This window comes from Akkermansia sp. JRP_AM1 (genome assembly GCF_049262625.1).
GTDB classification, from domain to species: domain Bacteria; phylum Verrucomicrobiota; class Verrucomicrobiia; order Verrucomicrobiales; family Akkermansiaceae; genus Akkermansia; species Akkermansia massiliensis.
The window spans coordinates 1-115,343 of sequence record NZ_CP118234.1 but is presented as its reverse complement, the minus strand read 5'-3'; the positions used below and the strand labels follow the sequence as shown (position 1 = coordinate 115,343).

Below are 115,343 nucleotides of genomic sequence, written 5' to 3'. Positions count from 1 at the left end.
AAGGCGTCCGGCGCGTCGTGGTCGTACGCGTAATTTTTTCCGTAGCCCAGCTCCTTCATCAATTTGGTGGGAGCGTTCAGGATGTGCGCCGGAGGCATCAGGGAGCCGTATTCCCTGGCCGCCTTCCGGGCCGCTCCCCAGGCGGTGTAGGCGCTGTTGGATTTGGGGGCGCAGCCCAGGTAGATGACCAGTTCCGCGATCGCCAGCTCTCCTTCCGGAGAGCCCAGGCGTTCATAGGTGTCCCATGCGGCAATGGCCATTTGCAGCGCGGCGGGGTCCGCCAGGCTGATGTCCTCCATGGCGAAGCGGGTGAGGCGGCGCAGCAGGTAGAGCGGGTCTTCCCCGCCCTGGAGCATGCGTGCGGCCCAGTACAGGGCGGCGTCCGTATCAGAGCCGCGCAGGGACTTGTGCAGGGCGCTGATGAGGTTGTAGTGGCCCTCCCGGTCCTTGTCGTAAACCGGGGCGCGCTGCTGGACGATTTTCAGCAGGGCCGGCGTGTCCAGCGTCTCGTCAGGCTTGCAGAGGTCAAAGACGCTTTCCATCAGGTTGATGAGGTAGCGGCCGTCTCCGCCCGCCAGTTCAATGAGGGTGGCGCGCGCTTCCGGGGCGAGCGGCAGCTTGCGCTGGAGAAGGGATTCCGCCCGCTCAATGATGCTTTCCAGCGCCGGAGCGTCCAGGGAATGCATGACGAAGACCTTGCAGCGGGAGAGAAGGGCGCTGTTCAGTTCAAAGGAGGGGTTTTCCGTGGTGGCGCCCACGAGCGTGACGGTTCCGTTTTCCACGTATGGCAGGAAGCCGTCCTGCTGGGCGCGGTTGAACCGGTGGATTTCATCCACGAAGAGGAGGGTTCCCTGGCCGTATTCCCGCCGTTTGGCGGCCTCGTCAAAGGCTTTCCTCAGATCCGCCATGCCCGAGAAGACGGCGGAGAGCGCGACGAAGTGCATGGACGTGCGCGTAGCCAGGATGCGCGCCAGCGTGGTTTTTCCGCAGCCGGGCGGCCCCCACAGGACGAAGCTGGTCAGCTTGCCGGAATCCGCCATGAGCCGGATGGGCCCTCCCTCCCCCAGCAGGTGGTCCTGGCCCACGATTTCCTCCAGGGCGGCCGGTCTCAGGCGGTCCGCCAGGGGCCGGTCCGCGAAGGCGGCAAACAGGCCCGGCGTGTCGTCTTTTTTCATGCTCATCATCATACGCCGCGGGAAAAAGGAAGGCAAGGGGCGCATCATGGCATTTCAGGCGGAGCGGACGGGCTGGCGTGTCATGGAGCGGGTGTTTTCCGGACTCTTTTAACGGGATTAAGGAAAAGGCGGGAAGAAAAGGAAAGACTCCCGGGAGAAGTGGTGTATACTGAATACGATGTTCCGCTATGTTTCCCCTGTATTCCTTTTCCTGCTCTCCGGAGTGTGCTGCATGCCCGTGAACGCGCAGGACCAGATCATTCCCCGGCCCGTATCCGTCAAGGTTGCGGACGGGAACGCGGCAAAGCCCGTGAAGCTGGATGGAGGCACGCGCATCGTGTGCCGGGAGAAGGACGCCGGGTTCCAGCGGCAGGCCCGGCTGCTGCAGCAGTTTTTATCACGCGGAACAGGACTGTCCCTGGCAGGGGCGGGGGGCGCAGAAACTATCCGCATTGAGAAGGATGCTTCCCTGAAACAGTACGGACCGGAGGCTTACCGGCTGGAGGCGGCGCCTGGAAATATCGTGATCAAGGCCGCTGCTCCAAAAGGGGTGTACTACGCCGGGCAGAGCCTGGCGCAGATGCTGCCTGCCGCGTTTTTTGACGGTGGAGCGGACAAGGGCGCCGTAAGCTGGACCGTGGCGGAGAAGCCTTTTTCCATGCTGGATTACCCGCGGTTTGCGTGGCGCGCCTTCATGCTGGATGAAGCGAGGCATTTTTTTGGAGAGGAGGAGGTGAAGAGGCTGATTGACCAGATGGGGCTTCTGAAAATGAATATCCTGCACTGGCATTTGTCCGACGATGCCGGATGGCGCGTCCAGATTAAAAAGTATCCCAAGCTGACCTCCATCGGCAGCAAGCGGAGAGACACGGAGATAGAGACGTGGGGGAGCGGCAAGTATGCGGGCAGGCCCCATGAAGGTTTTTATACGCAGGAGCAGATCAGGCGTATTGTGAGCTACGCGGCCGACCGGAACATAACGATTGTGCCGGAGATAGATATTCCGGGGCATTCCGCCGCCGCTACGTTTTCCTATCCGGAATTGAAGTTGTCCGCCAAGCCCGTGACGGAGATTCCCGTGAGCTTCAATGACGGAACTGCCTTTGATCCCACCAACGAGCGGACCTATCAGTTTCTGGGAGATGTCATGACGGAACTGGTCGCCCTGTTTCCCGGCGGCATCATCCACATCGGCGGGGACGAGGTGCGCTATAAGAAGTACTGGGCCGACGTACCCCACATTGAGCAGTTCATGAAGAAGAAGGGGATCAAGACATTCCCTGATCTTCAGATCATGTTTACGAACCGGATTTCCGGCATGCTGGCAAAGAAGGGAGTACGGATGATCGGATGGAATGAAATTCTGGGGTCCGACGTGCACAATGACGGCGGCCAGGGGGCCGCTCTGGGCAAGCTGGACGGTAAGGCCATTATTCATTTCTGGTGCGGGGCCGACAAAATAGCCGCCAAGGCGATCCGGGAAGGCCACCAGGTGGTCAATTCCACTTCCCGCATGACTTATATGAATAAGGATTACGGCCAGCTTCCCCTGTCCAAATCCTATTCCTTTGAACCCGTTTTTGCGGGGTTGAAGCCGAAAGAGCAGAAGAATGTCATCGGTCTTGGCTGCCAGGTCTGGACGGAGTGGATTGCGGATGTGGAAAAGCTGCACCGCCGCGTTTTTCCCCGCATAGCCGCTTATGCGGAGACGGGCTGGAGCCGGAAGGAGGACAAGGATTTTAAGGATTTCCAGAGGCGTCTGCCGGGGTATGAGAAGATTCTGGATGTCCTGAACATCAAGCACGGGGAAGGGAAGTAATCCAAATCACCCCGCAGCGGTCCACGCCCCGTTGCGCAGCGGCGTTTCTTCCGGCAGGGGCGTGTTGGGATTTTCCTTTCCGGCGGGGCTGTGCCCGGGCGATTGTTTTATGTCGTTCCGAGTGTTCGCGAAGGCGAGGGCGTGATCTCCGGAGATGCGGGCGCCTTGCATGAGGCGATGACTGTCTTTTTCCGAAGAGGCCATTTTCGCTTTCAGCTCCGGTCGGTGGGGGATGGAGCGTTTTTTCAGGAGGCCAGCCATTTTTAACGGTTGGTCACACTTTGGCATAGTGTCAACAAAAACGGGGAAACCGGCCTCCAACCAACCATGGGCCAGCAGTTTCAAAACCTGCCAATGCCCGCTTTTAGCAATTAAATATAGATTAATAAGGAGAATAAGACGATGTCCCTGATATCCTCGCATTATCATCAGCTGTATACGCCGGAAGACGCTGCCGTAGTTTTCATTGACCACCAGCCCCAAATGACCTTTGGCGTAGCCAACATCAACCGTGCCGATCTGATCAATAACGTCACCCTGCTGGCGAAGGCCGCCAAGCTGTTCCAGGTGCCCACCGTGATTACGGCCGTGGAAACGGAGGGCTTTTCCGGCTATGTCTGGCCCCAGCTCCTGGATATTTTTCCAGGCCAGCATGTCATTGAACGCACGTCCATGAATTCCTGGGATTCCGACGAGTTCCGGAAGGCCATCAAGGCGACGGGCCGCAAGAATATCCTCCTTACCGGGCTCTGGACGGAAGTGTGCGTCACGTGGCCGGCTATTGAGATGATCGGCGACGGTTATAACATTTACGTGGTGGAGGACTGCTGCGGCGCCACCTCCAAGGACGCCCAGAAAGCGGCCCTTTCCCGCATCGTCCAGGCGGGCGGCACGCGGCTGACGACCATCGGCGCCCTTCTGGAGTTCCAGCGCGACTGGAAGAACAAGGAACATTACGACGCCCTGATGAATCTGCTCAAGCAGCAGGGCGGCGCTTACGGCGTGGGCGTGGAGTACGCCTACACGATGGTTCACCATGCTCCCCAGTCCGCCCTGTCCCCGCAGGTGGTGAAGCATGACGCCTGATTGCCCGCAGAGTTTTTCCGGCGCTCCCTCCGTTAACACGGGGGTGCGCGCCGGAAGAAAAACCTGAACATTCATCAGGCATGAACGCCATCAATCCTTCAGAGGAAGTGACCGTTGTGGTGCGCCGGCATATTCTGCCGGGGCATGAAGGCCAGTTTGAGCACGCCATGCGGGATTTCGTCAATTTTGTGCTGAGCTGCCCCGGGCATGTGGGCATCAGCGTCCTGCGGCCCTCCGACGGAAACGGGGAGTATGTGGTGGTGGACCGTTTCGCGAGCGCCGCCGCCAGAAAAGCCCTGGTTTCCTCCCGGAGTACGAACGCTGGATGAAGCTGCTGGGAGCCCATACGGAAGGGGAGGCCCATATCCAGGAGATGAACGGCCTGGACGCCTGGTTGAACCAGCCGGGCACCCCGATGATGACGCCGCCGCGCTACAAGACGGCGGCGGCTACTTATCTGGGCGTGTGCCTGGTCATCTTTCTTCTGAACATTACCGTGGGAGGGCCCATCCGCGCCCTTTTGCCCGCATGGCTCTCCTTTTTCCTGTTCAACGCCTGTGTGGTGGCGCTGCTGACCTGGGTATTCATGCCGCTGATCAGCAGCATTCTGTCTCCCTGGCTTTTCAGGGCGCAGGCCGGAACCATTCCGGGAACAACCCCGAACCATGATGAAAACAATGAAAAACAATGATAAGGTTTACGCCGATTTGATGATCTCAAACGGCAACATAGCAACGCTGGATGAACGCGGAACGATGGCCCGCGCCGTCGCCGTCAAGGATGGAAAGATACTGGCCGTGGGGTCCGACGAGGACGTTGCCCAGTACAAGGGGCCGGATACCCAGGTGATCGACGCCGGGAAAAGGACCGTCATTCCCGGCCTGAACGATTCCCACTTGCACGTGATCCGCGGCGGCCTGAATTACAATATGGAACTGCGCTGGGACGGCGTGCCCTCCCTGGCGGACGCCATGCGCATGCTCAAGGAGCAGGCCCGCAGAACGCCGCCGGGACAGTGGGTGCGCGTGGTGGGCGGCTGGAGCGAGTTCCAGTTTGCCGAACGCCGGATGCCTACGCTGGAGGAGATTAATGAGGCGGCGCCGGATACGCCCGTTTTTGTGCTTCACCTGTACTGCCGCGCCATGCTCAACAAGGCCGCCCTGCGCGCCTGCGGGTATACGAAGGATACGCCCAACCCTCCGGGCGGGGAAATCCAGCACGACAGCGAGGGCAATCCCACCGGCCTGCTGATTGCGCGGCCAAATGCCACCATTCTTTACGCCACGCTGGCCAAGGGGCCCAAACTGCCCCTGGAACACCAGATCAATTCCACCCGGCATTTCATGAAAGAACTTAACCGCCTGGGCCTGACCAGCATCATTGACGCAGGAGGCGGCTATCAGAATTACCCGGAGGACTACCAGGTGATTGAAGAGCTGCACAAGCGCGGGGAAATGACCGTGCGGATTGCCTACAATCTGTTTACCCAAAGGCCCAAGGAAGAGAAGGAGGACTTTGCCAAATGGATCAGGATGACCAGGCCGGGAGAGGGGGACGATTATTACCGCTGCAACGGAGCGGGTGAAATGCTCGTCTTTTCCGCCGCGGACTTTGAGGACTTTCTGGAGCCGCGTCCGGACCTCCCCGGAGACATGGAATCCGAACTCAAGGGGGTGGTCAGCCTGCTGGCCGCCAACAAATGGCCTTTCCGGCTGCACGCCACGTACAATGAGAGCATCTCCCGCTTTCTGGACGTGTATGAAGAAGTGAACCGGGAGATTCCCTTTGACGGCCTGCACTGGTTCTTCGACCACTGCGAGACCATTGACGAGAAGAATCTGGAACGCGTCAAGGCGCTGGGCGGAGGCATTGCCGTGCAGTGCCGCATGGCCTACCAGGGGGAATATTTCATGGACCGCTACGGCAAGGAGGCGGCGGAACATACGCCGCCCGTGCGCAGAATGCTGGAAATGGGCATTCCCGTAGGGGCCGGAACGGATGCCACGCGCGTGGCGAGCTACAATCCATGGGTTTCCCTGTACTGGCTGACCACCGGGAAGACCGTGGGCGGAGAACCGATGTACCGGGAGGAAGACTGCCTTTCCCGTGAGGAAGCCCTCCGGCTTTATACGCAGGGGAGCACCTGGTTTTCCTCCGAGACGGGCAAAAAAGGAGCGATTGTTCCCGGTCAACTGGCGGACATGGTCGTGCTGAGCGAAGATTATTTCTCCGTTCCGGAAGAGGAGATCAAGGGAATAGAATCCGTGCTGACCGTCATGGACGGCAAAATCGTTTATGCCGCGGGACCGTTCAAGGATTTGGACCCGGCGCCCATTCCGGTGCTGCCCGAGTGGTCCCCCATTGCCGTGTTCGGCGGATACGGCGCTCCCCTGGACCCGAAGAAGGCGGCCAGGGCCGGCGTGCCTTTCCAGCAGGAGCACCGGCATTCCTCACACTGCCATGAACACGGCTGCATGCATTCCGCGTTCATGCTGATGGAGGGCGCGGCGAATGCGTCGCGGCCCAGGTATTCCGATTTCTGGGGCTCCGGGTGTGGTTGCTTCGCATTCTGACGGTAAATGATGCGAAGCTTCCTGCGCCCCGTCTCCCTGGTGGGACGGGGCGCTTTTTCCTTTCCCGGAAGGGGTAGGGAATAAGGCTGCGGTTTTTCCTGCCGGAGTTACAGCACTTCCCGGTACAGGGAAATTTCAATGGCTTCCTCCGTCATGTCGCTCAGGAGTGGGATGATGCGCTGGAAGTGCTCGGAATCCGCATGAACGTCCACGGCTGCCTGGTCCTTCCACTCTTCAATGAATGTCAGGATATTAGGGTCATCAATGTCCTCATACAGGTGGTAGGAAACGTTGCCGGCTTCCGCACGGCTGTTTTCCACCAGTTCCCGGGCGGTGGCGATGAATTCTTCCCTGGCTCCTGCTTTGACGATGCTTTTGGCTGTAATCTTAATCATGGCTATGGCTGTTTTGGCCGTATCCAGAGTAAGGGAGCGGGAGAGCCCGTGTCAACGACCCTTTTGAGGCGTTCCGGTCATGGCTGCGTATCCTTCAGGATTTTCAGAACATAGGCGCGCGTTGTATCCGTATGCTCCGCGCCGCGTATGCAGGAAAGCCCCTGGTAGAGTCCCACCGTTTCCAGGCGCAGGTCCATATCCTGTCCATCCAGATCCTCCCGGGTGGGTGGGGGATAATTGGAGGCGGGACCGCTCAGGGACTTCATCCGCATGGTATCCATGTTGAACAGGCAGCTTTGCATGCCATTGGTGAATATCAAGCTGCCCTGGCGTTGTTTTTCCTCCGGCCGCAGCCTGTAAATGGTGATGGCGCTTTCCCCGCCGGGATTGATCAGGATGGCGGGGAAAACATGCTTGTTCCCGCCTTTCTCCCGGACGGTCAGGTCAAAGTCGCATTCTCCGAAAAACCTGTTGGTGACACGGGAGGAGATATGGACCTCCACGGGCACTTCCTGCGGCAGGGGAACAAGGGTGGCAGCAGACAGCGCGGACCCCGGCGGGAGTTCCGGAACCGGGAAGGGTACGGTGATGATGTCAATAACGCAACTGATGACGCCGATCAGCACGAACAGCAGGATGCCCTTGTTCCGGAGCTGGACGGGAAGCAACTTCCGGGATTCCCCCGGATAAAGCTTGCTGGCGGATTTGTCCTGCTGCAGGCAGTATTCGGTCAGGCGTGAAATGACGGCCAGGGCGCAGGCCATGGCTGCCAGCCATGCAAGCGTGAAGGCCAGGTCCTCCACCATGGGACCCGTGGTGAAAAAGCTGAATAACCAGATGATGAAGGCCGTCAGCAGGAGAAAGACGACCAGGAAGGCCATGCAGCCGAAGGGCGCCGTGGAGACGGGAATCCAGCGCCTGCCGCGCTTGCCGCAGGCGCGCAGAATGAGGATGGCAATAAAAAAAGCAACAATTGCCAGCGTAGAATAAAAATGTTGAAACAGGTAATCGAGCATGGCATGCGGGGAAAACTTGGATAGTAGCTGGTCGGGGACCGATTTCATGCCAGTTTCCGAAAAAATATCCGGAAACAAGCCGTTTTTACATGATGAAATGATAGGCGTCGAATTTTGGAGCTCTTTATCATTTTAGCCTTTTTTCACCCTTGCTTGCAAGATTTTTCATTTCCTTGTTTCCCGCTATTTGAATTTAATATGCCGGAAAAGAATTATTCTACAATTGAATATGGAGGAAAAGCCGGTTCCATCATCTTCCAGAGAGGAAACAGGGCGCAGGGCTAGCGGAAGAAAAGGGTGTTGCGGAATTGCGGGTTACAAAACAACGGGAAACGGCACAAAGGAGTTTCCCATCCCCGTGAAGCCGAAAAGTGATTCATATCCCCGTCCCGGAGTTCTGTACCGTCTCCGTTCCGGCTCCTCCTTGGGGGGACGGATTGCCAGGGGAGCCTTTTCTTCGGGTCCAGCTCACTTTTATTGAAAGATAAATGATAACGGGAAGAAAAGTTTTAAACTTGTTGGCAATGAGTGTTTTTTATCTTGATGTGGAGTTTTGGCGCAGGTGATTTCTGAACCAAAAGTTTATCTTGTTGTTCCGTTTTATTCCCTGGGGGAAAGGTGATTGAGGGCCGGATTATATTCAAAAGAAAAGGAAGCTGACTTTATGAGGGCACTTGCAGAAATATCGGGAAAAATGTTCCTCTGTCGCGCTAATATAAGACCGGAAAATGAATAAAATGGAATTTAAAACTTTATTTCAAACATTTCTAAGAAAGTGCAAATAAATTCGTTAAAGATGATAGGGGAAAGTTTATCTGGGGATTAAACGGGAAGCCGGTTTTTTCCATAATTATCCGGGCGCGGAGAAGAAATTGAATGGAGAAAATAAAGTTCATGGATGAGGAAACAGGCCGATTCCTTTCCCGAATTTATTTTTCTCTTCCGGATGATGAAGGGAACTATCGTTCCTGTTATTACGGTGTTCTTTTTAAGCCGGCACGGAAGGCCTCTTGGACTGGAGAAAAAGCAGTCATGGGTTGCATCCGCCTTCTCTTTTTTCATGTTCTTCCGCCCCTGCCGTGCCATTCAGCCTGTTTCCTGCCGGGATTTTTCTTTTTCAAGAAGTTGTACATACCTTATGGAAACAGCGTGAATGCCGCAGTTGCGGTCAATTATGCAATCTCCTTCCCGCGTATTTGCCTTGAGCCGGAAAAGGGGTTGGGCTAGTGGCTGGCCGAGTGTTTTACCTGGCCGGGAGAAGTTCCGGGTAGGCTGAATTCCTCTCTGTTATGGAAAATGGAGAAAAAGGTGCTGCCAGAAAAAAGCTATCCCTGTACCGGGTCCGCCAGCACTTTTTTGAGCTTCGCAAAGCGGGGCAGGGAGCATTCCTTCTGCATGGCCGTTTCTCCCTGGATGAGGGGCAGAACGTAGTCGATGAACGGCTGTTCAACTCCATTGCCGCGGGTATTGATCCATTCACGGGGGACGAGTTTTTCCACGTTGGCCACGTCTCCCAGGCTGGTCAATTTGGTCTTGCAGGAGTAGATGCCGTTTTCCGTGCTCCGTTCGAAGGCGACCATCTTGTCCGTCTGGCCGGAAACGGCCGCTTCCACGGCGGCTTTCCCCGCCATGTAGGCTTCATCAATGTCCGTTTTGGAGGCCACGTGGGAGGCGCAGCGCTGGAGGAGGGAAAGTTCAATGCTCCTGACCTTGGCCCCGGTCTGCCGCTTGACGGATTCCGCCAGCATGGCGCCCAGTCCGCCCAGCTGCGTATGGCCGAAGACGTCCCTGTCCCCGGATTCCGCGACAAAGCGGCCGTCCGCATATTGCACCCCTTCCGAGACGGCGACCATGCAGCTCCCGTTACGCTTGTAAATCCGGTCCACATCCTGCCAGAATTCTTCCATGCGGAAGGGGACTTCCGGCAGGTAAACCAGGTCCGGTCCGGCGCCCGCATAAGTGGCCAGGGCGGCGGAACCGGCCAGCCATCCGGCGTGACGGCCCATGATTTCCACGATGGTGACACGCCCTTTGTCGTACACGCGGAGATCCTGGTGCACCTCCATGCAGGAGGTGGCGATGAATTTGGCGGCGGAACCGAAGCCGGGGCAGTGGTCCGTGCCGTAAAGGTCGTTGTCAATGGTCTTGGGGATTCCGATCACGCGGCATTCATAGCCGGATTGCTGCATGAATTTGGATATCTTGTTGCAGGTATCCATGGAATCATTGCCGCCGTTGTAGAAAAAGTAACGTACATCGTACTTCCGGAACACCTCCAGCAGGCGGCGGTAGTCCGTATCATCCACGGCGGGATCCGCCATCCGGTAGCGGCAGGAGCCCAGGGCAGAGGCCGGGGTGTATTTCAGCAATTCCAGTTCCTCCGGGTCTTCCTGCGCCATATCGAACAGGCGTTCCTTCAGCACTCCTTCAATCCCGTTGGCGGCTCCCAGCACGCGGGTGACCGGTTCGCATTGCAGGGCCGTCTGGATGGCCCCCAGCGCGCTGGCATTGATGACGGCGGTGGGGCCGCCGGACTGGCCGATGATGCATGCTCCTTTCAATGGCTTCATGGGGGAAATGGTGGATGGGAGAGTTCTGTGGAGCCCCGTTCCGCAGCGTGGGGGCCGGGGGATGAAATCAGAGTCGAACCTATCTGGAGCCCGGAGGGATGTCAAACATTATTGGTCTGCCGGAGGGACTCCCGCAGCCCGGGCGGAAGAGAGGGAAACGCCGGGCATCCGCTATTCGGTTTTCATGCTTTTCCGGGATGGCGGCCAGGTGTTCTCCCAAGGCGGGCGCCGCCGGTGGTCCGGTGGGTTTTGTGTGCGGAAGAGGCATGCGGAAATCCGTGCTGTACAGCCTGGGGCTTATTACCAGGGCACAGATGGCGTTTACGCGCCTTTTTATGCCCATGGCGTCCCTTGTTTCTTCCGGGAAAGCGTATTTATGCGGACGGCGGCGTGTGGCGCACGGAGACGGACTGCCCGGGGTAGATTTCCGGGATGACGGAGATGCTCTTGATGTTTTTGCCCGCAGTCAGGGCACGGAGCATCCGGATGAGCTTGTGAACCGTTTTTGTCTGGTTCTCCTCGTAATAAGTGATGGTGGGCAGCAGGCGCTCCATGAAGGGTTCATACGTCAGGCTGATCAGGCTGAGCTGGTCCGGAATGCTTAAAGAGCGGGCTTCCACCCAGGAAAGGAGGGGAACGATTTGGTTGCCCCGCGTAGCTACCAGGGCGGACATGTCCGGATGTTCCTTGAACGCTTTGGCGAGGTATTCAAAGAAAAGGGGCGTCTCAAACGGGGTGGGAATCAGCACGGGGTTCCAGCCCTTTTCCGCAAAGCTGAAAAAGCCCTTCTGCATTAACTGGTGGCCCTTCAACGGGTCCGGGGGAGGCACAGGCCGACGGTCCGGTGCCCCTTGTTCCAGAGGTGCTGCGCCGCATGGTGCGTGGTGGCCGCCCAATGGCGGTCCAGATAGGGCAGGTTGCTGCTCTGGTAGGAAGTGCCGCGCACGATGCAGGGAATGCCGTGTGTCTTGAACCAGAGCTGGGTCTGTTCCGAGGAGCGGTGGAGTATCCAGCAGACGCATTCGGATTTGGTCACCAGCTTGGCGAGACGCTTGTCCGGGTTGTTGCCTAAAATCCAGGGAGCTTCAAAAATGCGGACGCTGATGCCGTCTTCCTCCAGAATCTTGGAGATGGTGTACACCTCCGCCAGCACGCTTTGCGCCAGCCTCTTGAGGGGCTGGGGCGTCAGAAAGCCGATAATGCCCCTTTTTCCTGAACAGGATGGGAGGGGATGGTTTTTCCCGCTCCTTCCTCCGTAGTTTTCAGGATGCGCCGCGGAACCTTGATGCGCGCGGGAGCGATCCATGCCTCCCTCTCCAGAAGAGCCAGAGCCTTTCTGACGGTTTCCCTTCCTACGGACAATCTGTGCCCGAGCTCCCGTTCGCCGGGCAGGATGTTGACCAGGCTGCCGCTGAGGATCATCTGTTTGATTTTATTGGCTACGGTTTCAACCAATGAAGATGCGGGCAACGAAGTCATACTCTTTTATATACGTACTGCCTTGCGTGAATTCGAGTCAATTGTAGGGATTGGTTCCGCAGCCAAATTCAGCGTGAATGTCCTTGTTGCGGTAAGTTGTTGGAATTCTGTAATCTAGATAAAAATATGAGTCCCTGGTCTTTTTTAATGTCGGAAAGTGGAGAAATCATGGGTAAAGGATATATTATTATCAATGGATTACATGTTTCCCGCGTTCGCAGGTGAGTGGTTTGTGATTATTTTATAAAATATTCATAATAAACATCTTGGTTTATCTTTTCTGTCAAGCGGTGTCATTTTTTCATGTCGGTTGGCTCCGCATGCGGCGTGCCTTCCTCCGGGGAAGTGGCAGGAGGCATGCACGTATCAGCATGGATGATTCCTGTCTCTTTTCCGGTGCTAAATCTGCTCAATGAAAGTGAATACCATACCGGGCGCGGCTTATGCGCTGACATGTACGGCAGCATGCTCTGTCCAGGCTCTTCTCTCCGATGCTTCTTGCCTGACTGTTCTGGAAACGGAAAACTCCGGACAGTATATCTTTGTGGCCCCTACGGATGCGGTGGAGGTGTCCGACGAACATGCACTGGTAACACAGACTTTTAAAGTAGCCGCTCTGGGATTGGCTGCCCAGGGCGGCATTCGGCTGGGAGAAGATGCCGTTTTGAAAAATCTGACGGCGGAGGCGTCCACCTTTTCCGGAACCGTCAATGCCAACGGCGGTATCAATGCCGTATCCGCGCTTGCGGCCGGAGCCTCCACAACCGGCCTCAACGCGGGCAGCCACGCCGTCATGTCCGTTCTGAGGAATGTGTACCATCTGGACCACGCGAACGGAACCGTTACCACCCTGGAGGGAAGCAACGTCAAGATGGAGCGTTCCTTGGCGGACTGGTGCGGGCTGTCCTGGGCGGGCACGCTGACGGCGCACAAATGCGTCCTGGTCAAGTCTGCCGTCACCAATACCAATTACGGAGGAGCCATCAGCCCTGCCGGAACCGGCAGCTATGCGCTGGTGATGTCTCTGCTTTCCGGTGTGAATTTGGCCGCGACTCAAACTAAATTCGGCTGGACCGGGTATTCCGGAACCGTCACCGCCACAACGGTGGAGAATATTCCCGGACCGCTTTTTTATGTGGATGCAGCCAGCAGAAAAGTAGTGGCCAGGTCCGGAGACGGACAGGTTGTAACGGAGCTTTCCTGGGCTGCCTTGAGCCTGGACTGGGTATCCCGGCTTGATTTGATTGCGGTTCCCTCTTCATCCGGTACCTGCAGTATTTATCTGGCCCGGCATACGGGGATAAGCTCCGGGCACGGGAACCACTACAATTTCAACCGCCGTCATCTTAATCCACAAGCTTATTACCTGGGGGAAGTTTCTCTGGGGCTCGTCAGCAATGACGTCCACTACGCTATTATAGATACTTGCTCCGCAGAGATGGCCATGTTCAGGGTAAGCGTCATCCAAGGGATTAATCCGGCTGACTATCTTAAAATAGAAACAATTTAACATGAAAGAATTACAATTTTATTTCCCGCGACCCGGCAAGTGGGATGAATTCACGTTGACTGCCGTTTTCCCGGATATGGCGGGGTTTGTTCAGAATCAGCGCTACAGGCACCGGGAGCTGACGCCGGAACAGTTGCAGGCTTTTTCCGAAGTAGTGTCCGCCCTTACCGTTCTGTCTGACGAATGGAAGGCCGTTCAGGCATGGGCGAGGCTGGATATGTGCATGACCGGCACATCCACGGAGGGTAGCGAAGACATGGTCAAAACAGTGGAAGCGGTTACCCTGACCGTGGAAGCTGTCAATGGCCGGGGAGCCCGTAAACTGTTCACCAACGCAAATTATCCAGAATTTACAATTCCGGAAGCGGGGGCGGTGGCATTTTTCAAACATTTTACGGATAGCCGTCAATAGCAGGCAGCCCATCCGTTATCGTTCAAGGGGGGATGCCCAAAGGCGGGAGCTTTCCGTTTTACGCCAATAGGCATGGATGCTCCGAATGGAGCAGGCGTCGCTGCATGCAGCTCATTTTTTAACCGCACAACGAGAGATTCAGCACGTCCGGATTCGCCATATTCGTCAGGAGCATGGACCATCTCTTTTTCTTATTCATTGCAATTCCCTATACAATTATGAATATTCCAATTAAACGATTATTCGTCAACGTGTTCCATAACATCTGCGAAGGCTCCGGAACGGAGCTTCTCCACCAGATCTGCGTCTGGCGCAAGATGGGACTGGAAGTGCCACACGTTTCTTCCAGGGATTGCCTGGGCACTCTTAACGAATTTTGTGAAATCATACCGCATGCCTGAATCCATTTCCATTCTTCCTGCTCTCATTAAACTGGGTGGATTTCAATATTGCGCCAACCATGGCAACATAGGAGATTTGCTTATTGACATCGCCACGCGGCAGTTTTTCCGTCGCCATCATCTGCCGGCGCAGGAAAAACCTCATCGGCATGTGGTGTATGGCGGTGGCGGAAGGTTCGTGTCCTTTTACGGTTCTCTGGATGAGCAGAAAGAGGAACTGACGGCCCGCTCAGTGGAACGGTGCATTATCCTTCCGCACAGCTTTTATCAGGTAGATTCTCTTATTCGTTCCTTTGATGAAAGGCACCTGGTCTTTTGCCGGGAACAGCGTTCCCTGGATTATTGCCTTTCGCTCAATGATCGGGCGCAATTTCTCCCGGCGGACGACATGGCTCTTTACTTCTGCCCTAATTCCTTGCCGTCTTTTATCCTGGAAGAAAAGGGAACTCCCGCTTGTCCGGAACCATGGGCGGTTTCCCTCCTGGAAAAAATCCGGGAATCCGTGCAGGAATCTTCTTTCTGCGCATTCCGCGAAAATTACTGGCAGCAGGGGGCTTTTCTGCCGCGCCGGGGCAAGGAGAGCGCTCTGCCTGCGGAATTGATCCTGGGACGTGATATTTCCGATCTTTGGAATGGCTGGGGTGACGGTTCTGCCGAGCAGGCTTTTCTAATAGGGGGCCTTCTCTCTATTCTGAAGGAATTGGACATCGTCATTTCAGACCGCCTGCACATCTGCATTGCAGGTCTGCTTGCCGGATGCCGGGTATACTTCCTGGACAACAACTACGGAAAACTTTCCGGAGTTTATCGTCAATCCCTGTCCGATCATCCAAGAGCGAATCTCCTTCCTCACTCTGAACTTTCCGTACTTTTTCCCGAGATATTTTCCCTTGTCCGCGAATAGTCTGTTTCCGTCCATAAGCTCCTCTCCAGGGAAAAGGCATGGGCAGGAGATGTGATTCAACCTATGCAGTGGAGTAGCGAATATTGTGATGAGGAACTTACTCTCGTCTATTACAATTATCGTCATTACAATTCAGCTGACGGCAGGTGGATCAATAGAGATCCTATTGCTGAAAAGATAGGGAATAATGTTTATAGAATGATTCTCAATAATCCGGTCAAGCTTGTTGATTTACTTGGTTTAATAGAAAGAGGTCCATTTGATGGAAAACATCCTACTGTCAAATCGTGTTCCTTTGGAGAGTGTTGTCAAGAGAATATAAAAAGATTTTTCCAATGGTTCACGGCATCCAAAACACGTCGTGAAAGAGATTTTACAGATTATTGGAGAAAGTATGGTACAAAAGAATCATGGGATAATCATCGTACGGAATTTTTGAAAGCTAGGTTAAATGCAGTGAACTGCACTAAGATTATTTCTATAAAATAATTAATTCATTACGATACATCCTGAATTGGAAGTAGTACGTGAATGGATAGACGAAGTGGCGTTGCTTACTGGTCCTGGACCATTTCAAGTTCTAATTTCGGATTCTGGGCCTGTGCAAGAACCGGTTGGCAGTGGATGGGATGCATTTTGGGAAGGTGCATTAGCAGGAGCGCTAGCTGCTTTCATTGGTGGACAATTGGGGCCTCAAATTGCATTACCGGAGGAAATCGGTACTGTCCCAATTGGTGCTATTGTAGGAGGAGTTATGGCTTTATAATAAAAAGAATTAATTAATGGCAAAGATTGAAAAAAACATGATTGAAGCTCTCCTTGCACGGCCAACAAGCAAGCAGGTACTGGCCTTTGAAGGAGTCTTTTTGGAAGATTTAAATGATTATGTGAAATGGGCAATTGATTCTTTACATAATTCCCTGGGCGAAGAAATGGACGAAGCCCTGCTTTTGTTGAGTTCGCATTTTGGAGAGCTTTCAATTAATTATTTTGAGTTGCAGGACGATCTCCGAGCATTTGCCTCAGCCGCCAGAATAATTCCTCCAAAAGGCAAGGATGCCGTTAGGCTTTATTGTCTTGGATGTCTTCAAGATGTTGTCTGTGGTTTGAAAGGAGGAGTAGAATCTGAAAAAGACATGCTTCAGCATTTATCAGATTTACTTGGAAACTATACAGGGGTGGATGAATTTGGATTGATTCCGGAAATGGAATACCATTGGTGGCATCTTCAACAAGGAGAATCCCATGACGATATTGTAGGAGATTTTTGCAGGGAAGCAGAAAGACTAGTTCATTTGTTGCATGTAAAATTACATCGCGAGGGCGAATATTGGAAAATTACAGTAGAATAATTTTTAATATAAAGTATGTAATTACTGATGATTTTATTTATAGATATAGTGTTCCGGAAAAAGTTTCAGAAATTATATCTATATAAACACACGAGTGTTTCTTCTGGAAATTATTGCTTTCAGTTTTCTGCTTCTTAACCGAGAGCTGTTAACTGATAAAAGAAAACCCTGAAAGGATTAAGCTTTCAGGGTTTATTTATTGGTACCGCCGGTGGGACTCGAACCCACACTCTTTTGGAACTCGATTTTGAGTCGAGCGCGTCTACCATTCCGCCACGACGGCACGTGAAGTGGAAGAATTAAGCGGCAAGAGGGCTGTGGAGTCAAGAATTTCCTGTGGAATGTGGGAAGCCTGCCGAAAAAACGGAGGGAATCCACAGTGGATTCCCTCCGGAATGTTTCCGAATGGGAAGAACGTTTAGAACGAGTAGCGCACGGTAGCGTTAACGCTCTGGTTGGTCATGTGTTCCCTCTGTTCCAGATGGTAGAAGGCTCCGGCGCTCCAGGCGCTGGAAATGACCCAGTTCAGCCCCGCATGGACAATCAGGGCGTGGCGTCCCGGATGGACGCCGTCTACCCGGAAGGGCGTGCCGAAGGCGTCCGTTTTCACGGAAGCGTTGCGGCGGGAGACGTCTCCGGCGTAGGCAACCGTCATCTGCGGCAGCAGGTACTGGCCCCTGCCGACGGCGATCTGCTTCTGCCAGGTGACGCCGGCGGGGATGCTCCAGTTCTGCACGGAGCCGTCCTGGTACCAGGCGGTGCCGGAACCGGAACGCTCCCGAAGGAACCCTGGGAGCCGTGCAGGAATTCAATGCCTGCGAAGGGTTTCAGCACATCCGTGCTGCTCAGGCGGATGTTCCAGGTTCCCTTCAGGCCGAAGCCGTACACGTCATCGTTCCAGGAGGCGGTGGCGGGTCTGCCGCCCAGCGTGCCGTCCGCATCGTTGTCCATGCGGCCGTAGGTGAAGTAGCCGTCAATGTCCACGCTGTTTCCACGGAGCAGGTCGCGGTGGTAACGCTGGTAGAGGGCCAGCATCAGGCCGTCCTGGTCTGCCTTGAACTGCTTGTCCGCGGAGTGGAAGGAACCGAAGGTCTGGCCGAAGGCCGCGCCGGATATCCAGTTTTTCGTCCAGGCGTAGTCCATGCCCACGGCATAGCCGCCGCCCTTGTAGTCAAAGCCGGAGGCTCCCGTGGCGGAGGAGACGTTCATGAAGTCCCCCAGCCCGGAGAACCAGATGTTGCGCGCTCCCGGTCCGCGGAAATCCAGTTGGGAAGCCGCCGTATGGGCGAAGCTGTCCACCACCCGGACGGAGGACCACAGCGTGTTGGCGATGCGGGAGGCTTCCTCTCCGCGCAGGGCCTTCACGGCGTTGATGTTGACCTTGCCGCTGAAAATCAGGTGCAGGCCGTCGTCGGAAACCGTGAAGCCGGTATCCGTGACCAGGTCCGTGCGGCCCTTCAGCGTGGGGTCGATGCCGGTGAGGTCCCACAGGGATCCGTCCGGATCAATGACCGTATCGGGGTCCAGGTTGACCAGGGAGAGGGAGAAGCTTTGTTCCTTGCTGAAAAGCAGGTTGTCTCCAATGACCACATTGACGTGCGCTCCATCCACATGGTAGGAGGAAGAGACGTTCATTTGGGAATAGGTGTCCGCTCCGGTATGGGCGGCGTCCGCCGCCGCCGTTCCGTTCACGATGAACGTGAGTTCCTGCACTCCCCCCACGCGTTCAGGCCGCCTTCATAGTTGTGGTAGCCTGCGGAGGAGCCGGAGCCGATCACGATTTCACTGCCGTAATAGGTAACCTCTCCCTTGAAGGCGCCGGAACCGGAGACGGTAGAACCGCTGTTGGTTTCCACGCCGGATAGAACGGTGGAGCCGTTCAGCACCAGATGCCCCGGATTAGCCGGATGGGCGAATGCCTCACCCAGGCGGATGCTCCCGCCTTCCACGCCCAGACTGGCGTCCCAGCCGTCCAGAACGAGGGTGGCGTTGTTGCTGATGACGACGTTTTCCGCCGCATAGGAACCCCTGGCGACAACCTTCACATCCTGTGCCGTGACGTTGAGGTTCGCGAAGGCGCCTCCGTCGGCGGCGGAGGCGCTGTAGCCTGCCGTGCCGGAGTGTTCCCAGTTCAGGGTCTGTTCCTTTTCATCCTTGCCCGCCAGCGTCAGTTGTCCGGAAACGCCGCTGACGGCTCCGGAGGAAATGACGGCGTCCGACTGGCTCAAGTCAGCCTCCCCGCCTTCCAGCACGATGCCGTGCTCAGGCAGGTTTTCCCCGATGATGACCTTGGAGCCTTCCCCCACATGGATGCTTTCTCCGGGGTTGACGACGATGGGGGCGCCTTCACCCAGGAATACCTGGCCCTGGAGGCGGTAGCTCATGCGGTAGTTTTCCAGTTGGAAGTTGTCCACCCTGGCTCCGTACATGGCGGTGATGCCGTTCTTGATCTGGTCCAGCGTGACGACCCAGGCGGAATCCGTGGCGTTGAGCACCGTGGCGCCTACCGTGGCGTTTTGCGCCAGGTCCAGAGTTACGTTCAGGCCGTCAAAGCCCACTTCCAGGGCCGTTCCCGCCGCATTCTGCACCAGGGTCCCGTTGAGCAGCGTCATGCCTTCCGCAATGGTGAGCGTGCCGCTGCCGGAGATGGAGCCCTGGTTGTTGACGACGGCCCCGTCACGGAGTATCTGGGAGTTCCCGGTCAAGGTGACGGCAGAGCCGTGGCCCACGTTGACCCGGTTGAACAGGCCGGCAGTTTTTTCCGTGGAGATGGTCCAGTTCGCTTCGTTGTCCGCACTGCCCACGTTGAGCGTGACGGAGGAATGGTGGGTGGCCGTATCGGACTTGCTGGTGTTGACGGTTGTCCTCACCGTATAGTCAAACAGTCCCGGAGCGGCGTCCGTTCCGGACAGCAGCGTAATGGTATCCACGGAGCCTTCCGCTCCGGAGCCGCCCAGTTCCCAGATGCCGCTGATGGAAGCTCCGGCGTGGACGGTGACGTTGTCCGCCGTGTTTTCCGTGGAGAAGCCGGAACCCGTATTGGACCCGCTGTACAGGGCATACCCCGTTGCTTCGTCCCCCGTCGCCGTTGCTTCAATGACGCCGGTGGAACCGATGGTCGTCGTGATGCCGGCTCCTCCCATCAGGGCCGCCGCCGTGCTGCCGGCAGTTGCCGCTCTGACGGTTCCGTTGATAGTGCCGGTGGTCAGGGAGAATTCCGCCAGCAGCCCGTAGGCTTCCGCAGCTCCCGTGGAGGAGGCGGAGATGAAACCGCTGATGTTTCCCACGGACAGGGAGCCCGTGGAACGTGCCCCGGCGGCCGTTCCGGCCATGGCTTCCGCCCGGATGGAGCCGCCCACATTGCCGATGGTAATATTGGAATGGGTCTGGTAACCCCCTTCTTCTCCGGCGAAGAGGCCGTAGGCGTCCATGCCGTTGGTCGTGGCGGTAACGCTTCCCGTTGCTCCCATGTCGCCCAGCGTGATGTTTTCCCTGGCTTCAATGCCGATGGCGGAAAAGTCCTCGCTTTCATCATTGGAGCCGGAGGCTGCGGTGATTTGACCGTCCAGCCGGGTAATGTTCACCTGCCCGTAGTTGGACTGGATGCCTCTGGCTCCGTAGCCGCCGGCCGTCGCCGCGGAAATGCTGCCGGTGGAGGAAAAGGTGCCGATGTTGACGTCCTTGTAGCGCGGGCCCTGGTAGTCCATGGTATTTCCGTAGGCATACAGTCCCCTCGCATAGTTTCCTGTTCCCAGGTCCACGGAGATTTTGCCGGCCATCGTTCCAATGTCCAGGCGCCCCTGATAGGCGTAAATGCCATTGGAGGAGAAATTGGCCGTGATGGAGATGAGGGCGTCTTCCGTGATCGTTCCGATGGAGAGTATTTTCCCGTAGCTCCGGATGCCGGTGGCATTCGTTCTGGCTGCGGAGATGTTGAATGTTCCTGCTAGGGTGCCGATGTCCACATTGACTCCGGAGGAGGTGTCAATGCCGAAGGCGTTGTTTGCCGTGGAGGAGACGTTGAATACGGCATCCCCGGCAATCGCGCCAATGCTGAGGGTGCCTGATTTTCCCCAGATTCCGCGCACGTTGCTGGAGCCTGTCACGTTGAATGTGGCGGAGACCGTTCCCAGGGCCGCATCTGAGGCGGTTCTGGCTACAGTGGCGTCATAAGCGCCGGCCAGGTCTTCCCTGGCAGTATCCTGGGCATGGACCGTTCCCAGCATGCCGAGGCAGGCCAGGGTCATAGCCACAGCCTGCATCCGGTGCCTGGCGTGGCACGGTGTTTTTTCAGGAGTGTTGAACATTCCGGACTTCAAGGAGGCCGGACCATCATAGTCTGCTCCGTTCAAGCGGAGCGTGTTGGATGAATGCATGTGTATGGTCTGAATGCCGGAATACTCGCCGGCGGTTCATAAAATACTTCGGGGCTGGCGATCTGGCTCATTGCAGGTTTTTAAGCCGTGCAATATACAGTGGCGGTACCGCTCCGGATTCACACCGGATTCCCCATCTATTTCCTGCCCGTACCACGGGCTTCCCGGAAGCGCCTCCGGTTGGTGAGGGAGGCATGGCATGCCTAACATATCCTCCGGACCCTGTCAATTGGAACTTTTTCTTGCGTTTGGCTCCCTGTTTCGTATTGCCATGAAGGACGGCCATGCTATCATGGCGCCCCGGATGTTCGTTATTGTATTTGGCATATGTATGAAGCGTTAACGAACTCTCCTTCACATGCGCCGGGCATCGTCCGGGGAAGGAAACTGACGGAGAAGTGCCGTGACCCGTGGGTAGATATTATCCGTGTGCTGGCCATGTTGCTTATCATGATCCAGCATACTCCCGCTTCTCATGGCTTCACTGTGTATGCAACACGTGCGGGCGTATTTTTCTTTTTCATGGCGGCGGGTTACTTCCTGGCCCGGAAGTATGGGGGCAGCCCGGCCCCGGTGCCCTGGCTTAACTGGAGAAAAGCGTTTCTGATTCTGTGTGCCTATTTGTTTTGGATTTTCGTTTCCATGGCCTTGTTCGGGTTTCCCGCGGACATTGTAAAATGGATGATCGGTCTGGGAATAGGGCGCCCTCCTTTGGGAACTGTTTTATGGTTTTTGCGGGATTTAATGGTGTTTGTGCTGGTTTCAGGAGCGTTATTCCGGATGCCGCGGGCCTGTCTGCTCATTCTGTCCATGGCCTCCCTGGTGCTTTTCAGTACGAGCAATTCCCTTTACTTGTCCTTCGAATACATGGACAAGGTTTTCTGCGTTATCCATCCCAGGGGTTTTGGAGCATTTGCCCTTGGCATGTTTTTGTGCCGTTATTCCCTTGAAGAGTTGAAGAATGCAGTCGGTAAAGCGTGGCTGTACGTGCTGATGGTGTTTCCCGTTATTTTTATATGGGAAATGTACAGCACCGTTCAGGAGTCTGCGTTATCCTTGTGCATGGGCGTGCTGTGGCTGGCATCCTGCGCCTTCTTGATGATGCGGTATTTTCCGGGAATCTCCTCTTTCTGCGCCCGTTTGGCTCCCTCCGTCTTTTTTGTATATGCCGCGCATGCCCTGGTTTATGAGGGCATGCTCAGGCTCGGTTTTCCAAGGGGAAGCTTCTGGATATGGGGAATGGCCGTACCCCTTGTTTTTCTGGCTCTGAGCGGACTGTACTTTTTACTGGCGCGGATGTGTCCGGCAGTGTTGAAGTATATTGCGCTGAAGAATTGACCGTCTGCTATTTTTTTACGGTTACGGGAAGCCCCGCAACCATGAAGTAAACTTCGTCCGCGCTTTTGGCTAGAAGCTGGTTGGCGATGCCAAGCCCGTCGCAGTAGTGGCGCGTTTCCGCGTCCGCCTGGCTGATGCCCATGCCGGTTTCAGAGGAGACCAGAACCCAGGGCACGGGGGATTGGGGGATAAGTTCCTTCAAGGCCTCTATTTCCTCAATCAGCGCTTCCTGGAATGGTTCGTAGTCCGTAGGGTCCTTCTGGGCGTACAGGGTATTGGAGGTGAGCAGGGTTACGCATTCCAGAATGACGCCGTCCACCTGATCCAGCAGGCCGGATTCCCGGACGGCGGCGGCCACATGGCGGGGGCATTCCAGCGTAAGCCAGCTTGCCGGGCGCCGTTCCCGGTGCTTGCGCACGCGGTATTCCATGGATCCGGCTCCGGGCCACACCTCCGCCGTGGCGACGTACAGGATTTTTTTCCCGAATCCGGCGGCTATCTGTTCGGCGTATTGGCTTTTGCCGCTTCTGATGCCGCCCAGGACGAGCGTCATGCGTGCGGGATTGGCGTCAGTGTTTGGAGATGTAGCGTTCATGGGATTCCAGCATGGCCTGGTGGGAGTTCAGAAAGTCGTCCAGGCTGAAGACTTCCAGAGTGATGAGGGGGAGAAACGGATGTCCCACATGGGGTGGAGGATGGCGTCCAGCGTGGCGGCGGCCATGTGGTGCAGGGATTTGTGGTCCCGTTTTTCCAGCCCGTGCAGGTGGCACATGCGTATGTCCGGCAGCCAGAGCGGCAGCAGTTCTTCCGGCCGCAGGCCTTCCTTCCAGACATGGCCTATGTCAAAGCAGCGGGAATGGGGCGTGGCGGAGACCAGCTTGTCCAGGTAGTCGGTCGGGTGGCGTTCCAGGTTTTCCAGGGCCAGGCATTCCGGAGCGGGCAGATGGGGCGTGATTTGCTCCAGGCTGCGGAGGATGCGTTCCGTTTCACGCTCCGTAAGATGGGGGCGCATGTCCGGGCCGGGAATGTGGTCCGTAACCACGTGCATGACCCACGTGTGGGGCTCCAGTTCCCGGGTCAGGTCAATGGCGCGGATGATGTTTTCCGTGTAGCGGCGCCCTGATTCCTCCGTGGCGAAGCCGCCGTCCGTGGGCAGGTGGACGTTCCACTTGACCCCGGCGTCCGCGGCGATTCCGGCCAGCTCCCGGATTTCCGCCGGGGTAATGAGTCCCTCCCCGTGCTCTCCGGCTTCCAGCAGGAGCAGGGCGATGTCATCCGCGTAATGGACGCATTCCCTGATGGCGGGGACGTAGTAGTCCGGGATGATGAAGGAGGTGCAGCCGATGTTGAGGCCCGGAACGCGGCATTTGTGCGGAGTTTTCATAAGGTGCAGAAGGTGAGCAGGACGAGCCATTCCGTGCATTCCACGGTGCAGCCGAACACGTCCCCGGTGACGCCTCCCAGGCGGCGGCGGGCATACAGGAGCAGGGCCGTGGAACCGGCCAGGGCCGTGAGCAGGGCGTACAGCCCGTGCCATCCTGCCAGCGCGCAGGCAGCCAGGGTGACGGCGGCGGCTATCAGGTCGTGGACGGGGCGCGTCCCTTGCTTGAAGGCTTCCCCATGCCGCCGGGGCGCGCGCCCGGAAAGCGCATGGCGATGAAGATCTGGCTGCGGGCCAGCAGCCCGGCCAGCGCGCACGCCGTGAGCAGCAGCTCCCATGAACCGCAGGCCGCCAGCGCCGCCAGCGCGGCGCCCTTGAAGGCCAGGTTAAAGAACAGGGCCGTGCCGCCGAAGGTGCCCAGGCGGGAGTCTTTCATGATTTCCAGCCTGCGTTCCCTCGGCACTTCCACGGGCAGTCCGTCCCCGCAGTCCGCCACTCCGTCCAGATGCAGGCCGCCCGTGATGGCTACCCAGCAGGCGCAGCCGATGACGCCGCAGACCAGCGAGGGGAAGAGCAGGGTGGCCGCCCAGGTCAGGCCGCCTGCCAGCCCTCCCACGACGAGACCGACCAGCGGGAGCCATGCGGAGATGCCGTTCAGGTCGTTTTGCAGCGGCCACGGGCCTACGGGCAGCCGGGTCAGGAAGCCGAAGGCGGAGCGGATGGTGGTAATGACGGCCATGGCGCAGGGAAAGGAGGAGTTAGCGCGGAACGGTGATGTCCAGTTCCGGCAGGGTTTTCATTTCAGACAGCACGCGCGTGGCGGCGTCCAGCAGAGGAAAGAACAGGGCCGCCCCCGTGCCTTCCCCCAGGCAGAGGCCCAGGTCCATGTACATGGTGACGCCGATGTGGTCCATGATGAGCTTGTGCCCCGGTTCCGCGGAGTTGTGGGAACCGATGAAGTACTGAGCCGCTTCCGGGCGTATGCCCTGGGCGATGGCTGCCGCCGCCCCGGCAATGAAGCCGTCAATGACGATGGGGACGCGCAGGGAGGCCGCGCCCAGCATCAGTCCGGCCATGGCCCCTATTTCCGGTCCTCCTACCTTCGCCAGCACGTCGATGGCGTCGGAAGGGTCGGGGTTGTTCAGGGCGATTCCCTGTTCGATGAGCTCTATTTTTTTACGGATGACTTCCCCCTTGACGCCGGAGCCGCGCCCCGTCACGGTTTCCACCGGGGTTCCCGTGAGCACGGCCACGATGGCGGAAGAGGGCGTGGTATTGCCGATGCCCATTTCTCCGGCTGCCACGATGTCCAGCCCCCTGGCTTTTTCCTCCCGGGCCATGTCGATTCCCACTTGCAGGCATTCCAGCGCCTGTTCCCTTGTCATGGCCGGGCCCCTGCTGAAATCGTTGGCTCCGTGCATAACTTTTCTTTTCACCAGCCCCGGCAGGTCGCCGAAGTCGTAATTCACGCCCACGTCCACCACGGAGAGGCGGGCTCCCGCGTTGCGCGTGAAGGCGTTGATGGTGCCGCCGCCTTGAAGGAAATTGCGGGTCTGGATGTAAGTGACGTCCGTGGACGTCAGGCTGAGGCCGTGGTCGGCAATGTGGTGGTCCGCGGCGAAGAGGACCACGGCTTTGTCCTTCAGGCGCGGCGCGGGATTGCCGGTCATGGCGGCAATCTGGATGGCTACGGGTTCCAGCTTCCCCAGCGCGAGGGGGGCTTGGCCAGTATTTTCTGATGTTCCAGGGCGGTTTTGGCGGCCTGTTCGTCCAGCGGGGGAATATGCAGTTTGTTCATGATGGTCAGAAGCGGGGAATGAAGAAAAGGATGAGGGAGAAGACCAGCGTGCCCGCGGCGGCGGTCATCCACATGAGGCGTATGGCCAGGGCCAGGTCACTGACGGCGGCTTCCGTGCGCCCGGTTCCTATCCACGGATAGTCCGCAGGAATCCCCTTGTAGGAGACCGGACCGCCGATGCGGAGGCCCAGCGCGCCCGCGAAGGCCGCCTCGCTCCAGGCGGAGTTTGGGCTGGCATGGGCGCGGCGGAAGGCCCAGCCCGTAGTGAGCGCCCTCCGGGCGGAGGTTCCCTTCACGAAGAGGGCCGCCAGGGAAATGCACGGCAGGATGAGGCGCGCGGGGATAAAGTTGAGCGCATCGTCCGTGCGGGCGGCAAAGGTGCCGAAGCGTCTGTACCGGTCGTTCTTTTTCCCCCACATGGCATCCAGAATATTGAAAACGCGGTGCGTCAGCGCGGCGAAGGCCGCGCCGAAAGGACCTCCTGCCAAACAGCCTGCTGTAGCCCAGAACAAGGTGGAAAAGACGCCGTCCGTCAGATTTTCCGCCACGCTTTCAATAGCCGCCCTGGCCATGCCGTGACGGTCCAGCCGTTCCGTGTCCCTCCCTACGATCATGGAAACGGCGTGCCGCGCCTCGCCGTCCTTCCCGCTGCGCAGGGCGTTCGCCACCCGCAGCGCATGTTCCGCCAGGCCGCGCGGGGCCATGCAGATGTAAATGACCAGAACGGCCGGAATCCAGGGAATCCACGGGGAGGGGAAGACGGAAAAGGGAAGGCAGAATACCGCGCAGGCAAGCCATGCGGCGGCGCAGGTTCCTAAAGCCGCCGCCGTTCCCGCCGTAAAAGTCCCTCCCCACAGCCGCCGTGCCAGGGTTTCCGCGCGGCGCGCGCACCAGCCGATCAGGCAGACGGGATGGAACCTGTTGGGCGGATCCCCCGCCAGAATATCCAGCAGAAGGGCCGCAGGCAGGATGAACGGGCACGGAAGCATGGGTCAGCGTTTCAGTTGAAGAATACGGTAGATGGCCTTGAGGTCCAGATGCTCCCGGACTACGTCCGCCAGGCGGTCCAGCGCGCCGTCCAGGTCATAGGAGGCGTGCAGGGATGGATTGGGGGACAAACCGGAATCCACTCTGACCATGTTGATGAACGCGCGGCGGAACTCGTCGCCGTCCAGCATGCCGTGCAGGTACGTGGCCCAGATTCGGCCTTTGCCGTAGCCGCAGGGGGAGCCGTCTTCCCGGAACATGATGGGGACGCTCGCTCCCTCATGGCGGGTGACGCCGTGGTGGATTTCATAGCCCGCCGCGGGAGGGGCCAGCGGCGTGCTTGCCCGGCGCACGTTGAGCAGGGTTTTGGCGGCGGCGAAAGTGGTGGAAAGCTCCAGCAGGCCAAGCCCCGGCGTCCGTTCCTCCGCGGATTCCATGTGCAGCGGGTCCAGAATGTCCGTTCCCAGCATTTGCAGGCCGCCGCAGACGCCCAGCATCCACTTTCCCTGTTCAGCGTGCCGGCGGATGGGTTCTTCCAGCCCTGCGGCGCGCAGTCCGGCCAGGTCCGCCGCCACGCTCTTGGTGCCGGGCAGGATGACCAGGTCCGGGTTCCCCCATTCCTCCCGTGTCCGCACCTGGCGGAGGCGAACGTCCGGCTCCGCCGCCAGCGGGGCGAAGTCCGTGAAGTTGGAGACGTGGGCGGGCATCACTACGGCCACGTCCAGGCAGTCCGCGTGCCTGGCTTGCTCGTCCTGTTCAAAGGGCAGAGCGGCCCGGTCCTCTTCCGGAATGCTGATGTTCCGTATCATCGGGATGACGCCCAGCACGGGCCTGCCCGTACGGTCCAGCATGTAGCTGTGCGCCGGGGCCAGCAGCTCCGGGTCTCCGCGGAACTTGTTGACCACAAAGCCCGCCAGCAGCTCTTTTTCCCAGGGGGCGAACGTCATCCACGTCCCCAGGAAGGAGGCGTACACGCCGCCCCGGTCAATGTCCCCGGTGAGCAGAACTTTGGCGCGCGCATAGCGGGCCATGTTCATGTTCACCACGTCTGCGGATTTCAGGTTGATTTCTCCGGGGCTTCCGGCCCCTTCCAGGCAGAGGACGTCATACTCGTCCGCCAGGGAATCGTACGCCCGGCGCACGTCCGGCCAGAAGCGCCTTTTGGCCGTAAAATATTCCCGCGCCTCCATGTGGCCTACGGCACGCCCCATCACGATCACCTGGGAGCCGGTGTTGGAATGGGGCTTGAGCAGGATGGGATTCATCCTGGCATCCGGGTCGATGCGGCAGGCCTGGGCCTGCACCATCTGGGCGCGGCCCATTTCCTCCCCCAGCGCGGTTACGCCGGAGTTGAGGGCCATGTTCTGCGCCTTGAACGGGGCCACCCGGTGGCCGTCCTGAAGAAAAATGCGGCACAGGGCCGCCGTGAGCACGCTTTTTCCAGCATCGGAGCAGGTGCCCTGAATCATCAGGGCCGGTTTGGGCAGTTTGCGGAGAATGGCGGGGCCGCCTCCCTTCAGCTCGGCCCGCAGGGCCTCTGCCAGCAGGGCGTGTTCTTCCGGCGTGCGGACGCCTGCACGGAACCAGCCGCCGTTTTCCAGCCCCGGATAATTGGAGCAGTCGCGCAGCGCGATGCCGTGGTTTTTCAGGAGCCGGGCGGCCAGGCCGGAAGGCGCCCCCGCCAGACGGAAGAGCAGGAAGTTGGCCCCGGACGGCAGCACGGCGGCGCCCGGCAGGGCAGAAAGCCTGCGGAACAGGTCTTCCCGGCGTTCCCGGTTCAGGGCGCGTTCCCCGTCCGCCCATGAAGGCGGCTGTTCCAGCACGGCCCGCGCCGCAGTCGCTGCAAAGGCGTTCACGTTCCACGCGGGCAGGGACTGCCTCAGCCGTTCCGCCAGTGGAGCGGCGCAGACGGAAAAGCCGCACCGGACGCCGGCGATGCCGTAAAATTTGGTCAGGGAACGCAGGACAACCAGGTTGGGCAGAAGGGCCGCGTCACGGAGAAGCGATTCCGTTCCGTCCGCGTAGTCAATGAAGGATTCGTCAATAATCCAGACGACTCCGGGGCGGTTCCGCACGGCCTGCCGCAGGGCCGGAACGTCCAGCAGCCCGCCGGATGGATTGCAGGGATTAGCCAGGAAAACGGCGCTTCCGTCTGCGGCCTGTTCCGCCGGCAGGAGGGAAGACGGAATGAAGGAATCCCGTTCCTCCGTCCGGATGGAAAGAACGTCCGTGCCGTGGCGCAGGCAGGCCAGCCTGTATTCGGAAAAAGCGGGTTCCGGAATGACGGCCCGTTTCAGTTCCAGCGCGCGCGGGAGGGCGTGAATCAGTTCGTTGGCTCCGTTGCCGAAGGTGAAGCAACCGGAAGGCAGCCCGTAATGAACCGCCGCCAGTTCCCGCAGCTCCGCCATGTCCGGGGAGGGGTAGGGAACGGCTGCATCCATGGCCTTCCACAGCGCGGAGGCAATGAACTCCGGCATTCCCTCCGGCCTCAGGTTGACGCTGAAATCCAGAATCTCCCGTTCGGGCCGTCCGGCGTCCGCCGCCAGGGATTTTAAATCCCCTCCGTGTGAAAAACTGTTCATGCCGTAGTAATTAAGACCGGCGTTCCAGGATGGCGCCTGTTCCGGAAAAAGGAAGGAAACGCCTTGAAGAAACGGTTTTTCCGGAAGTTGGGAACTCCTCTGAAAACGGAAATCCTTCCCCGCTGCGGGAAGGAGGGTGAAAGGCGTGTCATGGGCGCATCATGTCCTGTACGCGCCGGGGGTGACAAGACAAAAATGGAGAACTCCGGTTGGAAAAACGGGATGGCGCGCGGCGGCTGAAAAGAGGAAGCGTCCATAAAGCGGCGGAATGTTCAAAGAAAATTTTTTTGGCTTGTCATACCGGTCTCTTTGGTATTTCATCCGTCTCATGAACCCTCATGGGAAGGGTTACAGACCTCAGGGACGCCCGTAGCCGGGCAGGAAATAGATTGGGGAATACCGGTGTGAATCCGGAGCGGTACCGCCACTGTAAGCGAGCCTGTCTCGCAAGCCAGAAGACCAGCCTGTGGGGTTGTCCAACTGTTCGGCGAGTTACCGAACGTAAGGCACCACAACCATGCTTTATACGAAGAAAGCCCTTCAGATGGGCGCTATTGCCGTTGGCCTTGCCGCATTCGCAGGCCAGTCCTCTCTTGCCGAGTCTGCTAAAAGAAGACTCCAAGCCCTCCGCCAGTTCGGAAACCATGCAGGTCATGCCGGAATTGACCATGGCGTCCCACTTTACGGGCGTGCCGTACAACCGGTCCGGGGTATCCGTTTCCATCATCAATCCGGAAGAATTCCAGAAAGCGGGCATTGAAACCCTGACAGGAGCCCTTTCCCAGACTCCCGGCGTCTTCACGCTGGACGGCGGCGGCACCTGGCAGCGCGGTTCCGTGAGCAACACCGTCATCCGCGGGATGAACAAGGAAACCTACACCCTGACCATGGTTGACGGCATGCGCATCAGTGATGTCAACATGTCCGGCAACAAGCTGCTGGGGATCACCAATCTCTTTACGGTGGACAATGTGGAAGTGGTGAAGGGCGCCCAGGGCGCCGTCTTCGGTTCCGGCGCCATTGGCGGCGTTGTCGCCATGGACACCCCGGAAGGGGAAGGCGATCCCGTGACCAGGATTTTTGCGGAAGCCGGTTCTTTCCATTCCTTCAACAGCTACGCGACTTCCTCAGGCAAGATCAAGAAGCTTTCCTACTTTGTGGGCGTGGGGTTTGAATCCACGGAAAACGATCCCACCATTTATCCGGCCATTTATGACAACCGGAAAGGCATGAACGACTTCCGCCAGTGGCAGGAAGCCGTGCGCCTGGGCTATGACGTCAATGACAAGGTGAAGGTGGGCTTTACCTACCGCCGCCTGGATTCCTACTTTGAATACCCCACGCCGTATGTGGATTACGACCAGTGGCCCGCCGTGACGGACCCCCACCTGTACAACACGGAAGACAAGAACCGCAGCAACCTGGTGACGGGGCGCGTGGATGCGGAAATTACCAAGCTGTGGTCCACCAGCTTCATGATCGGGCATTACAACATGGACTATTCCACGCATACGCCGGGCTTCGATTTCCAGCCCAACGTGATGTGCAACCGCCGCTTCCAGACGGAATGGCGCAATGCACTTACGTGGAACAAGGAATGGAAGACGGTCGCCGGCATGGCCTGGGACCGCTCCGACTACATGAGCGAAAACAATTACGTGGCCAAGGATGAATGGCAGAGCACGCTTGCCTTCTTTGCGGAGCAGATGTGGGCGCCCACGGACAACTTTGACGCCAGCGTGGCCCTGCGCCTGGAGCATGATTCCGTCTGGAACAACCACTTCACGTGGCGTTATTCCAATTCCTGGAAGGTGACGGGCAAGGATTCCCCCACCCGTATTTTCGGTTCCGTGGGTTCCGGATTCCGCGCCCCCACCTACTTTGAACAGTACGCCGCCAATTACGGCTACGTGGGCAATCCGGACCTGGATGTGTCCAAATCCCTGGGCGGAGACCTGGGCGTGGAACAGCGCCTGGCGGACAACCATTACGCTTCCGTGACGGGATTCTGGACCCGCATCAACGATGAAATCGGCACCAGGAGCGTAGGCACGTGGCCCAACTCCTACACGACTTACGACAACTTCTCCCACGCCACTTCCTATGGCGTGGAAGTAGCGTTCAAGGGGCAGTTCAAGGATGCGTGGAACAGCGGCTATTATGCCAACTACACCTTCACGATGCCCAAGCGCGACTCCATCGGCAAATATGAAACCATCCAGATGGCCAATACTGCCCGCCACACCATCAACGCGGAGGTTTATACCTCTCCGGTTGAAAAACTGACGGTCGGCTTCGGCGTAACATCCGCCATGGGCCGTACGGACTACAACTATGCCCGTCTGGACAACTTCTTTACGGCGCGTTTGTTCGCCAGGTACCAGGTGACGGACAATGTGGCGTTTCATGTGCGTGTGGAAAACCTGTTTGACCAGAATTTCATCATCACGAATGACTATAACTTCGGACCGCGCCAGGCCCGGGGGCTGGGAGTCTTCGGCGGCGTGACGGTCGAATTCTAATTGCTTTTCAGGACTAATTGTTGATTGCACCCCCATCTTCCGTCTTGCGGGCTGTTTCAGGCGAAGGGAACAGCCACGGGCGGAAGATGGGCTTTTTGTTTTCCGGTGGTTCCGGAATCGGTTAACATGCGGCGGTAATCTAAGCTGTGTTTCGCTGGCTGTACATTCTGGGGGCGTTGGTCCTCGCCGTCTTTCTGGGAGGAGTCCTTTACTTCGCCCAGCGGGAAGCGGACGTTTGGCATGAGGCCTCCGGACGGACGGACGGCAGGGGCATGCCTGCCGTGTTTGACGGCTTCGTGGAACGGTGGAACAGATCTGTGGAGCGGGAACTGCTCCGGGAACTGGCAGGCGGCGAGCGGAAGAAAAGCCTGCTGTCCGTCTCCCGTGGCGATGGGGATGGGCGGCGTCTGGCCGAGCAGGAGCGTTCCGTGGAACGCATCGGCAGAAGGCTGGAGCTGAAAGACCATATCCGCCAGCTTCCCCTGGAGGAGGTTCCTGCTGGATTGGAATGGCAGACCGGAATGGAGGAACCGGAAGTGGGTGACCCCCGGGCCGTGAAAGGGGGGCTGGTCCGGCTGTGGATCAATACGCCGTTTCCCGGAACCCTGCGGGCGTTCGGACCGGGAAGCGAGACCTTTTTCAACTACTCCGCCATTGACAACGTGTGGCTTCCCCTGGTGGGGTTGCATCCGGAAACCTTCCGGCCCATTCCGGGGCTAGCGGACCGCTGGGCCGTCTCCGCGGACGGGAAAACCGTTTTTTACCATTTGGACCCGGAAGCGACGTACTCGGACGGCCGCCCCGTAAGGGCGCAGGACTTCCTGCTGAATATCTGCCTCCGCACGTCCGGCTTTGCCCGGGACCCCTTCTGGACCACCCTGTTCCGTTCCACGTATGACCAGATTACGGTATACGGGGATTCCGTCATTGCCCTGACGCTTCCGTCACCCGGGCCGCTGCTGCCTTACATGGCCTGCGTGGATTTCCATCCGGCCCATCCCGGTTTTTACCATGATTTCAACTCCCTGTTTCTGGAACGCTACCAGTGGAAGGTTCCGCCGAATACGGGGGGCTACGTGGTGGTTCCCGGTAAAATACGGATAGGCGAGCGCATCACCCTGGCCCGCGTGAAGGACTGGTGGGCGAAGGACAGGAAATACTACCGCTATTCCTGCAATGCGGACCAGGTGGAGCATGTATTTGTAAACCTGGAAAACAAGGCGGTTGAAATGTTCCGCCGCGGGGAGCTGGACATGATGAACGTCCGCAAGCCGGAAGTGTGGGAAAACAGGCTGGAACTGCCGGAAGTGCACCGGGGCTACATAGACAAGTACAGCCTGGAAGCCGGTTATGCCTGCCCCCCGTACGGCCTGTACCTGAACTGTGCGGACAAGCTTCTGAAAAACCCCGGCATTCGCAGGGGGCTGGCGCATTCCGTGAACATGGGCATGGTGATTGATACCCTGTTCCGCGGGAATATGAGAAGGCTGGGCTCCTACATGGAGGGGTACGGCGATCTGACGCTTCCGCTGAAAGCGCCGGAATACAGCAAGAAAAAAGCCATGGAACATTTTGCCCGCGCCGGCTACCGGGAAATGGGGGAGGACGGCGTGCTGAAGAATGAACGGGGGAACGGCTGGTGGTGGAACTGACCTTCGCGGACTCCTCCACCCTGATGACCAATGTTTGTTCCATCCTACGGCAGGAGGCCCTGAAATGCGGGGTGGACCTGCGCCTGGACCCCCTGACCTATAATGTCTGTTCCCGGAAGGTATTTGAAAAACGGTACCAGGCCGCCCTGTGGGCGTGGCCGCTCCAGACGCCGTTCCCCCGGCTTTATGAAACCTTTGCTTCCGAGCTGGCGTACGATGCCCGCGGCAACCCCGTGGGCAACACGAACAATATCTTTGCCGTGGCGGACACGGAACTGGATGCGGCCCTGGACGCGGAGCGGAATGCCCCGGATGGCGCCGCCCTGAAAAAAGCCCTTCAACGCGCCCAAAAGCGCATTCATGAACTCTGCGTCTGGATTCCCGGCTGGCGGGAACCCTACACGTACGTCGCCTGCTGGCGCTGGATACGCTGGCCGGAATCCCCCACGCGGTTCTGTTCCCCCGGATTTACAACCCCCTGGAATCCCACTTGTACTGGGTGGATGAAAAAATGAAGAAGGAAACGCAGGAGGCCCGGCGCCGGGGCGTTCCGTTTGAGGAAAGGCATCAGGTGATACGTGTTGAAAGACCGGATGACGCCGCTCCGTAATAAAACCAGCCCGCCGGCTCCTTTTTAAATTGAAAGGAGGCGGTTTTTCATCATAATTCCCCTTATTATTCCCTAGAACCGTTTATTGACTCCATTATCATGAAAATATCACTTTTTTCCGCCCTGTTTCTGGCAGGCCACCTTTGCATGGCCGCTCCCATGCCCCTGCCGGAATCCAATGACGGCGCCAAGCATGTCTTCGCCACCAACCAGGAAAACTTCCTGATGGACGGAAAGCCCGTCAAAATCATCTCCGGGGAAATGCACTACCCGCGCGTGCCGCGTGAGCACTGGCAGGACAGGTTCCAGCGCATGAAGGCCATGGGCATGAACACCGTCTGCACCTATCTGTTCTGGAACGTGCATGAACCGGAACCCGGCAAGTGGGACTTCTCCGGCAACCTGGACTTTGTGGAATTCGTCAAGGAAGCGCAGAAGGCCGGCCTGTGGGTCATCGTGCGTCCGGGCCCTTACGTTTGCGCGGAATGGGAATTCGGCGGGTTCCCCGGCTGGCTGCTGAAGGATGCGGACCTGAAGGTCCGCTCCCAGGACCCCCGTTTCCTGGAACCGGCCATGGCTTATCTCAAGAAAGTCTGCTCCATGCTGGAACCGCTGCAGATCACCAAGGGCGGCCCCATCATCATGGCCCAGGTGGAAAATGAATACGGCTCCTACGGCTCCGACAAGGACTACGTGAAAAAACACCTGGAAGTCATCCAAAAGGAGCTTCCGGGCGTGGTGCCCTTTACCTCGGACGGCCCGAACGACTGGATGATCAACAACGGCACGCTGCCCGGCATCGTTCCCGCCATGAACTTCGGCGGCGGAGCCAAGGGCGCCTTTGCCAACCTGGAAAAGCACAAGGGCAAGACTCCCCGCATCAACGGCGAATTCTGGGTAGGCTGGTTTGACCACTGGGGCAAGCCCAAAAACGGCGGCAGTACGGAAGGCTTCAACCGCGACTTGAAGTGGATGTTGGAAAACAATGTCTCCCCCAACCTTTTCATGGCGCACGGGGGCACCTCCTTCGGCTTCATGAACGGGGCGAACTGGGAAGGGGCCTACACGCCGGACGTGACCAATTACGACTACGGCGCGCCCATCTCTGAAAACGGAACCCTGACGGACCGCTACCGTACCTTCCGCCAGACCATTCAGGACTATTACGGTGATACGTACAAGCTCCCCGAACCGCCCGCGCAGCCGGAAATGATGGAGCTGCCGCCCATCACGTTCACGGAGAAAGCCGGCATGTTCAACCGGCTCCCGCAGCCTGTCATCCGCAAGGAGCCCGTGCACATGGAAGCCCTGGGGCAGAGCCTGGGCTTCATCCTGTACCGGACGAAAGTGAACGGCCCGGTGAAGGGAGAGCTGAAAATGAACAACATGCAGGACCGCGCCATCGTTTACGTGGACGGCAAAAGGCAGGGTGCGGCAGACCGCCGCTACAAGCAGGACGCCTGTGACGTGGTTATTCCCGCGGGCCTCCATACGGTGGATATCTTTGTGGAAAACATGGGCCGCATCAACTTCGGCGGCCAAATCCAGGGGGAACGCAAGGGAATCCGCGGCCCCATCACGCTGGACGGGAAGAAGCTGGAAAACTTCCTCATCTACAACCTCCCGTGCAAGGGCGTGGAGCTTCTGTCCTTCTCCGGCAAGAAGCCGGGCGGCGACCAGCCCGTGTTCCACCGTGGATATTTCAACGTCTCCAACCCCAAGGATACCTACCTGGACATGCGGGACGGCTGGAAAAAGGGCGTCGTGTGGGTGAACGGCCACAATCTGGGCCGCTTCTGGTTCATCGGTTCCCAGCAGGCGCTTTACTGCCCCGGCGAATACCTGAAACCGGGGAAAAATGAAATCGTGGTGCTGGACGTGGACGGCGGCTCCGGCACGGTGAAAGGCGTGAAGGAAGCCATTTACGAAGTCAACAGGGACCCTGCCATGGCGGACGTCTTCCGTGTGGGCAAGCCCGTAGCTCCCGCTGCCAGCCAGCTCGTGCACAAGGGAACCTTCGCCAAGGGCGCGGACCAGCAGGAAATCAAATTCCGCGCTCCCGTCCAGGCCCGCTACATCGCCCTCGTCAGCAAGAACGCCCATGACAACGGCCCGCACGCCGCCATTGCGGAGCTGAATTTCCTGGATGCCTCCGGCAACCTGCTTCCCCGCGAACAGTGGTCCGTGGTCTATGCGGATTCCCATGAAACGGCGGGGGAAGCCGCCCAGGCGGGCCTGGTGATGGACAACCAGCCCACCACCTACTGGCACACCAAGTGGCAGGGAGACAACCCCACGCACCCGCACATGATCGTGCTGGACCTGGGCAAGGTACAGAAGCTCTCCGGCTTCCGCTACCTGCCGCGCCAGAACCGGGAAAACGGCCGCATCAAGGACTATGAAGTCTACGCGTCTCCCAAGCCGTTCAAGCCTGTCAAATAGGGATTCCCGGAAATCCTGATCTTTCCGGGGCCGCTCCATCCTTTGGGATGGAGCGGCCTTTTTCCTTTTGGAGCACTTTTGGAGGCAACGGAATCTTCACGCGAGCGCGGCATGCGCTGGTTTTAAGAGCACGTGTTTGCTGATGCCTTGGTTACCGCATGGCATGCGTCTCCTCCCCCGGCATGAAAAAGGCGGCTCCGTGGTGTACGGAGCCGCCGGGAGGCAGTAATGAACTCAATGATTAATTGTTAGAAGTTCCAGGAGAAGCCCAGCTTGATGGTGTGGTAGCCGGGATCACTGTAGCCCTGAATCTGGTAATATTCATAGCCGATCAGGAAGTCAGCGCTCTTGGAGATGCTGAACTTGAACCCGGCCTGGGCTGCCCAGGAAAACTTGGTGGTGGAGATGGTGTGGGAACGGCTCCCGTCTTCCAGCCCGTGGATGGTGGTTTTAATGTCTCCGTACGTGGCGCCCGCCTTGCCGCCCAGATAGAACATCGTGTAATCGCCGATGGGGAGGTTCAGCGTATAACCGGCCATCATCGGAACGTAGGTGGAGCGGACGCTGGCGGTATAGGGGCCGCTGATGCCCAGGTCATGCACGCTGGGATGGTGGGAGCCTGCCAGAATGCCGCCGTTCAGGGAAATCTGATGAACAATGCTGCCGGTTTCAATGTAATTGAAAATGCTCAGATTGCCGCCGGCCACGTTGGGCATGGCATCCTTGGTGGCGATGCCGTAAGCTCCTTCCAGGGACATGCCGAACTGGCCGTCGTATTTGTCGGCGTGGTAGGCATTGGCGGCGGACACGGAGGCCACAAGGGCCAAACCTAGCAGTATAGTCTTGTTCATATGGGGATAAATGGTGAATTTAACTGTGGTTCATTCTTGGCAGTTTTCTCTTTTGAAGTCAAACATGAAATGTCAAATTTGCATGAAATCCCCGGGCACCGGGAGATGAAGTTGCCAGAACGGGCCCGGTGGGGTACATTCTGCGCCATGGAACAACAAGCGTGTGATTTGCTGGTGACCGCTTCCCGCATGCTGGCGGGCGCGGGGCAGGCCGGCGCCGCCGGAAATGCGGCCGTCGCCGTCCGGGACGGGAAAATTCTGGAAACGGGGAGTGCCGCAGAGCTGGAAGCCCGGTGGAAGCCCACCGCCCGCAGGGACCTGGGAAATGTCCTGCTGATGCCGGGGCTGGTCAATGCCCATACGCACGTTCCGATGACCTTCTTGCGCGGCTTTGCGGATGACCTGCCTCTGATGGAATGGCTGACCGGGCATATTTTCCCTGTGGAAGCCCGCCTGACGGACAGAATCGTCTCCCTGGGGGCGCGGCTGGGCATGTATGAAATGATGCGGACGGGCACGACGGCTTTTGTGGACTCCTATTTGCTGGAAATCAACGTGCTCCGGGAGGCGGAGCGCATGGGAATGCGCTGTGTGGGCGGGGAGGCTCTTTTTGCGTTTCCCTCTCCGGCGTACGGCGGATGGGATGCGGCGGAAGCCCTGTACCGGGAGCAGGCGGCGCGCTTTGCGGGCCGCGGCAGGGTGCAGGTGGCCCTGATGCCGCACAGCGTATACACCACCAGTGACGACGTGCTCCGGCGTTCCATGAAGCTGGCGGAGGAACTGGACCTGATGCTGCATATCCATCTGTCCGAATCCGCCGGAGAAGTGGAGCAGTGCCGCTCCCTGCACGGGGACAGGCGCCCGGTGGCTTATGCCCGGGACATGGGGCTGCTGAATGAACGCACCGTGCTGGCCCACATGGTGGACGTGACGGATGAGGAACTGGAACTGGTAGCCTCTTCCGGAGCGGCAATCGCCCACAACCCGGTCAGCAATTTGAAACTGGCTTCCGGCTTCGCCCGCGTGCGGGACATGGCGCGGGCCGGCATTTCCGTCTCCCTGGGAACGGACGGAGCGTGCAGCAACAACAGCCTGGACATGTTTGAAACGATGAAGCTGGCCGCCCTTCTTGCCAAGGGATGCAGCGGGGACGCTACCGCGGTGCCCGCCACGCAGGCGCTGAACATGGCCACGGCGGAGGGCGCCCGCATCTTCCGGACGCCGGGGCTGGGAACGCTGGCTCCGGGAGCTCCCGCGGACATGATTGCCCTGGACCTGGATGAACCGAACCTCTGCCCGATTTTCAACGAAGCGTCCCATGCCGTTTATGCCGCTTCCGGCAAGGACTGCGTGTTCACCATGGTGGAAGGGAACATCCTGTACGACCGCGGAACCTACACGGACGGCCTGTACGCAGACACCGCCGCGGAAATGCGGGACCTGGTGGAGTGGGTGAAGGGGAAGGAATAAAGACGGAAGACTAAATACAAAAGAGAAAATAGTCTTTAACAGGCATTTCCCCTCTATTTAATCTTTTGTCATTGGGGCGCCGTTCAGGCGGCGCATGCTCATATTCCTTCTTTACCCGCAAGGGGGGATGCCTTTATAGTAATTTCATGCAATATGATCTCATCGTCATTGGTGGAGGCCCTGCCGGCTATGTGGGCGCCATCCGCGCCGCCCAGCTGGGAAAATCCGTGGTGTGCGTGGAACGCGACCGGGTAGGGGGCACCTGTCTGAACTGGGGATGCATCCCCACCAAGGCGCTTCTGAAAAATGCGGAGGCTTACCTGACCGTGACGGCCCGGGCCAAGGAATTCGGCATGACGGTGGAAGGCGTCAGCGTGGACTGGAGCGAGGTGATTGGCCGTTCCCGCAAGGTCAGCGACCGCCTGGCCGGCGGCGTGGGTTTCCTGTTTAAGAAAAACAAGGTGGACTCCGTCACGGGGGAAGCCTCCATCACCGCCCCCGGCAAGGTGGAAGTGAAGGCCGCCGACGGAACGACGAGCGTTCTGGAAGGAAAAAACATCCTGATCAGCACCGGCTGCGTCACCCGCACGGTGCCCAGCCTGCCCCTCAACGGCGCCACCATCATCGGTTCCAAGGAAGCCATGGTGCTGGAAAAGCGGCCTGAAAGCATGATCATCATCGGTTCCGGCGCCATTGGCACGGAATTCGCCTACATTTACAACTCCTTCAGCACCAAGGTAACGCTCATTGAAGCGCTCCCGCGCATGCTTCCCAATGAAGACGACGATTCCTGCCAGACGCTGGAACGCGCGTTCAAGAAGCAGGGCATCAAGGTCATGACGGGAGCCTCCGTGGAATCCGTCACGGAAACCTGCGACGGCAAGGTCAAGGCCAGCGTGAAAAACAGCAAGGGACAGGAAGAGGAAATCACGGCGGACGTCTGCCTGGTGGCCATCGGCGTGAAGCCGGTCGTTCCCGCCGCTCCCGGCCTGGAGCTGACGGAAAAGGGATTCATCAAGGTGAATGACCGCTACGCCACATCCATTCCCGGCGTTTACGCGGCGGGCGACGTGATCGGCGGCGTGCTGCTGGCGCATACGGCCACCTTTGAAGCCGTGCAGGCCGTGGAAGGCATGTTTAATCCGGACTACCAGCCCAGGCAGGTCGGCTTCTTCCCAAGCTGCACGTACTGCTACCCGCAGGTGGCTTCCGTGGGTAAAACGGAACGCGCCCTCAAGGAAGCGGGCGTGGAGTACAAGGTGGGCAAATTCCCCTTCCAGGCCATTGGCAAGGCTGTGGCCGCCGGAGAAACGGACGGCTTCGTGAAAACCCTGTACGGCGCCAAACACGGCGAACTGCTGGGCGCCCACATCGTGGGGCCGGAAGCCACGGAACTGATTGCCACGCTGGGCGTCGGCATTCAGGCGGAACTGACGGACGAGGATATTCACGCCACCATCTTTGCCCATCCCACGCTGTCGGAAGCCATCCATGAATCCATGCTGGCTTCCGAGGGAATCGCCATCCACATGTAACGGTTTTCACGGGAAGAGCCCCGGAACGGGGCTCTTTTTCTCCGTTAAAAAAGATGAACGGTAACCTGCGCTGGAAACAAAGGCTTCAAAACCTGAATAAGGCTTTTTCCCGGTTGCGCCATGCTTGCGCGTTGCCGGAATACAATGAATTGGAAATGGCCGGACTGGTGCAGACTTATGAATTTACGTTTGAGCTGTGCTGGAAAACGTTGAAAGATAAACTGGTCTATGACGGCTACAGCGTTAACAGCCCCCGCGAAGCCATCAGGCAGGCGTTTGGCGCAGGCTTGATAGGCCATATTGATTGCTGGTTTCAGGCGTTGGAAAGCCGCAATTTGTTTGTACATACTTATGATGATTCCAGCGCGGAAGAGGCGGTTTCCCTGATTAAGGGAAAATTCTTTTCCATGCTGGCCCCATGTGTGGAAAATCTGAACATGATGGCGGAGAAAGAGGACTGAACGATGGCCTGACGGCCAAGGTGCGCTCAGGCATCCGGGAAATTCTTTCACAGACTCCGCAGATTAGGAAAGCCGTTTTATTCGGTTCCCGCGCCCTGGGCACGTGGAAGCCTGCGTCCGATATCAATCTTGCCCTGGAGGGCGAGGACCTGGATTTGTCCGTCCTTTTGACTCTCCAAGCGCGTCTCACGGAGTTGAACCTGCCTGTGGAGGTAGACTTGATTATTCGTAACAGAATCACCAATCCTGATTTGGAGCGTCATATCCATGCTTATGGCAAGGAGTGGTTTTCCCGTTCCATGGAATGAAGGGATTTTGATCCCGGAGAACCCCTGTAAAACAGGAAAGACATTCAGTCTTTCCTCTTTAGTATTTAGTCTTTTTCTCCCCGGTCCTCATAGCTCAAACACCGGATTCTCCACGGCGTTTTTCACCGCAATAAGGAACTGCACGGCCTGCTTGCCGTCCACCAGGCGGTGGTCATAGGAAAGGGCCAGGTACATCATGGGCCGGGCGACGATCTGGCCGTCCCGGACCACGGGGCGTTCCTGAATGGCGTGCATGCCCAGAATGCCGCTCTGGGGCGGGTTCAGAATGGGGGTGGAGAGCAGGGAACCGTAGGTTCCCCGTTGGAGATAGTGAAGCAGCCCCCTTGCAGGTCCTGCATGGACAAGCTTCCGCCGCGCACTTTTTCCGCCAGGGCGGCGAGTTCCAGTTCCAGTTCCGGGAGCGTTTTCCGGTCGCAGTCCCGCAGCACGGGGACCACGAGTCCCTTGTCCGTGCCGATGGCTACGGAAATGTCGTAATACAGGTTTTCCACGATGTCCGTGCCGTCAATTCTGGCGTTGACCTGGGGCACTTCCTGAAGGGCCTTGACCACCGCCTTGATGAAGAAGCTCATGAAACCAAGCTTGGTGCCGTACCGTTCCCGGTACGCCGCATTGAATTGTTTGCGGAGCTCCATCACGGCGGACATGTCGCACTCGTTGAAGGTGGTGAGGATGGCCGCCTGGTGCTGGGCCTCCACCAGCCGGGCCGCGATGGTGCGGCGCAGGGGGCTCATGGGTTTCCTGATGAAACGCGGGGCGGTTTCCTTGTCAGACTTCCCGTTTTTCCCGGCGGGAGGCTGTTCCGGGGCGGACGTTTCCTTTTCCGGCTTTTGTTCCGGGGATTCGGCCGCAGGAGGAGGGGGGGTGGAAGCGGGTTCCTCCCGTGTTCCCGGCGCTGTGGTTTTCTCCGGTTCCGGCGGTACGGGAGCCTCTTCCTTTTCCGGTGCGGCTGCGGTTCCGTCAGCGGAAGAAATGCGGCCCAGAGCCGCGCCGATGGGGGCTTCCGCTCCTTCCGGGACGAGGATTTCCAGCACGCCGCTTTCGTCCGCCTCCAGGTCCGTGGAAACCTTGTCCGTTTCCAGCGTCACCAGGGTGTCGCCTTTGGCTACCGGGTCGCCGGCATTCTTGTGCCACGCGGCTACGGTGGCGGTGGTGATGGATTCTCCGAAGTTGGGGATCAGGATGTCGCTCATGGGAGGAAGATGGGTTCAGGATTGCGCCCGCGGCCCGAAGGCGGTGGCGATGAGTCTTTTTTGCGCGGCGGCGTGCAGGGCCTTGGCGCCCTCCGCAGGGCAGGCCATGGGCGGCCGCCCCGCATAGCGGAAGGAGGTGGCGAAGAGGCGCCCCAGCCTGTTCCGCAGGTGGCCCCAGGCCCCCATGTTGGAGGGTTCCTCCTGGCACCAGACGAAGTCGCGCACCTTCTGGTAGGGGGCCAGCAGGTAGGTGAGCTGTTCCTGGGCCAGCGGGTAGATTTGTTCCAGGCGGATAATGATTGTGTCTGAAATATTCCGTTCCTTCCGGTAGGCGGCCAGGTCATAGTAAACTTTCCCGGTGCAGAAGACGGCGCGCGTTACCTGGTCCGGCGCGGGAGCGTCCGGGTCCGGCAGCACTTCGTGGAAGCGGGAGGGAACCAGGAATTCCCGGTGCGGGGAGACGGCCTCCGGACGGGAGAGCAGGCTTTTGGGCGTGAAGACGATCAGCGGCTTGTGCACGTTCTGGTGCACCTGGCGGCGCAGGGCGTGGAAGTATTGGGCCGGGGTGGTGGGGTTGATGACCTGCATGTTGTCGTCCGCGCAGAGCTGGAGATAGCGTTCCATGCGGGCGCTGGAGTGTTCCGAGCCCGCCCCTTCATAGCCGTGGGGCAGCAGCAGCACAATGCGGTTTTTCTGGTGCCATTTGGCCTCCGCGGCCGCAATGAACTGGTCCACGATGACCTGCGCTCCGTTGGCGAAGTCCCCGAACTGGGCCTCCCACATGACCAGCGCGTCCGGGCTTTCCAGAGCATAGCCGTATTCAAAGCCCAGCACGGAGGCTTCCGACAGGGAGGAGTTGTAAATGCGGAACGCGGTAGTGCCGTGGTTCAGCTTTTCCAGAGGAGTGTACAGGGAGCCATCATTGAAGTCATGCAGGACGGCGTGCCGCTGGGAGAAGGTGCCGCGCTGGCAGTCCTGGCCGGACAGGCGCACGGTGTGGTTTTCCGCGAGCAGGCTGCCCCAGGCCAGGGCTTCCGCCATGGCCCAGTCCAGCAGTCCGCCTTCCCGGAAGGCCTCCCGGCGGCGGGCCAGGAAGCGTTTTTCCAGCGTGGGGTGGGGCGTGAAGCCGTCCGGCAGTTCCGTAAGGATATCTCCGATGCGCTGGAACAGCTCCGGGCTGATTCCCGTCCGTACGCTGGTACGCGGGATGGGCGTTTCATCCGCATCCTGCGCGGTGGCGGGCAGGATGTAGTCCGCGGGGTTTTCCTTCATTTGCAGGTAGGCCTGTTCCATGCCTTCCCAAAGGTCTTTCCGGATGTCCTGCTCCTGCTGTTCTGTCAATTCCCCGCGCTCTCTGAGCGCCGTTCCGTACAGGGCTGCGGCGGTGGGGCGCGCCTCAATCCGCTTGGTCTGCATGGGCGCGGTGAAGGCGGCCTGGTCCGTTTCATTGTGGCCCAGGCGGCGGTAGCAGTACATGTCCAGAATGATGTCCCGCCCGAACTTCTGGCGGAACTGGAGCGCGAATTCCGCCGCCCACACCAGGTCCTCCGGGCTTTCCCCGTTGATGTGCAGGATGGGGGACTGGAGCATCTGCGCCACGTCCGTGGCGTAGCGGGAGGAACGGGCCTCGTCCGGTCCGGTGGTGAAGCCGATCTGGTTGTTGATGATGAGGTGCACGGTGCCTCCCGTGCGGTAGCCTTTCAGCAGGGAAAGATTGAGCACTTCCGCCACGAGCCCTTGTCCTGCGAAGGCGGCGTCCCCGTGGAGGACGAGCGGCAGCACATGCTTGCGTTCCGCGTCTTCCAGGTTGTGCTGCATGGCCCTGGCCCTGCCTTCCACCACGGGATACACGGCTTCCAGATGGCTGGGGTTGGAGGAGAGGCGGACGTGAAGGTCGCGGCCGTCCACATGGCGCGTGGTGGCGTAGCCGAGGTGGTATTTGACGTCGCTCCTGCCAATGGGGGATTCCGGCAGGTAGTCCGGCGTGAATTCTCGGAAGATGGTTTTCAGCGGCTTGTGGAGGATGTTGGCGAGCACGTTCAGCCTCCCGCGGTGGGCCATGCCCATTTCAATGTGGGAGACGCCGGCGGCGGGGCAGCGCTTGACGATGGCGTCCAGCAGGACGATGGCACCCTCCCCCCTTCCAGGGAGAAGCGTTTTTCCCCAATGAAGCGCTTGCCCAGGAATTCCTCGAACAATTCCGCCTTGCAGAGATGGAAGAAGGCGTCCCGCCGGACCTCCGGGCCGTAGTCCACGCCGTTCGCCCGGAGCTTGATTTTTTCTTCAATCCAGGAGCGGATTTCCAGATTGTCTATGTGGTGGTATTCAAACCCGATGGGGCCGCAATAGATTTTTTGCAGGTGGCTGATGATTTCACGGAGGGTGAACGTGCCGCCGTCCATGAAGGTGCCGATGTTGGCGGGCTGGTCCAGGTCTTCCGGACGGAAGCCCATTTCTTCCAGATTGACCGGGGTGCAGGTCTTGTCCGGAGACGCCAGGGGATTGAAGCGCGCGCACTGGTGGCCCATGACCCGGTAGGCCCGGATGAGCTGGTTGACGCGCCCCCGGCATTCCGCGCTTTCCGGCGGGACGGTGTAGGGGGAGGCGTCCGTGCAGTTCCCTGCGTTTGCTTTTTCCTGCGGAGCGTTGCCGCTCCCCAGTTCATAGCCTTCAAACCAGGCGGCCCAGAGAGGGTCTACGGACAGGGGATCGTTTTTCCATGATTGGTGGAGCGCCATGATTTCCTCAGGCGGGAGTCTGGAGAAGATGGAGGCGTTCATGCCGAAAGATGGGTTGATACGGGGCTATTCCATGTTCACTAATCGCTATTCTCTGCCCGCAGGGCGTCAATAGCTGTGTTCGTTGAGCTGGACCTTCCCGCGGAAGACCCAGTAGATGGCGGCGGAGTAGGCCAGGACGAGCGGCACGCCCAGGATGGCGATGTACGTCATCACGACCAGGCTTTCACGCGTGGAGGAGCCGTTGACGAGCGTCAGGGAGTTCTCCGGGTTGGGCATGGAATAGAGCAGGTTGGGGAACATGGCCGCCCCGAAGAGGGCCATCATGCAGCCCATGGTGGAGCAGGAGGCGACGAAGGCCCAGCCCGGACGGTTCCTGTGGATGAAGATCCAGATGGCGGTGATGGAAATGACCGCCAGCACCGCGATGCCGTAAATCCAGGGGGAGCGGTGCAGGGCCGCCGCTACGTGCGGCACGTACAGCAGGGTGGCCGCTCCGTGAAGGATGATCAGGACGGTGAAGATGATGACGCAGGGCCTGAGCAGTTTTTTGATCTGTTCCTGCAGGCTTCCCTGTGTTTTCATCAGGAGGTAGATGCCTCCGTGCATGGCGAACAGGGCCACCGTCGTCAGCCCCAGAAGAACGGAGTAGGGGTTCAGCAGGCTGAGGAAGGTTCCGGTGAAGTTGCCCTGATTGTCCAGCGGAATGCCCTTGGTGACGTTCCCCATGGCTACGCCGATGAGCAGGGCGGCCAGGAGGCTGCTGATGGAAAAGGTGGTGTCCCACCCCCTGCGCCACCATTTCATGGGCTGCTTGCTCCGGAATTCGATGGAGACGGCGCGGAAGATGAGGGTGAGCAGCAGGAGCATGAAGGCCAGGTAAAACCCGGAGAAGACGGAGGCGTACACGTACGGGAAGGCGGCGAAGAGGGCGCCGCCCCCCGTGATGAGCCAGACTTCGTTTCCGTCCCATACAGGGCCCACGGCGTTTAGCGTGAGCCTTCTGTTTTCATCACCCTTGATGAAAAGCTGAAGGGCTCCGGTGCCCAGGTCAAAGCCGTCCAGAATGGCATATCCGGAGAAGAGCACGCCGACGAGGATGAACCAGATGATTTGCAGGTCTGTAAGAGTAAGATTGTCCAACATGGTTTTAAGAGGGGCTGAAGGTTAGTCTTTGACGAAGGGGACCTGGAGCTTGCCTTCCCCGGTGCCGTCGTCTTCGTTTGCTTCCTGGTCCGGACCCTTGTGGATTTTATGGGTGATCTGATAGAGGAAGAGGGCCAGCAGCAGGGCATAAATGACGAAGAACATGCCCAGGGAGGAAAGGGCTTCCGCCGCGGTGAGGGTGGGGGATACGGCATGTTCCGTTCTCAGGATGCCGTACACAATCCATGGCTGGCGCCCCATTTCCGCCACGGCCCAGCCCACCTGGTTGGCTATTTGGGGGCCCAGCACGGAGAAGACGAAGCACCAGAGCAGCCAGCGCTTCTGGAAGAGCCAGCCTTTTTTCCAGCCCCACAGGCCCACCAGGAACAGGGCCCCCAGGGCGCAGCCGATCAGGATCATGATGTGGAAGGAGTAGAAGACGGGCAGGATGGGGGGCGTTCGTCCTGCGGGATGTCGTTCATGCCGGTGATGGTCGTATCCAGGTCATGATGGGTCAGGAAGGTGAGCATGTACGGGATGGAGATGCCCGTCACTTCATGGGTGGACGGGTTCATCCAGCCGACGAGGTGGAGGGCCAGCGGAGCGCCGGTTTCCATCACGCCTTCCATGGCGGCGAATTTGGCGGGCTGGTGGATGGAGACTTCACGTGCGCTGGAGTCCCCCGTGATGCCCATGCCCACCACGCCGATGAGGCCGATGACCAGGGCCACCTTGAAGCTTTTTTCAGCTCCTCCGGTGAAGCGTTTTTTCAGGATGTACCAGGCGGAGACGCTGAGGACGAGCGTGGCCCCCGCCAGCCAGCAGCCGGCCAGCGCATGCGTCAGGCGGTCCACGGTGGACGGGTTGAACACCACGTCATAGAAGCTGGTGATATGGGCCTGGATTTTCCCGTTCACTTCCACCAGCTTGTACCCGGCGGGCGTCTGCATCCAGGAGTTCGCCACAATGATCCAGATGGCGCTGAAATGGGCGCCCAGGGCGACCATGCAGGAGGAGAAGAAGTGCATTTTGGGGCCCACCTTGTCCCAGCCGAAGAGCAGGATGGCCAGGAAGCCGGATTCCAGGAAGAAGGCGAAGATGCCTTCCGCCGCCAGAGGGCTGCCGAAGATGTCGCCCACGCAGCGGGAATAGTCAGCCCAGTTGGTGCCGAACTGGAATTCCATCACGATGCCGGAGGCCACGCCCAGGGCGAAGATGATGCCGAATATCTTGGTCCAGAATTTGGCCTGCTTGTGGTAGAGTTCGTTCTTCGTTTTCAGCCAGAGGCCTTCCAGCGCGACCAGAACCACCCCCAGGCCGATGGTCATCGGCGGGAAGATGTAGTGGAACATGATCGTAACGGCGAATTGAAGACGGGATAATAAGACCGGATCGTCCATGATTGCTTGGGGATGAGTGGATGTTTATGGAACAGGAGGCCGGCAGCCAAATACCGGTACCTTCATACTTTATACATCCCAAGAGGACCTTTGTTCAATTATTTTCCTTTTCCCTGAATAACTTTTTTAGATTGTATCTAAAAAAGAACGGTTTAGCACTGAATGAACACGTCCATCCCCTCTTCCGCCAGGGCAAAAAGATCCAGCATGTCGCGGGGGGAAAGGCGGATGCAGCCATGGGAGGCCGGGGCGCCCAGCAGGTCCGTATCATTGGTGCCGTGGATGTAGATGTAGCGGCTCCGCGTGTTGGCGTTGTGCGGTTCCAGGCCGTCCAGCCACAGGATGCGCGTCAGGATAAAGTCCGAATGTTCATCCAGGCTTTCCGGGATGGCGGCGGGGTAGCGGCCTGCCGGAAGGCGTGAGATGAAAATGGTGTCCTCCGGCTCTCCGTCCCCGATTTTTTGGCAGACGCGGAAATGTCCGGTGGGCGTTTTTCCGGAGCCCTCTTCATGGCCCGTGCCAGCTTTTCCGCTGGAAACGGGGCACCGGAGCAGGATGTTTCCGGATTCTTCCAGCACCAGCTCCTGGCGGGACAGGTCAATGCGTATGGAAGGGGCGGCCATGGGGGAGGAAAGAGTTGTCACGCTTGCTGTTCCATCCGGGCGATGATGGCCTGGATGGCGGCTGTCAACTGCCGCGCCACGCTGTTGTAGGCAGCCTGACCGCAGCCGATGGGGTCCGCAATGCTGCGGTTGTCCGTGTAGCAGGTGACCAGCCTGATCTTGTCCGCATGCTCGGGGAAATTGGCAAGCAGGGCGGCCAGGTGGCTCTCCGTCATGGCATAGACGTCCGTGGCGTTTTCCATCAGTTCTTCCGTGACGGGGCGGCTTTCATGGCAGGAGAGGTTGACGCCGTGCGCCTGGAGGATGTGGAGCGTTTCCGGGCTGGCCTCCTGCCCGTGCCATGCGGAAGTTCCCGCGGAACCGGCGCGCCATTCCGGATGATGCGCTGAAAGCTTCCGGAACAGGCCTTCCGCCATGGGGCTGCGGCAGGTGTTGCCGGTGCAGATGAAAAGGATGTGCTTGCGCTGTGTCATGAGTCGGGATGTTCTCTTTTGGAATGGTGGGGGATAGGCACCTCGTTGGGTTCCTGGTACAGGTTGTCCGGGGGGAGCACGTGCCCGGCTCCATTCCCCTCCGGCGGGGGGGCTCCGGCGTCTTCCTCCTCCTCTTCGTCCGCATCGCGGGAGGGGGGAAAGCCAGGGGAACAGGCAGCCCGCCAGCACTACGCACAGCACCGCCGCCACGGGCGTCATGACGGGGAACCAGGTGTCATGGACGGAAAACAGGTACCACGCGATGACCGGGGCCGCCAGGATGCAGAGCCCCCAGATGATGAAACGCCCCCGGCGCTGGAAACGGAGGGCCCAGACTGCCAGGAGCAGGACGTCCAGCACGATGACCCACTGCACCCATACGGGGGCTACCGGAATCAGGACGGCCGGGGCCGGAGCCAGCGCCCCCATGAGGGTGCGGATGGTTTGCGCCGCCAGGAGGGCCTGTGCGTCCGGCGTGTCGGAAAGGGCGGACGGTTCGGAAACGAGAACCGCGTCCGCGGAAGAAAGCAGTTTTCTGACGGCGGTGGTATCCGGCGGCCGCAGGCCGGACATGACGGGGACGATCACCTCCTTGGTGTCCAGCATGGTGGGGCTGCTGTGTTCCGCCAGAGGAATGCGGCCGTATTTGTCCAGCGGAACGGAACGCTTGCCGCCCAGGAAAAGGGTGTCGCCCGGAATGATTCTCACGTCGCCGGGTTTCAGGTCCAGCGCGTTCAGGGCGGCGGCCAGCGGAAGGGTGGGGATGATCTCCTCACCCCAGCGGATGAAAAGCGGCGGAGAAACCCTGTTCTCCGGGGAGGGGGAAAACAGTTCGTTGTTTTCCACGACGGTTCCCAGGGCGGGGGCTGCCGTGGTCAGTTGCGGAGCTTCCCCCACCAGCCTGTCCGCGCGCGGGAACAGGTCCGTCTTTCCCACGATGTTGGCAGCGGGAATAACCAGGCCTTTCCAGTCCGGCGGGAGGGGGGCGTGGCGGGAGGACTCGCTCATCTGCCGTCCCAGCGCCTTGTGGCGGAAGCGGTCCAGCTCATACCCCACGGCGGCCTTGACGATGCTGTCCGGCTCTTCCTCCCAGGCCATGGGAGCCATCACGTAAACATTCCTGGCCCCCTGCTCGTACAGGTGGCGGAACAGCACCGTGTAATCCATGGGATTGGGAGGATAGGCGGCAAAGCTGTTCAGGGAGGATTCCCGGTGCAGGGAAACCACGGGAAGCTGGGCCGTCTGCCCCTTGTTGAAATAATCGTAAGGCTGGAGGACGATGCTGCTTTCCGCATTCAGACCTTCCGGGCGCACGGTCCGGTACTCTCCTGCCAGGGAACGTTCCGCCGCCCGCTCATAACAGAAAATGGTGGGCGGAAGAAACACGTACCCCAGAATCCAGCCCAGCCCCAGGGAAATCTGGAACAGGGACAGCACAAGCAGGAATCTGGGGGTCAGCGTCATCAGGAGCAGGGAGAAAGATCATGCTAGCATGGCCGCCAGCGGTTCTGCAAGCGTGGAGCCGGGCAGAAGCTTCCGCAGGTGTTCCAGCCCGGCGGGAATCTGGGCCAGATACCAGGTTTTTCCCTGGTTGTGGCCGATGTTGGCGTAGGCGCCCAGCATCTGCATGAGCCGTTGCAGGGCGCAGGCGCGGAAGATGCGGTCATCCAGGGGTTGCCCTGAAATCTTTTCCCACTCCCTGAGCAATTCCTCCGCCTGCTCCGGTTCCAGACGGGCATAGCCGTCATAAACCAGGGAGGCTAGGTCATACTCCGGGCGTCCGCCGCGCATGCCCTGGAAATCGATCAGCCAGGTCTTACCCGCGTGGATGTGCACGTTCTGGGACTGGCTGTCCCGGTGCACGGGGCATTCCGGAAGGGAGGCCAGGAATTGCGCCAGCTCTTCCAGGGCCGGATGGTTCAGGAAGGAATCCGTTTCCAGCCCCAGGTGGGCCCCCAGCAGGTGTTCCGCAAAATAGGACTGCTCCCAGCGGTACAGGGCTTCGTCAAAGGCGGGCTGGAGGGGGAACTCCTCCGGAAACGGGCAGGAGTGAAGCAGATGGAGCTGCTCCATGGCCCGGATGTAGCGCAGGCGCAGGGAGGGCCAGGACTCTCCCCGGAAGGCCAGCAGGCTGGCGTCTCCCAGGTCTTCCACCAGCGCAGCCCCGCAGCCGGCGCCGAGCGGTTCGTAGTCGTAAATCTCCGGCACGTTCACGCCGTGGGCGTGCAGGTGCCGGTCCGCGGGGATGAAGGAATCATTATCCGCGCGGTCATTGCCCCACCGGATGCCGATGCATGTGCGGGAGCCGAGGCGGATGCGGACGATGGTGCGGCCGGACGCGCCCAAAGCCAAGGTATGGAAATCCTCTTCCCGCGGAACGACGTGGAAACTCCGTTGAACCAGGCTGGACAATTCTTTCATGGAGAGGCGTGGCGGAAGGGCCTTGCGGAAAGGGGGCGGACGGAGGGCAGGGAAATCCTCCCTCCGCCGGAAACGATGAAGGGGATGAAATCAGGAGGGGAACTGGCGGTCTTCCCCGTAGCCGTAATGCTCCACGACGTAATCCACATCCTTGTCTCCGCGGCCGGAGCAGTTGACCAGGATAGCGCCTCCTCTGTTTTCCCGGGCCCACTTCATGGCGTAGGCGATGGCGTGGGAGCTTTCCAGGGCGGGAATAATTCCTTCATAGCGGGAAAGCTTGAAGAAGGCGTCTACGGCTTCCTCATCCGTGGCGGTAACGTAATTCACGCGGCCGATGTCGTGCAGGTAGGCGTGTTCCGGACCCACGGAAGGATAATCCAGCCCGCTGGCCACGGAATGGACCGGTCCCGGATTGCCGTCCTCGTCCTGGAGCATGATGCTCTCGAACCCGTGCAGGACGCCCCTGCTCCCGTAGGAGATGGAGGCGGAATGATCCCCGAGCCTGGGCCCCTTGCCGAGCGGTTCCACGCCGTAAATATCCAGCGGGTCTCCCAGGAAGGCGGTGAACATGCCCATGGAATTGCTGCCGCCGCCCACGCAGGCGCACACCGCGTCCGGAAGAAGCCCCGTCATTTCCATGAACTGCTCCCTGGCTTCCACGCCGATGCACATCTGGAAATCGCGCACCATCTGCGGGAAGGGGTGGGGGCCTACCACGGAACCGATGCAGTAAATGGAATCCTGATAACTGTTCAGGTAGGAATCAAAGGCGGAATCCACGGCTTCCTTCAGGCTCTGGAGGCCGTGCGTGACGGGCACCACCTTGGCGCCCAGGATTTTCATGCGGGTGACGTTGGGGGCCTGCTTGGCAATGTCCACCGCTCCCATGTGAATCTCACACTCCAGGCCGAAGAAGGCGGCAGCCGTAGCCAGGGCCACGCCATGCTGCCCGGCGCCCGTTTCCGCAATGATGCGTTTCTTGCCCATGTATTTGGCGAGAAGGCCTTCACCCATGCAGTGGTTGAGCTTGTGGGCGCCCGTATGGTTCAGGTCTTCCCGTTTCAGGTAAATCTGGGAAGTGCCCAGGTGGCGGGAAAGGCGTTCGCAGTGGTAAACCGGGGTGGGGCGTCCCTGGAACTGCTTGCGGATGCGGCGCAGTTCATTGATGAACTGGGCGGAGTGGGCTATCGTCTGGTAGGCTTCCGTAATTTCTTCAAAGGCGGGAACAAGCTCGTCCGGCAGGTAAACGCCGCCGTATTCGCCAAAACGGCCCTGGGCGTCCGGAAAATTGCGTAAATAGGTATGGAGATCCATGGTCTGTTGCATTCGTGACTGCCAGTATTTAGCACGATGCCCCAGTTCAGGCAAAAACAATCTCCGCAGGAAGCCCTTTTAAAAAAGCGGGGAAGGGAAAAATCATCCGCAGGGGGAGCGGAACGGACCAGTCCGGAAGGCCGGAAATCGGGATGGGACCGGACAGGGATGCCGGGGATGGCCGGTTCATGGGGAATCTCCGTTTTGAGGCCGTGAAGAACGCGGCCTGCTCCTGCTGCAAGGGAAGGAAGCTCCTCCCTGTTCACCATGCTCCTGAATAAATAGTAAAAAAAGGGCAGGCGTTGCCGGAGATCCGGCTTCCGGACTTTTTTACCCGGAAAGGAACGGAGGGAAGAAGGCCGGAAATCAGGCCAGGCGGCGCTTCCTGATGGATTTTCCGGTATCGGCAAGCGTCTGCCGTGCGTCGGGGTCCGCTCCGGCCATCAGGGCGGCCAGGTCCCGGACGATATTCTGGCGCATGCGGTCCACCAGGTCGCGCCCTTCCTGGGTGATGGCGACCATGATTTTGCGGCGGTCCTTGGCCGCGCTCATGCGTTTCAGATAGCCCATCTCCTGAAGTTTGTCCACCATGCCGGTGGCCGCCGCCGTGGAATGCCCCATCTTCAGGGCAATGCTGGACATGCTCAGGAAGTCCTCGCTGGCCAGGTAGGTCAGCAGGAAAAACTGGGGATAGGAAACCTTGCCCTCATTCAATTCTGAAGAAAGATTCAGAATGCAGGAACGTTGCGTGAACAGGATGAAATCCGCCAGCTTGTTTGCTTCTTCGGAAATGGAGCTCATGGTCGTGGTGAATGTCTGGGGTAGGTTTGGTAACGGTGCCGTCCGGAGGCTTGGCGGCGGTTCAGCCAACCTACCGCCGCCGCCTTCCGCGAGCAAGTCAAAAATATAAATTTTTATTAAAATTTTACATTTGCAGATAATAAGCCTTTTGATGGTATTCCGGATACAATATGTTGAATGTTAATAGAATGATTGTATTTTGAGGATAGAATGTGAATAACATGTTAAAAATAGTCGTAAGCTGTTGATGAATGAAAGTTTTTTCCGGAACTGCCGGGAAACCGGCATAAATCTGGCATAAAAGGGCGCGTCAGCATGACAAGCCCGGACAGGAAAGAGGCCTCATGCAAGGGCTCTCCATGGGAAAGGGAGGCCTGTTTCAGAAAAGTTTTATACGGGTGCGCGCCAGGAAAAACAGGATGCTGCCGCCTTTGGAGGCAGGTCCCGTCATCAGTTCTGGACTGCCGGAGAAGAGAAAAAAGCCGGTTCTACCCCGGAAATTCTTATGGATGCCTGGCGGGCATCGGCAGGCATGGCTCATTGTTGAGTCCGGGCTGCTTTATTTGCTGGACAGGAATGAAGGCAGGGAAAACCCCTTTAAACGGGCCTGGAAGGGTGCAGAAAGGGAAAGACGGCGGGTTGCCTGCCATGCCGATGAACAAGCGTGTTCTAGATACGTCTGGCGGCGAATGCTTCCCCTGGAGGAACCAGTGCATCCCGTCCTCCGTGGCCATGTTTCTCCAATGGAACGTATTTTCCGTAAGTTCGGAAAAAATCCATTTCATCTTTTGCCCGGTAATTTCCGTCAGGACAATCCGGCTGCCTTCCTTTCTCGCTTCCAGCCGCGTGGCTTCTCCGGCCACACCGTAAAAAATGTCCCATGTCCGTTGCTGGGGATTGTAAATTCTGATCGTCGTGCCGTAGGCGGCGTCCGGCCAGGTTTTGATATTCCGGGCCTCCCGGGAAGGGCAGATGAACACATCCTGGACGGCCATGCCTTCCAGGACCCATGAAAAAATCCATTCCCCTTTCACGTGGCGTTCATGCTCCGTGCCGTGCCCGTCAACCCATTCAATATCCCAGGTTCCGACGAGGGGGCCGAACCAGTTGTCCTTCTCCGGAATGAGGCTGTTTTTCCCCGGGCTCACCAAGGCTGTTTCAAAATCATTCATCTTTAATAATTCCATTTAAAAAGTCGGTTACACGTCCAGGCGCATTGTCCGGGATGCTGTTGTAAAATGTTCACGCTCGTAAAATCTTCTGCCGCTGCCGTTATTCTCCCATACCATGAGTTCCAGGTATTCCTGGTTTCGTGATTTTGTCCAGCGTTTGACTTTATCCAAAAGCAGGCGTCCTGTTCCATTCCTCCTGCATCCCCGCATGACGAAAAAGTCTATGATGCAGGCATATTTATGAGGAACTACGGAAGGATAGGGAGGTGGCGCGTTTTCTTCAACATGCACGAATCCGATAACGGCATCGTCTCTTTCCGCGATCATGATATCGCCGCTGCCGCTTTCAATCACAGGATTCGGGCAATCTCCCGTTTCAGTTGCCGCAACGCAATTTTCCGGTAGCTGGGCAGCATTACAGGCAAAAAAATCATCGTATAGAGCGCTTGTTTTTTGGACATCCTCCCTTGCAGCCGACCTTATCTTGATGTTCATGCGCTCCTGATAGCCGAACTGTTCTGCCGGCCATTCTCCGGAAAAGTGTTTTCATGGGGAAAACGTGCCGGAGAATGGCCGGAAAAGTTCCTGAATAAGTTAATTGGCGGGGGGAGGGGTAAAGGTGCGGGCCGCCAGCTCCTTGTCCATGAGCAGCATTCCCTGGCCTTCTCCCTTGATCATGCGCAGTTTGCTGATGATGTCCTTGACGGTTTCTTCCTCTTCCACCTGTTCACTGACAAACCAGTGCAGGAAAATATCCGTAGCGAAGTCCTTTTCCTCCTTGGAGAGGCGGACCAGGTCATTGATGCGGCGCGTGACCTCCTGTTCGTGGGACAGCGTTTCTTCAAACATTTCCAGAATGTTGGACCAGCTCGCGGCCGGGGCATCGATGGACAACATGGTAAACTGGCCTCCGCGCGCCAGAAGGAAATCGTAAAATTTCAAGGCATGGGCGGTTTCTTCCTGGTACTGGACGCGCATCCAGTGGGCGAACCCCGTCAGGCCGGCGTCCTGCAGGTAGGCGGACATGGCCAGGTAAAGGTTGGCTGAATACATTTCCCATTTGATTTGCTCATTAAGAGCGGTTGCCATTGTTGTACTGATCATATGTAAAATCCTGTTGATTTCCTTTTCTTCTACAAAACAAAGTCCGCAGAATCAAGATAATCCTGCGGACTGTATGACGGGGGAATTCGGGAAAGGCGTCAGGCTTTTGCGGCAACCGTCTCTGGAACATTTTCCGCAGGAAGCTCTTCCTCCACGGGAGGGGCGGCTGCTTCCGCAGGCTCGGCTGCCGTGTCAGTTTCTTCAGCGGGTTCCTCCCGGGCTGCCGGGGCTTCGGAAGAAGGGGTGTCCTCCTTCTGCTCCTGGGGCGCGGCGGCTTCCGCCACCGGCATGTCCGGATCCTTCTCTTCCGGTTTCTGCTTCTCCTTGGGAGCCTTTTTGGGAGAGGGGGCCTGGGCCGGAACGGCCTTCGGACGGCTGACGGTGTTGTTGGAGAAAACCAGAATGTAGCCCTGTTCGGACAGCCAGAACAGGTCGCGGACCAGATTCTGCTGTTTTTCCGTAGCCTGGGCCACTTCCTCTTCCGTGGCCTTTTCCGGGTCCGGCACGGGGGCCAGCTCCCTGAGCATGGCGTCCACGCCCTTGCCCGGATTGTTGGCCGCCCAGGTGGCGATGGACATCAGGGAATCCGAAAGAACGGTGCCTTCTTCCATGGCCTTGGGGCGTGCCGGGCCGGTGTAATGGTTGCCCTTCCACTTGAAAATGGGCATGTGGTGGCGCGCCAGCCCGTGGCAGAGGTTCGGAATCAGCATGCTGGGATGGCGGCGCGTGGTGCCGGACAACTGGATCAGGTGCGCCCACAGGCCGGGGAAAGATGGTTTTTCTTCACGGCTCCGTTGACGAACACCTTGTCCGTGACGTCATAGCACTCTTCAAAGTGGTTGGACTCGAAATCCTGTTCCACGGCGGCGGGGGATTCCAGAAGAACCTCGGAGGCGCCTTCGCGGACGGGCTTCCAGGCGGTGCGCTTGGAAACGGCTTCCTGCCATGCCTGCACGGCTTCCTCGCTCTTGTCCGTCACGATCTTGGAACGGAATGCCTCAAAGGGCATGCTGGCAAACTTGGTGCGGTGCAGGTTCATCAGGGCGGACTGGTAGCCGTGCCAGTTGACGGGGCCCACCAGTTCATTGTTCAGGGAACACTTGGCAATCGCCTTGAAATCGCCCTTGGGCGCTTCCACTTCCTGTTCCACGGACTCGTAATACTTGGGCATCCAGGAAGACTGCCAGAGATGCTTGACGGCCTCCTGGCGGGAAATGAAGCAGGCTCCGTCGCCGTGCTTGCAGTGGTAAAGGTCCGGGCCGTTCTCCTGCTTCATGAACACCAGGTCATAACGGTCGTAGGAACCCATGACCACCTTGGCAAGGTCCAGCAGGGAAATAGTGCGGCGGTGCTTCTGCACCTCCTGGTGCAGGGCGGCCAGGCCGGAATCCACGGGGCGCAGCTCCACGCGCAGGCCTTCGGCCGGTTCCGCCATGGGCGGGCGGGGCGCCTGTTCGCGGCGGTCTCCGTCGCGGCGCGGGCGGAAGGAACCGCGGGTGCGGTCTTCCCGGTTGAATCTTCTTTCACCATTCTGACCGTCAAAACGGCGTTCCCCCGGGGCTGGCGTCCTTCGCGGCTGTCGCGCCGCGGACGGCGGTCGCCTCCCTGCCTGTCGCCGGACCTGCGTTCCGGATAGGACGCGGAACGTTCCTGACGGGCTCCCGGTCTCGCCCAGGCCGGACCGAATTGGAAGTCGGCCAAGCCGGAAAGGTCCGGAATTTGCTGCTTGGGGTCTGTGGAAGGAGTTTCTTCGGTCATCATGTACGGGTTGTTTCAATAGCAACTAAATGAGGTAGATGGCAATCATTTTACGTGCAAACAGGCCGAAAATTGTTCAAAATGTCATGAAATGCATCTGGAAACGCAAATATTTCCGGTGCATTCTTCCAATCCAACCTTTGTCAAATTCTCTATTATGGATAAAATACGTCAACGCCTTTCCGATCTTGGTTACGCCATTTACGATGCGCCCGCGCCCGTGGGTTCCTACGTGCAATGCGTGCGTACGGGCAACCTGCTTCACCTCTCCGGCGGCATCTCCGTGAACGGGGAGGACAAATACTTCGGCAAGGTAGGGCAGGACTTGACGGTGGAAGAAGGGCAGGCCGCCGCGCGAGCCGCCGTTCTGAACCGCCTGGCCGTCATCGTGCAGGCCGTGGGCTCCCTGGAAAAGGTTTCCCGCATTGTGGCCGTGAACGGATTTGTGAATGCCGGCCCGGATTTCTACGACCATCCCAAGGTGCTGAACGGCGCGTCCGACCTGCTGGTGGAAGCCTTTGGCGAAATCGGCCGCCACAGCCGCACGGCCGTGGGCGTGTCCGCCCTGCCGCTCAACGTGGCGGTGGAAATAAGCATGGTTGTGGAAGTCTGCGGCTAGGGATTTAAAAACCGGAAGGGGATTCGTGCTTGAATCCCCGCGGCATTCCTGTAGAGTGCCGTCCGGTCAATGCCCTCGTGGCGGAATGGTAGACGCTGCAGACTTAAAATCTGTTGTCCGCAAGGACGTACCGGTTCGAGTCCGGTCGGGGTACTTCGCTGAATAACAATAAATTATGTAGATAAAAGGCTCGCTTCTGGCGGGCCTTTTCCGTCTTCAAGCATACGGAAATTACCGCTTTTACTTGTATCTCCGGTCAACAATAGTTACCTGAAGAATGTGTTGAAAGGAGCCTCCCCAGTACTGCCGGGTGGGGTATTCTCCCTGTTTTGCGATGAAATCATCTGGTTTTCCGTAAAAGGCCCCGGGGCATTTATGTTCAAGCGTCCCTTGCAGGATTGTGTAGTGACGCTGTCCGGGGTCCCGGACAGCCGGGCACATGGAATTTTGGGTAGGAGCCATTTTTTGTTAGAGGTCCGGTGTTGGCCCATTCCTTCTCTTATTGACCAAAAGGTTTTTCCATTTTATATTGGAACCCATTCCGGGGGTCTCCCTGCCGGGTTTCCGGTACCCATCCCCACACCCTATGATGACCATGAATTTGAACAAACTCTCCGTTTGGGCGGTGGGCGCCTGCCTGTGTGCGGCTTCCATTTCTCACGCCGCTGCCGCTGGAATTGACTCTTACGATGCCGCTTTAAAGAAGGTAAAGGAAGTGAAGGCGGCCCTCGACCCCTTAAAGTCAAAAAACAGGCTGAAGAACTGGGTGAATCTCGGGTTGCAGCTGGAAGGCTTGAAAAAGGGAAGCGACGTGAATGGCAGGGACGCGATGACCTGGTCTCCACTCGCCTGGGCGGCGTATGTGGGAGATAAGGAGATTTTTGATTACCTGCTGTCCAAAGGCGCCAACCCCAAGGCTGTGGACCAGTACGGCATTTCCATTTTCATGAGAGCCGTGGAAGGGGGCAATATGGACATTGTCAAGTATTTGATGGAAGAATGCAAATATGACGCCAATGAAAAGGACCGGGAATTCGGCACGACCGCCCTGATGAGAGCCGCAACGTGCAGGCGCAATGACATTCTTGCCTACTTGATTGACAGGAAAGCCAGCGTGAAAGCCAGGGACAAGGGAGGCCGGAATGTGCTGGCGTATGCCGCTGATGGCCGGAATATGGATGGAATGGAAATGCTGGTGGCTAAAGGAGCGGATTTGAATGGCACGGACAAGGAAGGCCACTCCATTTTGATGAAGGCTTCCGAGCGGGGATGCCTGGATATGGTCAAGTACCTCGTCAAAAAGGGAGCCAAGGTAAAGGGAAAGACCAGGCATGGAAAAACCGCGCTGATCTATGCCGCGGAGGGCGGTTATCTGGACGTGGCGGGATTTCTGGTGGATCACGGAGCGGACATTAAGGCAAAAAATAAATGGGGTGATACGGTGCTGGATATCAAAACGGTGGATCCTGCGGTTAAGAACTATTTACATTCAAAGCTTAAAGTGAAATAGAGCGTCTATGCTGGCAGGAGCCGTTTATTGGATGGGAAAGCATTTGGACCGTGGCTGGAACAGGAAGGGCAGGATAGCCGTTTTCATTTTGAAAGCGGCGGGAGGCGCCTTTCTGGCGCTGGCCTTGTTGTCGGCGGGAGCGGAGTGGTACATAGCTTCCGCTTCCGGAGGCAGGGTTTTTGAGCATTCCGCGGATGTTCCCGTTCGCGCGCCTGCCCTGGTGCTGGGGTGCTCCCCTGCGTTCATGGGAGGCCCCAACGGGTATTTCTATAATAGAATGGATACGGCGGCGGAACTTTGGAGGGCCGGGAAGGCGACGGTTTTTGTCGTTTCCGGGGACAATAGCTCCCACGCCTACAATGAACCGGAATGGATGAAGCAGGCCCTGGTGGAGCGCGGCGTTCCGGAGGACCGGATTGTGTGTGACTTTGCGGGGCTGCGGACGCTGGATTCCGTCGTGAGGATGAAGGAGGTCTTTGGCGTTTCAACCATGATTGTCGTTTCCCAGGAATTTCACAATGAACGCGCCCTGGCCATCGCTGCACATGAGGAAATGGACGCGTGGGCCGTCAGCGCCCCGGATGTTCCCAACCGCAGTTCACGCATTAAAAGCTGGTTCAGGGAGCGCGCGGCGCGCGTATGGATGATGCTGGACTTGTGGCTGTGGGGGCGTGAACCCCGGTTCCTGGGGGAACCCGTGGCAGTGCCGGAAGTAAAAGGGGAAAAATGATCAACGCCTCATGCGGCCTGGAGCGTCATGAGGCGTCTTTTTTCATGCGGAAGGGCAAACCTGGGGAGTGCCCGTACCTTGGTCCATTAAGACTGGATGAATCAATCGTGCCGGTTACGCGGGGAAATCTGCCATGGGGATGGGGAATGGTCCAGAAGGCCTGAGTGAACAATCCGCCACGGAAGGCGGCCGGATGGAAAATAAGGTTCGCCGGGATAGCTCCTTGTGGTAACGTGGACGCATGGATGACGCTGGTGAAACGGTCCGTAATGCGCTGCCTCCGCAATGGCTGGAATGGGCGGTGGAACTTCAGTTTATGGCCCAGGCGGGGATAACGTATGCGAAAGACCCCTATGATCTGGAGCGTTTCCAGCGGTTGAGGGAAATCGCCGCGGAAATCATGAGCGCCAAATCCGGGCTGGATATGGGTACGGTCCGGGGGCTGTTTTGCAGTGAGACCGGATTTCAAACGCCGAAAATGGATACCCGCGCGGCTATTTTCCGGGAAGGTAAAATATTGCTGGTGAAAGAAAAAGGTTCCGGCTTGTGGTCCATGCCGGGCGGCTGGGTGGATGTGAACCAGTCCGTGCGGGATAACACGATCAAGGAAGTGCGGGAAGAAGCCGGACTGGAAGTGGAAGCGGTACGGCTGATAGCCCTGCATGACCGCAACAGGCACAACCCTCCCCCCTATGCGTACGGGGTTTGCAAGGTCTTTGTATTATGTGAAGAAAAGGGCGGCTCCTTCCAGCCCAATCTGGAAACGTCTGAAAGCCGCTGGTTCGGACGGGATGAACTGCCTCCCATGGCTTTGGAAAAGAACACGCCGGAACAGGCGCTGCTGTGCTTTGATGCGGCGGACGATCCCTGCTGGAATCCCGTGTTTGATTAAAAAAGGGAACATATACGGCAAAATCATTGACTCTTTCCGGGAAAGTGCTATGCCAGTCCCAGCGGCTTGCGAAAAGCGGGCTGTTTTATTCCGGCTGTAACGTTCCCTTCTTCTAGCGGTCAGGAAGGCCGTCTCTCCAACGGCAAAGGCTCGGTTCAACTCCGGCAGGGAATGCCATCCGCCCTATGGCATCATAGGAACCGGTTTTTTGTCTTGATGCCTGTTGCCGGCAATTCATTGTCCGTGAAGATGTGCGCTTTTTGGCGCATGCCCCAGGCGCATTTCTTCGGAATGCCTCCTTTTCCGAAAGAATTTTCCAGCCCTCGGAAATTCAGGTTTCTTTTTCCTTAATTTTCCTGTTTTTTCATTGCGGTCCTCTTCAATTGCGGCATTTTGAACCCGGAATATTCTGGTTGTTCCTGTGAGCGTGGAAAGCGGTTTCATTTTTCAGGAATGGCGGCGTTTTTCGCTTTTCCATTTTGTTGTTGTTGCATTCATGAAAAGTGCGGATTTCAAATCCGTCGTCAATGACGAATTAATATTTTTTCATGCGGATCAGATACTTGTGGTTGAATATATAAATGGCAGCGCTTCCGCAAGGCGGCGTGAAAGGAAATTTTAGAATCATGCAAGTTATTTATCATCATTGATGATGAGCGTTTTTCTCCGGAAAGTCAGATGCCGGATTTGAAATCCGGTAGTTTGCGCGCGGAGCCATGTATAAGTTTTTTGGAAAACGCGTATTGGATATTGCCATATCCTTATGGACATTGATAATCGTATCGCCTCTTCTGGCCGTTATATCCATAATACTCCTGGTTCATACGCGGAAGTCTCCGTTTTTTTTCCAGACGCGTGTGGGGTACCGCGGGAAATTGTTCAGGGTTTTTAAATTCAAGACCCTGACGGATGCCCGTGATTCGGAGGGGCTCCTGCTTCCGGATGACTTGAGGTCTTTTCCGCTGGGAACTTTTTTACGCCGCTATTCCCTGGATGAACTGCCCCAGCTGGTCAACATTATCAAGGGAGACATGTCCATTGTAGGCCCCCGGCCATGGATTCCGGATCAGCTGGATGTTTTTCCCGGCCGCTGCCGCATGGCGCGCTGTTCCGTCCGGCCCGGATTGACCGGCATGGCCCAGGTATACGGAAGGAACGGAATCCCGTTCTACAGGCGGTTGTGCTACGACATCGTTTACGCCCGGAATGTGTCCCTGTTCATGGACGCCAGGATCGTTTTCCAAACCGTTGTCCGGTTGCTGGCCCATAAGGACGTCCGGCAGTGCGAGGACGCTTTCAGGAATATCTCGGGCAGCATGCTCATCAGGAACGATCTTTCCGTGCCTATGCCTTTTCCGTCCAAGCAGGAAGAATCCTGATTATTTATCCATTTAAAACCATAACCTTATACCTTAATGATGATAAACCGCCCCTCTCTTTTTTCTCCCGGAATTTTCCGGCTGGCCTCCCTGGCTGTCTGCTCCCTGCTGCTGGCCTCCTGCGTCAATCCGAAAGAGGTTCTCTATATCCAGGACATTACGGGTGAGACCCGGCAGGATATAGTCACCAAATACCAGACGACTATTCAAAAAGACGATCAGCTTTATATTTCCGTCAGCAGCAAGCAGCCGGAACTGACTACCCCCTTCATCATGGCGGAAATGGGCAATTCCATCTCCAACAACACCGGCAATTCGCGGCCCAAAGGGTACCTGGTGGACGACGAGGGATATATTGTCCTGCCGGTCATCGGGAAGATGAAGGCCGCCCGGAAGACGTGTTCCCAGCTTGCCCACGACATTTCCGCAAAGCTCCGCAACAGTGATTACATCAAGGATGCTTCCGTCAATGTCCAGATCATGAACTTCAAATTTTCCGTTCTGGGAGAGGTGAATAATCCCGGCTCCTACCAGGTGGACGGTCAGCGCGTCACCATTTTTGACGCCATCAGCCGGGCGGGAGATTTGAATATCGACGGCAACCGGGACATCGTGCTGATCCGGGAAATGGAGCGTGACCGGAAGATCGTCAAGCTGGACCTGCGCAGCAAGTCCATTTTCTCCTCTCCTTATTACTATATCCGGCAGAATGATATTATTTATGTCACTCCGTCAGACCGCAAGATCAACATGAGGAGCGAAAGCGCCCAGTATTACGCCTGGGGCCTTTCGGGCCTGTCCCTGCTTATCGCCGTCATCGCCATCAGCCTGTAAGACGCTTCATCCTGTTTTCCTTCCATGCCCGTTTCAGTGATACAGCCTGAGGACAACGATATTTTTTCCTTCCGGTTCATTTTTTCCACGGCCAGGAGGTATTGGCCCTGGATTCTGGCGTGCGCCCTGCTGGGCGCGGGGCTGGCTTATTTCATCTGCGCCCGGCAGGGGTATCTGTACCAGAAGACCGCCCGCATCATGCTGAGGGATGACAAGCAGAAGAATGCCCAGGTCTCGGAAATCATTCTTTCCGATCTGGGGTTCAAGCCGGGGAGGCCAACCTGGCGAACGAGAGCTATGTGGTCAAGTCCTCGGAGGTGATGAGCCGTGTGGTGAAGGGGCTGGGGCTCGACGTCTCCTACTGGGAAAAGCGGAATATCCGGGAAGTGGATCTTTACCATACGACTCCCCTGAAGGCGGAGTTCAGTGAAGAGGTGGCGTTTCAGCCTTGTTCCCTGGCGGTTACTCCGCTGAATGGCCGGGAATTTTCCCTGTCTTACCGGGCGAAGGAGAGCGGGGAAAACGTTCTGCACGGAAAGTTCGGCGTTCCGCTGAAGCTTCCCTTCGCCACGGTGAATGTATGCCCTACTTCTTATTTTTCTTCAGGCAGCATGGGAAGGACCATTTTCGTGGAGCGCGTTTCCGTGAAGGAGGCCACCGACGGAATGCTGGGCCGGCTGAGCGTAACGCGGCCCGATTCCAAGGAAAGCAGCCTGCTGGAGCTGACGTTGAGGCTTTCCCATCCGCAAAAGGCGGAAGACGCCCTGAATTATCTTATTGAGGTTTACAATGACCATTCCAGGCGGGAGAAGCAAATGGCCGCCTCGCGGGCGGAGGAGTTCATCGTCAAGCGCATTGGAAAGCTTGGCGGCCAGCTCGGCGGCGTGGACAAGCAGGTGATTGACTACAAGCGCAACAGCCGGATCGTCAAGGATATGGATACGACGCTGGATGCCACGTTCAACAGGGTGCAGGAAATAGGGACGGAACTTTTCTCCACCAGGACGGAGTTGATCCAGGTGAAGGTGCTCGCCAGGCTGCTGGCGGACCGGAGCCGCCAGCAGGACATGATCCCCGCCAATATAGGCATTCAGGATGCGGGAATTGCCAAGCAGATCGAACTTTTCAATGACAATTTCCTCCAGCATAAAAAGTTGTTCGCCAGCGCGGGAAGGCAGAATCCCATGGTTTCCTCGCTGGCGGAGAACATGAAGGAGATGCGCGAATCCATTGGCCGTTCCATCGCCAATTACTGCAACGCGCTGGAAGTGAGGATGGGTGAACTGGAAAAGGAGCGGAATGAACTCAACCGGCTTTTGTCGGACATGGCCTCCAAGGATGAAGGCCTGGTCCCTCTTCTCCGGGAGCAGAAGGTCATGGAGGAACTTTACCTGATGCTGCTGAAAAAGAGGGAGGAAAACGCCCTGGCTCTGGCCACGACGGAACCAAGCGCCCGCATTCTGGAACCTGCGTTCGGCTCCAATGCTCCCGTAGCGCCCAAACTGTCCCTGATGACGATGGGCGGCATGGCCGGAGGCGCCTTTGCAAGCCTTTTGGTCCTGCTGGCCGGGAACGCCCTGAATACGAAGGTGCGGGATAAGAAGGACCTTGCCGGAGTGACGGACCTGCCGCTGGCAGGGGAACTGCCCCTGCTTTCCGGAAAGGAGCGGAAAAAGCTGCCCCTGGTCGTCACGAATGGCCGTTCCTTCATGGAAGAATGCTTTCACATCCTCCGCAACAATGCGGAACTTATGCTGCTGCCCAATCCGGAGGAAGCGCCCCGCGTCCTGTTCCTGACGTCCACGAGGGCGGGGGAAGGGAAGACGTTTACGGCCCTGAACCTGGCCGCCGCGTATGCCCAGACCGGGAAAAAAGTCCTTCTCATTGATGGAGACCTCCGCAAGGCCAGTCTTTCCGCCTTTTACGGAGGGAAGAATACCAGGGGCCTTGTGCACCTGCTGATGAATCCGCAGGCCTCTCCGGATTCCGTCCTGCAATCCGGCAAAAGGTTCCCGGGATTTGACCTGGTGACGGCAGGTCCCGTTCCCCCAATCCCGTCGCGCTGCTGACCCGGGGCCGTTTGGAAGAACTGCTCCGGTACTGGCGCGCCCGGTATGACCGCATCATTCTGGACGGCTGCCCGTATGAGGCCGTGGCGGATGCCTCCCTCATGGCGCGCCATGCGGACCTGGTCCTTTATGTCATCAGATGCGGCATGATTGAGAAGCAGTACGTCCCCGCCATCCAGGGGCTGGCGGACAAGGGCGAATTCCGTTCCGGAGCTATTATCCTCAATGCGGAGAATTTCAAAAACTCCCGTTTTCATTACTACAACGAATATTCCGAAACTGACGGATAGCGTCGTTGAACTGTCCTCTGCGTTGATCACTCCCTTTTCTTCAGCATTAGCCCCATAGCCTTTTTCCCGGTATTTTCTTCTTCCACCGTTTCATGAACACCGTCTCCAGAGTGATAAGGAACACAGGATTCCTGTATATGAAAATGGGCGTCACCATGTTCGTTTCCCTGTACGCGACGCGCCTGGTCCTGAATGCCCTGGGAGTGGACGACTTCGGCATTTTCAACATGGTGGCGGGCGTGATTGCCATGCTGGCTTTTCTCAACGCCAGCATGGCGGCGGCTACCCAGCGCTTCATGAGCTACGCGGAGGGGGAAGGGGACCCGGAGAAGCAGAAAATCGTGTTTAATATCAGCGTGGTGCTCCATCTTGCCATTGCCGTGATGGTCGGAATCCTGCTGTACGCTGCGGCCCCCATCCTGTTCGGGCATGTTCTCAATATTCCGGAGGACCGGGTTTTTGCCGCCAGGTGCGTTTACTGGGCCATGATCGCCAGCACCGTGTTCGGCATTCTGGGCGTTCCCTGTGAAGCCATGCTGAACGCCCATGAAAATATGCTGTATTTCGCCGTCATAGGCGTTCTGGAATCTTTCCTGAAGCTGGGGGCGGCCCTGCTTGTCGTTCATGTGCTGGCGGACAAGCTGGTTCTGTACGGGGTGTTGATGGCCGGGATTTCCATCCTTGCCATGACGGCTATGCTTGTTTATTGCCGCAGGAACTATGCGGAGTGCGTGATTGCGCCGCGGCGTTACTGGAAACGCGGCGTTTTCCGGGAAATGGGCAGCTTTGCGGGTGGAATTTCACGGTTTCCGCCAGCAGCATGCTGTCGGAATACGGCGTCGGCATCGTCCTGAACCACTTTTTCGGCGTTGCCCTCAATGCGGCGCAGGCCGTCGCCCAGCAGATCAACGGGCAAACCATGGCTTTTTCCGGGACCATGCTGAAGGCCCTGAATCCGGTCATTTCAAAAAGCGAGGGGGCGGGCAACCGCGGCCTCATGCTGCGGGCCTCCCTGTCCGGCTGCAAATTCGCCTACCTGCTCATGGCGGTTTTCGCCATTCCCCTGATTCTGGAGGCTCCGGGACTCCTGGGCCTCTGGCTTCATTCCGTCCCCGCCTGGGCGGTCCTGTTCTGCAGGCTCCAGCTTGCCAGAACCTTGCTGGAACAGCTTTTCCTCAGCCTGGGGTCCGCCATTTACGCGGAGGGGAACATCCGCCTGTACACGCTGGTGAAAACGGGTTCCGGGATTCTTTTCCTGGGCGCTACCTGGGGATTCTATCGCATGGGATCGCCTCCCTGCATGATGTATGTGGCCGCCATTCTCTTCGTCACCGTGCCGGGGGGGCTGCTGGCCCTTTCCATCTGCGTACGGCGCCTTGGCCTCAGCCTGCGGGATTTTTCTTTCCAGGTGCTGGCGCCGTGCCTTGTCCCCAGCGCGGCTACGTTTGCCGCGGGCATCCTCCTGTCCCGGATTGATGCGTCGCTTTCTCCCGTTCCGGTATTGTTCCGCACCTGCTCGCTCCTGGTCGTCTTCCTCCTTTTCCTCTGGTTTTTTTCTCTGGACGGCAGGGAGCGCGGCACCCTTGTTTTTTTCCTGAAAAGCGCCTGGAGGAAAATTCAGTTTTCCAAATAATTCCATGAAATCCTATTCCATTCTCGTCAATACCTGTGATTCCTTTGAAGACTGCTGGGAGCCTTTTTTCAGGCTTTGGTCCCTCTATTGGCCCGATTGCCCCGCCCGCGTCTACCTGAATACGGAGTACAAGACCTATTCCGGTCCGGAAAAAAACGTCGTTTCCCTGAGGAGCTGCGCAGGCCGCACCATTCCGGGGCGCGGGAGGGCCACGTGGAGCGAATGCCTGAAATGGGCCCTGGAGGCCATGGAAACGGATACGGTGCTTTACATGCAGGAGGATTACTTCCTGACGGCGCCGGTGGACGGCGGGGCGGTGGAAAGGTATGCGGAGCAGATGCGCGCCCATCCGGAAATTCCCTGCATCCAGTTGACGCCGGAGGGAATTCCGGCCCGCGAGCCTTCGCGGTATGAAGGCCTTTTCACCAGTGACCCGGATTATCCCTGGTACGCGTGCTGCCAGGGCTCCCTGTGGCGCAGGGAGGCGCTGCTTTCCCTGTTGAGGAAGGAAGAATCCGCCTGGAAGTTCGAATGCTTCGGCAGCCGGAGGGCGAAGTATTCCCGCATGGAGTTTTTGACGGTGGACCCCTCCCTGTTTTCCCGGGAGGGGTACCAGATCATTCCCTACATTTTCACGGGCATCATCCACGGCAAATGGTACGGGCCGGTGGCGGAGCTGTTTGAACGGCACGGCATCTCCATGGATTTTTCCAGGAGGGGTTTTTTTGATCCGGAGGAAAAGCCCCCTTGCTCCGCGAGAATCAGGAATGCCGCCAGGAACTGGAAGACGTGGCGCAGCCGGCTGGAGCTCCGGTCCATGAAGCGCCGCTTCCTTCGGGAGGAGAATGCCTGCGGAGGTAATTAAACTTGTCCATGCCATGATTTCACTGACGCACCAGGGTTTGCATTTGCTGCGCCGCATGTTTGACCGCTGTTCCGGCAGGGAGAAACTGAACCCCCCTTCCTGTGAACTGGACGCGGACGCGGCTTCCGCGATGATTGAGGACCTTCTCCGCTCCGGCCGTCCCGCCATGGTGGGGCGGTTTGGCTGCACGGAAATGTCCTGCCTGCATAATTATCTGGAAATTGGGAAGGCGGGCAGGAATCCGCTGGACTACATCACAGGCCGGAGGGACCAGTGGTGGTGGAATAAAAGCATCATGAGGCAGATGAGGGAGTGGTCCGGCTTTTTCCCGGCCGCGCCGGAGTATCTGGCCCGTTTCTGCGAGCTGATGCTCTGCGACATGAAGGAACTGGATATCCTGGGAAGCTGGCTTCCATATGAACGGGAGGTGATGCCCATGATCCGGGACGTTCCCCGCGTGCGCCTGCTGAATCTGGAGCCTTACTGGTCTTCCCGGCCATGGAGCAGGGCCCTGGAGGGAAGGAAGGTGCTGGTGGTCCATCCTTTCGCGGAAAGCATCACGCTCCAATATGAACGGAACAGGGAAAGGATTTTTGAAAACCCGGAGGTCCTTCCTTCCTTTTCCCTGGAGACGCTGGCCGCCGTCCAGAGCCTGGGCGCGGGGCCGGACCGTTTTGCCGACTGGTTTGAAGCCCTGGCGTGGATGGAGGGGGAGATGGACCGCCGGGATTACGATGTCTGCCTCATCGGATGCGGGGCTTACGGCTTTCATCTGGCGGCCCATGCCAAGAGGAGGGGCAGGCAGGCCGTGCATCTCGGCGGGGCTCTTCAACTGCTGTTCGGCCTGCGGGGCAGGCGCTGGGAAGACCCGGCCTACGGGGCGGATCCCGGCGCTCCCAAATATGATTATTCCCGGCTTTTCAATGACGCGTGGGCTAGGCCGGGGAGAGAGGAGACGGTAGGCCACGCCAGCCGTGTGGAGGGGGGGTGCTACTGGTGAAGAACATGAACCCTCCGGAAAAAAGGATGAACGTGCTCTGGCTGTCCAATATCCTGTTTCCCGAACCGTGCCGGATGCTTGGGCTTCCGGAACCGGTTCTGGGAGGCTGGATGTACGCGGGAGCGCAGGAGCTGATGAAAGCCGCCCCGGATTTAAAGCTGGCCGCCGTCATGTTTTATCCGGGGCGCACCCTGCGCCGCCTGGACGGGGAGGCCATGACCTATTACCTGGTTCCCGCCCCTGCGGACATGGGGGGTACAGGAAGGAACTGGAACCCTGTTTCCGGGAAATCAGGGACATGTTCGGCCCGGACGTGGTCCATATCCACGGTTCCGAATATCCGCACTCCCTGGCCTGGGTGCAGGCTTGCGGGGCGGAACGCACGGCCGTTTCCATCCAGGGGCTGTCTTCCGTCTGCGCCGGGTTCTATCTGGGCGGCATTCCTATCCGGGAACTCGTGAAATCCGTTACCTTCCGCGATCTGCTGCGCCGCGACACGCTTTTTGCCCAGCAGCGGAAAATCAAGGCGCGCGGAAAATACGAACGGGAGCTGTTCGGCAGGGTGCGCCATGTGATCGGGCGTACCGCCTGGGACCGTTCCCACGCATGGGCCATGAACCCCGCGGCACGGTACCATGTTCTCCAGCCCACGCTCAGGGAACCCTTTTACCGTCATGAATGGGATGCCGGAACATGCGAAAAGCATACGGTTTTTCTCAGCCAGTCCCACTACCCCCTGAAAGGGCTGCACAAAGTGGTGGAGGCTCTTCCCCTGGTCCTGCGGCATTATCCTGACGCCAGGGTGAAGGTGGCCGGACCGGACATCCTGTCAGTCCCTGCGTGGCGCAGGAACGGCTACGCCCGTTATTTGGGAAACCTGATGGAACGGCTGGGAGTCCGGGACCGTTTTCGTTGGCTGGGACGCCTGGACGCGGAACAGATGGGCAGCCAATTCCGGAAGGCGCATGTCTTCGTTTGCCCCTCCATGATTGAAAATGAGTCCAATTCACTGGGGGAAGCCCAGATGGTGGGCACTCCCTGCATCGCGTCCTATGCCGGGGGGATGATGGATTCCGTGTCCGACGGGGAAACGGGTTTCCTGTACCGGTTTGAAGAGACGGAAATGCTGGCCATGCTGGTGTGCCGCCTGTTCGGGGACATGGATTTGTGCAGGCGTCTTTCCTTCCGCGGAAGGCAGGCCTCTCTGGAGCGCCATGACCGTTCCGCGAATGCGGAACAACTGAAGCGCATCTACGGCAGCATCGCCGGAGAGGCCGGGAACGGGACGGAGGAACATGAAGGAAAGGGAAGGGAGGGGGCCGCATGCAGCAATTGATTTATCTTGCCAGGAAAGCCGTGCTCCGCTGCTGGGCCGTCTGCCTGCATCCCCTCCACAATTGGTATGCCAGGTGGCTCCTGTATGCCGGCAACGCGGTTTACGGCCCCGGCCTCTGTTCGTTCGGCATTCCGGACGTCAGGATATCCAGGGGAAGCCGCCGCCGATCCGTGCCGTGCCGCATAGGAAGGGAATTTACCATGCGGAACGGCTCCCACGGCGTCTCCCGTTCCTCCCAGCGCTGCCTGATTTCCGTGGACCGGGACGGCGTGCTGCGCATCGGCAACCGGGTGGGCATCAGCAATACCGTGATTATCTGCACGCAGTCGGTGACGATCGGAGACGATGTAAAGGCCGGATTCGGAGTCCACATCATGGATACGGATTTCCACGCGTTGGACCCGGAAGCCAGGCGGGGAGCGGAGGACAGGCTTCTGCGCCGGTCCGCTCCCGTCAGGATTGGGAACAACGTCTTCCTGGGTGCCGGAACCTTCATTTTGAAAGGCGTTTCCATCGGGGACAACGCCGTCGTGGGAGCACGTTCCGTGGTAACGCGTTCCATCCCTTCCAATGAGGTGTGGGCGGGAAATCCGGCGCGCCGCATCCGCCGGGCGGAGGAGGGGAAAGCTTCCCAGGTGATGGAAAGGAGCGCGCATGCGTAATACGGCCCTTTCATGTCAGGCGAATGGAAGGCCGCCCCTTGATGGGAAATCCCGCCTTCCTTCAAGCATCCGGGTCGTGCTCCCCTTCATCATCCTGGTGAAGGCCATGATCATGCTGGCCATGTACTCGTCCGCCGCCGTCCTTCACCCGGTTTGTACGGAACAGGCCATTTCCCTTTCCTCCGCCCTCCTGCTGTCGGTGTCCTTCGTCATCATGCGGAAGTATTTCCGGAGGGAGGACGCCCCCGTTTATCCCCTCTTTTCCATTTATTTCCTGTGGGTATTCATTTGCTGCCTGCGGGGCGTCTTCGCCGTGGACGGCTACTGGTCCGCGCGGGCCCTGGTGACGAATGCCCCCACGCTTTTCATCCCCGTGCTGGTTTACGTGTTCAGCCTGCCGGAGGTGACGCGGCAGGTCCTGTCCGTCTGGTTCAAGGTGTTCATCCCCGTTTTTTTCCTGTTCATGTTCACCCTCAATCCGGACTTTTACGCCTCCCTGCTGAATCCCCTGCTGATGCTGGTGCCGTGGCTGCCCCTGCTGCCCCGGAAATGGAAGCTGGTGGTGCTGGTCATGGCATGCCTGATGGTGTGCGTCAGCATGGGAGCCAGGAGCCAGATTTTAAAGGCGCTGGTGGCTCTGTCCCTGCTGGCCGTCTATTGCGGCAGGGATTTGCTCAAGGACTGCTTTTACAGGATGATGCGGCACGCCCTGTTTTAATTCCCTCCCTCTTTCTCGCCCTCGGGCTGGGCGGCGTCTTCAATGTCCTGGATGTCGGCTCCTACGCCGGAGCGCCGGGAAATTCCGTGGAGGACGACCTGCTGGCGGATTCCCGCAGCATCGTCTTTGAAGAGGTGGCTTCTTCCTCCCTGAAGGACGGCTGCATTTTGCTGGGGCGCACCCCGGCGCAGGGGTATGAAACCAGTTTCCAGATGTCCAGTGATGAGCGCCAGTCCTACCATGACCAGAAGCGCCGCGCCTGGTGCGAACCCGTCCTCCTCAATATTTTCGCCTGGACGGGGGTGGTTGGGCTCTTCCTTTACACGGGATTTTACTGGCAGGCCTCCTATCTGGCCATTTACCGCTCCAACAACCGCTGGATGAAATTGCTGGGAGTGTTCGTGGCCTTCCGCTGGCTCTGGGGATGGCTGGAGGATACCAACTTCAATCTGGATATCATGAACATCTCCCTGTGGATGATGATCGCCATGTGCTATTCCAGCCGCTTCCGGGCCATGACGGACGGCGAGCTTCACGAATGGGTGGAAAGCATCTTCCGCCGCCGTTCCTCCAACCCTCTCCCCTCCATACGCATTCCATGAAAACTGATGATACCTCCGGAAAAAAACTTGCGGTCCTGATGACGTGCCACAACCGCAGGGAAAAAACGTTCCGCTCCCTTGCCGCCCTGTTCTCCGCACTGCCGGAAGCGGAGCTGGACGCCTCCGTGCATTTGGTGGATGACGGTTCCTCCGACGGCACCGGAGACGCCGTGCGGCAGGCTTACCCCTCCGTTTCCGTCATCACGGGGGACGGAACTCTGTTCTGGAACCGGGGAATGAGGACGGCATGGGAGGACGCCCTGAAGAAGGATGCGGATTTCTACCTGTGGCTGAATGATGATACCGTGCTTCATCCGTTTGCCGTAAGCCATCTATTGGAAGCCTCCCTCCGGATGGAACACGCCGCCGTCATCTGCGGCTCCACCTGCCATCCCGGCACGGATGAGTGGACTTATGGAGGCACGGCGGGCGGGAAGCCCGTTATTCCGGATGGAACCCTGAGGGAGTGCGAATTATGCCACGGGAACATTCTGTGGGTGCCGCGGCGGGTGGTGGAGCGCATAGGCATTCTGGACGGGTTCTACCTGCACGCGCTGGGGGATTACGACTATTCCCGTACGGCGCGCGAACGCGGAATAAAGCTGCGGGTGGCCCCCGCCTGCCTGGGAACCTGCGAACGGCATGACAAGGCCGTAGCCTGGACGGACCGGAAGGTGCCCCTGGCAGGCAGGCTCCGCAATTTGTATTCCCCGCTGGGGAATGCCCAGCCCAGGTATTACTTCCACTACGTCCGCAGGCACGACGGCCTGCTGGCCGCGTGCAAGGCCATGATCTGCATGCATGTACGAGTTTTTCTCCCCTTCTTATGGACAGCAACGAAATAGACTGGGTGTTCCAGACGGATGACGAAGAGGTGCTGGAGACGTACAGGACCCGTGACAATTACCTCATGGAGCGCACTCCGGAGGGGGATGATTCGCGGTGCGCCGTTTATTTCAGCAGCAACGACCTGTACTTTCCCAACAACCGCGCCCGGTTCCATGAACGGGTCACCCTGCGGAATACGTTTGAATGGTTCGGAACCAGGGTTCCGGGCTGCGGAAGGCACATCTTCATCCGGGACGTTTTCAAGCAATGGTACCTGGGCGGCATCAACAGCCGCCTGAATTCTCCGGAAAAGGTGCTGAAGTGGCTTGAAAACGAGACGAAAGGCTGCCGGGTAACGATGGTGGGCAGTTCCTCGGGAGGCTATGCCGCCGTTCTCTTCGGCTCCCTGCTGCATGCGGAACGCGTTTTCTCCTTCAACGGCTATTTTGACCTTGCGCCGGAAACGGAAATGGAAGACGCCGCCAGAATCAATCCCCTGCTGGTACGGTACGGGAACGACCCGGAACGGGCGCCTTTTTACCGCCTGGCCCCTTTTCTGCATGCGGAGACCCCCGTTTATTATTTCCACTCCCTGTTTTCTCCCATTGACCGCAGGCAAAGGGAGCTTCTGGGCGGCTGCCGGGGAGTGCACGTCATCCCCTTTCATTCCCGCCGCCACGGAATCCCCTTCCTCAAATGCTGTTTAAGCCGCCTTTTTCGGAGTACCGATGAGGAGCTGCTGGAGCTGTGCGGCTCAATTCAACGGCCCTTGCGGTTTTCCCTGCGGTATGCGGGCGTCCGGAAGACGGTTTCCGGCTTCTTCAGGCAAGCGTGGCAATATTACAGGAAAAGGCACTGAATCATGAACGGCAACAAACGGAAACTGATGGTCTTTCATCAATACCTGGCGCCTTACCGCATTGATTTTTTCAATGCGCTGGCCCGGATTGGAGAGATGGAGGTGTTTTTCGAATATGAAAATTCTCCGGACCACCACTACAACAGGCCGGAAATGGAAGCCCGCTGCGCGTTCCGCCCCCAATACCTGAACCATGTCCGCGTGGCCGGGCGGCGCGTTCCCTCCGGCCTTGCGCGCATTCTGCGGCAGGGACAGCCCGATCTGGTGATCGTTCCGGAGTTTTCCATTCTGGCTCTGGAGGTATGCCTGCTGCGCGCGGTCTGCCGCTGGAAATTCAAAATCGTCAGCATTTGCGATGACAGCATGGACATGATCCGCGGAAATGAATTGTCCCGCATGCATGCGCTGGCGCGGAAGGCGGCGATGCCGGTGATGGACGATGTGATTCTCCCGGACAGGGAGGCATGCCGCTGGTACCGGGAACATTATGGAAAGGGCGTCTTTTTTCCGATTGTCAGGGATGAACGGGCATTCCGGGAACAATGCCGGGAAGCGCTTTCCATGAGCCATTCCATGCAGCGGGAATACGGCCTGCACGGAAAACGGGTGGTCCTGTATGTGGGGCGCCTGGCCCCGGAGAAGAATCTGGAATGCCTGGTCAGGGCGGCCGCGGCCCTTCCGGAGGACGCCGTTCTGGTAATAGCGGGGTCGGGAAGCCTGGGACCGGAATTGCAGGATTTGGCCGTCCGGCTGAAAGTCAGCGCCATTTTTACCGGCTGGCTGGAAGGCGAGCGCCTGGCGGCCTGGTACAATCTGGCCGACGTTTTTGTCCTGCCCAGCCTGGTGGAACCGTTTGGGGCGGTTGTCAATGATGCGCTGGCCGCCGGGTGCTTCTGCCTGGTTTCCGGGCGCTGCGGCTCCGCCTGCCTGATCCGCCGGGGCTGGAACGGGGAATTGTTCGATCCGGAAGATGAAAAGGGGCTGGCCTCTCTTCTCCGGAAAACCTGCCTGGACCGCGGCGGCAGTCCGTCCCCTCCGCGCCTGAAAGAATGCCTGATGCCTGCGGGATTCCGGGAATACGTCAACCATCTCATGGAACATATTGTATGATGAATGCTTCCGCCAATGCCGCCCCGGGCAGGTCCCGGCCCATCCTGTTTCTGCGTTCCCTGGCTAACGGAGTGCGCAGTTTCATACGGTTCCGCCTGCTTCAACGCTGGGTCACCGTGGAGGGAATGACCAGGATAGGAAGGCATGTGCATCTGAATTCCCCTCACAAACGGATCATTTTCGGGAACAGGGTGCAATTGGGGCCACACTGCCATGTCTCCTGCGATATACGCTTTGGAAACAGCGTGTTGTGCGCCGCCCGCGTTTCATTCATCGGAAAAAGGGACCATTCCTTTAACAGGCCCGGTTGCGCCATCTGGGATTCTCCCGGAATTGGGAGGACGGCATGACGGTCATCGGCAGCGACGTGTGGATTGGGCACGGCGCCGTCATCCTGGGAGGCGTTTGCGTAGGGGACGGGGCCATTGTAGCGGCAGGCGCCGTCGTGACCGGAGACGTGCCGCCCATGACCGTGGTGGGCGGCAATCCTGCCCGGGTCATCCGCCGCCGCTTTGCCGCCCCGGAAGAGGAGGAAAGGCACCGGAACTACCTTAATTCCATCAAATAGACAAGCCATGATGCAAATCCTGATTAACGCTTATGCCGTCAACCCGGACTGGGGCAGCGAACCCGGCATGGGGTGGAACTGGGTCATCCACCTGGCCATGCACTGCAAGGTGCATGTGATTACGGAGGGGGAATGGAGGGAAAACATAGAACGGGAGCTCGCCCGCCTTCCCCAGGCCGGCAACATCGTGTTCCATTATCTTCCCGTACCGGAAAAAATTCGCCGGATGTGCTGGGACCAGGGGGACTGGCGTTTTTACCGCCATTACAAAAAATGGCAGGAACGGGCGCTTGCGCTGGCGCGGCGCATCATGGCGGAAAACCGCATAGACGTCATTCACCAGTTGAACATGATAGGCTTCCGGGAGCCGGGGATGCTGTGGAAAATCGGGGGAATTCCCTACATATGGGGACCGGTGGGGGGAATGGAAAATACGCCGGTGGCCTACTTGCGGGAAAGCGGCTGGGGGCAGGTGGGGAAGACGGCATTGAAAAACGTGATCAATACCGTGCAGGCCAGGTTCCAGCCCAGGGTGCGGAAAGCCATGAAGCGCGCTGACGCCGTGCTGGCTTCCGTTCAGGGAGTGCGGGAGAAAATGGAACGGTACCATCGCCGGGAAGCGCTGCTGATGAGCGAAACCGGCTGCGCCGCGCCGAAGGAGAAAGTGCGGAGGGCAACGGACGGCGGACAATTCAGGCTGCTGTGGGCAGGCCGCATGATACCCAGCAAGCAGTTGGCCCTGGCATTACAAACCCTCACCCATCTCCGGGATTTGCCGGAGCTGAAGCTGCATATCTGCGGGGGAGGGGAGAGGGGGCGGGGCTACCGGAACCTTGCGGAACGGCTGGGCGTGGCGGGGCAATGCGTGTGGCACGGCACAGTCTCCAATGAAAAGGTTCAATCACTCATGCGGGAAAGCGACCTCTTTTTCTTTACCAGCATCATGGAAGCAACCTCAACCGTGCTTGTGGAAGCCCTGATGAACCGCCTGCCCGTGCTCTGCTTTGATACCTGCGGCATGGGAACCATCGTGGATGAAACCGTGGGATGCAAGATACCCCTGACCCGTCCCGGACGGTCCGCCCGGGACTTTGCGGAACGCATCCGTTTCTTTTTCCATCACAGGGAGGTCCTGCGGGATATGGATGAAGCGTTTTACGCCAGGCAGAGGGAACTGGACTGGAACCGCAAGGCGGAAAGGATGGCCGGCATTTACCGCGAAGTTTTGAAGGCCCGTCAACATTGACCATGAGTGAAAACCGTATGGAGACCTATTTCAACATCAGATACGAATTTGACCGTGAACGCGTTTTCCGGCGCATGGACGAAGTGCTCCGTTCCGGGGGCGCCGGATACATCTGCGTGGCGGACGGCCATGTACTTTCCGAGGTACAGCGCAACCGGGAATACAGGAATGTGCTGAATGGAGCGCTCCTGACCATTTGCGACAGCGGCTGGGTGCCCGTCTACCTGAAATGGCTGCTGCATGCGGACAGGCCCCAATACTGCGGCGCCCAGATTTTCAGCGACGCCATCGGCATGAAAAAATACAGAATGATGTTCCTGGGAGGAAACCGCGAGACGCTGGATGCCCTTCGCCGGACCCTGGAACGGGAAGATCCCCGCGTGAAGCACATGCCTTTTGAGGAATTGCCGTTCTGCCCTGTGGATGAATTTGACTACGCGGCTATTGCCGGGAGAATCAATGAATACCTGCCGGACATCGTCTGGGTTTCCCTGGGCGCTCCCAAGCAGGAAATATTCATGAACAGGCTGTGCCCCCATCTTCAACGGGGGGTTATGGTGGCCGTGGGCGCCGTCTTTAACTTCGCCTCCGGGCGGCATATCAGAAGGGCCCCTGCCTGGATGGTGGACTGCAGGCTGGAATTTCTCTACCGCATTTTTAATGAACCCCGCAAGCAAATGAAACGCTGCTGGAAAATAATCTCTGTCCTGCCCTGGATTTTTATCCGTGAAAAACAACGGCAAAAGGCGGCCAGGCCGGCTGCCGCCTCCGGAAGGGAAAGAAAAGCGCCCCCTCTTCCCTGTACGCTGGTTTCATGTTTCGGCCGGCTTCCCGGCAACATGGATGACCTGCTGGCTGACTGGGGCAGGGAAGAAGGCAGGAAATTCATCATTGTCAGCGACGATGCGAGGTTCTGGAACCTGCCCTTCAACGCCAGCCTGGTGCCGATGGCTTTTTGCGAACTCCAGTCCCTGGTAAGGAAAAAACTGGGAAGACGGCATCAAATTAACGTTCCGGAGGACCTCCCGCTGCTTCTGCCGCAATATCCGGTTCTCTTTGAGGACTATGTGGAAGGGAACCGGGAATTGGAAACAATAGCTCTGGAATGGGAGGCCGGTTCCTCCCATGCACCGGTTCCCGCCGCTCCGGTTTAATGCTTACCCCTCTCCATACAGCAACATCCACACCTTAATACATTTCAACGATGGCTACCAAAATATTCGTCTCCGGTTTTTACGACATCATTCATGCCGGGCATATCCAGTTCTTCCGTGAAGCGCGTTCGCTGGGGGATTTCCTCATCGTCTCCTTCGCCTCCGGGCAGGTGCTCTGGAAAAGCAAGCGCAGAAAACCATCCATCCCGGACGACCATAAAAAAGTGATTCTGGAAAGCCTGTGTATGGTGGACAAGGTGGTCTGCGGAGAACATCTGGAGCCGGGAATGGATTTTGAACACGTTTTCCTGAAAGAACGGCCCGATATCCTGGCTGTTACGGAAGATGACTGTTACGGCGACCTTAAAAGGGAACTGTGCGCAAGAATTGGAGCGCGGTATGTGGTGCTTCCCAAAACGCCTCCCTGTTCCGAACAGATTTCCACCACCCAGCTGGTGAACAGAATCAAGGCCCCGCTTAGCGTTCCCCTGCGCGTGGACTTTGCGGGGGGCTGGCTGGACGTTCCCAGGCATGCGCGGCAGGGGGCGTACATTGTCAACTGCGCCATCAGTCCGTTTGTATCCCTGGACCACTGGCCCTATGAACTCCGGTCCGGACTGGGAGGCAGCGGAGCCTGGGCCATGCTGCAGGGCCGGGACCCCGTCCAGTCGGAACTTGCCCTGGGGGTTGGCTGGCAGGATCCGGCCGTGATTGCGGAAACGGGGCTGTGCGTCTGGCGTTCCGGCGCCGTTCCCGTGCTGGACATCAAGAGCACCGGTGACTTTCTGGCCGGGAAAATGGCGGTCTTCCACACCGGGCATGACCATGATACGCCGGGAATGGCTGACGGGTGCAGGGACTATGCCCGCATCGCCCAGTCTTCCCTGATTGCCCGCGCCGGAGTGATGGAGCGCAGCATTCATGAACTGGCTGCCGGAGTGGCGCTGTACCATAGCGTGCAGCTCCAGGAGGGGATGGCCCCCCTTCCAGCACTGGGGGAGGAGCTGGCGAAGAAATACCTGGGAGGCGGGTTCGGCGGATATGCCCTGTACCTGTTCGCTTCCCAGGAGGACAGGGACGGGGCGGTGCGTCTTCATGACGGCATGAGGGCTGTGGAGCCGTATTGCAAAAGCCCCTTCTGATTCTTTTGCCGGAATGAAAATGTCCATGGTTGAAGAATACTCTCCGGACACGGAGCCGGAAAAGGCGCAGGCTACCCGTCCGGGGGCCGTTCCCGGGACGCCGCCGAGGGAATGCTGGCTTGACCTGGGCAGGGTGGTTGGCCTGTTCTTCATCGTCCTTTTTCATGCTGGGGGAAGCGGAGCGGAATTCCCTCTCTTCTTCCAGCGGGTGCCTTTTCTGTTCATGGCGGCGGCCTACTTTGTGGGACGCAGGAAAATGTTCGACTGGCGTCATTCCCCGTGCAGGTACGTTTTATTTTATCTGGCATGGAACGGCGCGGCTTTTCTGGAAGCGTTCTTCAGGCATTGGATTTATTTAAGCCTGGGCCATTCAAGCACGTGGGACTGGAGCAGCCTGCCCTGGAAACTGACGGGAGTGGGAACCACCTTCCCCTACGACGGCCCCCTGTGGTTCCTGAAATACGTGATGGCGCTGAGCCTGCTCTCTTCGCTTTTATTTGCCCTGGGAAAAAGGAAGCTGCTGATTCCCGCGACGATAGCCGTTCTCTTCTCCGTAGTGCTGTTTCCGGAGATCAACGCGCTGTTTTCCGACCCTCCCCGGGTTCCGTGGGCGGACTCCCTGGCTTTTTTCATGCTGGGGTTCTGCCTTTCCTCCCTGACGCTGGGCGAGATTAAGCTGTTCCTGAAAAAAATAAGTTACTTTTCCCTTCCCGCGTGGGCGGCAATAGCGTGGATGAACCATGGCGGCGTCATCTCCACGGAAACCCTGCACACCATCCCCTGCTGGATTCCGGGGATTCTGGGACTGGGCTCCCTGTGCGTTCTGCTGGCGGAAAAGACGTTCTTTCGTAAAATCGCTCAGGCATGCGCTCCCCTCTTTTTCTTCATTTATGCCGTCCATTGCCTGATCCTTCCCTGGTTGATGCCGCTCCTCTCGAGAATCCTTCCTGAAGAACTTCCTTCTCCCATGATTGCGGCGGTCCTGGTATTTGCGGGAGCATTCTTTCTTCATCGGCAGGTGGTCCGGCATTACCCCGGCTGGGAATACCTGATCTTTGCCCAAAAGCGGAGAAAGCCGGTGACTGACGGGCAGGAAAAGGAGATAGTTGCCGCCGCCTTTTCCCGGTCCGCTTCCATCAATGAGCCCCCTCTTTAGAGGTCTTCCGATTTTTCTGTGGCTTATATGGGAAAACGGTTTCTCCATGCTTGAGCCGCCATTATCTTTTCAGATGAACCTCTGTTAACAACCCTTTTCCCATTTCTCCTTTGCCGCGCTCAATATCCCTTCTTCCATGGACAAACCTTTTCTGGCGGCCCGCTTCATGGCTTCATTCAGAGTGGAGTTTTTATTCGAACGGCAATTTGAGATTCCAATTCCGAAGGGCCTCCGGCACTCGTCAAACGGCGTAATGATGCCTGCACGTTCCCGGGCAATCTTTGACGGCAACCCCGTGCGGAACCGCCGCCGTCTGGATGCCAGAAGACATGCCCATTTCAGCCCGGATGATGGAATGGCCCGGAGGGAGATGAAAGAATATTATTGTTAACAGAGTATTATCAATATACGGCTAAAAATACCCCTTATTGATTTAAAAAAATGACTGCCTTTATTCAACTTCGCGCCCTGTTGCTCTGTGGTTTGCTGGGGTACCCGGCTGTCGCGTGTGGAAAAGGAAAGGAAGGCGTGTCCGTCATGGTTCCGGAACAGGCTTCCCGCGGAGAGCTGGTGGAGATGGCGGTCAAGGTAAGGCCCTCCGGCCGGCAACTGGATTACCAGCAGCGGGAAATGCTGGGTTTCATCCATTTCGGCATGAACACGTTTACCGGAGCGGAATGGGGAACCGGAAAGGAGGAGCCTGCAATTTTCAATCCTTCCCGGCTGGACGCCCGTTCCTGGGTAAAAACGTTCAAGGATGCCGGTGTAACGGGAGTGATCTTTGTAGCGAAGCATCATGACGGATTCTGCATGTGGCCCACCAAATGGACGGATCACAACATTTCCCGTTCTCCCTACAAGGGAGGAAAAGGAGACCTGGTTCGGGAAGTTTCCGCGGCCTGCCGGGAACTGGACATGAAATTCTGCATCTACCTTTCCCCGTGGGACATGCATGAAAAAAGCTTTGGGACGGAAAAGTACAATGATTTCTACGTCAAACAACTGGAAGAGCTGCTGACCAATTACGGCCCTGTTTATCTTCTATGGTTTGACGGAGCCGGGGTGGATAGCAAAGTCAATGGGAAACAGACTCCCTTCGACTGGGAGAGGATCTTTAAAAAGGCCAGGGAATTGCAGCCGGACGTTCTGCTTTCCGGGGCGGCTCCAGATGTCCGGTGGGGAGGAAACGAGATGGGACGCGGACGGGAAACGGAATGGTGCGTCCAGGGGGTTACGGCCTCGTCGCGCCTGTTTGGCGGAAATGATGTGGGGATTCGGGCTAAAGACAGGAATCTGGGCTCCATTGATAGCCTGGCAGGGAAAAAGCGGCTCGTCTGGTACCCTTCACGTGCAGGCCTCCCCATACGGAGAGGCTGGTTTTACCATGAACGCGACGACAAAACCATCAAATCTCTTGATTACCTGGTGGACTGTTACTTTTCAACCGTGGGACAAAACTCCAACGTTCTTCCCAACCTCTCTCCCAATAAGGAAGGAATCATTCCGGAGGCGGATGCCAGGAGGATGATCCAATTTGGCAGGGTGATTGGAAAGATGAAAAAAAATGACTTGGCCAGGGGAGCCCGGGCGAAAGCTCTTTCCGGGTGGGCCGGAAATCCGGAATCCGGGCTTTTGTTTGACGGCAGCCCCTTTACAGGCTGGGCCACTCCTGATGGCACCACCCGGGCGGAGGTAGAAATCCGATTGTCTGGAAAACAGGAGTTCAACGTCATCAAGCTACAGGAAAATGTTCGTGATTACGGCCAGCGTGTGGAGCGCTTTGCCGTGGATGCGTGGCTGGACGGCCAGTGGAAACCCTTGGCTGAAAGTACCACCATCGGATTCCGTAAAATGATCAGGCTGCCGAAGGCGGTGAAGGCTGATCAATTGAGGATACGCTTCCTGGATTCCCGCAAATCCATTTCATTCAGCAATTTCTCGTTGTATTACCTGGCTCCTTTCTCAACGGAGGACAACGTGGAAGGCGTCCGGAAACTGAACAGGAAGGAATGGAAAATAACCGTTGCCGGGAAAAACCTTCCCGCGGCCCAGTTGGAGCGGCTGAAAGACGGGAAAACGGATACTTATGTGGAAGTGGGACTGCCTCCCCAGGGATGCGACATTGTTATTGATACGGGAAAAGTGCAGAAAATTGCCGGGTTGATATATACGCCTGTGATGGAGGGAGGGCCGGGCCATATTGAAATGTATGATATCCGCCTCAGCAGGGATGGCAAAACATGGGGAAAGCCGGTGGCTTCCGGCCGTTTCGGCAATATCGTCAACAACCCGGTGGAACAGGAGGTCAATTTTGTTCCCGTTGAAGCTAGATTCGTCAAATTCAGCGCTAAAAAGGGTGCCGACGGAGCACGTAAAGCGGCTGTTGCCGAGTTGGATTTGCTTTAATATGGCCTATAAGGGCCTTTCTACGAGGAAAAAGAGGGAAAGGGAAACCAGGCAAATGGAAATTTGGTTCTTGCTCCGGTGTGCTTCAACAGGAAGAAGGATGCTAGGTTTCTCCATGAAGCAACCAGGCGGCCCATGTAAAAAGGAAGCGCCCCAAATGTTTTTCCGCTTACCATGCTTGCATTAACGGCTAACATATCCGCCGGCTCTGCAATCGTGGCGCGTGGGAGGTAGGGGCAGGGACACTTCAACTTCTATAGGAAGATTATCCTGACGGCCGTATTCCCGGACAGGAACGGCTTCGTTCAGTCTCGACGCTTTTCACAGGATGATATTTTCCAGGAACAGGTAGAAACTTTCAACGAAGTGGTAGCACACGTTGCCGTTTTATCCGATGAATGGAAGGAGCTTCACGTCCGAGTGCGGCTGGATCAGATCATCAGCTCGCCTTTGGAGGAAAGGGAAATATCTCTGGAATCCAGGGATGCGGTTGCTCTGACCGTGGAAGCAGCCACCGCCCAGGAAGGGAGCGGGTTTTTCACCAGCCAGAATTTCGGAGTTCACGATGGTGGACGGGATGGCAGTGGCGTTGTTCAGCCACTTCGCAACAAACAACAAGAAATAATCATGAATAAAATTACTTCTATCAACGGAACCCTCATAGCTTCTCTGAATGAACTGAATGAACATGTGGAGAATGGAACTGCCCATGTTACAGAGGAAGAGCGTACTGCATGGAATAATCAAACCACGGTCAAGGCCAAGGGGATTCTCATTGCCACCCAGGAAGACCTTGACGAGCATACCGGGAACAAGGCCATCCATGTGACGGAAGACGAACGCGCCGCGTGGAACGCCAAGGCGGATGCTGCCGCTCTTTCTGCAAAAGCCGACGCGTCTTCCTTCAATGTGCACAAGGATGATGCCGTAGTCCACATAACAGCGAAAGAACGTGAAACGTGGAACGGCAAGCAGGACAAACTGACAGATGAAGCGGGCAATATGACGCTGGACGGAGGACTAACGGCTCAGGGCGGAACATTTTCCGATGCGGTTAATGCTAACGGAGGCATCAACATCCCGCTTGCCGCGGGAGCCGTGACTAATACTGCGGCCGTCAACCGGATATATGCTGCCGGGCTTGCCGCCGTGGCCGAGACATACAACCTGCAGATTTACCTTGATGCCGCGATTACTACCACCACCAATAATGCTGCCGTGACGGAGCGGGTGTCGGGGCAGCTCATGAGGGTTACCGTGCCGGCCAGACAGTCGTCATCTGTCAATATGGGCCTGGATCACTCTCTTATAGGCCGCGCCAATTACAGCAAATTTGGCGGATTTACCCTGCCAGTCCGGATGTCAGCCTATAAAGCCACTATCAAGATAACGCTAGGCATGGGTGACGGACAGGTGTCGGTGAGGACGGATAGAGACGTTGACGATTACACTAGGGTGCACACTAGCGCTGAGCACTTTGGCGAGGTGCTGGATGTGACTATATCTGACACAAGAGATTCTGAGTCCAGAGGGTACTGGGTCAGAGTCAGAGAGATTTATTACTCCCGTTCAGCGGGGAGGAAGTTTGTCAAGACTACGAGGGCATTATTACCCCTTGACGGCAACACAGCCGTGCCCGCATCCATCAGCGGGCTGGTGTATCACCAGTACCGTGACGGTGGCTGGGATACTGACAATTATGGGACGTTGTGGCTAATGACAGGCGGCTACGATAATCGCTGCTGCATACGCATCGCCAATGTGCGGGGCATACATACCTACAACTCGGTAGGATTTAACGCATGCCACCTGGACATCTACAACAGTACAAACGCCACAACTGTGGACATAGGCGCTCCGCGCATTATGCAGCGATACATGGACGGTTATAACCCTGCGTATTATGGATTTTCGGCCATCGAGTATAACGCGATCAAGTCCGAGACGATAGAGGATTTTATTGATCCGGATACTCAAGATCAAGCCTGATACCATGATTGCAGATAGATAGTTACAGCTACAGTTTCCATGTCTCGGAGAGTGGGACAAGTTCACGATGACAGCCGTGTACCGGGACGCGGACGGCTACACTCACACTAACCGTTACGCCCAGGACAACATTCTCACCGAAGCCCTCTCCCGCCCACCGCAGGAGAGGGCTTCTTTATACCCGCAGTGCACGGCAATTTCCCGCAGTACATTGTTTCCAAAATGATTTACAGTGTACTACTGTTTGTACTGAAGTTTTGGATAAATAAAAATCGCAAGTACTGTATTTCAAGCACTTGCGATTAAAATAAATGGTGGAGGCGACGGGAGTCGAACCCGTGTCCTGAAGGCCGTTGATGCCGGCATCTCCATGTTCAGACGCATATTGCTGCTTTCGCGGCCGCTTCGTCATGCGCCAACTAGGCAGGCTCGCTAGTTGCCTGTGGAAGTCTCGTGCGTTGCGCGGCAACCCCGCATTGCACCAGCCTGCTGAATGTTCGTCGTCCCCTCTAGCAGGCGTTGAGGTTCTGACGCGGCTGAACTAATTAGGCAGCCAGAGCAAGGTCGTTAGACTCTGCATTTATTTTTTTAATCGGCTTTTTAGAAGGCCAGCCGATTAACCTTCACATGCAGCCAGCACCTCAGACTTCCAGTCGAAACCATGGCGCCCCCATATGTATTTACCGGTAGAGACAAAAAATCCCGCCATGGCGTTCAGGCAGGAATTATTTTATTTACCGGTGGTGATGCAAGTGGCACGCCCGTAGGGATTCGAACCCCAAACCTTCTGATCCGTAGTCAGACGCTCTATCCAATTGAGCTACGGGCGCTTTGACTTGCGTCGTGTACCGCGTAAGCGGTGAGAGGAATATAGGTTTTTCTTCGGGAAAGTCAAGATGTTTGTAAGATGATTTGAGAAAAAAATCTCATTTTTTCTCTTCCCGGGAGAGGAGTCCTTCAAAGACAGGCCGTTGATTCCGGAGCGCAGAAAGAGGGGAAAGGCGTTGCGTCACGGAATGGGCTGTGGCACACTGAACGGAGAAAATGAGCGAGTTCAAGGTGATCAGGTCGCCGATGGAGGCATTGAAGGAGTACTTCGGCTTTTCCAGTTTGAGGGAGGGACAGGACCGCGTGGTGGCTTCCATCATGGAAGGCCGCAACGTGCTGGTGGTGATGCCCACCGGGGGAGGGAAATCCCTGTGCTACCAGCTTCCCGCCTTGTGCCGGGACGGGGTCTGCCTGGTGGTCAGCCCGTTGATCGCCCTGATGAAAGACCAGGTGGACGCCCTTGCCGCCAGAGGGATTCCCGCCACCATGATCAACAGCTCCCTGAGCTTTCCTGAACAAAGGGAACGCCTGGCCGGCATGAAGGACGGGGCGTTCAAGCTGGTGTATGTGGCTCCGGAGCGTTTCGGCCATGAGGGGTTCATGCGTGCTCTGGCGGAGGTGGACGTGAATATGGTTGCCGTGGATGAGGCTCACTGCCTGAGCCAGTGGGGGCATGATTTCCGTCCGGATTATTTGAAGCTGGGCAGGGCTATTGAAGCGATGGGGCGCCCGCAGGTAGCGGCTCTGACCGCCACGGCCACTCCCCGCGTGCGGGAGGATATTCTGGAACATTTGAGGCTGGACGACCCGGTGACGATTGTACGGGGGTTTGCGCGGGAAAACCTGCATTTCCGCATTACGGCTTGCGATACGCACAAGGACAAGTACAAGAGGCTGTACGAGCTGGTGAAGCGCCATAAGACGGGTATTATGTATTGCTCCACCCGCAAAAAGGTGGAGCAGGTCCATGAGGCTCTTTCCGAACTTGGCCTGAACGTGACGGCTTACCACGCGGGCATGACGGATGAGCAGCGGGAAGAGGCTCAGAACGCCTTCATGAACCGCCATGCGGACATCGTCATTGCCACGAATGCGTTTGGCATGGGCATTGACCGTGCCGACGTCAGGTTTGTGGCCCATTTTGAGGTTCCCGGCAGTGTGGAGGCCTATTACCAGGAAGCTGGCCGTGCCGGCCGCGACGGGGATGAAGCCTATTGCGAGCTTTTGTTCAACCACGCGGATTTGCGGACCCAGGAGTTTTTTATTGAGGGGGTGAATCCGGGCGTTCCGCTGATTGTGGAACTGTACGAGTTGTTAAGGAAGCATTGCAGTGCGGAAACCCACGATGTGGCGTGGTCCATGGAGGAGATGGGGGAACGCCTCAAATGCCGGAATGCCATGCAGGTGGGGGCCGCCCTGTCCGTTCTCATGCGCAATGGCGCGATCAGCCGCCATGACGTTCCGGGGCAGCGCGTGAAGCTTACCAGAGTGACGGACCCCGCCGTAAGCGGCTTGAAGATTCCTCTGGACGAACAGGCCCTGCGGGAAAAAGAGGTAAGGGACCGGGAAAAACTGAAGGCGGTAACGGAGTTCGCTTATTCCACCGGCTGCCGCCAGCAGTGGATTTTGAATTACTTCGGGGAGGAGGATGGCGCCCCGTGCGGCCGCTGCGACCAGTGCCTGACGCTGGGGGTGGAGGAAGGCCAATCGTTGGGCGAGGAGGAAACCAGGGTTGTCCGGCAGGCGCTGAGCGGGATTGCGCGCGCGTCCGTGCGCATGGCGGACGGTTCCTGGCAGGGAAGGTGGGGCAGGACGAAAATCATCCAGATGCTCAAGGGGGCGAAGAATCAGGAAATTTTAAAAACTTCCCTGGCCCGGCTGAGTACGTATGGCATCCTTTCCCGGTGGAGCGAGGACGACATCCGCCAGCTGTTCCGCGCCATGCAGATGGCGGGCCTGACCAAAATGAGCGGAGAAGCGGACCGCCCCCTGATTACCCTGAGCCCGAAAGGTAATGAAGTGATGATGGGGCGGAAGGAGGCCTCCATGATTTGGCCTCTTGCCCGCAGAGGAAAAGCTTCTGCCCCCTCGGGACAGACTAGGGTGCGCTCCACGGGGGATTTGGCCGCCCTGGGCGAGTTTGACGAAGATTTGTTTTTGAAATTGAAGGAGCTCAGGAATGAGCTGGCCCGTGAAGCCGGAATTCCGGCTTATGCCGTATTCCACAATTCCACCCTGGAAGGGTTGGCCAGGCTGAAACCCACCACCCGCCGGGGAGCCATGAACGTCCACGGCATCGGGGAGCAGAAGGCCGCGAAGTATCTGGATGATTTTCTGGAAGTGATCGCAGAGCATTGCGAGGTTTAAAAAGGTTTTCCGGACCGCTTGCACCATGTCCGCGCCGCCGTGGGGGAACTGATGGCCCTTGTTTTCCCATGGTCCGGCCGCTGAATGTTCCTGCGGGGTTATATTTGCAGGTGAAAAACGGCTTCCGGTTGATTTTATGTTGGGAGGACGTTTGTCCGTCTCTTGAATCCGGACGGGAAATTCCAGTGGGAGGTGGCGCTGAAACCCGGTGAAGAAAAGGAACTGACCTGCCAATATGCCTGCCTGGAGTAATTCCTGCCTGTACTATTTATGTATTGACTTCATTTTGGGAAGTGTGTAGTTTCTTTTCCACACATTACCCAAGACGGAGCGGTGGCTGAGAGGCTGAAAGCACTCCTTTGCTAAAGGAACGTACTGGCAAAACCGGTACCGAGGGTTCGAATCCCTCCCGCTCCGCCAAAACATTTTTCTTCTTAAGAGTCTGTATTTTAACGATACAGGCTCTTTTTTGCTTTTTTGGCAGGTGTTGCAGAGAAGAGAAAGGATCATTTGCCTTTTAGTCAAATGCCTGGCTGCACTGGTTTAGAAACTGGCAAGGGAGAGTTGCATGGAGATACAGTTCAGCAAGCTATCTCTGCCGGAGTTCTTCCAGCGTATGAATGGCAAGGCCGGGGAATGAGGTGAGCATGAAAGAAGCCTGATTGTTCTGAAATTATTAATGGGGGAGGATTAAAAAATGGCGATGCTGTCCCTTTCCATTATTTGCTGCAGCGAATATGGTTTTTTATTGATTGATTTTCTCTGTGAAGCTTTTATTAAAAATGGATAATGTATCCTCTTTATGAAAACCATTCTTTTTTATTGTGGGCATTTTACCTTGTCCTCTCTTACGGGAGCGGAACACCGTTCCTGTGGTATGGGACAAGCGGAAAAAACAGGGTTGTTCCGGATAGCCCCATTGCACTTTCCATGCAGGGAGAACGGTGGGAGGACCCTGTCTCCGGATGCTTTGGCCAGTTTTATGTTTAAAAATCAGGGAAAGATTCCTATTTATCTTCTTGACTTTTTTGACGTAGGGAAAGAAAAGCTTTTTTCTCTGAGAGGGATCATTTGCAATGACGAGGAGAAAAAGTGCTGTATTACATGCCACGTCTCAAGATTGAGTTGTGCCATCCACTGAGGTATGTGGATTTGCTCCTTGGCGGCATTTACGTTGTATCTTTCCCTTTGCCAAAGCTTATCAAGGATCGATATCCGGAAGGACTTCCTTAAGGGAAATCCTTCCTAACGGGGGAGTATGAAAATCAATTTGGCCGTAATTGCTTTAAAGGGAAACCAGTTTCCTTCCCGCCGGGTTTACGGTAGGGGAGTAGTCCGTGGCTTTCATGAATTCCCATGCTCGCTCATCTTGGCACGAAGCGGGCTCTTACCGGGGTTCTCTCTCAGGGGGAAAGAGGGTGCATACCGTTTCCCGCACTTCGTCAAGTCATTTGGCACGGATGTCCGGAGTGCTGGCTACAAGGATGCAGAACATTTTTCTTTCAAAAACATGCACGCTGCAGAAAGCGAAGATGCAGTCTTTAAAAGCCGGGGCTGTCCCCACCAGTTAGGATGGATGATGACAATGCCGTCAACTTCCCTGGTTTCCGGCTGATGGAGAGCTGTCCAGGCGTTTTCCCGGGATGTCGCTGACCAGTTCCATGTCCGGCCGAACGGGGTTGGAGTGCTCCCGGCAGAGGTCATGAAAGCGGATGGTGTGGCCCTGTTCCTTGAGTACATGTACTGCCGTGGCGGCAATTGCTGCATTAAAACTGTGCTTGTAGGAATGTCCTAAGATGACGGATATTTCATGTCCGTTTGTGAATGTTCTTTGTGTGCTTGCGGCAATGCATTGTTTCGGAAAGAGAGAAGTTATTTCTTTTTCTTAAGAAGCCGGTCATGTGCAAGGCGATGCTTTCCTTTGTAGAGAAAGTCAGTTTTATTGTTCCTGCCGACGGTGCAATCAATCAAATTAGGAATTTCCTCTTTGGTATAGCCGGCTTGAAGAAGGAACTCTTCGACTTTGGAATATTTACCAGGAAAGATGGAAACAAGAATTTCCATAAAAGATTTTTCCAGGTCTTTAGTTTCGTCTTCGATTACTTGATTTCTAGAGTTAATAAATGATTCACCATCAGCAACTTCGTTGAGAAGATTCCAAAGCTCTGAAATTTGTTCTTGAGATTCAATATAAATAGTTTTATTTTCTTTTAAGTTTTTAGATTCTCCGTTTGTTTCTTTATATTCCGTGATTCTGTAGGGATTATGTTCTTTTGATTCTTTGAATTGTTTTAATATTTTTGCATAATAAGGCAAAAATATATGATGGATAATCTGTTTTTTAGAAGATTCTTTCATATCATTCGAATCCTTAATAAGTCTTATATATTTATCGAGGAATAGACAAATCTCGGATTTTTGATTGATATCGGCCATTTCATCAATCTCAACTTCCGGTTCGGTTTTCTGATATGTTTTAAAGGAAAATAACGGAGCTGAGGCGACAAGATAACAATGCCATATTTTGTCGCTCAATTCAGTATTAATATTATTTTGCGTCGTTAAACCGAAGGTAAATGTATGTTTTTCGGCATTTTTATAAAAGGATTTAAAATGCTGATATTCTAGCAAATCCGAAAGTTTCTGGATAGTGGCAGATGGTTGTTTAAATTGATCTAAGCAGGCAGGACTTTTCAGAGAAGAATCAGCCATAACAATAGGACACAACGAAATGAGTAGACTAATGATAGATATATACATAAATGATAGTACTTTCATAAAATTTCACCTTCATCAGAGTTTCTTTTAAATTCTAATCCAAATTTTACAATAGTTATAGTTATAGACATTTTTATTGCTTCTATATTGAATATTTGGTTTGTTTTCCCTAATGAAATGGTATCTTTATTTTCTTCTTTTAAATTAATATATTTTTTACATATCCACCAGAAATTTTGTGGATTCACTCCCGACTTGCGAATTGCGTTAAGGTTAACTACTGTATCTCCTGTCTCAGCAACCATGTCATAAAGATTATTTTTATCTCTTATTCTAACAATTTTATTAACTCCGTGTCCTGTATGTGCTGATGCTAGTACCGGTTTTTTTGAATTATTGTCTCTCTCAGGCCATTCAAGACCTCCGTCTCGCTCAACAGCGTTAATTTTTTTAAAACTTACATTAGTGGGCAATAAGGTTAATTCAATGAATCCTATGAGACCATACTTTCCTTTCGGGAATTTAATTTTTTTGGTATCAACTTTATCGTTGCCATCTTCTGTTTCAATTTCTCCACTAAATTTCTTTGCCTCTATCTTTGTAGGAACTTTGATATTAATTGAAATCTTTGCTTCCTTCCCTTCACTGGTTTGGGCAACAATTTGAACGTTCGTATCTTTTGTTAATGATTTTTTTGCAATTAGACTAATCTTTTGTGATCCTTTTAATAAGTCGGCCTTTGTTTCTTCGAAGCCGTTTCCTTTAATATTCCAAGTAAGTTCCTTGATGTCGCCTTTAGGTTTTCCAACAAGTAAAAATGTGATTTTTTCTCCGATACCGATATCTGTTCTTTTTCAATCTTCTTCCTTATCTAATCCTTTCTTAATATAATAATCTGCTGAACATAATTGTGTTTGAGATTTGATTCTAAGAGAAGCAGAAGCTTCTTGCTCCGTTTCTTCAAGATCGTCATTATTATCGTTTGCTAATAAATTGTTGCAACTGTACAGAATTCCTAAAAAGCAAACAAGATGAGAGAGATATTTCATAAATATGCTAAAATACGTATTTTAAATTGAATCTTTTGTAAAGAAAAATGATTTAATTTTTAATAATGATATTTATTATAATTATTATATAAGTGAATTTGTAATATGGAAAATACATAATAGGAATGTTTCTGTGCATTACTAGAAAGCTTCTCCTGTTTAGATACCTGAAAGATGTCTGTCTTCTTATATCCAGGTCCAATCAGCATCATGGGATTGATGCCGTGTCCTTCCAAGAAAAGCGCCTCCTGAACAGGAGGCGCTTTAGGATTTGATTGGGAGTGTGTAAATGAGGGCTTACATTCCCTTGTTTTTCATGGCTTCCGCCAGGGCGGCGCCCATCTGGGCGGGCGTCTTGGCCACCACGATGCCGGCTTCCTTCAGGGCTTCCTGCTTGGCGGCGGCGGTGCCTTTGCCTCCGGCCACGATGGCGCCTGCGTGGCCCATGCGGCGGCCCTTGGGAGCCGTGGCTCCTGCGATGAAGGCGGCGACGGGCTTTTTGCAGTTGTTCTTGATCCATTCAGCGGCTTCTTCCTCTTCGGAACCGCCGATTTCACCGATCATGATGAAGGCGTCCGTGTTGGGGTCTTCCGTGAAGAATTGAACGGCCTGCTGCTGGGTCATGCCGTGGACGGGGTCGCCGCCGATGCCGATGCACATGCTCTGGCCCAGGCCCATGTTGGTGACCTGCCAGACGGCTTCATAGGTGAGCGTGCCGGAACGGGAGACGATGCCGATTCTGCCGGGCTTGAAGATGTAGGCCGGCATGATGCCGATCTTGCAGTTGGCGGCCGGGTTGACGATGCCGGGGCAGTTCGGGCCGATGAGGGTCACGTCTTTATCCTTCAGGAAGGCTTTCACCTTCTGCATGTCCTGCACCGGGATGCCTTCCGTGATGCAGACGATGAGCTTCACGCCAGCGTCAGCGGCTTCCATAATGGCGTCCGCGGCGAAGGGCGGCGGCACAAAGATCATGGAGGCGTTGCAGTCCGTGGCTTTTTTGGCTTCCGCCACGGTGTCGAAGACGGGGACCTTGCCTTCAAAGAGCTGGCCGCCCTTGCCGGGGGTCACGCCGGCGACCACGTTGGTGCCGAAGTCCATGCAGTTTTTGGCGTGGAACGCGCCGGCGCTGCCGGTGATGCCTTGCACGACCAGGCGGGTGTTCTTGTCAATGAGAGATGTCATTGTCGTAATAAATAGTGAGGGTTATTTGACTGCTGCGACCGCTTTCTGGGCAGCTTCGTCCAGGTTGTCGGCAGGGATGATGGCGATGCCGCTGTCTGCGAGGATTTTCTTGCCGATTTCCACGTTGGTGCCTTCCAGGCGGACGACGAGCGGGATTTTCATGTCAATGTTTTTCGCCGCGGCCACAATGCCCTGGGCGATGACGTCGCAGCGCATGATGCCGCCGAAGATGTTGACCAGAAGTGCCTTCACATTCTTGTCGCTGGTGAGGATGCGGAACGCGTTGGTTACCATTTCCTCCGTGGCGGAGCCGCCCACGTCCAGGAAGTTGGCGGGTTCCCCGCCGTAGTATTTGATGATGTCCATCGTGGCCATGGCCAGCCCAGCGCCGTTTACCATGCAGCCGATGTTGCCGTCCAGGCCGATGTAGTTCAGGTCATATTTGCCGGCTTCCACTTCACGGGGGTCTTCTTCCGTTTCATCCCGCATTTCCATGATTTCCGGGTGGCGGTACAGGGCGTTGTCGTCAAAGTTGAATTTGGCGTCCAGGGCGCACACGCGGTCGTCCGTGGTGACCACGAGGGGGTTGATTTCCACCAGGGAGCAGTCCAGGGCGGTGAAGAGCTTGTAAACGTTGGTGATGAGCTTGGTGGCCTGGCGGAGCAGGGGGCCGGTCAGGCCCAGGGCCACGGCGATCTTGAGGGCCTGGAAGGGCAGGATGCCCAAGGCCGGGTCAATGTGTTCGCGGATGATGGCTTCCGGACGGGTGGCGGCTACTTCTTCAATGTCCATGCCGCCTTCCGTGCTGGCTACGATGACGGGGCATTCACGGGCGCGGTCCTGGAGAATGGCGAAGTAGCATTCCTTCTTCAGGTCCACGGCTTCCGCCACCATGATCTTGCTGACCAGCTTGCCGGTTTCCCCGGTTTGCTTGGTGACCAGAACCTGGTTGAGCATCTTGCCGGCTACGTCTTCCACTTCCTCCACGGAGTCAACGACGTGCACGCCGCCCTTGAAGCCGTTTTTGAAGGTGCCTTTGCCACGGCCGCCAGCGTGTACCTGTGCCTTAACTACGTATTGGGAGAGGCCCATGTTCCGGGCTATTTGTGCTGCTTCCTGGGCGGTAGCGGCGGCAATGCCCTTGGGGGTAGCCACGCCAAAGCGCTCAAAGAGTTGTTTTGCTTGATATTCGTGAATGTTCATGACAGTGGGCCGTTCGGCCAAATGTTTGCGAAAGAAAAGCTATGCCTGTTTTTTGTGCCGGTCAAGGGAGAATGGTTTGGTCTTTTGATTTTTTGTTCGGGGGATTCATGGAGTGCCTTTGGAAATCAAAGAGGACAGAAGGCTTGACTGCATGCTTAAAGATTGTGAAACTTCCTTCTCATTTTTCCGTATTATATCTTTTATGAAAATTTACCGTCCTTCCGACACCTGCTTTGACGAAATGAAGAGCCGGATGAACCGCCGCGCTCTCCCGGAGGATTCCGTAAGGGATACCGTGAACGCTATTATCCAGGACGTTTCCGCGCGCGGGGACGAGGCCCTTTTTGATTATGCCGCCAGGTTTGACAGGGTGCATCTGGATCCTTCCTCCCTGTTCGTGACGGAGGCGGAGCTGGCGGAGGCGGAAGCCGCCGTGGAGGATTCCGTGAAAGAGGCCATTGCCGTCTCCCTGGCCAACATCCATTATTTTTCAGACCGCAGCCGCAGGCAGGACTGGTCCGGCGTGAACGCCCAGGGTGTGGAGGTGGCGGAACGCTTCCTTCCGTATGACCGCGTGGGCATTTATATTCCAGGCGGGAAGGCTCCCCTGGTGTCCACGTCCATCATGACGGGCGGTTTTGCCCAGGCCGCCGGCGTGCGGGAGATTGTGGCCGCTACGCCCTGCGGGCCGGACGGGCGGGTGAATCCCGCTCTTTTATATGCATTGAAGGCTTCCGGCGCTACGGAGATTGTCAAGATAGGCGGAGCGCAGGCGATTGCCGCCCTTGCGCTGGGAACGGAGAGCGTGAAGCCGGTTGAGAAGATTTTCGGCCCCGGCAACCGTTTTGTGGTGGAGGCCAAGCGCCAGCTGGTGGGAGCCGTCGCCATCGACCTGCTCCCCGGACCCAGTGAGGTGATGGTGCTGGCGGATGAGACCGCAGACGCGGAGTTCCTGGCCGCCGACCTGCTGGCGCAGGGGGAACACGGTCCGGACAGCGTGGTGGTGTTCGTTACCACGTCGGAGGCGTTATTGGAACAAGTGGAAGCGGAGGTGGAACGCCAGGCCGCCCTGCTGAGCCGCGGTTCCATCATCCGGGAGGTGCTGGACAAGCACGCTTACGGTTTTCTGGTTTCCTCCATCCAGGAGGGGGTGGACCTGGTGAACGCCTTCGCTCCGGAGCATCTGGTGCTCGTCACGCGGGATGAAGACGCCGTACTGGACGGCATCCGCACGGCGGGCGCCATTTATGCCGGCGCTCTTTCCACGGTGGCCTGCGGGGATTTCCTGGCAGGTCCCAGCCACACCCTGCCGACCGGCGGGGCCGGCAAGTCGTTTTCCGGCCTGCGGGCGGACCAGTTCCAGCGGCGCACCAGCATGGTGCGGATGAACCGGGACGCCGTGCTCAAGTCCGCCCCGTACGTGGCGGAGTTCGCCAGAGTGGAGGGGCTGGACGCCCACAACCACTCCCTCCAGGTCCGCGCCGCCCGCGTTGACCGGTAATTCCAAACTTCCCCCACCCCCATGAAACGACAGCAAGGAACCAAGGAACGATTGCTGGACGCGGCGGAGTGCCTGTTTGCCGAGCACGGCTATACAGGCACTTCCTTGCGCATGATTTCCCAGCAGGCATCCGTCAACATCGCCTCCGCCAATTATTATTTTGGCGGCAAGGAAGGGCTTTGGAAGGCGGTCATGATGAAGTATGCGCCGCAGGCGCGGGATTTCCGGATTTCCATGATGAATGAGGCCATGGAGAAAGGCACGGTGCGGGCGCTGGCCCACGCCTATGTTTACCCTTCCTTCCACGGCCTCCTGCATGTGAAGCTGGAAGAACTGGGCAATTTCCCCCATTACCTGCGCCTGCTGGGCATCTGCCACGTGCAGACTCCGGAGATAGCGGTGGAGTATATCAAGGAGGTGTATTCCCCCATCCGCCGCCGGTTGCATGACTGCATCCGCACCATGTTTCCGGGCGCTTCCACTTACCAGGTTTTCTGGACGGTGCTGGCTATTGAAAGCATCATGATCGGCCTGCTGACCCGTTTGCGGATGATTGTGGAGCTGATGGAGAACAACCGGGTTCCCAAGGGCAGCGTGCAGGATTTGTTTGAGCTGATTGTCCGCCAGGTGGACGGGCTGATCCATTTGTGCGGGCAGCCCTCATAACCGTTTTACTGCCTCCGTACCCCATGTTCAAATCCCTCATCCGCACGTTTGCCATCGTGGCGGCTTTTATTGCGGGGTACATGATGCCCGGTCTGCACGTCTACAGCTGGACGTTCAAGTGGATGCTGATCGTGATGCTGTTTGTGACGTTCCTGGGCATCCGCTTCAAGCGGATGAAGCCGGAGCGCGCGCACTGGCTCCTGGTAGGGGCCAACCTGCTGATCGCCCTGGCCGCGTGGGGCGCGTGCCGCCTCGTTTTCGGAGACGGATACCTGGCGGAGGCCGCTTTCTTCGTGGGCATCATGCCCACGGCCACGGCGGCTCCCGTGGTGATGGGGCTGCTGGGCGGCAGCGTGGAGTTCATGCTGACGGCCCTCCTGCTGCTTAACGGCATTATTTGCGCTCTGCTGCCTTTCATTCTGCCGGCGGTCGTGGGGCAGGGCGGCTTTGAGATTTACCTGAACGTGGCCCAGAATATTTCCCTGGTGATGCTGCTGCCGCTGGTCCTGGCCCTGGCGGCGCGGCGTTTTTATCCGCGGGCCATTGCGTGGCCGCGGAAGCTGAAGGACGTCACCTTCGGCATCTGGGTGGTGATTCTGGTTTTGATCGCGGCGAACGCCTCTTATGATATTTCCTCCCGTGACGGCATTTCGGAGCGCGTGCTGGAACAGATCGGCGCAGTTTCCCTGCTGGTGTGCGGGATCAATTTTGGACTGGGGCATTTGCTGGGGGGGCGTACCCGTGCCGCGGAGTGCAGCCAGGCCCTGGGGCAGAAGAATACCACGCTGTCCATTTACCTGGCGCTGACGTATGCCAGCCCCATCGCCGCGCTGGGGCCTACGTTTTACGTGCTGTGGCATAATTTATGGAATGCCTGGCAGTTGTACCGGGCGTCCGAACGGAAGCGCAGGAACGGCTGACGTAAATTGCCGCGCATGGCCCGGAGAAAAGCGCCCGGCGGAAGGCGGAGAGAAGGGCCGGAAAGTGGGAAAAAGGCAGGAAAAAGCTTTCCCGGGCCGGTCCCGGGGACTGGCGGGGAAACGGTTGTCGTCGGCTGGTTTGTTCGCCTTCAGGTGCAGCGGAGATTTCCTCCCCATGCAAAAAGCTTGAAATTCAGGGAGCGCCGGGTAACGTTATGCATTTGTTATGCAGGCCCCTTCTCCTTTGAAACCCCTGTCTCCGCGCACCAAGTGGCTGATTGCCCTGTGCTTGTGCGCGCTCGTGATGCTGCTGGAGTTCCTGACGTACCATATGGCGTACCGCATCGGTTATGATGAAGGGATGCTGACCACACCGCCGGTGGTGGTGCAGAAGAGCGATGAAAAGGCCATGCAGAATTTATCCCGCTTCATGGCGGATGTTTTCGCTTCACGCGAGAGCTTGGCCGGCATTCTGGACAACCGGGAGGAACGCCTGGCATGGATCAGGGATCCGGAGTTGCGGACGGAGACGGCCTGGGGCCTCACCCGTGAGCTGATCAGCCGGGACGGCGTGGACCGCGCCCTTCCTGCGGCCAGGGAATTGATTGACGCCGGATATGCCTCCGGGCGCTACCGGGTGTGGGCCCCCCGCGCGGACGCCGTGGCCAAGGCCCTTCTGGCGGAGCACCAGTATTCCCCGGCCTACGGTTATTTGAAAACCGCCGTGGAGGGGTATGAGAAGGAGGGAATGGCCGAGCCGCTGGTGCGGGCCCTCCAGACCATGAGTTCCATTGACCAGATGCTGAACAGGAATGAGGAGGCGAACGTGCTGCTCCAGCACGCGGTGGACGCCGCCGCCCATCTGGGGACGGACGCCCTCCCGGTCAGGTCCAGGCTTATGGCCGCCCAGGGCCGGCTGGCGCGCGCCACGGGGCGCATTCCGGAATCGCGCGCCTATTTCAAGAAGGCCCTGGCCCTGTGCCCCCAGCCGGACAAGACGACCGGTGACCTGGCCCTGGCGAGCATCAGCATGGGAGAAGCCATGCTGGAGGCCGGCAGGAAGGATGAGGCGCGGGAATTGTTTTTAAAGGGCCTTACCGGTTCGGAGAACGCCTCCTACTTGTTGAATGACTGCCTTAACGCCCTGCGCGGGCTGGCGCGCATTTCCACGGAGCAGGGGAATTATGAGGAAGCCCTGGCTTATCTTTACCAGGCGGAGGGCGCCGCTCGCGGCGTGCTGCCGGCGGACCATGCATTCTGGGCCGGGCTGTACGATCAGAGGGGGTGGGTGAACATCATGCGCAAGGCCGCTCCGGAAGCCCGCGCGGATTTCCTGAAGGCGATTGCCAACAGCGCGGCTTCCCCCGTCATTTCCGCCCAGTCCCTGGAAGGGCTAGGCAAAGCGTGGCTGGATGCCGGGGAGGGGGACAAGGCCAGAGAAAACCTGCAAAAAGCCCTTCAACTGCGGGAATCCCACTTTGCCTCGGATGTCCTGTCCCTGGGCCGGGTTTATTATTCCCTGGGGCTCGCCAGCGATATGGCGGGGGACCGGGAAAGCGCCCTGCACGCCTATGCCGGAGCAGTGGATTCCCTGCTGAAATGCGGGGAGGGGCCGGAGCGCAGAAGTCTGCTGGTGCAGTCCTATTTGTGCAAGGCATACGCCCTGTGCGACGGAGAGCAGTGGAAGGAGGCCGTGGAAACTTTTGAAGCGGTGCTCCCCATGCTGGAGGGGGAACAGCGGTCGGAGAATTACAAGCAGCTTGGCCGCTGTTACGATGAACTGGGAATGAAGGAAAAGGCGGATGCCTGCTGGAAGGAATCCGGTTTTCCCCGCGTGCGCATGGCCTCTCCCGGGCGCAGGCCGTCCGGGAACGCCAAATCCTCCCGGCGGTAGGCTTCGGGCGGTCCTCGTAAGACGTTGCGAGGTGTTTATTTTGCTTGATTTGTGCCGCCTTTTTGGCTCAATGCCTGCATGAGTTCCGAGCGCCATTTTTCCAACAAGCCCTACCGCCCCTCACGCAAGAAGAAGTCTTATTGGAAGCCGGTTCTCTTTCTGGTGCTGCTGGGGGGCTCTGGTTCGGCTACATTCAGTACTGGCCCACGATTGAAGGGTGGTTCAAGCCGACCATTCACGAGGTGCACAGCCAGACGCAGGCCATGGGCCATTTGCAGGGCATGCTGGCCTCCTGGAACGGTTCCGACGCGGAGCTGGCGCAGATGGCTTCCTCCGTGGACAAGCAGGTGGAATGGATGAATTCCCCGGAAGCGCGGGATTCCTTTGCGTGGCTGCTGGCGGTGGAAATGGACAGGCGCGGCATGCTGAAGGAGTCCGAACCGATGCTGGCGGCCCTGCTGGAAAAGAAGCTGGCCGATTCCGCCTCCATGCCGGCGGAGGACAGGAACCGCCTGCTGGGCGTCAGCCTGAACTGGGCGCGGGAGTTTGCAGGCCGCAAGCATGACGCCACGGCGGAGAAGCTTTATGAAGTGATTTTGAAAAATACGCCGGAGGAGCAGGTATCCGTCCGTCTGGCATGCCTGGAACCGCTGGCCCACTATGCGTATGACCAGGCCAGGTTTGAGCGTTTTTCCGCGTTGTGCAAGCAGGCCGCCTCCCCTGTCATGAGGAGCATGCTGAAAAAGCCGGAGGACGTGAAGAGCATGGTGAAGATTCTGCTGCTTCAGGATACTCTGCCGGACAAGACTACGGGGCAGCCCGGCGGCACAGGAAGCGCCATTGCCCGGGAACTGCTCACCAAATTCCGCCTGACCGCCAGTCCGGATATGGGCCGAATCATCCTGAACGAGCTGAATATGCCGCTCAATGCGCGCCGTAAGTATTCCCAGGCGGAGCTGAAAGCCATGGCTGACCAGTTGGAAGCCGCCCTGATCTGCTTTCGCGCCGCGGAAACGGAGATGGACTGCACGCCGGAAACGATGCTTGCCCTGGCGCGGGTAAGGATGCAGATGGGGGATTTGAAGGAGGCTTCCCGCCTGCTGTCCCGTGCGGAAGGGACAGCGATGACCCTGGGCGTGGATGCCCCGCGCATTCTGAGCGGTTCCAGCCTAAGCCAGGACATTGAGGCTCTGCGTTCCCAGCTTGAGAAGTACGGCCAGGCGGAGGCCCTGGTGAAACGGGCTTATGAGGACGTGAACATCGCCGCCGCCTTCCTGAAAGCGCGGGATTATGACCAGGCGATGAAATATCTGGACCAGGCGATGAAGGTGGCCCGTGAGAACACCACGTTTGTCCAGGCCCTCCAGCCGGTCATTCTGAATCTTCAGGCTGAGATAAGCGCGGGCAGAGAACAGTGGTCCCTGTCGGAAGCCCAGTATGGAAAGCTGGTTGAAGAATGGGATGCGCTGAGTCCGGAAGACAAGGCGAAGCTCCAGAATAATCTGGCCTCCATCCAGTCCGGAGACCTTTACAACAAAATTCACCGGAGCTGGGCTGACGTGTGTCTCAAGCAGAACCGGACCACGGAGGCCCGGCGGGTGCTGGCGAAGATAGGGGAAGCCCCGGTGGAAGAACCGGAAAAGCCTGCTTCGCGCCGCCGCCGCAGATAATTGAAGCCCTTTTCAGCAGGCTGACCCGCGCCCCCTCCGCGGGAAGCGCCGCGGGCGACAGACGGCGGAAGAATGCCTTGGCAGCGTGCCGCAGGCCTTTGATCGGCTTATCCGGCACAGCCGCATTAGTGCCGGAATTGCTTTGCCGGGCCGCTCTTGGCTTTCCCGGGCGCGGATGGCGGAAAGGGGGCGCTTTGGTACAGATTGCCGCTTTCTCCGCCGCGCATGCTGCGGTATTTCCGCTCTCCGGACGGAGAACGGCTTTTTGATGTGATAGGAGTATGCTCCACCTGTACCGGATGCAACGTTTCCGGTATGATTCAAGGCTCCGGGGAAGCTGAAAAAACAGCTTCCGCAGATTCCTCAGCTGCGGACTTTGGCTTTCTGCCGCACGTGGCCGAGAGCCCTTTTTCCGTGGATCATTTTTTCACGGCGGTCAGCGGCGGACTGACGGCGGGAACGCACGGTATATTTTGCGAAAATTTGGCTAACCGTAAGGTTCCCCTGTTCAAAAAGTGTGAAAATGTTATCTCTCACTCTCATCGCTTCCTGAAGCGCCGCATCAGCGCCCCCGTATTGAGAATCGGAGAAATAACGAGTGAATAAGCGCTTGTTCTTACAGATCGCCAACCGATAGCCTTGAAAGGCTGTCGTTTCGTAAGTGTAGCGGGTGATGTTTTTACAAGGCATATGTACAGAAGTTATGGGACCGGGTAATAGGAGCAGTGACAGGCTTCTATTAGGATAGGTTCCACTTCCTGTAAAATCCAGAAAAAACACAATTTGTTAGATTGAGTGCAAAAAATGCAATGCTAGGCTCTTGTGGACAGCCTATTGCGGTGTGTCATCCCTGACATAAAAACAACCGTCGGAGACACGGACTTTCAATTTTTCTCCTGCATGTACCTGGTTCGTTTGCCGTATGAGCTGCTTATTCTGGTTTTCCACCAGGGCGTATCCGCGGCGCAGCGTTTGCTCCGGGCTGTGAGCTTCCAGCCGGGCTTGAATAAGAGCCAGTTGTGAAGAGAAGTCCGCCATGCGCACGGCGGCCGCATGGGCCAGTCCGGCCTGGAGGGAGGCCAGAAGCTGCGCGCGCTCCCTGTTGCGGTGGGTGGGATGGCGCATTTGTAATTGATGTTCCAGTTTGTTGATATGGAGCGTGTTTTGAAAAATGCGCGTGGCCGCGACATTCAGCAGGGTTTCTTCCATGTCGTCCAGGCGCTGGGCGTAAGGGGAGAGCAGGGAATCCGCATCCAACAGTTTTCCCCGCAGGTAAACATCCAGTTTCAGCTTGGAACGCAACAGGGAATGCCGTGCGGAGGCGTGCAGGGCCTGTTCCATTCTAGCCAGTTTGCGGAGCCATTCCGGACCGTCCGGCGTAGCCAGCTCCGCGGCCGCGGTCGGGGTGGGCGCGCGCAGGTCCGCCACAAAGTCCGCAATGGTGAAGTCCGTATCGTGGCCTACCGCGGAAATCACGGGAACGGTGCATTCGTAAATCGCGCGCGCTACCGTTTCCTCATTGAAGTTCCACAGGTCTTCTATGGAGCCGCCCCCGCGGCCCACAATGAGCACGTCCACGGGCGGCAGGCCGTTGAGAGGGGCTGCGGACCAGGCGCGCACGGCAGCGGCTATTTCATGCTCCGCTCCCGCCCCCTGGACGCGCACGGGCAGCAGGTAGGCTTTCACCCACGGGGCGCGGCGTTCCAGCACATGGCGTATATCCTGGATGACGGCGCCGGTAGGGGAGGTGACGATGCCGATGGCGCGGGGAAAGGCGGGGATGCCCTTTTTGCGTTCAGCGTCAAACAACCCCTCCCGCTGGAGTTTTTCCTTCAGTTCCAGAAAGCGCGCCTGCAGGTCTCCCTGGCCGGCGGCTTTCACCTGCCTGATGACCAGTTGAAGCTGGCCCCGGTCCGGGTACACGGTGGCGCTGCCCAGCACATGGACCTTCATCCCTTCCTGGAGCCGTACGGGGCATTTGGAAGCCGCAGCCTTGAAAAAGGCGCAGAAGATTTCCGCGCCCTGTTCCTTCAGGGTGAAGTAAACGTGGCCGCTGGTATGGTGCTTGACGTTGCTGAGCTCTCCCACCACCCACTGGGTCCCCACGGCAATGCTGACCGTATCCCTCAGGCGGTAAACGAGCTGTTTGACCGTGATGGGCCTGGGAGCGGCAGGCGTTTCCTCCGGGAATTCCATGGGTTATGGTTCAAAGGGAATGTTCAGCGCTTCATAAGCCAGCATCCTGCATTGCTTGATGTCCAGCTTGCCGGAGGGCAGCACCGGAATGTGCTCCACGGGAATGATTTCCTTGGGGCACCACAGGGCCGGGAGCCCCTGGTCAATCAGGCCGTGCCTGATGAGGGTGCGCGCCTGGTGCACGTAGTCCGTCACCAGGGTGGTGAGCAGGGCCACGGCCTCCCCCTTCACGGGGTCCGGAATGGTGACGACGGCTATCCGCCGTTCCTCGTCCGCCGGGTCCAGGTTCCAGATGTTCATGATAGCGGCTTCCAGGGCTTCATGGGGCACCATTTCCCCGCCTATCTTGGAGAAGCGGGAGATGCGGCCTTCAATTTTCAGGAAGCCGAATTCGTCCGCAGAACCGATGTCTCCGGTTTTCAGCCAGCCGTCCACGAAAATGTCGCGGTCGGCTTCCGGACCGCCCAGGTAGCCGGGGAAGATATTCGGCCCCTTCAGCCAGATCATGCCGGAGGTCGTCACGGGTACCACGCGGCCCGTATGCGGGCTGGTGATGCGTACGGCGATGCCGGGAAGCAGAGCGCCCACGGAGCCCTTTTTCATGCCGGGAATGAAGTCTCCGGCGGCGTTGGACGGGGCCGGGTCAATGAAGTTGACGGAGCAGACCGGGGAGGCTTCCGTCAGGCCGTAGCCTTCGCACGGAACGGTGCCGAACTTTTCCCGGAAGGCGGCGGAGAGCTCGTCCGGCAATTTTTCCGCTCCTACGATCAGGTAGCGCACGGTTTTGAAGGTGTCCGGCTCGCAGCGCTTCATGAAACCGCGCAGGAAGGTGGGGGTGGTGACCACCAGGCTGATGCCGTACTGCTTGATGAGGGCGCCCAGGCGCTTGGCCTCCAGCGGGGAGGGGTAGGTGACCATGTCGTACCCGCCGATCATCGGGTACCACAGCCCGATCGTGATGCCGAAGCAGTGGAATACGGGGAGGCTGCCCAGGAATCTGCTTTGCGGCGCCAGCGTGATGCGGGAGGAACACTGGGAGATGTTGGAAAGGATGTTGTGGTGGGTCAGCGGCACGCCTTTCGGTTCTCCGGAGGAGCCGGAGGTGAACATCAGCACGGCTTCATCCGCGCCCGTGGGCGCATCCAGCCCCAGCTTTTTAATCATGAACCCCGCTGTAAGGAATTTGATGGCCACGCCCCAGCGTTTGGCGGAGCCCTTGAGCAGCGGAATCTCCCGCTCCATGAGGATCAGGTCCCGCTGGGGGGGCCACGGGAAGTTCTGGAGCTTGCGCATGAAGGTATCCGCCGTGATGAACCAGTCCACGCCGGATTGCTTCACGGAGCTGGCAAAGGCCCCTTCCGAGGCGGAATAATTGAAATTCACCGGCGTTTTTCCGGCGAACAGGCAGCCCAGGTTGGCGATTGCCGCTCCCTTGCCGGGCGGCAGAATGATGCCTACGCGGCGGTTCGTGGTGATCTTTTTCAGCCGTTTGGCAAAGGCCACGGAGATGGCCAGAAGCTGGCCGTAGGTCAGCGTGGTATCGTCAATGCCGTCGATCACCCGGCAGTCGGAATGAAGCTTTAGGCTGCGGAACAGCAGGGCGGACAGGGAGCCGTGCAGCTGCGGCAGCGTGGCATAGGCCTGGGCGGAGCATTCCAGCCACGCGGAGGTGAGGCGCGCCGCCATTTCCGCCCCGGGAGCCAGCTTGGGGAGAATGTGCACCTGGATATCCGCCTGGGCGTCCGTATCCGCCTCCGCGTCCAGCACGGAGCTGGTGTAAAAGCCCGTGCATACCGGCACGGGGGAAATATGGAGTGCTTCCAGGGCCTTGATCACCCGTGGGGGAATGTGGCTGATGGAGCCTTTCACGTGGGCTACGGGACCGGGCAGGAATACTACCCTTCTGCCCTCGTTGATGCGTTCCATGATGGCGGAACGCAGGGCAATGGGATCGCTGCCGCCGGCCTGGAACAGGATGCCGTCCGCCTTGGTGGATTCCAGATGGGCGGCGGTGGCCGCATCCGGGGAGGCTTTCTTCCACCAGGTACGTCATGCGGTCCCTGCCCAGTTCCTTTTCGAACATCAGCAGGGTTTTATGAGATACTTTGTTGAAAATCAGCAGGTCGCCGGAGTCGGATAGATTGGAGGAACCAAAAATGGCCATGGGAAAAGGGGAAAAACTTGCTTGACGTATTCTAGCAACTTGCCGGGCGGGGAGCAAGGAGGAAAGAATACATCCCGCGCTGCTTTTGCTCCCTCCGGACCGGTCCCGGAATTGTCCCTGGCTCCGGCATGCCTTTTATGGGAAGGATGTTGTTTTTCATGGGACTGACTGGATTTCACGCTTCTGCTCCCGCGGCGGAATTTCCGGAAACAAGCGGTTTCATGATGAAATCCTTAGGAGGTTTTTTACTGTGCCCTTCATGGATGGCTTCCCGGCTGCCTGAAGGCCCTGCATGCAGGGAAAGAAAATGAACGGATTTGAAATCCGGACAAGAAGGGCGTCAGGGAAGTCGTGAGAGTGGTGGAAATGAAATAATTTGTTTATGATCAGATGTTTATTTTAAATTCTGTTGGTTTTGTTTTTTGAATAATGTGGCTAATTTGAATGAGGGCATGGAATAGAATGGAGATAACGGAAATAATTTAAAGCTTTGGAAACGGCACTTCCAGATTGACACCGGATTTCAAATCCGATATTTCATCTACCTAATAGCATGTCTCATTTCTGCTAAAAGACCACGTCTTTCTCAATATATTTATAATTAATTGTTTTCTTTATGAAGCTGCATTTGCCCCTCAATTTGTTGTCCGCTCTTCTTGCCTGCTGCGCTGCGTTGTCCGCCTCTGTTCAGGCTGATCCCCTCACCATTACGACCAACCAGACGTTTGATACGGACGTTACCTGGAATGAGGCTACGACCATCGGCGCCAACGACCTGACGCTGACCATTGAGGCCGGAAAGACGCTTACCCAGGCGGAGGGAGCGTTCAACGTCGGGGACAACAGCCTTACCATTACCGGCGGCGGCGTGTTCAAGATTGAAACGGCGGCTACCGTGAAAGCGGGGAATGGCTCCGGAACCAGGACCCTGACCATTGACAACGCCACGCTGGATTTGAGCTCTCCGGGAGCCAGCCTCAGCATGAAAGGGGATAATTATACGCGCTACAAGGTAACCGTCACCAACGGCGGCGTGCTGCGCGTGGGAGAATATGCCTATGACGGCGCGGGGCTGGGTTCCATGGCCGTCAATACGGGGTACTGGACCTTGAACAACGGGCGCCTGGAGATTACCAAGGAAAGCGACGGAACCTTCGGGAACGGCCTGACAGTCGCCGCGGGCGGCGGCGCCGTGGAGGTGGTGAATGCCGGCAGCACCATGTCCATCACTGCTGACAACACTCATAATATCCAGCTGAACGGCGCCCTGACCATTACCGGAGCAGGGAACATGATCACGGGCAGTGACAATGCATTCCGTGGAACCGGGCGTTTGATCAAGGACGGCTCCGGAACGCTGACCCTGGCCAATTCCTCTTCCTTCACGGGCGGCGTGGAACTGAAAGGGGGCACCCTCATTGTCAGCCATGCCTCCGGAATGGGAACGAACAAGAACCTTTCCGTAACGGGGAATGCGGCCATCGGCGGCATTTCCGCGGGGTACGGCGGGCTTTCCCTGTCCGCGGGAGCGGGCCTGGACGTCTCCGCCGTGGACAGCAATGCCGGCCTGTCCATGACCGGCGGCGTCCTGTCCCTTGGGGGGCAGAATACGATGACCGGCAACCTGAACCTGGGAGCGGCCGTGCGGATTGACGCCACTCACATGACGGTGAACGGCAATCCCCTGCTGGCCCTGAACGGCGCCCTGACGGTGAACGGCAGCCTGCTGCTGGAGAATAGCGACAGCGTGAGCTGGAGCGCGGGCACGTACAATCTGATTAATGCCACGGGCGGCATCACCGGGGATCTGGCCAATACCATTCTGCTGGGGACCGAATACATCGGCAACTGGAGCACGACGGACAATACCCTGAAATTCGTCGTGGCGCAGGTCACGTCGCTGACCTGGACGGGCGGCGGAGACAATACGTGGACGGTGGGAGGAACGGGGAATTCCCCCTGGAATGCGGGATTGTCTTTTGCCAACGGCAACGGAGTCATCTTCGGCGACGTAGCAGGCAATGCACCGCAGACCGTGAACATCGCCGGACAGGTGAATCCAGGCCTGATCGTCGTCAATGCTGAGGCAACCGGTTACACGTGGACGGGGTCCGGTTCCCTGGTGGGAAGCTCCAAGCTGCAGAAGACCGGCAGCGGAACCTTGTCCATCGCCACGGACAACGCCGGTTTTTCCGGAGAAGTCCTGCTGGGCGGCGGCACGGTGGAAATGCAGCATGCCTCCGCGCTGGGCACCGGCAGCATCATCTTTAATGGAGGCGCGCTCAAGTACGGCACGGGCATTACGGCAGACGTCTCCGGCCAGATCAAGACGGATGCGCTGGCTTCCAACTCCATTCTGGTGGACACGAACGGGAATGCCGTAACGTGGGCTTCACTGGCCGGCTGGACGGGGACCGTCACCCGTACGGGAAGCGGCAGCCTCCTGCTGGGGGCCGGCACTTATGGAGGCAAATTGACCAACAGCGGCCCCGGTTCCCTGGTCATTGGCGCGGGGGACTCCACCCTGAACGGGGGAATCAACGGCACCATCACCAAGACGGGTACGGGAACGTTAACGCTGGGCCTTAATTCCTTCAACGCTTCAGGAGGAGGAACGCTGGTTGTGGAACAGGGCACCGTGATGCTTGCGGACGAAACCGGAACATGGAGCTCCAACCTGAACATTACGCTGGGGGAAAATACCGTGATGGACGTAGCGGGCGCCAGAACCAAGGTGACGGGGACGGGTACTCTTACCATGGGGAACGGCTCCACCCTGCATCTGAGGAACGGAAATGCCGCCGGCGCGAATTTCGACATGAAAATCGTCCTGGATGCCGCAGGAGGATTTGCTTTCCTGAATGGAGCCATTTATGGAAATGCCACCGCGGTTTCATCCACCATCACCGGAACGGGCGGCCTTAAAATCATTTCCGATGCCGGGGGAACAGGTGGGGTTTTAAAACGGGCTGGGTGAAGAATTCCTATGACGGGGATACGGAAATAGCCGGAACGGGCAACCTGGTCAATCTGACGTACAATATCGGGGACGCCTCCATCGTCTCCGGCCAGACCCTGACCCCGTGGGGGCAGGGCAACGTAACGCTGGGCGGCAGTGAGAAAAACGTCACCGTGACGTTCAGCAACTTGAATTCCAATACCGTCACGGGGGGAGTTTCCCTGGACGGGGACATCACCCTGAAAGGGACGAATGCGGCCACGGCGCTGAGCATTTTTAACGGAGCCACCGTGAACGTGAACCTCAACGGCAAGGTATCCGTGGAAACGTCCGGCACGGGAACGGCGGCCATCGCGAGCGGGGACAGCCTCCAGATGCTCGGCGGCCTGGGCGGAACGGGCACGCTGGCTGTCAATACCCGCAACAATGCGGGAGCCCTGACGCTGGGCGGGGACGTCTCCGGTTTTTCCGGAATGCTGAACCTTTCCGGAGCCAACCTTTACCTGAATGCGGATACGGCGCTGGCCGGAACGCTGAACGCCTCCACCGCCAAGGTGACGGCGCTGCGGAAGCAGAACGTGACCGGAACGCTGAACGCCGCTTCACTGGCCGTTGACGGAAGCGCCCTGAGCGCGGACGGAGCGACGCTGACGGTGAGCAACCTGGCGCTGGGCGCGGATGCGGGCGTCAGCCTGGACATTAACGGGAATATCACCGCGGGGACTTATACGCTGGTTTCCTGGGACAACCTGACGGCCGGCAACTTCGCGGATGCGGGGACGATGACCCTGACCGGGGCGCTGGCCAGCCTGTACCAGGGAACCTTCAACGTAAACACCGGGGACAAGACGGTGACCGTTTCCGTCAGCATGGCGGACGGCGTGGTAGTCTGGGACGGCAACCCGATCGGCGCCGTGGACAACACCACAACCTACCTGTTTGACGGTACGCACACGGGAGTGGCGTCCCTGACGGGGGACGTGAATGCCAAGGCCATTTATTTCAACAACGGGGCAGGGCAGGACCTGGAGCTGACCAACAACGGAGGCAAGCTTTCCGGAAACGGCGCCATGACCAAGCTGGGTGAAGGAAAAGTGACCTTCAACAGCTCCAATAACGATTATTCCGGCGCGGTCAACATCAAGGAAGGAACCGTTGCCGTGAAGGCGAACATGGCCCTGGGGACCGGAACGGTGACCGTGGACAGGACGGGACGGCTGGAAATCGGCGTAACGGGCGGAATTGCGGATATTCTGGGAGCCACGATGCCGACGATTAACGGAGGCACGATCGCCTTTGCTTCCGGAGGCGCCAATACGCTTGGAACCAATCTGGCCAACGGCTCCGGCATCAATCTGGAAGTGTCGGGAGCCGGAACGGCCCTGACGGTTTCCACCGCCCAGACGAAAACCGCGCTGACCACGGTGGGCGAGGGCGCGGTCCTGAACCTCGGCAAGAATGGAAACGGAGGAGAGTCCATCCTTTACGGCAACCTGATGGTGAACGGCGGCACGCTGAATACTACGGCGGGCGATCCGTTCGGCTACAATAATAGCGGGAACTTCGGCACGCTGACCCTGAACAACGGCACCTGGAATGTCGGCGGCGGCAATACGACCATGGCCAATACCAGAATGGTGTTCAACAACAGCCGGGTCATTCTGAATATACCCGGCGGGGGATTAAACGGCTTCGACTTGTTCAGCGGCACCAATACCATTGTGACGCAGCAGTCCGCTACCGGAATGAGCGTCTTCTCTGTGGCGGAGGGAGCCCCCTCCACCGGTCAGGCGAATGCCCTGACCCTCCGCGGCGGCACGGTCATCTTTGACATAGCGCGCGGGAATTTTGCGCTGGACGATACTAATACGGCAGATTTGAAGCTGGATGTAATCGTAGCCAAGGAAGGCAACGGCGCCAACCTCGTAAAGCAGGGGAACGGCGTGCTTCAACTGACCAAGGCCAGCGATTATACCAACCAGACCCTGATCAAGGAAGGGACCATCCTGCTGACGGGAGCCGGCTCCCTGGGTTCCGGAGCGGTGACGCTCGGCGGCAATGGAGACGCCTTCCTGACCTATGCGGTGGATGCGGACCAGACGGTGGCCAACGCCATCGGCGGAACGGGTTCCATCACCCAGAAGGGTCCGGGCAAGGTGACGCTCAGCGGCGCCAATACCTATGCCGGCACGACCAATGCGGAAGCCGGAACGCTGGCGGCGGGAAGCGCTACGGCGTTCGGGACCAGCACGGTCTCCATCTCCTCCGGAGCGACGCTGGACATCGGCAATTATGCGGTGAATAACGCGGTCAACGTGAAAGCCGGCACGGCGGATGCGCTCTCCACGGGCGCCATCACCAGCAACGGCGGCTCCATCGGCAGCCTGACGCTGGGCAGCTACTCGCGCCTCAACGTCACCGGAGACATGGCCATGGCTGCGGGCTCCTCCTTCACCTTTGACATGACGGGACTGACGGCGGGAGGAAACGCCCTGGTGACGCTCACCGGCGGACTGACGCTCACCGGAACGCACAACGTCACCCTCAACAACTACGACACGCTCACCGACGCGGGAGACTATTCCCTGCTGACGGTGGGAAGCGGAACGCTCACGCTCGGCTCCTTCAACATCGGAGATCTCATCAATGACGCCCATCCGGAACTGACCTACACGCTGGGACTTTCCGCGGACGGCAAAACGCTTCAGCTCAAGATTGAGTCCTCCGCGAACATGCTCACCTGGAACGGAACGGCGGACGCCGGAACATGGAGCGCGGGCGACGTGAGCAACTGGACCTACGGCGGAAGCGGCTCCGCGCCGGCGACCACGGACGGGCAGCCCCTGCTCTTTGACAACACGGCAGCCAACAAAACCGTGACGATTACGGGAGACGTGGCTCCCTCCTCCATCGTCGTCAGCAACAGCGGCGCGGACAACACCTACACCTTCCAGGGAGACGGGCACATCACGGGCGCCACGACCATCCTGACCAAGAGGGGGACGGCACCCTGCAAATCCGCAACACGAACACCTACGGAGGCTCCACGTCCCTGGAAGGGGGCATTGTGGACATCAACGGAGACGGAGCGCTGGGAACGGGTTCCATCATCTTCGGCGGCGGCACCCTGCAGGCCTCCGGGAACGTGACGCTGACGCAGACCATGGTGCAGAAAAACGCCGGGGACGCGGTCAAGCTGGCTGCCTCCGGAACCGGCACCACGCTGACGGTGGACACGGCCGGGCAGGACAGCTTCCTGTCCCTCAACTGGAACATCTCCGGGAATGGAGCCGTGGCGCTGGGGAACATCGCCAATACCAAGATTCTCTCCGGAACCGTGACGGTGGCCAGCGGCTCCACCCTCAAGCTCTCCGGAGGCAATGAAATCGCCCTCTCCGGCGTACTCAAAAACATCAGCGGCACGCTCGCCAAGACGGACGGGGGCTCCCTGCTCGTCAAGGCGGCCAACGGCCATGACGCGCTCAACGGCACGCTCTCCAATGCCGGAGGCAGCATCGTCCTCTCCGGCTACGGAGCGGCCACGGCCAACCGCACCGTCACGGTGAACGGCACGCTGAATGCCGACCTCATTGACGTCACGTACGGCGTGACGCTGGACTTGAAGAAAGACCTTGATATCGCCACGCTTCAAATCGGCGGCGGCACCATGGGAAGCAACACGCAAGCCTCCGCGGTCAACGTCAACACGGGCGTCACCCTCACCAGCACCAGCGTCAAGCTGGGCGGGGCCAACGGCCAGGGAGCCCTGGCCGGCAACCTCAACATCAACGGCGGCACGGCCGTCCTGGGCGGCATCAACCTGGAAAACGACTCCAACTCCGGCATCACGCTGGCCGGCAACGGAACCCTCACGCTGGGCGGTGACATCACCGGCGCCTCCGGCACTCTCACCCTGGGAGAAGGCACGCTCAACTCCACGGCGGACTGGAGCGCCTCCCTCAGCGTCCTCCTCAACGCCGCCTCCGGCAAAACCGCCACCGTGGACACTACGGGCGGCAGCATCACCCTCAACGGCGCGCTCAGCGGCACTGGCAGCCTCCTGAAAACCGGCACGGGCACACTCACGCTCGGCAACGCCAGCGCAGGCTACACGGGTACGGTCACGCTCACCTCCGGCACGCTCGCCCTCACGGCGGACGGCTACAAGGGAGCGCTCAACATCACCGGAGGCACCCTCACGGGAGGAAACAACCACAAAGGAACCAAAAACGTTACCGTCAACGCGGCCTCCGGCGTCACTTCCATCTCGCTGGGCGGCCTCTCCGGCTCCTCGCTTAAAACCATCGGCATGACGGACGCCGGAACGGTCATCAGCGGCCTCAACGGCGCCGCCAGCCTGGACAGTGCCAGCCTGGTGGTGGGAACGGGCAACGTCTCCAAAACACAGGACCTGGCCGGAAGCACCTCCATGATCCAATTTGACGCGGACGGCACCCAGCTGGAAATTGAAACCCTCACCCTCACCCTCTCCGCCGACCTCATCAATGCCATGCAGGGCTGGGGAGCGGGCGACCGCACCGCGTGGCTCAACCTCACGAACGGAGCGCTGGGCTACGGCACGGCCGTCTTCAACCCGCTGCTGGAAACCCTCGGCTTTGCCGTCACGGGCATCAACGGCGGCTCCATCGGCATCACCGGTGACGCCACGCAAATCTACGCGGTAGGCAGTGAAGACAAAACCGTCTCCAGCAACTCCGAACTCGACCCGTACCGCGCGGTCATCGTGGACGGCAACCTCGCACTCAACCTCCCGGGCGTGGACGATACGGCTGACGGCCTGACGATTAACAACCTCTCCGGCGCGGCCTCCGGCGTCATCAACATCACCAGCACGAACGACAAGACGGCATCCGTCATCCTGAACAACGAGCTGCTGGGAACAGATCCGAATACGTCCGGTCCCGATACGAAGTACTCCGGAACCATCAACGGCGGCACGGCCAACATTACCAAAACGGGAGAAGGCTCCCTGGAACTCGCCGGAACCCTGAACACCAGCGGCACGCTGGACATGCAGGACGGCAGCCTTATCCTCTCCGGCACGGCGGACCTGGGCTCCATCAGGCTCAACTCCACCAACTCCGGAGACCTTTCCTCCCTGGACATCACTGGAAAAACGCAAGCGGGAACGCTCACGGATGAAGGCAACGGCGGCAACCTCGCCATCGGTAAAAACGGCACGCTCACGCTTACGGGAGCCGGCTCCGAACTTTCCAACAGCACCGTTTCCGGAACCGGCGTGCTCCATGTGGCGGACACCGCCTCCCTCGCGCTCAACGGCACCTCCAAGCTTGACGGCGTGCAGGTGGACCTGGACGGCAGCGGAATGCTGGAACTCGGCAACGCGGCCAACACCATCTCCGGCCTGACGGGAACCGGCGCGCTGAACAACGGGTCTGCCCTGGAAATCACCACCGCCGGGAATGCCTTGTATGAAGGCACCCTCAGCGGGGAAGGCAGCATCACCATGAACGGCACCGGCACGCAGGTTCTGAAGGGGAACGGCGCGATCGGGCAGGCCCTCAGCGTCACCAAGGGCACGCTGGAACTGACGGGAGCGGAAGGCGGCAACGGCTCCGTTACCTATAAGAGCCTCACGGCGGCAAGCGGCGCCCATGTGCGCCTGAGTCCGGTAGGGGAGGGAACCGGAGCGGTCAACACGACGCTCACCGTCGCCAACGGACTCAACCTGCAAAACTCCCATCTGGACCTGGTCATCAACACCAACCGTGACGACCTCTTCTCCAGCCCGGTCATCACCGTGCAGGCCGGAGACGTCAATCTGGACGGAACTACCGTTTCCCTGGGAAGCCTGGGGGACTACGACAATCCGGCGGACCCGACGGCCAACCTCAACTTCACGCTGGTGGACGCGACGGGAGCCGGAACGGTTTCGGCCAACGGAGCCACGGTGGACGCCTCCGGCTACTTTGACTTCTACTACCAGGAATTCGGCATCCGGACGGAAGGCGGCAAGATTGTGGTGACGGGCATGGTCAAGACGGAGAACGCCTTTATGGACGCGGCCAACACGGCCAACTCGGAAGCGGGGGCCAACCTGCTCTGGAACAACCGCGGCAACGCGCCGAAAGGCACGCAGCTCGGTGACCTGAGGGAAGCCGTCAGAAACGACATCCAGTCCGGCAACACCTCCCGGGCGGCACGTTCCATGGCAGCCGCGGCAGGCAGCACGGTCAACGCGCTGGGAACGGCCCAGAAGGACGCCCTGCGCGACCAGATGGGATGGATCCGCAACCGCACCACCCTCATGGGCGTCAACCCCGCCTACGTCAACGAAGACCTCCCCTACTTCCACATGTGGATGGAAGGCACGGGCTCCTACGCCAAACTGGACACCAAGGGAGATGAAAGCGGCTACCAGCTCACCACCTGGGGCGGCACCGTGGGCATGGACGTGGACCTCAGCGACCACTTCACGATGGGAGCGGCCTTCACGGCCAACTACGGCGACCTGACGGCCAGCGCGGCGGACTCTGCGGACGGCCACCTGGACAGCTACTACGCCAACCTCTTCGGGCGCTACCAGAGCAAGCGCTGGGCGCACACATTGATCCTGACGGGTGGGTGGAACGACGCGAAGCTCAACCGCACGGTCAACTACGGGGAAGGCAGCTACAGGACGCAGGGCAACACCAACGGGTGGGGCTTTGGAGCGATGTATGAACTGACCTACGACGTGTACCTCAATGAAGACAAGAGCAGCATCCTGCAGCCCCTGGCCAACGCCTCGGTAGTAACCACGAGAATGGACGGCTACACGGAAACGGGAGCGGGGAACGCGGGCCTGAACGTAGGCAAGCAGGAATGGACGACGGGAACGGTTGCGCTGGGCGGCCGCTGGATGGGGCTCATTGGCAGCAACATCTTCGGGCGAGAAGCGCTGGCTGAGTTCCGGGTGAACGCGGCCCAGGACATGGGCGACCACCGCGGCAAGACGGGCGTAGGCTTCCTGGCCAATCCCGGCTATACGCAGACGGTCAGAGGAGCGAAGGTTGGAACGACGGCGCTGCAAATCGGAGCGGGGCTGAGCGTACCGGTAGGAACGCAGGGAACGGTCTTCATCAACGGGAACGCGGACTTCCGTGACGGAGCCAACTCGGTGAACGGAAGCGTAGGCTACCGGTATGACTTCTAAGGAGAGTTGAAGTTTGAGAGTGGAGAGTTGAGCGGAGACGCTCTGCTCTCCGGACTTCCAGGGCCGTTCCGGCATTGTCC

General features: G+C 58.0%; 95 protein-coding genes, 4 tRNA genes, 1 other RNA gene, 5 pseudogenes and 2 riboswitches (1 of these 107 running past the window's edge). Of the genes and pseudogenes, 61 read left to right on the top strand and 44 right to left on the bottom strand.

All coding sequences use genetic code 11. The features are described from left to right. Nucleotides 1–1,181: the 5' portion of a replication-associated recombination protein A gene (locus PVA48_RS00525; protein WP_343207013.1), read on the bottom strand. 205 nt of this gene lie to the left of the window's left edge; the window shows 1,181 of its 1,386 coding nt (coding positions 1–1,181); it begins with the start codon at nucleotides 1,179–1,181; the stop codon falls past the left edge of the window. A 172-nt stretch (nucleotides 1,182–1,353) separates the two neighbouring features. On the opposite strand from PVA48_RS00525, the gene PVA48_RS00520 reads away from it, so the two are divergent. Further along, nucleotides 1,354–2,994 carry a beta-N-acetylhexosaminidase gene (locus PVA48_RS00520; RefSeq protein WP_102728304.1) on the top strand — a complete coding sequence of 547 codons (1,641 nt, stop codon included), beginning with the start codon at nucleotides 1,354–1,356 and terminating at the stop codon, nucleotides 2,992–2,994. Between the two features lie 6 nt (nucleotides 2,995–3,000). Here PVA48_RS00520 and PVA48_RS00515 read toward each other — a convergent pair whose 3' ends face one another. Next, nucleotides 3,001–3,339 carry a hypothetical protein gene (locus PVA48_RS00515; RefSeq protein ID WP_146021110.1) on the bottom strand — a complete coding sequence of 113 codons (339 nt, stop codon included), beginning with the start codon at nucleotides 3,337–3,339 and terminating at the stop codon, nucleotides 3,001–3,003. Nucleotides 3,340–3,396: 57 nt separating this feature from the next. On the opposite strand from PVA48_RS00515, the gene PVA48_RS00510 reads away from it, so the two are divergent. From PVA48_RS00510 to PVA48_RS00495, 4 genes are all read left to right on the top strand, one after another. Next, nucleotides 3,397–4,080, top strand: a complete 684-nt coding sequence (locus PVA48_RS00510; protein ID WP_102714102.1) for a hydrolase — start codon at nucleotides 3,397–3,399, stop codon at nucleotides 4,078–4,080. 80 nt (nucleotides 4,081–4,160) lie between these two features. After that, a complete protein-coding gene (locus PVA48_RS00505; protein WP_423232065.1) occupies nucleotides 4,161–4,409 on the top strand; it encodes an antibiotic biosynthesis monooxygenase in 249 nt (82 codons plus the stop codon). After that, nucleotides 4,406–4,771 carry a hypothetical protein gene (locus PVA48_RS00500; RefSeq protein ID WP_423232064.1) on the top strand — a complete coding sequence of 122 codons (366 nt, stop codon included), beginning with the start codon at nucleotides 4,406–4,408 and terminating at the stop codon, nucleotides 4,769–4,771. The genes PVA48_RS00505 and PVA48_RS00500 overlap by 4 nt, the downstream gene beginning before the upstream one ends. Beyond that, entirely contained in the window at nucleotides 4,758–6,653 is a 1,896-nt protein-coding gene (locus PVA48_RS00495) for an amidohydrolase (RefSeq protein WP_102721824.1), read from the top strand. Before PVA48_RS00500 ends, PVA48_RS00495 begins: the two co-directional genes overlap by 14 nt. 107 nt (nucleotides 6,654–6,760) lie before the next feature. Here PVA48_RS00495 and PVA48_RS00490 read toward each other — a convergent pair whose 3' ends face one another. After that, on the bottom strand, nucleotides 6,761–7,048 hold the full coding sequence (locus tag PVA48_RS00490; RefSeq protein ID WP_022396729.1) for a putative quinol monooxygenase: 288 nt from the start codon (nucleotides 7,046–7,048) through the stop codon (nucleotides 6,761–6,763). Nucleotides 7,049–7,125: 77 nt separating this feature from the next. Next, complete coding sequence (locus tag PVA48_RS00485; RefSeq protein ID WP_146018126.1) at nucleotides 7,126–8,112, bottom strand: hypothetical protein; 987 nt, start codon at nucleotides 8,110–8,112, stop codon at nucleotides 7,126–7,128. Nucleotides 8,113–8,940: 828 nt separating this feature from the next. Between PVA48_RS00485 and PVA48_RS00480 the strand changes: the two genes are divergently transcribed. Next, complete coding sequence (locus PVA48_RS00480; RefSeq protein WP_102749504.1) at nucleotides 8,941–9,291, top strand: hypothetical protein; 351 nt, start codon at nucleotides 8,941–8,943, stop codon at nucleotides 9,289–9,291. Between the two features lie 98 nt (nucleotides 9,292–9,389). Here PVA48_RS00480 and PVA48_RS00475 read toward each other — a convergent pair whose 3' ends face one another. The 4 genes from PVA48_RS00475 to PVA48_RS00460 all read right to left on the bottom strand — a co-directional run bounded on the left by PVA48_RS00475 (nucleotide 9,390) and on the right by PVA48_RS00460 (nucleotide 12,113). Next, nucleotides 9,390–10,634 (bottom strand): 6-phosphofructokinase, encoded by a 1,245-nt coding sequence (locus tag PVA48_RS00475; RefSeq protein WP_102727032.1) that lies wholly within the window; start codon nucleotides 10,632–10,634, stop codon nucleotides 9,390–9,392. Nucleotides 10,635–11,008: 374 nt separating this feature from the next. Continuing rightward, nucleotides 11,009–11,428, bottom strand: coding sequence for a substrate-binding domain-containing protein (locus PVA48_RS00470; RefSeq protein WP_423232063.1), 420 nt, complete (start codon nucleotides 11,426–11,428; stop codon nucleotides 11,009–11,011). Between the two features lie 14 nt (nucleotides 11,429–11,442). Then, nucleotides 11,443–11,787, bottom strand: a complete 345-nt coding sequence (locus tag PVA48_RS00465; RefSeq protein WP_423232062.1) for a hypothetical protein — start codon at nucleotides 11,785–11,787, stop codon at nucleotides 11,443–11,445. A 32-nt stretch (nucleotides 11,788–11,819) separates the two neighbouring features. Beyond that, nucleotides 11,820–12,113 carry a GntR family transcriptional regulator gene (locus PVA48_RS00460; RefSeq protein ID WP_423232061.1) on the bottom strand — a complete coding sequence of 98 codons (294 nt, stop codon included), beginning with the start codon at nucleotides 12,111–12,113 and terminating at the stop codon, nucleotides 11,820–11,822. A 418-nt stretch (nucleotides 12,114–12,531) separates the two neighbouring features. Between PVA48_RS00460 and PVA48_RS00455 the strand changes: the two genes are divergently transcribed. The 7 genes from PVA48_RS00455 to PVA48_RS00425 all read left to right on the top strand — a co-directional run bounded on the left by PVA48_RS00455 (nucleotide 12,532) and on the right by PVA48_RS00425 (nucleotide 16,692). Then, nucleotides 12,532–13,623, top strand: coding sequence for a hypothetical protein (locus PVA48_RS00455; protein ID WP_146021112.1), 1,092 nt, complete (start codon nucleotides 12,532–12,534; stop codon nucleotides 13,621–13,623). 1 nt (nucleotide 13,624) lies between these two features. Next, nucleotides 13,625–14,035, top strand: a complete 411-nt coding sequence (locus PVA48_RS00450) for a hypothetical protein (protein ID WP_102727035.1) — start codon at nucleotides 13,625–13,627, stop codon at nucleotides 14,033–14,035. Nucleotides 14,036–14,253: 218 nt separating this feature from the next. After that, a complete protein-coding gene (locus PVA48_RS00445) occupies nucleotides 14,254–14,436 on the top strand; it encodes a hypothetical protein (protein WP_146021113.1) in 183 nt (60 codons plus the stop codon). After that, nucleotides 14,429–15,340, top strand: coding sequence for a polysaccharide pyruvyl transferase family protein (locus PVA48_RS00440; RefSeq protein ID WP_102749503.1), 912 nt, complete (start codon nucleotides 14,429–14,431; stop codon nucleotides 15,338–15,340). The genes PVA48_RS00445 and PVA48_RS00440 overlap by 8 nt, the downstream gene beginning before the upstream one ends. Before the next feature lie 51 nt (nucleotides 15,341–15,391). Then, nucleotides 15,392–15,829: an RHS repeat domain-containing protein gene (locus tag PVA48_RS00435; protein ID WP_146018121.1), complete on the top strand. Its 438-nt coding sequence runs from the start codon at nucleotides 15,392–15,394 to the stop codon at nucleotides 15,827–15,829. Nucleotides 15,830–15,854: 25 nt separating this feature from the next. Continuing rightward, nucleotides 15,855–16,106, top strand: coding sequence for a hypothetical protein (locus tag PVA48_RS00430; protein WP_146019265.1), 252 nt, complete (start codon nucleotides 15,855–15,857; stop codon nucleotides 16,104–16,106). Between the two features lie 16 nt (nucleotides 16,107–16,122). Further along, nucleotides 16,123–16,692 (top strand): hypothetical protein, encoded by a 570-nt coding sequence (locus PVA48_RS00425; RefSeq protein ID WP_102727038.1) that lies wholly within the window; start codon nucleotides 16,123–16,125, stop codon nucleotides 16,690–16,692. 200 nt (nucleotides 16,693–16,892) lie between these two features. On the opposite strand, the gene PVA48_RS00420 is transcribed toward PVA48_RS00425, so the two are convergent. The 4 genes from PVA48_RS00420 to PVA48_RS00405 form a co-directional block, all read right to left on the bottom strand. After that, nucleotides 16,893–16,975 (bottom strand) — tRNA-Leu (locus PVA48_RS00420). Nucleotides 16,976–17,110: 135 nt separating this feature from the next. After that, nucleotides 17,111–17,428: an autotransporter domain-containing protein gene (locus tag PVA48_RS00415; RefSeq protein WP_423232060.1), complete on the bottom strand. Its 318-nt coding sequence runs from the start codon at nucleotides 17,426–17,428 to the stop codon at nucleotides 17,111–17,113. After that, entirely contained in the window at nucleotides 17,344–18,405 is a 1,062-nt protein-coding gene (locus PVA48_RS00410) for an autotransporter outer membrane beta-barrel domain-containing protein (RefSeq protein WP_423232059.1), read from the bottom strand. Before PVA48_RS00410 ends, PVA48_RS00415 begins: the two co-directional genes overlap by 85 nt. Then, nucleotides 18,381–21,068 (bottom strand): beta strand repeat-containing protein, encoded by a 2,688-nt coding sequence (locus PVA48_RS00405; protein WP_423232058.1) that lies wholly within the window; start codon nucleotides 21,066–21,068, stop codon nucleotides 18,381–18,383. The genes PVA48_RS00410 and PVA48_RS00405 overlap by 25 nt, the downstream gene beginning before the upstream one ends. Before the next feature lie 35 nt (nucleotides 21,069–21,103). Beyond that, nucleotides 21,104–21,251, bottom strand: a riboswitch (cobalamin riboswitch). 144 nt (nucleotides 21,252–21,395) lie between these two features. Here PVA48_RS00405 and PVA48_RS00400 point away from each other — a divergent pair. Further along, nucleotides 21,396–22,406, top strand: coding sequence for an acyltransferase family protein (locus PVA48_RS00400; RefSeq protein ID WP_102728313.1), 1,011 nt, complete (start codon nucleotides 21,396–21,398; stop codon nucleotides 22,404–22,406). A 7-nt stretch (nucleotides 22,407–22,413) separates the two neighbouring features. Here PVA48_RS00400 and PVA48_RS00395 read toward each other — a convergent pair whose 3' ends face one another. The 6 genes and pseudogenes from PVA48_RS00395 to PVA48_RS00370 form a co-directional block, all read right to left on the bottom strand. Beyond that, nucleotides 22,414–23,001, bottom strand: a complete 588-nt coding sequence (locus PVA48_RS00395) for a bifunctional adenosylcobinamide kinase/adenosylcobinamide-phosphate guanylyltransferase (protein ID WP_102728314.1) — start codon at nucleotides 22,999–23,001, stop codon at nucleotides 22,414–22,416. Nucleotides 23,002–23,028: 27 nt separating this feature from the next. Beyond that, nucleotides 23,029–23,790, bottom strand: a complete 762-nt coding sequence (cbiR, locus tag PVA48_RS00390; protein ID WP_423232057.1) for a cobamide remodeling phosphodiesterase CbiR — start codon at nucleotides 23,788–23,790, stop codon at nucleotides 23,029–23,031. Then, nucleotides 23,787–24,526 (bottom strand): annotated as a pseudogene (gene cobS, locus PVA48_RS00385) (adenosylcobinamide-GDP ribazoletransferase). Before cobS ends, cbiR begins: the two are co-directional and overlap by 4 nt. Nucleotides 24,527–24,545: 19 nt before the next feature. After that, nucleotides 24,546–25,457 (bottom strand): nicotinate-nucleotide--dimethylbenzimidazole phosphoribosyltransferase, encoded by a 912-nt coding sequence (gene cobT, locus PVA48_RS00380; RefSeq protein ID WP_423232056.1) that lies wholly within the window; start codon nucleotides 25,455–25,457, stop codon nucleotides 24,546–24,548. Nucleotides 25,458–25,590: 133 nt separating this feature from the next. Next, nucleotides 25,591–26,574, bottom strand: coding sequence for an adenosylcobinamide-phosphate synthase CbiB (gene cbiB / locus PVA48_RS00375; protein WP_102728318.1), 984 nt, complete (start codon nucleotides 26,572–26,574; stop codon nucleotides 25,591–25,593). Nucleotides 26,575–26,577: 3 nt separating this feature from the next. Further along, a complete protein-coding gene (locus PVA48_RS00370) occupies nucleotides 26,578–29,154 on the bottom strand; it encodes a cobyric acid synthase (RefSeq protein WP_102728319.1) in 2,577 nt (858 codons plus the stop codon). A 342-nt stretch (nucleotides 29,155–29,496) separates the two neighbouring features. Beyond that, nucleotides 29,497–29,636: riboswitch (cobalamin riboswitch) on the top strand. Between the two features lie 111 nt (nucleotides 29,637–29,747). Here PVA48_RS00370 and PVA48_RS00365 point away from each other — a divergent pair. The 4 genes from PVA48_RS00365 to PVA48_RS00350 all read left to right on the top strand — a co-directional run bounded on the left by PVA48_RS00365 (nucleotide 29,748) and on the right by PVA48_RS00350 (nucleotide 36,380). Further along, a complete protein-coding gene (locus tag PVA48_RS00365; RefSeq protein ID WP_423232055.1) occupies nucleotides 29,748–31,676 on the top strand; it encodes a TonB-dependent receptor plug domain-containing protein in 1,929 nt (642 codons plus the stop codon). A 146-nt stretch (nucleotides 31,677–31,822) separates the two neighbouring features. Further along, nucleotides 31,823–33,328 carry an ABC transporter substrate-binding protein gene (locus tag PVA48_RS00360; protein ID WP_423232054.1) on the top strand — a complete coding sequence of 502 codons (1,506 nt, stop codon included), beginning with the start codon at nucleotides 31,823–31,825 and terminating at the stop codon, nucleotides 33,326–33,328. Next, a complete protein-coding gene (locus PVA48_RS00355) occupies nucleotides 33,316–33,843 on the top strand; it encodes a hypothetical protein (RefSeq protein ID WP_423232053.1) in 528 nt (175 codons plus the stop codon). Before PVA48_RS00360 ends, PVA48_RS00355 begins: the two co-directional genes overlap by 13 nt. Before the next feature lie 194 nt (nucleotides 33,844–34,037). Further along, the gene (locus tag PVA48_RS00350) at nucleotides 34,038–36,380 is read left to right on the top strand and encodes a beta-galactosidase (protein WP_102728322.1); all 2,343 of its coding nucleotides are present in this window, start codon (nucleotides 34,038–34,040) and stop codon (nucleotides 36,378–36,380) included. A gap of 248 nt (nucleotides 36,381–36,628) precedes the next feature. Here PVA48_RS00350 and PVA48_RS00345 read toward each other — a convergent pair whose 3' ends face one another. Next, nucleotides 36,629–37,231, bottom strand: a complete 603-nt coding sequence (locus PVA48_RS00345) for a porin family protein (RefSeq protein ID WP_022396750.1) — start codon at nucleotides 37,229–37,231, stop codon at nucleotides 36,629–36,631. A gap of 147 nt (nucleotides 37,232–37,378) precedes the next feature. On the opposite strand from PVA48_RS00345, the gene PVA48_RS00340 reads away from it, so the two are divergent. The 4 genes from PVA48_RS00340 (at nucleotide 37,379) to PVA48_RS00325 (ending at nucleotide 41,005) form a co-directional block, all read left to right on the top strand. After that, on the top strand, nucleotides 37,379–38,701 hold the full coding sequence (locus tag PVA48_RS00340) for an amidohydrolase (RefSeq protein WP_180975172.1): 1,323 nt from the start codon (nucleotides 37,379–37,381) through the stop codon (nucleotides 38,699–38,701). A 146-nt stretch (nucleotides 38,702–38,847) separates the two neighbouring features. Further along, entirely contained in the window at nucleotides 38,848–40,236 is a 1,389-nt protein-coding gene (gene lpdA / locus PVA48_RS00335; RefSeq protein WP_102728324.1) for a dihydrolipoyl dehydrogenase, read from the top strand. Nucleotides 40,237–40,289: 53 nt separating this feature from the next. Next, nucleotides 40,290–40,697 (top strand): nucleotidyltransferase substrate binding protein, encoded by a 408-nt coding sequence (locus PVA48_RS00330; RefSeq protein WP_102728325.1) that lies wholly within the window; start codon nucleotides 40,290–40,292, stop codon nucleotides 40,695–40,697. Next, nucleotides 40,655–41,005: a nucleotidyltransferase domain-containing protein gene (locus tag PVA48_RS00325; RefSeq protein WP_423232052.1), complete on the top strand. Its 351-nt coding sequence runs from the start codon at nucleotides 40,655–40,657 to the stop codon at nucleotides 41,003–41,005. Before PVA48_RS00330 ends, PVA48_RS00325 begins: the two co-directional genes overlap by 43 nt. 87 nt (nucleotides 41,006–41,092) lie before the next feature. On the opposite strand, the pseudogene sucB reads toward PVA48_RS00325, so the two are convergent. The 15 genes and pseudogenes from sucB to PVA48_RS00250 all read right to left on the bottom strand — a co-directional run bounded on the left by sucB (nucleotide 41,093) and on the right by PVA48_RS00250 (nucleotide 56,846). Then, a pseudogene (gene sucB / locus PVA48_RS00320) lies at nucleotides 41,093–42,219 on the bottom strand (dihydrolipoyllysine-residue succinyltransferase). Nucleotides 42,220–42,234: 15 nt separating this feature from the next. After that, the gene (locus PVA48_RS00315) at nucleotides 42,235–44,328 is read right to left on the bottom strand and encodes a 2-oxoglutarate dehydrogenase E1 component (RefSeq protein WP_423232479.1); all 2,094 of its coding nucleotides are present in this window, start codon (nucleotides 44,326–44,328) and stop codon (nucleotides 42,235–42,237) included. After that, nucleotides 44,259–44,999, bottom strand: a complete 741-nt coding sequence (locus PVA48_RS00310; protein WP_309557042.1) for a hypothetical protein — start codon at nucleotides 44,997–44,999, stop codon at nucleotides 44,259–44,261. Before PVA48_RS00310 ends, PVA48_RS00315 begins: the two co-directional genes overlap by 70 nt. Before the next feature lie 66 nt (nucleotides 45,000–45,065). Beyond that, nucleotides 45,066–46,103, bottom strand: a complete 1,038-nt coding sequence (cydB, locus tag PVA48_RS00305) for a cytochrome d ubiquinol oxidase subunit II (RefSeq protein WP_423232051.1) — start codon at nucleotides 46,101–46,103, stop codon at nucleotides 45,066–45,068. 21 nt (nucleotides 46,104–46,124) lie between these two features. Then, nucleotides 46,125–47,431, bottom strand: a pseudogene (locus tag PVA48_RS00300) (cytochrome ubiquinol oxidase subunit I). A 224-nt stretch (nucleotides 47,432–47,655) separates the two neighbouring features. Beyond that, the gene (locus PVA48_RS00295; RefSeq protein ID WP_146021115.1) at nucleotides 47,656–48,147 is read right to left on the bottom strand and encodes a L,D-transpeptidase; all 492 of its coding nucleotides are present in this window, start codon (nucleotides 48,145–48,147) and stop codon (nucleotides 47,656–47,658) included. Next, the gene (locus PVA48_RS00290; RefSeq protein ID WP_423232050.1) at nucleotides 48,144–50,063 is read right to left on the bottom strand and encodes a hypothetical protein; all 1,920 of its coding nucleotides are present in this window, start codon (nucleotides 50,061–50,063) and stop codon (nucleotides 48,144–48,146) included. The genes PVA48_RS00295 and PVA48_RS00290 overlap by 4 nt, the downstream gene beginning before the upstream one ends. A gap of 18 nt (nucleotides 50,064–50,081) precedes the next feature. Continuing rightward, nucleotides 50,082–51,020: an aminoglycoside phosphotransferase family protein gene (locus PVA48_RS00285; RefSeq protein WP_102728329.1), complete on the bottom strand. Its 939-nt coding sequence runs from the start codon at nucleotides 51,018–51,020 to the stop codon at nucleotides 50,082–50,084. A gap of 90 nt (nucleotides 51,021–51,110) precedes the next feature. Next, complete coding sequence (trpB, locus tag PVA48_RS00280; RefSeq protein WP_102728438.1) at nucleotides 51,111–52,334, bottom strand: tryptophan synthase subunit beta; 1,224 nt, start codon at nucleotides 52,332–52,334, stop codon at nucleotides 51,111–51,113. 366 nt (nucleotides 52,335–52,700) lie between these two features. Continuing rightward, nucleotides 52,701–53,135: a MarR family winged helix-turn-helix transcriptional regulator gene (locus PVA48_RS00275; RefSeq protein WP_102721794.1), complete on the bottom strand. Its 435-nt coding sequence runs from the start codon at nucleotides 53,133–53,135 to the stop codon at nucleotides 52,701–52,703. 503 nt (nucleotides 53,136–53,638) lie between these two features. Continuing rightward, nucleotides 53,639–54,307: a hypothetical protein gene (locus PVA48_RS00270; RefSeq protein WP_423232049.1), complete on the bottom strand. Its 669-nt coding sequence runs from the start codon at nucleotides 54,305–54,307 to the stop codon at nucleotides 53,639–53,641. Nucleotides 54,308–54,334: 27 nt separating this feature from the next. Further along, nucleotides 54,335–54,802: a GNAT family N-acetyltransferase gene (locus PVA48_RS00265; RefSeq protein WP_102728333.1), complete on the bottom strand. Its 468-nt coding sequence runs from the start codon at nucleotides 54,800–54,802 to the stop codon at nucleotides 54,335–54,337. A gap of 99 nt (nucleotides 54,803–54,901) precedes the next feature. Further along, on the bottom strand, nucleotides 54,902–55,411 hold the full coding sequence (locus PVA48_RS00260) for a ferritin (RefSeq protein ID WP_180970932.1): 510 nt from the start codon (nucleotides 55,409–55,411) through the stop codon (nucleotides 54,902–54,904). A 98-nt stretch (nucleotides 55,412–55,509) separates the two neighbouring features. Beyond that, nucleotides 55,510–56,151 carry a hypothetical protein gene (locus PVA48_RS00255; protein ID WP_423232048.1) on the bottom strand — a complete coding sequence of 214 codons (642 nt, stop codon included), beginning with the start codon at nucleotides 56,149–56,151 and terminating at the stop codon, nucleotides 55,510–55,512. Nucleotides 56,152–56,156: 5 nt separating this feature from the next. Continuing rightward, the gene (locus tag PVA48_RS00250) at nucleotides 56,157–56,846 is read right to left on the bottom strand and encodes a hypothetical protein (protein ID WP_423232047.1); all 690 of its coding nucleotides are present in this window, start codon (nucleotides 56,844–56,846) and stop codon (nucleotides 56,157–56,159) included. 480 nt (nucleotides 56,847–57,326) lie between these two features. Here PVA48_RS00250 and PVA48_RS00245 point away from each other — a divergent pair, with 480 nt between their 5' ends. The 5 genes from PVA48_RS00245 (at nucleotide 57,327) to PVA48_RS00225 (ending at nucleotide 60,920) form a co-directional block, all read left to right on the top strand. Next, nucleotides 57,327–57,788 (top strand): RidA family protein, encoded by a 462-nt coding sequence (locus PVA48_RS00245; protein ID WP_102721838.1) that lies wholly within the window; start codon nucleotides 57,327–57,329, stop codon nucleotides 57,786–57,788. A gap of 70 nt (nucleotides 57,789–57,858) precedes the next feature. Then, nucleotides 57,859–57,942, top strand: a tRNA-Leu gene (locus PVA48_RS00240). A gap of 432 nt (nucleotides 57,943–58,374) precedes the next feature. Next, nucleotides 58,375–59,298 (top strand): ankyrin repeat domain-containing protein, encoded by a 924-nt coding sequence (locus tag PVA48_RS00235; RefSeq protein ID WP_102728335.1) that lies wholly within the window; start codon nucleotides 58,375–58,377, stop codon nucleotides 59,296–59,298. 31 nt (nucleotides 59,299–59,329) lie between these two features. Beyond that, nucleotides 59,330–60,028, top strand: a complete 699-nt coding sequence (locus tag PVA48_RS00230; protein ID WP_180975173.1) for a SanA/YdcF family protein — start codon at nucleotides 59,330–59,332, stop codon at nucleotides 60,026–60,028. A gap of 241 nt (nucleotides 60,029–60,269) precedes the next feature. Then, complete coding sequence (locus tag PVA48_RS00225; protein WP_102728337.1) at nucleotides 60,270–60,920, top strand: NUDIX hydrolase N-terminal domain-containing protein; 651 nt, start codon at nucleotides 60,270–60,272, stop codon at nucleotides 60,918–60,920. A 234-nt stretch (nucleotides 60,921–61,154) separates the two neighbouring features. Here PVA48_RS00225 and PVA48_RS00220 read toward each other — a convergent pair whose 3' ends face one another. Beyond that, nucleotides 61,155–61,364: a hypothetical protein gene (locus PVA48_RS00220; RefSeq protein ID WP_146021116.1), complete on the bottom strand. Its 210-nt coding sequence runs from the start codon at nucleotides 61,362–61,364 to the stop codon at nucleotides 61,155–61,157. Between the two features lie 272 nt (nucleotides 61,365–61,636). On the opposite strand from PVA48_RS00220, the gene PVA48_RS00215 reads away from it, so the two are divergent. From PVA48_RS00215 to PVA48_RS00105, 23 genes and pseudogenes are all read left to right on the top strand, one after another. Further along, nucleotides 61,637–62,299, top strand: coding sequence for a sugar transferase (locus PVA48_RS00215; protein ID WP_102728339.1), 663 nt, complete (start codon nucleotides 61,637–61,639; stop codon nucleotides 62,297–62,299). A 36-nt stretch (nucleotides 62,300–62,335) separates the two neighbouring features. Beyond that, a complete protein-coding gene (locus tag PVA48_RS00210; RefSeq protein WP_102727461.1) occupies nucleotides 62,336–63,133 on the top strand; it encodes a polysaccharide biosynthesis/export family protein in 798 nt (265 codons plus the stop codon). Between the two features lie 36 nt (nucleotides 63,134–63,169). After that, entirely contained in the window at nucleotides 63,170–63,454 is a 285-nt protein-coding gene (locus PVA48_RS00205) for a hypothetical protein (protein WP_309557047.1), read from the top strand. After that, complete coding sequence (locus tag PVA48_RS00200) at nucleotides 63,433–65,202, top strand: GumC family protein (protein ID WP_309557048.1); 1,770 nt, start codon at nucleotides 63,433–63,435, stop codon at nucleotides 65,200–65,202. Before PVA48_RS00205 ends, PVA48_RS00200 begins: the two co-directional genes overlap by 22 nt. 11 nt (nucleotides 65,203–65,213) lie before the next feature. Continuing rightward, nucleotides 65,214–65,492, top strand: coding sequence for a hypothetical protein (locus PVA48_RS00195; RefSeq protein WP_309557049.1), 279 nt, complete (start codon nucleotides 65,214–65,216; stop codon nucleotides 65,490–65,492). A 137-nt stretch (nucleotides 65,493–65,629) separates the two neighbouring features. Then, nucleotides 65,630–66,346, top strand: coding sequence for an MATE family efflux transporter (locus PVA48_RS00190; RefSeq protein WP_423232046.1), 717 nt, complete (start codon nucleotides 65,630–65,632; stop codon nucleotides 66,344–66,346). After that, nucleotides 66,313–67,125 carry a hypothetical protein gene (locus tag PVA48_RS00185; protein WP_423232045.1) on the top strand — a complete coding sequence of 271 codons (813 nt, stop codon included), beginning with the start codon at nucleotides 66,313–66,315 and terminating at the stop codon, nucleotides 67,123–67,125. The genes PVA48_RS00190 and PVA48_RS00185 overlap by 34 nt, the downstream gene beginning before the upstream one ends. A 4-nt stretch (nucleotides 67,126–67,129) precedes the next feature. After that, nucleotides 67,130–67,990 (top strand): hypothetical protein, encoded by an 861-nt coding sequence (locus tag PVA48_RS00180; protein WP_102728342.1) that lies wholly within the window; start codon nucleotides 67,130–67,132, stop codon nucleotides 67,988–67,990. A gap of 13 nt (nucleotides 67,991–68,003) precedes the next feature. Next, nucleotides 68,004–68,990 (top strand): hypothetical protein, encoded by a 987-nt coding sequence (locus tag PVA48_RS00175; RefSeq protein WP_102728343.1) that lies wholly within the window; start codon nucleotides 68,004–68,006, stop codon nucleotides 68,988–68,990. Nucleotides 68,991–69,288: 298 nt separating this feature from the next. Then, nucleotides 69,289–70,326 carry a glycosyltransferase family 4 protein gene (locus tag PVA48_RS00170; RefSeq protein ID WP_423232044.1) on the top strand — a complete coding sequence of 346 codons (1,038 nt, stop codon included), beginning with the start codon at nucleotides 69,289–69,291 and terminating at the stop codon, nucleotides 70,324–70,326. Continuing rightward, nucleotides 70,314–70,988 carry an acyltransferase gene (locus PVA48_RS00165; protein ID WP_423232043.1) on the top strand — a complete coding sequence of 225 codons (675 nt, stop codon included), beginning with the start codon at nucleotides 70,314–70,316 and terminating at the stop codon, nucleotides 70,986–70,988. The genes PVA48_RS00170 and PVA48_RS00165 overlap by 13 nt, the downstream gene beginning before the upstream one ends. Nucleotides 70,989–71,064: 76 nt before the next feature. Next, entirely contained in the window at nucleotides 71,065–71,706 is a 642-nt protein-coding gene (locus PVA48_RS00160; protein ID WP_423232042.1) for a hypothetical protein, read from the top strand. 86 nt (nucleotides 71,707–71,792) lie between these two features. Then, nucleotides 71,793–72,308, top strand: coding sequence for a hypothetical protein (locus PVA48_RS00155; protein WP_423232041.1), 516 nt, complete (start codon nucleotides 71,793–71,795; stop codon nucleotides 72,306–72,308). Continuing rightward, nucleotides 72,305–73,153 carry a glycosyltransferase family 2 protein gene (locus PVA48_RS00150; protein WP_180975176.1) on the top strand — a complete coding sequence of 283 codons (849 nt, stop codon included), beginning with the start codon at nucleotides 72,305–72,307 and terminating at the stop codon, nucleotides 73,151–73,153. Before PVA48_RS00155 ends, PVA48_RS00150 begins: the two co-directional genes overlap by 4 nt. Further along, complete coding sequence (locus tag PVA48_RS00145) at nucleotides 73,135–73,995, top strand: hypothetical protein (protein ID WP_102728347.1); 861 nt, start codon at nucleotides 73,135–73,137, stop codon at nucleotides 73,993–73,995. The genes PVA48_RS00150 and PVA48_RS00145 overlap by 19 nt, the downstream gene beginning before the upstream one ends. Nucleotides 73,996–73,998: 3 nt before the next feature. Continuing rightward, nucleotides 73,999–75,105 carry a glycosyltransferase family 4 protein gene (locus PVA48_RS00140; protein ID WP_102728348.1) on the top strand — a complete coding sequence of 369 codons (1,107 nt, stop codon included), beginning with the start codon at nucleotides 73,999–74,001 and terminating at the stop codon, nucleotides 75,103–75,105. Between the two features lie 343 nt (nucleotides 75,106–75,448). Further along, nucleotides 75,449–75,619 (top strand): annotated as a pseudogene (locus PVA48_RS00135) (DapH/DapD/GlmU-related protein); the annotation flags it as partial. A gap of 61 nt (nucleotides 75,620–75,680) precedes the next feature. Next, a complete protein-coding gene (locus tag PVA48_RS00130) occupies nucleotides 75,681–76,919 on the top strand; it encodes a glycosyltransferase family 4 protein (RefSeq protein ID WP_102728349.1) in 1,239 nt (412 codons plus the stop codon). A gap of 2 nt (nucleotides 76,920–76,921) precedes the next feature. Further along, nucleotides 76,922–78,073: a WecB/TagA/CpsF family glycosyltransferase gene (locus tag PVA48_RS00125; RefSeq protein WP_215443074.1), complete on the top strand. Its 1,152-nt coding sequence runs from the start codon at nucleotides 76,922–76,924 to the stop codon at nucleotides 78,071–78,073. A 50-nt stretch (nucleotides 78,074–78,123) separates the two neighbouring features. After that, entirely contained in the window at nucleotides 78,124–79,215 is a 1,092-nt protein-coding gene (locus PVA48_RS00120) for an adenylyltransferase/cytidyltransferase family protein (protein ID WP_102728350.1), read from the top strand. 25 nt (nucleotides 79,216–79,240) lie between these two features. Continuing rightward, a complete protein-coding gene (locus PVA48_RS00115; RefSeq protein ID WP_180975177.1) occupies nucleotides 79,241–80,371 on the top strand; it encodes an acyltransferase family protein in 1,131 nt (376 codons plus the stop codon). A 441-nt stretch (nucleotides 80,372–80,812) separates the two neighbouring features. Then, nucleotides 80,813–82,777: an alpha-L-fucosidase gene (locus PVA48_RS00110; protein WP_102728353.1), complete on the top strand. Its 1,965-nt coding sequence runs from the start codon at nucleotides 80,813–80,815 to the stop codon at nucleotides 82,775–82,777. A gap of 366 nt (nucleotides 82,778–83,143) precedes the next feature. Beyond that, nucleotides 83,144–84,766 carry a hypothetical protein gene (locus PVA48_RS00105; protein ID WP_102728354.1) on the top strand — a complete coding sequence of 541 codons (1,623 nt, stop codon included), beginning with the start codon at nucleotides 83,144–83,146 and terminating at the stop codon, nucleotides 84,764–84,766. Between the two features lie 312 nt (nucleotides 84,767–85,078). On the opposite strand, the gene ssrA is transcribed toward PVA48_RS00105, so the two are convergent. Beyond that, nucleotides 85,079–85,438: a transfer-messenger RNA gene (gene ssrA, locus PVA48_RS00100) on the bottom strand. An 81-nt stretch (nucleotides 85,439–85,519) separates the two neighbouring features. After that, nucleotides 85,520–85,596, bottom strand: a tRNA-Arg gene (locus tag PVA48_RS00095). A 214-nt stretch (nucleotides 85,597–85,810) separates the two neighbouring features. Here PVA48_RS00095 and PVA48_RS00090 point away from each other — a divergent pair. Both PVA48_RS00090 and PVA48_RS00085 read left to right on the top strand, forming a co-directional pair. Beyond that, nucleotides 85,811–87,961, top strand: coding sequence for a RecQ family ATP-dependent DNA helicase (locus tag PVA48_RS00090; protein ID WP_102728355.1), 2,151 nt, complete (start codon nucleotides 85,811–85,813; stop codon nucleotides 87,959–87,961). A 327-nt stretch (nucleotides 87,962–88,288) separates the two neighbouring features. Then, nucleotides 88,289–88,381 (top strand) — tRNA-Ser (locus PVA48_RS00085). A gap of 1,452 nt (nucleotides 88,382–89,833) precedes the next feature. Here PVA48_RS00085 and PVA48_RS00080 read toward each other — a convergent pair. The 5 genes from PVA48_RS00080 to sucC form a co-directional block, all read right to left on the bottom strand. Further along, on the bottom strand, nucleotides 89,834–90,673 hold the full coding sequence (locus PVA48_RS00080; protein WP_423232040.1) for a hypothetical protein: 840 nt from the start codon (nucleotides 90,671–90,673) through the stop codon (nucleotides 89,834–89,836). Between the two features lie 62 nt (nucleotides 90,674–90,735). Continuing rightward, nucleotides 90,736–91,152 carry a hypothetical protein gene (locus tag PVA48_RS00075; RefSeq protein WP_423232039.1) on the bottom strand — a complete coding sequence of 139 codons (417 nt, stop codon included), beginning with the start codon at nucleotides 91,150–91,152 and terminating at the stop codon, nucleotides 90,736–90,738. Between the two features lie 381 nt (nucleotides 91,153–91,533). Then, the gene (locus tag PVA48_RS00070; protein ID WP_423232038.1) at nucleotides 91,534–91,728 is read right to left on the bottom strand and encodes a hypothetical protein; all 195 of its coding nucleotides are present in this window, start codon (nucleotides 91,726–91,728) and stop codon (nucleotides 91,534–91,536) included. Between the two features lie 297 nt (nucleotides 91,729–92,025). After that, nucleotides 92,026–92,913 (bottom strand): succinate--CoA ligase subunit alpha, encoded by an 888-nt coding sequence (gene sucD / locus PVA48_RS00065; protein ID WP_022397860.1) that lies wholly within the window; start codon nucleotides 92,911–92,913, stop codon nucleotides 92,026–92,028. A gap of 21 nt (nucleotides 92,914–92,934) precedes the next feature. Further along, entirely contained in the window at nucleotides 92,935–94,116 is a 1,182-nt protein-coding gene (gene sucC, locus PVA48_RS00060) for an ADP-forming succinate--CoA ligase subunit beta (RefSeq protein ID WP_102728357.1), read from the bottom strand. Nucleotides 94,117–94,318: 202 nt separating this feature from the next. On the opposite strand from sucC, the gene hisD reads away from it, so the two are divergent. The 6 genes from hisD (at nucleotide 94,319) to PVA48_RS00030 (ending at nucleotide 101,373) form a co-directional block, all read left to right on the top strand. Next, the gene (hisD, locus tag PVA48_RS00055) at nucleotides 94,319–95,617 is read left to right on the top strand and encodes a histidinol dehydrogenase (RefSeq protein WP_102728358.1); all 1,299 of its coding nucleotides are present in this window, start codon (nucleotides 94,319–94,321) and stop codon (nucleotides 95,615–95,617) included. A gap of 21 nt (nucleotides 95,618–95,638) precedes the next feature. Continuing rightward, the gene (locus tag PVA48_RS00050) at nucleotides 95,639–96,283 is read left to right on the top strand and encodes a TetR/AcrR family transcriptional regulator (RefSeq protein WP_102728359.1); all 645 of its coding nucleotides are present in this window, start codon (nucleotides 95,639–95,641) and stop codon (nucleotides 96,281–96,283) included. A gap of 23 nt (nucleotides 96,284–96,306) precedes the next feature. Next, nucleotides 96,307–97,203, top strand: coding sequence for a bile acid:sodium symporter family protein (locus PVA48_RS00045; protein WP_102727485.1), 897 nt, complete (start codon nucleotides 96,307–96,309; stop codon nucleotides 97,201–97,203). 226 nt (nucleotides 97,204–97,429) lie between these two features. Then, complete coding sequence (locus PVA48_RS00040) at nucleotides 97,430–99,097, top strand: tetratricopeptide repeat protein (protein WP_423232037.1); 1,668 nt, start codon at nucleotides 97,430–97,432, stop codon at nucleotides 99,095–99,097. Between the two features lie 140 nt (nucleotides 99,098–99,237). Then, nucleotides 99,238–100,767, top strand: a complete 1,530-nt coding sequence (locus PVA48_RS00035; protein ID WP_423232036.1) for a hypothetical protein — start codon at nucleotides 99,238–99,240, stop codon at nucleotides 100,765–100,767. Between the two features lie 315 nt (nucleotides 100,768–101,082). Beyond that, nucleotides 101,083–101,373: a hypothetical protein gene (locus tag PVA48_RS00030; RefSeq protein WP_146018110.1), complete on the top strand. Its 291-nt coding sequence runs from the start codon at nucleotides 101,083–101,085 to the stop codon at nucleotides 101,371–101,373. 225 nt (nucleotides 101,374–101,598) lie between these two features. On the opposite strand, the gene xseA is transcribed toward PVA48_RS00030, so the two are convergent. Continuing rightward, nucleotides 101,599–102,963 carry an exodeoxyribonuclease VII large subunit gene (xseA, locus tag PVA48_RS00025; protein WP_102728363.1) on the bottom strand — a complete coding sequence of 455 codons (1,365 nt, stop codon included), beginning with the start codon at nucleotides 102,961–102,963 and terminating at the stop codon, nucleotides 101,599–101,601. A gap of 3 nt (nucleotides 102,964–102,966) precedes the next feature. Continuing rightward, nucleotides 102,967–104,889 carry an AMP-binding protein gene (locus PVA48_RS00020; protein ID WP_423232035.1) on the bottom strand — a complete coding sequence of 641 codons (1,923 nt, stop codon included), beginning with the start codon at nucleotides 104,887–104,889 and terminating at the stop codon, nucleotides 102,967–102,969. 854 nt (nucleotides 104,890–105,743) lie between these two features. On the opposite strand from PVA48_RS00020, the gene PVA48_RS00015 reads away from it, so the two are divergent. The 3 genes and pseudogenes from PVA48_RS00015 to PVA48_RS00005 all read left to right on the top strand — a co-directional run bounded on the left by PVA48_RS00015 (nucleotide 105,744) and on the right by PVA48_RS00005 (nucleotide 115,263). Next, nucleotides 105,744–108,104 (top strand): beta strand repeat-containing protein, encoded by a 2,361-nt coding sequence (locus tag PVA48_RS00015; RefSeq protein WP_423232034.1) that lies wholly within the window; start codon nucleotides 105,744–105,746, stop codon nucleotides 108,102–108,104. A gap of 356 nt (nucleotides 108,105–108,460) precedes the next feature. Then, nucleotides 108,461–110,299 (top strand): annotated as a pseudogene (locus PVA48_RS00010) (beta strand repeat-containing protein); the annotation flags it as partial. A gap of 854 nt (nucleotides 110,300–111,153) precedes the next feature. Beyond that, entirely contained in the window at nucleotides 111,154–115,263 is a 4,110-nt protein-coding gene (locus PVA48_RS00005; protein WP_423232033.1) for an autotransporter domain-containing protein, read from the top strand. Nucleotides 115,264–115,343: the final 80 nt, after the last annotated feature.

What these genes read in the sequence shown, in the direction of transcription:
- PVA48_RS00340 (WP_180975172.1), top strand. Translation starts at nt 37,379, where the DNA reads ATGGAACAACAAGCGTGTGATTTGCTGGTGACCGCTTCCCGCATGCTG.
- hisD (WP_102728358.1), top strand. Translation starts at nt 94,319, where the DNA reads ATGAAAATTTACCGTCCTTCCGACACCTGCTTTGACGAAATGAAGAGC.
- PVA48_RS00210 (WP_102727461.1), top strand. Translation starts at nt 62,336, where the DNA reads ATGATGATAAACCGCCCCTCTCTTTTTTCTCCCGGAATTTTCCGGCTG.
- PVA48_RS00250 (WP_423232047.1), bottom strand. Translation starts at nt 56,846, where the DNA reads ATGGCGGAACCGGCCGAAGGCCTGCGCGTGGAGCTGCGCCCCGTGGAT.
- PVA48_RS00120 (WP_102728350.1), top strand. Translation starts at nt 78,124, where the DNA reads ATGGCTACCAAAATATTCGTCTCCGGTTTTTACGACATCATTCATGCC.
- PVA48_RS00285 (WP_102728329.1), bottom strand. Translation starts at nt 51,020, where the DNA reads ATGAAAGAATTGTCCAGCCTGGTTCAACGGAGTTTCCACGTCGTTCCG.
- cbiR (WP_423232057.1), bottom strand. Translation starts at nt 23,790, where the DNA reads ATGAAAACTCCGCACAAATGCCGCGTTCCGGGCCTCAACATCGGCTGC.
- PVA48_RS00165 (WP_423232043.1), top strand. Translation starts at nt 70,314, where the DNA reads ATGCAGCAATTGATTTATCTTGCCAGGAAAGCCGTGCTCCGCTGCTGG.
- sucD (WP_022397860.1), bottom strand. Translation starts at nt 92,913, where the DNA reads ATGACATCTCTCATTGACAAGAACACCCGCCTGGTCGTGCAAGGCATC.
- PVA48_RS00180 (WP_102728342.1), top strand. Translation starts at nt 67,130, where the DNA reads ATGAAATCCTATTCCATTCTCGTCAATACCTGTGATTCCTTTGAAGAC.
- PVA48_RS00485 (WP_146018126.1), bottom strand. Translation starts at nt 8,112, where the DNA reads ATGAAATCGGTCCCCGACCAGCTACTATCCAAGTTTTCCCCGCATGCC.
- cydB (WP_423232051.1), bottom strand. Translation starts at nt 46,103, where the DNA reads ATGTTGGACAATCTTACTCTTACAGACCTGCAAATCATCTGGTTCATC.
- PVA48_RS00190 (WP_423232046.1), top strand. Translation starts at nt 65,630, where the DNA reads ATGAAAATGGGCGTCACCATGTTCGTTTCCCTGTACGCGACGCGCCTG.
- PVA48_RS00520 (WP_102728304.1), top strand. Translation starts at nt 1,354, where the DNA reads ATGTTCCGCTATGTTTCCCCTGTATTCCTTTTCCTGCTCTCCGGAGTG.
- PVA48_RS00130 (WP_102728349.1), top strand. Translation starts at nt 75,681, where the DNA reads ATGATGCAAATCCTGATTAACGCTTATGCCGTCAACCCGGACTGGGGC.
- PVA48_RS00080 (WP_423232040.1), bottom strand. Translation starts at nt 90,673, where the DNA reads ATGGCTGATTCTTCTCTGAAAAGTCCTGCCTGCTTAGATCAATTTAAA.
- PVA48_RS00110 (WP_102728353.1), top strand. Translation starts at nt 80,813, where the DNA reads ATGACTGCCTTTATTCAACTTCGCGCCCTGTTGCTCTGTGGTTTGCTG.
- PVA48_RS00185 (WP_423232045.1), top strand. Translation starts at nt 66,313, where the DNA reads ATGCTGTCGGAATACGGCGTCGGCATCGTCCTGAACCACTTTTTCGGC.
- PVA48_RS00230 (WP_180975173.1), top strand. Translation starts at nt 59,330, where the DNA reads ATGGGAAAGCATTTGGACCGTGGCTGGAACAGGAAGGGCAGGATAGCC.
- PVA48_RS00395 (WP_102728314.1), bottom strand. Translation starts at nt 23,001, where the DNA reads ATGAACGCTACATCTCCAAACACTGACGCCAATCCCGCACGCATGACG.
- PVA48_RS00150 (WP_180975176.1), top strand. Translation starts at nt 72,305, where the DNA reads ATGAAAACTGATGATACCTCCGGAAAAAAACTTGCGGTCCTGATGACG.
- PVA48_RS00350 (WP_102728322.1), top strand. Translation starts at nt 34,038, where the DNA reads ATGAAAATATCACTTTTTTCCGCCCTGTTTCTGGCAGGCCACCTTTGC.
- PVA48_RS00345 (WP_022396750.1), bottom strand. Translation starts at nt 37,231, where the DNA reads ATGAACAAGACTATACTGCTAGGTTTGGCCCTTGTGGCCTCCGTGTCC.
- PVA48_RS00045 (WP_102727485.1), top strand. Translation starts at nt 96,307, where the DNA reads ATGTTCAAATCCCTCATCCGCACGTTTGCCATCGTGGCGGCTTTTATT.
- PVA48_RS00500 (WP_423232064.1), top strand. Translation starts at nt 4,406, where the DNA reads ATGAAGCTGCTGGGAGCCCATACGGAAGGGGAGGCCCATATCCAGGAG.
- PVA48_RS00260 (WP_180970932.1), bottom strand. Translation starts at nt 55,411, where the DNA reads ATGATCAGTACAACAATGGCAACCGCTCTTAATGAGCAAATCAAATGG.
- PVA48_RS00445 (WP_146021113.1), top strand. Translation starts at nt 14,254, where the DNA reads ATGAATATTCCAATTAAACGATTATTCGTCAACGTGTTCCATAACATC.
- PVA48_RS00325 (WP_423232052.1), top strand. Translation starts at nt 40,655, where the DNA reads ATGTGTGGAAAATCTGAACATGATGGCGGAGAAAGAGGACTGAACGAT.
- PVA48_RS00270 (WP_423232049.1), bottom strand. Translation starts at nt 54,307, where the DNA reads ATGAATGATTTTGAAACAGCCTTGGTGAGCCCGGGGAAAAACAGCCTC.
- PVA48_RS00015 (WP_423232034.1), top strand. Translation starts at nt 105,744, where the DNA reads ATGAAGCTGCATTTGCCCCTCAATTTGTTGTCCGCTCTTCTTGCCTGC.
- PVA48_RS00030 (WP_146018110.1), top strand. Translation starts at nt 101,083, where the DNA reads ATGATTCAAGGCTCCGGGGAAGCTGAAAAAACAGCTTCCGCAGATTCC.
- PVA48_RS00140 (WP_102728348.1), top strand. Translation starts at nt 73,999, where the DNA reads ATGAACGGCAACAAACGGAAACTGATGGTCTTTCATCAATACCTGGCG.
- PVA48_RS00220 (WP_146021116.1), bottom strand. Translation starts at nt 61,364, where the DNA reads ATGAAACCGCTTTCCACGCTCACAGGAACAACCAGAATATTCCGGGTT.
- PVA48_RS00470 (WP_423232063.1), bottom strand. Translation starts at nt 11,428, where the DNA reads ATGCAGAAGGGCTTTTTCAGCTTTGCGGAAAAGGGCTGGAACCCCGTG.
- trpB (WP_102728438.1), bottom strand. Translation starts at nt 52,334, where the DNA reads ATGGATCTCCATACCTATTTACGCAATTTTCCGGACGCCCAGGGCCGT.
- PVA48_RS00495 (WP_102721824.1), top strand. Translation starts at nt 4,758, where the DNA reads ATGAAAAACAATGATAAGGTTTACGCCGATTTGATGATCTCAAACGGC.
- cobT (WP_423232056.1), bottom strand. Translation starts at nt 25,457, where the DNA reads ATGACCGGCAATCCCGCGCCGCGCCTGAAGGACAAAGCCGTGGTCCTC.
- PVA48_RS00115 (WP_180975177.1), top strand. Translation starts at nt 79,241, where the DNA reads ATGGTTGAAGAATACTCTCCGGACACGGAGCCGGAAAAGGCGCAGGCT.
- PVA48_RS00235 (WP_102728335.1), top strand. Translation starts at nt 58,375, where the DNA reads ATGATGACCATGAATTTGAACAAACTCTCCGTTTGGGCGGTGGGCGCC.
- PVA48_RS00290 (WP_423232050.1), bottom strand. Translation starts at nt 50,063, where the DNA reads ATGACGCTGACCCCCAGATTCCTGCTTGTGCTGTCCCTGTTCCAGATT.
- PVA48_RS00425 (WP_102727038.1), top strand. Translation starts at nt 16,123, where the DNA reads ATGGCAAAGATTGAAAAAAACATGATTGAAGCTCTCCTTGCACGGCCA.
- PVA48_RS00330 (WP_102728325.1), top strand. Translation starts at nt 40,290, where the DNA reads ATGAACGGTAACCTGCGCTGGAAACAAAGGCTTCAAAACCTGAATAAG.
- PVA48_RS00475 (WP_102727032.1), bottom strand. Translation starts at nt 10,634, where the DNA reads ATGAAGCCATTGAAAGGAGCATGCATCATCGGCCAGTCCGGCGGCCCC.
- PVA48_RS00275 (WP_102721794.1), bottom strand. Translation starts at nt 53,135, where the DNA reads ATGAGCTCCATTTCCGAAGAAGCAAACAAGCTGGCGGATTTCATCCTG.
- PVA48_RS00370 (WP_102728319.1), bottom strand. Translation starts at nt 29,154, where the DNA reads ATGAACAGTTTTTCACACGGAGGGGATTTAAAATCCCTGGCGGCGGAC.
- PVA48_RS00245 (WP_102721838.1), top strand. Translation starts at nt 57,327, where the DNA reads ATGGATAAAATACGTCAACGCCTTTCCGATCTTGGTTACGCCATTTAC.
- PVA48_RS00505 (WP_423232065.1), top strand. Translation starts at nt 4,161, where the DNA reads ATGAACGCCATCAATCCTTCAGAGGAAGTGACCGTTGTGGTGCGCCGG.
- PVA48_RS00090 (WP_102728355.1), top strand. Translation starts at nt 85,811, where the DNA reads ATGAGCGAGTTCAAGGTGATCAGGTCGCCGATGGAGGCATTGAAGGAG.
- PVA48_RS00225 (WP_102728337.1), top strand. Translation starts at nt 60,270, where the DNA reads ATGGATGACGCTGGTGAAACGGTCCGTAATGCGCTGCCTCCGCAATGG.
- PVA48_RS00450 (WP_102727035.1), top strand. Translation starts at nt 13,625, where the DNA reads ATGAAAGAATTACAATTTTATTTCCCGCGACCCGGCAAGTGGGATGAA.
- PVA48_RS00125 (WP_215443074.1), top strand. Translation starts at nt 76,922, where the DNA reads ATGAGTGAAAACCGTATGGAGACCTATTTCAACATCAGATACGAATTT.
- lpdA (WP_102728324.1), top strand. Translation starts at nt 38,848, where the DNA reads ATGCAATATGATCTCATCGTCATTGGTGGAGGCCCTGCCGGCTATGTG.
- PVA48_RS00040 (WP_423232037.1), top strand. Translation starts at nt 97,430, where the DNA reads ATGCAGGCCCCTTCTCCTTTGAAACCCCTGTCTCCGCGCACCAAGTGG.
- PVA48_RS00440 (WP_102749503.1), top strand. Translation starts at nt 14,429, where the DNA reads ATGCCTGAATCCATTTCCATTCTTCCTGCTCTCATTAAACTGGGTGGA.
- PVA48_RS00400 (WP_102728313.1), top strand. Translation starts at nt 21,396, where the DNA reads ATGTATGAAGCGTTAACGAACTCTCCTTCACATGCGCCGGGCATCGTC.
- PVA48_RS00480 (WP_102749504.1), top strand. Translation starts at nt 8,941, where the DNA reads ATGGAGAAAATAAAGTTCATGGATGAGGAAACAGGCCGATTCCTTTCC.
- sucC (WP_102728357.1), bottom strand. Translation starts at nt 94,116, where the DNA reads ATGAACATTCACGAATATCAAGCAAAACAACTCTTTGAGCGCTTTGGC.
- PVA48_RS00020 (WP_423232035.1), bottom strand. Translation starts at nt 104,889, where the DNA reads ATGGAACGCATCAACGAGGGCAGAAGGGTAGTATTCCTGCCCGGTCCC.
- PVA48_RS00310 (WP_309557042.1), bottom strand. Translation starts at nt 44,999, where the DNA reads ATGAACGCCTCCATCTTCTCCAGACTCCCGCCTGAGGAAATCATGGCG.
- PVA48_RS00265 (WP_102728333.1), bottom strand. Translation starts at nt 54,802, where the DNA reads ATGAACATCAAGATAAGGTCGGCTGCAAGGGAGGATGTCCAAAAAACA.
- xseA (WP_102728363.1), bottom strand. Translation starts at nt 102,963, where the DNA reads ATGGAATTCCCGGAGGAAACGCCTGCCGCTCCCAGGCCCATCACGGTC.
- PVA48_RS00070 (WP_423232038.1), bottom strand. Translation starts at nt 91,728, where the DNA reads ATGAAATATCTCTCTCATCTTGTTTGCTTTTTAGGAATTCTGTACAGT.
- PVA48_RS00460 (WP_423232061.1), bottom strand. Translation starts at nt 12,113, where the DNA reads ATGACTTCGTTGCCCGCATCTTCATTGGTTGAAACCGTAGCCAATAAA.
- PVA48_RS00490 (WP_022396729.1), bottom strand. Translation starts at nt 7,048, where the DNA reads ATGATTAAGATTACAGCCAAAAGCATCGTCAAAGCAGGAGCCAGGGAA.
- cbiB (WP_102728318.1), bottom strand. Translation starts at nt 26,574, where the DNA reads ATGCTTCCGTGCCCGTTCATCCTGCCTGCGGCCCTTCTGCTGGATATT.
- PVA48_RS00405 (WP_423232058.1), bottom strand. Translation starts at nt 21,068, where the DNA reads ATGCATTCATCCAACACGCTCCGCTTGAACGGAGCAGACTATGATGGT.
- PVA48_RS00145 (WP_102728347.1), top strand. Translation starts at nt 73,135, where the DNA reads ATGGACAGCAACGAAATAGACTGGGTGTTCCAGACGGATGACGAAGAG.
- PVA48_RS00175 (WP_102728343.1), top strand. Translation starts at nt 68,004, where the DNA reads ATGATTTCACTGACGCACCAGGGTTTGCATTTGCTGCGCCGCATGTTT.
- PVA48_RS00170 (WP_423232044.1), top strand. Translation starts at nt 69,289, where the DNA reads ATGTTCGGCCCGGACGTGGTCCATATCCACGGTTCCGAATATCCGCAC.
- PVA48_RS00050 (WP_102728359.1), top strand. Translation starts at nt 95,639, where the DNA reads ATGAAACGACAGCAAGGAACCAAGGAACGATTGCTGGACGCGGCGGAG.
- PVA48_RS00215 (WP_102728339.1), top strand. Translation starts at nt 61,637, where the DNA reads ATGTATAAGTTTTTTGGAAAACGCGTATTGGATATTGCCATATCCTTA.
- PVA48_RS00510 (WP_102714102.1), top strand. Translation starts at nt 3,397, where the DNA reads ATGTCCCTGATATCCTCGCATTATCATCAGCTGTATACGCCGGAAGAC.